General features: G+C 67.2%; 101 protein-coding genes, 1 tRNA gene and 1 pseudogene (1 of these 103 running past the window's edge). 44 read left to right on the forward strand and 59 right to left on the reverse strand.

Annotated features, from left to right (window positions below; genetic code table 11):
* Positions 1–134: 134 nt before the first annotated feature.
* A pseudogene (locus tag ACSQ1W_RS15875) lies at positions 135–526 on the reverse strand (fasciclin domain-containing protein).
* 316 nt (positions 527–842) lie between these two features.
* On the opposite strand from ACSQ1W_RS15875, the gene ACSQ1W_RS15880 reads away from it, so the two are divergent.
* From ACSQ1W_RS15880 to ACSQ1W_RS15895, 4 genes are all read left to right on the forward strand, one after another.
* The gene (locus ACSQ1W_RS15880) at positions 843–1,136 is read left to right on the forward strand and encodes a hypothetical protein (RefSeq protein ID WP_436044610.1); all 294 of its coding nucleotides are present in this window, start codon (positions 843–845) and stop codon (positions 1,134–1,136) included.
* Positions 1,133–1,375 carry a hypothetical protein gene (locus ACSQ1W_RS15885; protein ID WP_192273534.1) on the forward strand — a complete coding sequence of 81 codons (243 nt, stop codon included), beginning with the start codon at positions 1,133–1,135 and terminating at the stop codon, positions 1,373–1,375. The genes ACSQ1W_RS15880 and ACSQ1W_RS15885 overlap by 4 nt, the downstream gene beginning before the upstream one ends.
* Before the next feature lie 38 nt (positions 1,376–1,413).
* Positions 1,414–1,689 carry a hypothetical protein gene (locus ACSQ1W_RS15890; protein ID WP_192273536.1) on the forward strand — a complete coding sequence of 92 codons (276 nt, stop codon included), beginning with the start codon at positions 1,414–1,416 and terminating at the stop codon, positions 1,687–1,689.
* A 178-nt stretch (positions 1,690–1,867) separates the two neighbouring features.
* Positions 1,868–10,570, forward strand: coding sequence for a GH36-type glycosyl hydrolase domain-containing protein (locus tag ACSQ1W_RS15895; RefSeq protein ID WP_436044611.1), 8,703 nt, complete (start codon positions 1,868–1,870; stop codon positions 10,568–10,570).
* Here ACSQ1W_RS15895 and ACSQ1W_RS15900 read toward each other — a convergent pair.
* The 4 genes from ACSQ1W_RS15900 to ACSQ1W_RS15915 form a co-directional block, all read right to left on the reverse strand.
* The gene (locus ACSQ1W_RS15900; protein WP_436044612.1) at positions 10,531–10,725 is read right to left on the reverse strand and encodes a hypothetical protein; all 195 of its coding nucleotides are present in this window, start codon (positions 10,723–10,725) and stop codon (positions 10,531–10,533) included. The genes ACSQ1W_RS15895 and ACSQ1W_RS15900 overlap by 40 nt on opposite strands.
* A gap of 614 nt (positions 10,726–11,339) precedes the next feature.
* On the reverse strand, positions 11,340–12,590 hold the full coding sequence (locus tag ACSQ1W_RS15905) for a GAF domain-containing sensor histidine kinase (protein WP_436044613.1): 1,251 nt from the start codon (positions 12,588–12,590) through the stop codon (positions 11,340–11,342).
* A 278-nt stretch (positions 12,591–12,868) separates the two neighbouring features.
* Positions 12,869–13,372, reverse strand: a complete 504-nt coding sequence (locus ACSQ1W_RS15910; protein WP_436044614.1) for a hemerythrin domain-containing protein — start codon at positions 13,370–13,372, stop codon at positions 12,869–12,871.
* A 297-nt stretch (positions 13,373–13,669) separates the two neighbouring features.
* Entirely contained in the window at positions 13,670–14,023 is a 354-nt protein-coding gene (locus ACSQ1W_RS15915) for a hypothetical protein (protein WP_436044615.1), read from the reverse strand.
* A 232-nt stretch (positions 14,024–14,255) separates the two neighbouring features.
* Here ACSQ1W_RS15915 and ACSQ1W_RS15920 point away from each other — a divergent pair, with 232 nt between their 5' ends.
* Positions 14,256–14,411, forward strand: coding sequence for a hypothetical protein (locus ACSQ1W_RS15920; RefSeq protein ID WP_436044616.1), 156 nt, complete (start codon positions 14,256–14,258; stop codon positions 14,409–14,411).
* Positions 14,412–15,209: 798 nt separating this feature from the next.
* Here ACSQ1W_RS15920 and ACSQ1W_RS15925 read toward each other — a convergent pair.
* The 5 genes from ACSQ1W_RS15925 to ACSQ1W_RS15945 all read right to left on the reverse strand — a co-directional run bounded on the left by ACSQ1W_RS15925 (position 15,210) and on the right by ACSQ1W_RS15945 (position 21,114).
* Positions 15,210–15,524, reverse strand: coding sequence for a hypothetical protein (locus ACSQ1W_RS15925; RefSeq protein ID WP_436044617.1), 315 nt, complete (start codon positions 15,522–15,524; stop codon positions 15,210–15,212).
* Positions 15,525–15,541: 17 nt separating this feature from the next.
* Positions 15,542–16,372 (reverse strand): helix-turn-helix domain-containing protein, encoded by an 831-nt coding sequence (locus ACSQ1W_RS15930; RefSeq protein WP_436044618.1) that lies wholly within the window; start codon positions 16,370–16,372, stop codon positions 15,542–15,544.
* Positions 16,373–17,024: 652 nt separating this feature from the next.
* Entirely contained in the window at positions 17,025–17,825 is an 801-nt protein-coding gene (locus tag ACSQ1W_RS15935) for a TSCPD domain-containing protein (RefSeq protein WP_436044619.1), read from the reverse strand.
* Between the two features lie 121 nt (positions 17,826–17,946).
* Complete coding sequence (locus ACSQ1W_RS15940; protein ID WP_436044621.1) at positions 17,947–18,552, reverse strand: hypothetical protein; 606 nt, start codon at positions 18,550–18,552, stop codon at positions 17,947–17,949.
* A 411-nt stretch (positions 18,553–18,963) separates the two neighbouring features.
* Positions 18,964–21,114 carry an adenosylcobalamin-dependent ribonucleoside-diphosphate reductase gene (locus ACSQ1W_RS15945; protein WP_192273370.1) on the reverse strand — a complete coding sequence of 717 codons (2,151 nt, stop codon included), beginning with the start codon at positions 21,112–21,114 and terminating at the stop codon, positions 18,964–18,966.
* Between the two features lie 537 nt (positions 21,115–21,651).
* On the opposite strand from ACSQ1W_RS15945, the gene ACSQ1W_RS15950 reads away from it, so the two are divergent.
* The 7 genes from ACSQ1W_RS15950 to ACSQ1W_RS15980 all read left to right on the forward strand — a co-directional run bounded on the left by ACSQ1W_RS15950 (position 21,652) and on the right by ACSQ1W_RS15980 (position 28,712).
* Positions 21,652–23,121, forward strand: coding sequence for a Do family serine endopeptidase (locus ACSQ1W_RS15950; protein ID WP_436046219.1), 1,470 nt, complete (start codon positions 21,652–21,654; stop codon positions 23,119–23,121).
* An 84-nt stretch (positions 23,122–23,205) separates the two neighbouring features.
* On the forward strand, positions 23,206–23,574 hold the full coding sequence (locus tag ACSQ1W_RS15955; protein ID WP_436044622.1) for a hypothetical protein: 369 nt from the start codon (positions 23,206–23,208) through the stop codon (positions 23,572–23,574).
* Between the two features lie 9 nt (positions 23,575–23,583).
* Complete coding sequence (locus tag ACSQ1W_RS15960) at positions 23,584–24,057, forward strand: phage holin family protein (RefSeq protein WP_436044623.1); 474 nt, start codon at positions 23,584–23,586, stop codon at positions 24,055–24,057.
* Positions 24,057–24,488, forward strand: coding sequence for a hypothetical protein (locus ACSQ1W_RS15965; RefSeq protein ID WP_436044624.1), 432 nt, complete (start codon positions 24,057–24,059; stop codon positions 24,486–24,488). The genes ACSQ1W_RS15960 and ACSQ1W_RS15965 overlap by 1 nt, the downstream gene beginning before the upstream one ends.
* Positions 24,489–24,667: 179 nt before the next feature.
* Entirely contained in the window at positions 24,668–25,768 is a 1,101-nt protein-coding gene (locus ACSQ1W_RS15970) for an AI-2E family transporter (RefSeq protein ID WP_436044625.1), read from the forward strand.
* A gap of 830 nt (positions 25,769–26,598) precedes the next feature.
* Complete coding sequence (locus tag ACSQ1W_RS15975) at positions 26,599–27,339, forward strand: HAD family hydrolase (RefSeq protein WP_436044626.1); 741 nt, start codon at positions 26,599–26,601, stop codon at positions 27,337–27,339.
* The gene (locus ACSQ1W_RS15980; RefSeq protein ID WP_436044627.1) at positions 27,336–28,712 is read left to right on the forward strand and encodes a leucyl aminopeptidase family protein; all 1,377 of its coding nucleotides are present in this window, start codon (positions 27,336–27,338) and stop codon (positions 28,710–28,712) included. Before ACSQ1W_RS15975 ends, ACSQ1W_RS15980 begins: the two co-directional genes overlap by 4 nt.
* On the opposite strand, the gene ACSQ1W_RS15985 is transcribed toward ACSQ1W_RS15980, so the two are convergent.
* The 5 genes from ACSQ1W_RS15985 to ACSQ1W_RS16005 form a co-directional block, all read right to left on the reverse strand.
* Positions 28,694–30,409 (reverse strand): diguanylate cyclase, encoded by a 1,716-nt coding sequence (locus ACSQ1W_RS15985; protein WP_436044629.1) that lies wholly within the window; start codon positions 30,407–30,409, stop codon positions 28,694–28,696. The genes ACSQ1W_RS15980 and ACSQ1W_RS15985 overlap by 19 nt on opposite strands.
* 104 nt (positions 30,410–30,513) lie before the next feature.
* Positions 30,514–31,116: a response regulator transcription factor gene (locus tag ACSQ1W_RS15990; protein ID WP_192273391.1), complete on the reverse strand. Its 603-nt coding sequence runs from the start codon at positions 31,114–31,116 to the stop codon at positions 30,514–30,516.
* 191 nt (positions 31,117–31,307) lie between these two features.
* Complete coding sequence (locus ACSQ1W_RS15995) at positions 31,308–32,513, reverse strand: sensor histidine kinase (RefSeq protein ID WP_436044630.1); 1,206 nt, start codon at positions 32,511–32,513, stop codon at positions 31,308–31,310.
* 28 nt (positions 32,514–32,541) lie between these two features.
* Positions 32,542–33,300: an ABC transporter permease gene (locus ACSQ1W_RS16000; RefSeq protein WP_436044632.1), complete on the reverse strand. Its 759-nt coding sequence runs from the start codon at positions 33,298–33,300 to the stop codon at positions 32,542–32,544.
* Entirely contained in the window at positions 33,300–34,220 is a 921-nt protein-coding gene (locus ACSQ1W_RS16005) for an ABC transporter ATP-binding protein (protein WP_436044633.1), read from the reverse strand. Before ACSQ1W_RS16005 ends, ACSQ1W_RS16000 begins: the two co-directional genes overlap by 1 nt.
* 233 nt (positions 34,221–34,453) lie before the next feature.
* On the opposite strand from ACSQ1W_RS16005, the gene ACSQ1W_RS16010 reads away from it, so the two are divergent.
* The 4 genes from ACSQ1W_RS16010 (at position 34,454) to ACSQ1W_RS16025 (ending at position 39,080) form a co-directional block, all read left to right on the forward strand.
* Positions 34,454–35,698 carry an efflux RND transporter periplasmic adaptor subunit gene (locus tag ACSQ1W_RS16010; protein WP_436044634.1) on the forward strand — a complete coding sequence of 415 codons (1,245 nt, stop codon included), beginning with the start codon at positions 34,454–34,456 and terminating at the stop codon, positions 35,696–35,698.
* A gap of 195 nt (positions 35,699–35,893) precedes the next feature.
* Positions 35,894–36,583 carry an ABC transporter ATP-binding protein gene (locus ACSQ1W_RS16015; RefSeq protein ID WP_436044635.1) on the forward strand — a complete coding sequence of 230 codons (690 nt, stop codon included), beginning with the start codon at positions 35,894–35,896 and terminating at the stop codon, positions 36,581–36,583.
* Between the two features lie 12 nt (positions 36,584–36,595).
* Positions 36,596–37,756 carry an ABC transporter permease gene (locus ACSQ1W_RS16020; RefSeq protein ID WP_192273402.1) on the forward strand — a complete coding sequence of 387 codons (1,161 nt, stop codon included), beginning with the start codon at positions 36,596–36,598 and terminating at the stop codon, positions 37,754–37,756.
* A 13-nt stretch (positions 37,757–37,769) separates the two neighbouring features.
* Entirely contained in the window at positions 37,770–39,080 is a 1,311-nt protein-coding gene (locus ACSQ1W_RS16025) for an ABC transporter permease (RefSeq protein ID WP_436044636.1), read from the forward strand.
* Positions 39,081–39,119: 39 nt separating this feature from the next.
* Here ACSQ1W_RS16025 and ACSQ1W_RS16030 read toward each other — a convergent pair whose 3' ends face one another.
* Together ACSQ1W_RS16030 and ACSQ1W_RS16035 are read right to left on the reverse strand one after the other, a co-directional pair.
* On the reverse strand, positions 39,120–39,725 hold the full coding sequence (locus tag ACSQ1W_RS16030; RefSeq protein ID WP_436044638.1) for a nucleotidyltransferase family protein: 606 nt from the start codon (positions 39,723–39,725) through the stop codon (positions 39,120–39,122).
* Complete coding sequence (locus tag ACSQ1W_RS16035; RefSeq protein WP_436044640.1) at positions 39,722–40,678, reverse strand: XdhC family protein; 957 nt, start codon at positions 40,676–40,678, stop codon at positions 39,722–39,724. Before ACSQ1W_RS16035 ends, ACSQ1W_RS16030 begins: the two co-directional genes overlap by 4 nt.
* 171 nt (positions 40,679–40,849) lie before the next feature.
* On the opposite strand from ACSQ1W_RS16035, the gene ACSQ1W_RS16040 reads away from it, so the two are divergent.
* The 3 genes from ACSQ1W_RS16040 (at position 40,850) to ACSQ1W_RS16050 (ending at position 44,157) form a co-directional block, all read left to right on the forward strand.
* On the forward strand, positions 40,850–41,305 hold the full coding sequence (locus ACSQ1W_RS16040) for a (2Fe-2S)-binding protein (protein WP_436044641.1): 456 nt from the start codon (positions 40,850–40,852) through the stop codon (positions 41,303–41,305).
* Positions 41,306–41,368: 63 nt separating this feature from the next.
* Complete coding sequence (locus ACSQ1W_RS16045; RefSeq protein ID WP_436044642.1) at positions 41,369–43,561, forward strand: molybdopterin cofactor-binding domain-containing protein; 2,193 nt, start codon at positions 41,369–41,371, stop codon at positions 43,559–43,561.
* A gap of 8 nt (positions 43,562–43,569) precedes the next feature.
* Complete coding sequence (locus ACSQ1W_RS16050) at positions 43,570–44,157, forward strand: hypothetical protein (RefSeq protein ID WP_436044643.1); 588 nt, start codon at positions 43,570–43,572, stop codon at positions 44,155–44,157.
* Position 44,158: 1 nt separating this feature from the next.
* On the opposite strand, the gene rarD is transcribed toward ACSQ1W_RS16050, so the two are convergent.
* From rarD to ACSQ1W_RS16110, 12 genes are all read right to left on the reverse strand, one after another.
* Complete coding sequence (rarD, locus tag ACSQ1W_RS16055; RefSeq protein ID WP_436044644.1) at positions 44,159–45,079, reverse strand: EamA family transporter RarD; 921 nt, start codon at positions 45,077–45,079, stop codon at positions 44,159–44,161.
* Positions 45,076–45,984: a drug/metabolite exporter YedA gene (yedA, locus tag ACSQ1W_RS16060; protein ID WP_436044645.1), complete on the reverse strand. Its 909-nt coding sequence runs from the start codon at positions 45,982–45,984 to the stop codon at positions 45,076–45,078. Before yedA ends, rarD begins: the two co-directional genes overlap by 4 nt.
* 133 nt (positions 45,985–46,117) lie before the next feature.
* Complete coding sequence (locus ACSQ1W_RS16065) at positions 46,118–46,963, reverse strand: methylated-DNA--[protein]-cysteine S-methyltransferase (protein ID WP_436044646.1); 846 nt, start codon at positions 46,961–46,963, stop codon at positions 46,118–46,120.
* Between the two features lie 83 nt (positions 46,964–47,046).
* A complete protein-coding gene (locus ACSQ1W_RS16070; protein WP_436044647.1) occupies positions 47,047–49,227 on the reverse strand; it encodes a carboxy terminal-processing peptidase in 2,181 nt (726 codons plus the stop codon).
* A gap of 212 nt (positions 49,228–49,439) precedes the next feature.
* Positions 49,440–50,471: a lipoyl synthase gene (gene lipA / locus ACSQ1W_RS16075; RefSeq protein ID WP_192273423.1), complete on the reverse strand. Its 1,032-nt coding sequence runs from the start codon at positions 50,469–50,471 to the stop codon at positions 49,440–49,442.
* Between the two features lie 404 nt (positions 50,472–50,875).
* Positions 50,876–53,053 (reverse strand): hypothetical protein, encoded by a 2,178-nt coding sequence (locus ACSQ1W_RS16080; protein ID WP_436044649.1) that lies wholly within the window; start codon positions 53,051–53,053, stop codon positions 50,876–50,878.
* A 37-nt stretch (positions 53,054–53,090) separates the two neighbouring features.
* Positions 53,091–54,614, reverse strand: a complete 1,524-nt coding sequence (locus ACSQ1W_RS16085; protein WP_436044650.1) for a carotenoid oxygenase family protein — start codon at positions 54,612–54,614, stop codon at positions 53,091–53,093.
* 11 nt (positions 54,615–54,625) lie between these two features.
* Positions 54,626–55,057 carry a DUF2141 domain-containing protein gene (locus ACSQ1W_RS16090; RefSeq protein ID WP_436044651.1) on the reverse strand — a complete coding sequence of 144 codons (432 nt, stop codon included), beginning with the start codon at positions 55,055–55,057 and terminating at the stop codon, positions 54,626–54,628.
* 101 nt (positions 55,058–55,158) lie between these two features.
* The gene (locus tag ACSQ1W_RS16095) at positions 55,159–56,238 is read right to left on the reverse strand and encodes a 3-deoxy-7-phosphoheptulonate synthase (RefSeq protein ID WP_436044652.1); all 1,080 of its coding nucleotides are present in this window, start codon (positions 56,236–56,238) and stop codon (positions 55,159–55,161) included.
* Between the two features lie 222 nt (positions 56,239–56,460).
* Complete coding sequence (locus ACSQ1W_RS16100) at positions 56,461–57,069, reverse strand: DUF6445 family protein (RefSeq protein WP_436044653.1); 609 nt, start codon at positions 57,067–57,069, stop codon at positions 56,461–56,463.
* Between the two features lie 104 nt (positions 57,070–57,173).
* Positions 57,174–58,814: a chaperonin GroEL gene (groL, locus tag ACSQ1W_RS16105; RefSeq protein ID WP_055939743.1), complete on the reverse strand. Its 1,641-nt coding sequence runs from the start codon at positions 58,812–58,814 to the stop codon at positions 57,174–57,176.
* 104 nt (positions 58,815–58,918) lie between these two features.
* Positions 58,919–59,212, reverse strand: coding sequence for a co-chaperone GroES (locus ACSQ1W_RS16110; protein ID WP_192273435.1), 294 nt, complete (start codon positions 59,210–59,212; stop codon positions 58,919–58,921).
* Positions 59,213–59,416: 204 nt separating this feature from the next.
* Between ACSQ1W_RS16110 and cutA the strand changes: the two genes are divergently transcribed.
* The 3 genes from cutA to ACSQ1W_RS16125 are packed head-to-tail and all read left to right on the forward strand — an operon-like array spanning position 59,417 to position 62,650.
* Entirely contained in the window at positions 59,417–59,752 is a 336-nt protein-coding gene (cutA, locus tag ACSQ1W_RS16115) for a divalent-cation tolerance protein CutA (RefSeq protein ID WP_436044654.1), read from the forward strand.
* 4 nt (positions 59,753–59,756) lie between these two features.
* The gene (locus tag ACSQ1W_RS16120; protein ID WP_436044656.1) at positions 59,757–62,060 is read left to right on the forward strand and encodes a protein-disulfide reductase DsbD family protein; all 2,304 of its coding nucleotides are present in this window, start codon (positions 59,757–59,759) and stop codon (positions 62,058–62,060) included.
* Positions 62,057–62,650: a TlpA family protein disulfide reductase gene (locus ACSQ1W_RS16125; protein WP_436044657.1), complete on the forward strand. Its 594-nt coding sequence runs from the start codon at positions 62,057–62,059 to the stop codon at positions 62,648–62,650. Before ACSQ1W_RS16120 ends, ACSQ1W_RS16125 begins: the two co-directional genes overlap by 4 nt.
* A 24-nt stretch (positions 62,651–62,674) precedes the next feature.
* On the opposite strand, the gene ACSQ1W_RS16130 is transcribed toward ACSQ1W_RS16125, so the two are convergent.
* A complete protein-coding gene (locus ACSQ1W_RS16130) occupies positions 62,675–62,932 on the reverse strand; it encodes a KGG domain-containing protein (protein WP_436044658.1) in 258 nt (85 codons plus the stop codon).
* Between the two features lie 360 nt (positions 62,933–63,292).
* Here ACSQ1W_RS16130 and ACSQ1W_RS16135 point away from each other — a divergent pair, with 360 nt between their 5' ends.
* Positions 63,293–63,655, forward strand: a complete 363-nt coding sequence (locus ACSQ1W_RS16135; protein ID WP_436044659.1) for a hypothetical protein — start codon at positions 63,293–63,295, stop codon at positions 63,653–63,655.
* 20 nt (positions 63,656–63,675) lie between these two features.
* Here ACSQ1W_RS16135 and ACSQ1W_RS16140 read toward each other — a convergent pair whose 3' ends face one another.
* From ACSQ1W_RS16140 to ACSQ1W_RS16200, 13 genes are all read right to left on the reverse strand, one after another.
* A complete protein-coding gene (locus tag ACSQ1W_RS16140; protein WP_436044660.1) occupies positions 63,676–64,755 on the reverse strand; it encodes a polysaccharide biosynthesis/export family protein in 1,080 nt (359 codons plus the stop codon).
* A 178-nt stretch (positions 64,756–64,933) separates the two neighbouring features.
* Positions 64,934–65,686 carry a YdcF family protein gene (locus tag ACSQ1W_RS16145; RefSeq protein ID WP_436044661.1) on the reverse strand — a complete coding sequence of 251 codons (753 nt, stop codon included), beginning with the start codon at positions 65,684–65,686 and terminating at the stop codon, positions 64,934–64,936.
* Between the two features lie 7 nt (positions 65,687–65,693).
* A complete protein-coding gene (locus ACSQ1W_RS16150; RefSeq protein WP_436044662.1) occupies positions 65,694–66,764 on the reverse strand; it encodes an EpsG family protein in 1,071 nt (356 codons plus the stop codon).
* A 10-nt stretch (positions 66,765–66,774) separates the two neighbouring features.
* Entirely contained in the window at positions 66,775–67,614 is an 840-nt protein-coding gene (locus ACSQ1W_RS16155; RefSeq protein WP_436044663.1) for a glycosyltransferase family 2 protein, read from the reverse strand.
* A complete protein-coding gene (locus tag ACSQ1W_RS16160) occupies positions 67,611–68,750 on the reverse strand; it encodes a polysaccharide pyruvyl transferase family protein (RefSeq protein WP_436044665.1) in 1,140 nt (379 codons plus the stop codon). The genes ACSQ1W_RS16155 and ACSQ1W_RS16160 overlap by 4 nt, the downstream gene beginning before the upstream one ends.
* Entirely contained in the window at positions 68,747–70,051 is a 1,305-nt protein-coding gene (locus ACSQ1W_RS16165; RefSeq protein ID WP_436044667.1) for an oligosaccharide flippase family protein, read from the reverse strand. The genes ACSQ1W_RS16160 and ACSQ1W_RS16165 overlap by 4 nt, the downstream gene beginning before the upstream one ends.
* The gene (locus tag ACSQ1W_RS16170; RefSeq protein WP_436044669.1) at positions 70,048–71,202 is read right to left on the reverse strand and encodes a glycosyltransferase family 4 protein; all 1,155 of its coding nucleotides are present in this window, start codon (positions 71,200–71,202) and stop codon (positions 70,048–70,050) included. The genes ACSQ1W_RS16165 and ACSQ1W_RS16170 overlap by 4 nt, the downstream gene beginning before the upstream one ends.
* A 152-nt stretch (positions 71,203–71,354) precedes the next feature.
* Entirely contained in the window at positions 71,355–72,551 is a 1,197-nt protein-coding gene (locus tag ACSQ1W_RS16175) for a right-handed parallel beta-helix repeat-containing protein (protein ID WP_436044671.1), read from the reverse strand.
* 349 nt (positions 72,552–72,900) lie between these two features.
* The gene (locus ACSQ1W_RS16180) at positions 72,901–73,950 is read right to left on the reverse strand and encodes a right-handed parallel beta-helix repeat-containing protein (protein ID WP_436044673.1); all 1,050 of its coding nucleotides are present in this window, start codon (positions 73,948–73,950) and stop codon (positions 72,901–72,903) included.
* Positions 73,950–75,383 (reverse strand): asparagine synthase-related protein, encoded by a 1,434-nt coding sequence (locus tag ACSQ1W_RS16185; RefSeq protein WP_436044674.1) that lies wholly within the window; start codon positions 75,381–75,383, stop codon positions 73,950–73,952. Before ACSQ1W_RS16185 ends, ACSQ1W_RS16180 begins: the two co-directional genes overlap by 1 nt.
* A gap of 13 nt (positions 75,384–75,396) precedes the next feature.
* On the reverse strand, positions 75,397–77,655 hold the full coding sequence (locus tag ACSQ1W_RS16190; protein WP_436044676.1) for a polysaccharide biosynthesis tyrosine autokinase: 2,259 nt from the start codon (positions 77,653–77,655) through the stop codon (positions 75,397–75,399).
* Between the two features lie 67 nt (positions 77,656–77,722).
* On the reverse strand, positions 77,723–80,080 hold the full coding sequence (locus ACSQ1W_RS16195) for a UDP-N-acetylglucosamine 2-epimerase (protein ID WP_436044678.1): 2,358 nt from the start codon (positions 80,078–80,080) through the stop codon (positions 77,723–77,725).
* Positions 80,081–80,272: 192 nt separating this feature from the next.
* A complete protein-coding gene (locus ACSQ1W_RS16200) occupies positions 80,273–80,725 on the reverse strand; it encodes a low molecular weight phosphotyrosine protein phosphatase (protein WP_436044680.1) in 453 nt (150 codons plus the stop codon).
* 250 nt (positions 80,726–80,975) lie between these two features.
* Here ACSQ1W_RS16200 and aroQ point away from each other — a divergent pair, with 250 nt between their 5' ends.
* From aroQ to accC, 3 genes are read left to right on the forward strand one after another with little or no spacing between them, the layout of a single operon-like run.
* Positions 80,976–81,416 (forward strand): type II 3-dehydroquinate dehydratase, encoded by a 441-nt coding sequence (gene aroQ / locus ACSQ1W_RS16205; RefSeq protein ID WP_436044682.1) that lies wholly within the window; start codon positions 80,976–80,978, stop codon positions 81,414–81,416.
* Positions 81,417–81,463: 47 nt separating this feature from the next.
* Positions 81,464–81,946 carry an acetyl-CoA carboxylase biotin carboxyl carrier protein gene (gene accB, locus ACSQ1W_RS16210; protein WP_192273480.1) on the forward strand — a complete coding sequence of 161 codons (483 nt, stop codon included), beginning with the start codon at positions 81,464–81,466 and terminating at the stop codon, positions 81,944–81,946.
* A 10-nt stretch (positions 81,947–81,956) separates the two neighbouring features.
* The gene (gene accC / locus ACSQ1W_RS16215) at positions 81,957–83,324 is read left to right on the forward strand and encodes an acetyl-CoA carboxylase biotin carboxylase subunit (RefSeq protein ID WP_192273482.1); all 1,368 of its coding nucleotides are present in this window, start codon (positions 81,957–81,959) and stop codon (positions 83,322–83,324) included.
* Between the two features lie 90 nt (positions 83,325–83,414).
* Here the strand turns inward: accC and ACSQ1W_RS16220 are convergent, their stop codons facing one another.
* Together ACSQ1W_RS16220 and ACSQ1W_RS16225 are read right to left on the reverse strand one after the other, a co-directional pair.
* Positions 83,415–83,774, reverse strand: a complete 360-nt coding sequence (locus ACSQ1W_RS16220; RefSeq protein WP_436044684.1) for a hypothetical protein — start codon at positions 83,772–83,774, stop codon at positions 83,415–83,417.
* Positions 83,771–84,706, reverse strand: a complete 936-nt coding sequence (locus ACSQ1W_RS16225; RefSeq protein WP_436044686.1) for a hypothetical protein — start codon at positions 84,704–84,706, stop codon at positions 83,771–83,773. Before ACSQ1W_RS16225 ends, ACSQ1W_RS16220 begins: the two co-directional genes overlap by 4 nt.
* Positions 84,707–84,852: 146 nt before the next feature.
* Here ACSQ1W_RS16225 and prmA point away from each other — a divergent pair, with 146 nt between their 5' ends.
* The 6 genes from prmA to purD all read left to right on the forward strand — a co-directional run bounded on the left by prmA (position 84,853) and on the right by purD (position 90,663).
* Complete coding sequence (prmA, locus tag ACSQ1W_RS16230; protein ID WP_436044688.1) at positions 84,853–85,767, forward strand: 50S ribosomal protein L11 methyltransferase; 915 nt, start codon at positions 84,853–84,855, stop codon at positions 85,765–85,767.
* Between the two features lie 52 nt (positions 85,768–85,819).
* Positions 85,820–86,833 (forward strand): DUF3426 domain-containing protein, encoded by a 1,014-nt coding sequence (locus ACSQ1W_RS16235; protein ID WP_436044690.1) that lies wholly within the window; start codon positions 85,820–85,822, stop codon positions 86,831–86,833.
* Between the two features lie 121 nt (positions 86,834–86,954).
* The gene (fis, locus tag ACSQ1W_RS16240; RefSeq protein WP_192273490.1) at positions 86,955–87,227 is read left to right on the forward strand and encodes a DNA-binding transcriptional regulator Fis; all 273 of its coding nucleotides are present in this window, start codon (positions 86,955–86,957) and stop codon (positions 87,225–87,227) included.
* 62 nt (positions 87,228–87,289) lie between these two features.
* On the forward strand, positions 87,290–88,876 hold the full coding sequence (gene purH, locus ACSQ1W_RS16245; RefSeq protein WP_436044692.1) for a bifunctional phosphoribosylaminoimidazolecarboxamide formyltransferase/IMP cyclohydrolase: 1,587 nt from the start codon (positions 87,290–87,292) through the stop codon (positions 88,874–88,876).
* Between the two features lie 49 nt (positions 88,877–88,925).
* Entirely contained in the window at positions 88,926–89,360 is a 435-nt protein-coding gene (locus tag ACSQ1W_RS16250; protein WP_436044694.1) for a hypothetical protein, read from the forward strand.
* Between the two features lie 10 nt (positions 89,361–89,370).
* Positions 89,371–90,663, forward strand: coding sequence for a phosphoribosylamine--glycine ligase (gene purD / locus ACSQ1W_RS16255; RefSeq protein ID WP_436044696.1), 1,293 nt, complete (start codon positions 89,371–89,373; stop codon positions 90,661–90,663).
* Between the two features lie 4 nt (positions 90,664–90,667).
* Here purD and ACSQ1W_RS16260 read toward each other — a convergent pair whose 3' ends face one another.
* A complete protein-coding gene (locus ACSQ1W_RS16260; protein WP_436044698.1) occupies positions 90,668–91,774 on the reverse strand; it encodes an NADH:flavin oxidoreductase/NADH oxidase in 1,107 nt (368 codons plus the stop codon).
* Positions 91,775–91,920: 146 nt separating this feature from the next.
* Between ACSQ1W_RS16260 and ACSQ1W_RS16265 the strand changes: the two genes are divergently transcribed.
* The 3 genes from ACSQ1W_RS16265 (at position 91,921) to ACSQ1W_RS16275 (ending at position 94,727) form a co-directional block, all read left to right on the forward strand.
* A complete protein-coding gene (locus ACSQ1W_RS16265; protein WP_436044700.1) occupies positions 91,921–93,816 on the forward strand; it encodes an MFS transporter in 1,896 nt (631 codons plus the stop codon).
* 162 nt (positions 93,817–93,978) lie between these two features.
* Positions 93,979–94,317 (forward strand): CD225/dispanin family protein, encoded by a 339-nt coding sequence (locus ACSQ1W_RS16270; protein WP_192273502.1) that lies wholly within the window; start codon positions 93,979–93,981, stop codon positions 94,315–94,317.
* On the forward strand, positions 94,317–94,727 hold the full coding sequence (locus tag ACSQ1W_RS16275) for a DUF2752 domain-containing protein (protein ID WP_436046221.1): 411 nt from the start codon (positions 94,317–94,319) through the stop codon (positions 94,725–94,727). Before ACSQ1W_RS16270 ends, ACSQ1W_RS16275 begins: the two co-directional genes overlap by 1 nt.
* Before the next feature lie 42 nt (positions 94,728–94,769).
* Here ACSQ1W_RS16275 and ACSQ1W_RS16280 read toward each other — a convergent pair whose 3' ends face one another.
* The 6 genes from ACSQ1W_RS16280 to ACSQ1W_RS16305 are packed head-to-tail and all read right to left on the reverse strand — an operon-like array spanning position 94,770 to position 99,029.
* Positions 94,770–95,654: a hypothetical protein gene (locus ACSQ1W_RS16280; RefSeq protein WP_192273504.1), complete on the reverse strand. Its 885-nt coding sequence runs from the start codon at positions 95,652–95,654 to the stop codon at positions 94,770–94,772.
* Positions 95,655–95,693: 39 nt separating this feature from the next.
* A complete protein-coding gene (gene nudC / locus ACSQ1W_RS16285) occupies positions 95,694–96,641 on the reverse strand; it encodes an NAD(+) diphosphatase (RefSeq protein WP_436044702.1) in 948 nt (315 codons plus the stop codon).
* A gap of 20 nt (positions 96,642–96,661) precedes the next feature.
* On the reverse strand, positions 96,662–97,048 hold the full coding sequence (erpA, locus tag ACSQ1W_RS16290) for an iron-sulfur cluster insertion protein ErpA (protein ID WP_055939707.1): 387 nt from the start codon (positions 97,046–97,048) through the stop codon (positions 96,662–96,664).
* 37 nt (positions 97,049–97,085) lie between these two features.
* Positions 97,086–97,814: a DUF6776 family protein gene (locus ACSQ1W_RS16295; protein WP_436044704.1), complete on the reverse strand. Its 729-nt coding sequence runs from the start codon at positions 97,812–97,814 to the stop codon at positions 97,086–97,088.
* A gap of 47 nt (positions 97,815–97,861) precedes the next feature.
* The gene (locus ACSQ1W_RS16300; protein WP_192273510.1) at positions 97,862–98,293 is read right to left on the reverse strand and encodes a bactofilin family protein; all 432 of its coding nucleotides are present in this window, start codon (positions 98,291–98,293) and stop codon (positions 97,862–97,864) included.
* Between the two features lies 1 nt (position 98,294).
* Positions 98,295–99,029 carry a DUF6776 family protein gene (locus tag ACSQ1W_RS16305; protein WP_436044705.1) on the reverse strand — a complete coding sequence of 245 codons (735 nt, stop codon included), beginning with the start codon at positions 99,027–99,029 and terminating at the stop codon, positions 98,295–98,297.
* Between the two features lie 98 nt (positions 99,030–99,127).
* Here ACSQ1W_RS16305 and ACSQ1W_RS16310 point away from each other — a divergent pair, with 98 nt between their 5' ends.
* From ACSQ1W_RS16310 to ACSQ1W_RS16320, 3 genes are all read left to right on the forward strand, one after another.
* Entirely contained in the window at positions 99,128–99,748 is a 621-nt protein-coding gene (locus ACSQ1W_RS16310) for a DUF4126 domain-containing protein (RefSeq protein WP_192273514.1), read from the forward strand.
* An 83-nt stretch (positions 99,749–99,831) separates the two neighbouring features.
* Positions 99,832–101,727 carry an EAL domain-containing protein gene (locus ACSQ1W_RS16315; RefSeq protein WP_436044706.1) on the forward strand — a complete coding sequence of 632 codons (1,896 nt, stop codon included), beginning with the start codon at positions 99,832–99,834 and terminating at the stop codon, positions 101,725–101,727.
* A 38-nt stretch (positions 101,728–101,765) separates the two neighbouring features.
* Positions 101,766–104,225, forward strand: coding sequence for an ATP-binding protein (locus ACSQ1W_RS16320; protein ID WP_436046223.1), 2,460 nt, complete (start codon positions 101,766–101,768; stop codon positions 104,223–104,225).
* On the opposite strand, the gene bfr is transcribed toward ACSQ1W_RS16320, so the two are convergent.
* The 3 genes from bfr to ACSQ1W_RS16335 all read right to left on the reverse strand — a co-directional run bounded on the left by bfr (position 104,198) and on the right by ACSQ1W_RS16335 (position 105,663).
* Entirely contained in the window at positions 104,198–104,668 is a 471-nt protein-coding gene (gene bfr, locus ACSQ1W_RS16325) for a bacterioferritin (RefSeq protein WP_192273518.1), read from the reverse strand. The two genes, ACSQ1W_RS16320 and bfr, sit on opposite strands and share 28 nt — an antisense overlap.
* Before the next feature lie 118 nt (positions 104,669–104,786).
* A complete protein-coding gene (locus ACSQ1W_RS16330) occupies positions 104,787–104,999 on the reverse strand; it encodes a (2Fe-2S)-binding protein (protein ID WP_192273520.1) in 213 nt (70 codons plus the stop codon).
* A 67-nt stretch (positions 105,000–105,066) separates the two neighbouring features.
* Positions 105,067–105,663, reverse strand: coding sequence for an RNA pyrophosphohydrolase (locus ACSQ1W_RS16335; protein WP_192273522.1), 597 nt, complete (start codon positions 105,661–105,663; stop codon positions 105,067–105,069).
* A gap of 116 nt (positions 105,664–105,779) precedes the next feature.
* Here ACSQ1W_RS16335 and ACSQ1W_RS16340 point away from each other — a divergent pair.
* Positions 105,780–105,856: transfer RNA gene (locus tag ACSQ1W_RS16340), tRNA-Met, on the forward strand.
* A 156-nt stretch (positions 105,857–106,012) separates the two neighbouring features.
* Here the strand turns inward: ACSQ1W_RS16340 and ACSQ1W_RS16345 are convergent.
* Positions 106,013–109,006, reverse strand: coding sequence for a sensor histidine kinase (locus ACSQ1W_RS16345; RefSeq protein WP_436044709.1), 2,994 nt, complete (start codon positions 109,004–109,006; stop codon positions 106,013–106,015).
* A gap of 166 nt (positions 109,007–109,172) precedes the next feature.
* On the reverse strand, positions 109,173–110,630 hold the full coding sequence (locus ACSQ1W_RS16350; RefSeq protein ID WP_192273630.1) for a catalase: 1,458 nt from the start codon (positions 110,628–110,630) through the stop codon (positions 109,173–109,175).
* A 558-nt stretch (positions 110,631–111,188) separates the two neighbouring features.
* Here ACSQ1W_RS16350 and ACSQ1W_RS16355 point away from each other — a divergent pair.
* Genes ACSQ1W_RS16355 through ACSQ1W_RS16365 form a run of 3 tightly spaced genes read left to right on the forward strand, consistent with a single transcriptional unit; the run spans position 111,189 to position 112,604 of the window.
* The gene (locus ACSQ1W_RS16355) at positions 111,189–111,698 is read left to right on the forward strand and encodes a TlpA disulfide reductase family protein (RefSeq protein WP_436044712.1); all 510 of its coding nucleotides are present in this window, start codon (positions 111,189–111,191) and stop codon (positions 111,696–111,698) included.
* Positions 111,649–111,885, forward strand: coding sequence for a hexameric tyrosine-coordinated heme protein (locus ACSQ1W_RS16360; RefSeq protein WP_436044714.1), 237 nt, complete (start codon positions 111,649–111,651; stop codon positions 111,883–111,885). The genes ACSQ1W_RS16355 and ACSQ1W_RS16360 overlap by 50 nt, the downstream gene beginning before the upstream one ends.
* A 5-nt stretch (positions 111,886–111,890) precedes the next feature.
* Positions 111,891–112,604 (forward strand): MOSC domain-containing protein, encoded by a 714-nt coding sequence (locus ACSQ1W_RS16365; protein ID WP_436044716.1) that lies wholly within the window; start codon positions 111,891–111,893, stop codon positions 112,602–112,604.
* A gap of 8 nt (positions 112,605–112,612) precedes the next feature.
* Here ACSQ1W_RS16365 and ACSQ1W_RS16370 read toward each other — a convergent pair whose 3' ends face one another.
* Positions 112,613–113,521, reverse strand: coding sequence for a cupin domain-containing protein (locus ACSQ1W_RS16370; protein WP_436046225.1), 909 nt, complete (start codon positions 113,519–113,521; stop codon positions 112,613–112,615).
* 92 nt (positions 113,522–113,613) lie between these two features.
* Between ACSQ1W_RS16370 and ACSQ1W_RS16375 the strand changes: the two genes are divergently transcribed.
* Together ACSQ1W_RS16375 and ACSQ1W_RS16380 are read left to right on the forward strand one after the other, a co-directional pair.
* Positions 113,614–114,150, forward strand: coding sequence for a carboxymuconolactone decarboxylase family protein (locus ACSQ1W_RS16375; protein WP_436044718.1), 537 nt, complete (start codon positions 113,614–113,616; stop codon positions 114,148–114,150).
* 80 nt (positions 114,151–114,230) lie between these two features.
* A complete protein-coding gene (locus ACSQ1W_RS16380) occupies positions 114,231–114,500 on the forward strand; it encodes a hypothetical protein (RefSeq protein ID WP_436044720.1) in 270 nt (89 codons plus the stop codon).
* Between the two features lie 20 nt (positions 114,501–114,520).
* On the opposite strand, the gene ACSQ1W_RS16385 is transcribed toward ACSQ1W_RS16380, so the two are convergent.
* On the reverse strand, positions 114,521–114,652 hold the final stretch of the coding sequence (locus ACSQ1W_RS16385; protein WP_436044722.1) for an alpha/beta fold hydrolase. Its footprint extends 846 nt past the window's final position; the window shows 132 of its 978 coding nt (coding positions 847–978); its start codon lies off the right edge, out of view; its stop codon occupies positions 114,521–114,523.

Below are 114,652 nucleotides of genomic sequence, written 5' to 3' on the forward strand. Positions count from 1 at the left end.
AAGCGGACAAACGCAGGAAAAAGGTATTGATGCACGCAATATGCATCGGGCGCGCCAAGCGCCATGCTTCGGGAACATGGAAAAGAAAACGGCAGGGATTGCCCCTGCCGCTTGCATTCCTTTGCTGCCTCACCTCAGCGAGGCGGGGGTTCGGGAATGTTGACTTTGTCGATGCCATGGATCACGCCATTCCTGGGCATGATGTCGGGACGCGTGATCTGCGCCCCGTCGATGCTTAGCTGACTACCCACTATCGCGATGGATGCAGCCTGCCCTTGCAGCGTGGGCGCTGCTTCCCATCCTCCGACGTCCATGATTGTCTTGCGGCCGAGAACCACGTGCCGTGCGGCAGTTGCCGGAACGCTTCATCCGTGGGCGCGAACAACGTGTACTGATCGGCACCGTTGAATGATTCCGTCAGTCCGGCCTTGTCAATCGCATAAATGAAGGTGCGGAACGAACGCTTGCTTCTGAGCATGCCAAGAAGGTTCTCTTGCAAGAAGCCCTCTTTCTGTAGCATCTCCATGGAGAATTTCCTGCGAGGCGGGCTCGGGATTGGCGTCGTGTGGGCGGCCGCAGACACAGCCGTAACCTGGCGCGGCGCCAGGCTCGAACTCAATGCGGAGAATGGGAGGGGCAATGCGCGGCTGAGCAGCCGATACGGTCCTGCACCATAACGTCATCATCATGCGCTGTCGGCCGTTACTGCGGCGTGACGCCTTATGCGCAGAAATACACATGACGTCGCCCCTCAGCGTGCTACCGTGGATTCACGCGGGATTCCGAAGCTGGCTAACTTCCGCGCCCGCAGTGTGCCGGCTCGCACAAGATCGGGAGCCGCTATGAACACCAAACGACATCGCGTCGTGCGGGGTGTCCACGCGTTTCAGCGTATGGCCCACCTGTTGAATGATCGCGCCGTGGAATGCGCGGAGAACGAAGGCTGGCCCATCCAGGCGGATGCTGACGATACGCCCCGCGCGATCGCGCGCTCCGGCGTCCTTCAACGCGTGGCGGTGCTGCTTCGCCAGCACGTCAGGAAAGAATGGCATTTCTGGTCGGGAAGAAGGGACTCGAACCGCCGCATCAAGGTTCGTCCTACCATTCCGCTGGCGGCTCTGGGAACAATGCCATGAGCAGCATCTCACTGGTCATTTCGACGCTTGGCGTCGAGTCCATCGATGCACTGCTGGATCCGGAGCGGGATACGCGCGTCAACGCTTATCGTCTGGTCCATGAGCAGCAAGGGCGAGGCAGTGACGTCCGCTGGTTCTTCTTCGCCAAAGCCGATCTTTCCAAGCCGGAAGCAATGGCGCGTGCACAGCAATGGTATGAGACATCCCGGCACCCTGACTGGCCAGGCTTTACACACTAGCAAGGCTCAGTCGAGCGGATTGGCCGGAGGTGCCACGCATGCAACGCGAACAGAGGCAGGTCTTCCTGCTGCACTTGGGTGCCCGCCAATCCATCGGCCCTGACGATCTGCGCGTCATCTGGGCGACCGCGTGCGAATCCATGGACGTCCGCGTGAGCCGTCGCGTCCAGCAGGGCAGCAGCGCGGAAGGCAGGCGCCCCTGCTACGGCCTCTGGGTGCGGCGCACCTTCAATCGCATTGCCGCCGAGGAGCGCCTGCGTGCGATGCTGGATGCGCGCGGCTTTCTTTTCACGCTGACGCCGATGCTCACTTAGGAACTCCCTCATTCACGCGACGTGGCGCGTACCCGGCGAGCCGTCGCAACGGCGCGAACGCGTCTCGTGGTTTCGGCCGTGATGCCCTCGCGACTGCGCCGCATCCTTCACACCCACCTCCTGGTATGCGTGCAAGGATGGGTTCCACGTCGGTCAGCCGCTCCCCACAGGATTTCCGATGCCCCAGGTCTGGAGGATTTTCAGCCGCTGGTTACGCCTGCGTCGGCGTCTGTGGCGCTGGCGCCGCGCCGCGATCCAGAAGCCGTTGCGCGCGGAAGCACCGCTGCGCGCGCAATTGTTCAATGTGGAGCAGATGGAACTGCACGGCCGCGCACTGGCGCGTGCTCATCGGATACGTCCACAGGCTGGACCGGAACGCCTGCTGGACCGCCTGGCCGAGAACGAAGGCCTGCTGGATGATGTCTGCGCGCTGCTGACGCGGATGGTCCAGGACGACATGCGCATCACGCCAGCCGGCGAATGGTTGCTGGACAACTACTACCTGGTGGAAGAGCAGATCGTCACCGCACGGCGGCATCTGCCGAAAGGTTACAGCCGCCAGCTCCCGTCCCTCAGCCAAGGACCCTCGAGCGGCCTTCCGCGCGTGTACGACCTGTCCCTGGAGGCCATCGCACACGGCGATGGCCGCATCGACGCCGAAACGCTGCGCCGCTTCTTCGCCGCCTACCAGTCCATCACGCCGCTGAAACTGGGCGAGTTGTGGGCGATTCCGATCATGTTGCGGCTGGCGCTGATCGATAACCTGCGTCGTATGGCAGTGCGCGTCATGCGCGACGGTGACGATCACCGGCTGGCCAGCGAGTGGGCGGCCCAACTCAACCGGACGGCCGCGGAAAACCCCAAGGACGTCGTTCTGGTCATTGCCGACATGGCGCGCTCGGATCCGCCGCTGAGCGGCGCGTTCGTTTCCGAACTGACGCGGGGGCTCCAGGGGCGTGGTGGCGTGTTCTCCATGCCGATTACCTGGCTGGAGCAGTGGGCCGCCGATGGCGGCCTGCGCATTGAGGAACTGGTGCATCTGGAGAGTCAGCAGCAGGCCGCGGACCAGGTATCGATCAGCAACAGTATCGGCAGCCTGCGCTTTCTGGCCAACATGGACTGGCGCGAGTTCGTCGAGGACATGAGCGTGGTCGAGCGCACGCTCCGTGCGGACCCGGCGCGCACGTACGCACTGATGGATTTCAGCACCCGCGACAGCTACCGGCACGTGGTGGAAAAGATCGCCCGGCTCGCGAATGTCAGTGAGAGCGCGGTGGCGGAGATCGCGTTGCAGCTGGCACAGGCCGTCCCCTTGGACGCGCCGGGTCACCATCAGGCACACGTCGGCTTCTATCTAGTGGACGATGGCGTCAGTCAGACGCAGGCGGCGGTGGCCGCTTCATTGTCCGGTGCGCGGCCGGTTCGCCTTCGACCGCGCCGTATTCCGCTGGCGATCTATCTGATCCCGATCGCGATCATCATCGGCCTGTTCACCCACGGCCTGCTGACGGCGGGGTCAGCGACACAGGCGGTGCCGACGTGGCTGCTGGCAATGCTCGCGCTCCTCGCCTTCAGCGAACTGGGCATAGCGCTCGTCAATTGGATGGCAACCCTGCTGGTACCGCCCCGCCCCCTGCCCCGGATGGATTTCTCCAATGGCATCCCGGCCACGGCGCGCACGCTGGTAGTGGTCCCCAGCATGCTGGGCAGCGCGGAGGGGGTGGACAGTCTGGTCGAAGCATTGGAAGTACGCTTCCTGGCGAACCGCGACCGTCACCTGCACTTCGCCCTGCTCACCGACTTCCTGGATGCGAACGAGGCTTCGCTGCCAGGCGATGCCGCGCTGTTGGCCCATGCCGTACACCGGGTCGAACAGCTCAATCGCCGGTACGCACCCGAACGGGCAGACGAAGGCGGTGGCGACCTGTTTTTCCTGTTCCATCGACCGCGCCTGTGGAATCCGCGCGAACGACGCTGGATGGGCTACGAACGCAAACGCGGCAAGTTGGCGGCATTGAACCGGCTGCTGCGTGGCGGCATCGGAGAAGACTTCCTTCAGGTGACCGGCAATATCGGGGTACTGGCGCAGGTTCGTTACGTGATCACGTTGGACACCGACACGAAACTGCCCCGCGATGCTGCACGCGAATTCGCCGGCACGCTGGCGCACCCACTCAACCAGGCCGTGTTCGACGAGCGGAGGCGCCGCGTGGTCCGCGGCTACGGCATCCTCCAGCCCAGCGTGGGGACCAGTCTGAGCGGACGGCCGAGCTCGCGCTATGCGCGCATGTTCGGCAGCGAGCCGGGCATCGATCCCTACACGCGTACGGTGTCGGACGTTTACCAGGACCTGTTCGGCGAAGGATCCTTCGTCGGCAAGGGCATCTACGATGTGGATGCGTTCGAGCACGCGCTCGCGGAGCGCTTTCCTGACAACCGCATCCTCAGCCACGATCTTCTGGAAGGGTGCTACACGCGTGCGGGTCTGGTCAGCGACGTACGCCTGTTCGAAGACTATCCGTCTCGCTACTTGGCAGACGTGAAGCGTCGTTACCGGTGGATCCGCGGCGACTGGCAGTTGTTGCCATGGGTGTTGCCGTGGGTGCCGCGGCGCGACGGCGGGCTCGAACGTAATCCGCTGTCCTGGCTATCGCGCGGCAAGCTGCTCGACAACCTGCGCCGCAGCCTGGTGTCGGCGGCCACCGTCGCCTTGTTGGTGCTGGGCTGGCTGTTCTCGTCGGACCCGCTCATCTGGACTGCATGGCTGCTGAGCCTGTGGGCCCTGCCCGTGCTGCTTCCGGCGCTACGGGACGTGTTCGCTCTGCCGGTGGACATGCCGCTGGAAACCCATTTGGTCCAGGTCGGCAGGTCCAGCCTGAGGCAACTCTGGCGCGCGGTGGTCAATGTGGCCTGCCTGCCGTACGAAGCCTTTTTCAGTCTGGGCGCGATCCTGCGCACGCTCTGGCGCCTGCTGGTCACGCGGCGGCACCTGTTGCAGTGGAATCCTTCCAGCGAAGTCGAGCGCAGCCTCGGCAGCGACGTGCGCGCGGAGCTCTACAGCATGGTGCCCGCGCCGCTGATCGCGATCGCCGTGGCCGTATTGCTCGCGATGAAGCAGCCGGCCGCACTGTGGATAGCCGCGCCCTTGCTGGTGCTCTGGCTGTTGTCACCGGTGCTGATGGCGTGGTTGGGGCGCCCTCCAGGCCACCGGGCAGGCAAGCTGTCCGAACCGCAGTTGGCGTTTCTGGGCAAGCTGTCGCGCCGGACGTGGGCTTTCTTCGAAACCTACGTGCGCGCGGAGGATCACTGGCTGCCGCCCGACAATGTGCAGGAGCATCCGGCGCTGGTGGTGGCGCGACGCACTTCACCGACCAACATCGGGCTGTCGCTGTTGGCCAATCTGGCGGCCTACGATTTCGGCTACCTGCAGGTCGGTGGCGTGATGGAGCGCAGCCGCCTGGTGTTCGACACGCTGGATGCGCTGCCGCGTCACCGCGGGCACTTCTACAACTGGTACGACACCGAAACCTTGCAGCCGCTGCCGCCGGCCTATGTTTCCACGGTGGACAGCGGCAACCTTTCCGGGCACCTGCTGACCCTGCGGCAGGGCCTGCTGGCACTGGCCGATGCCCCTGTCCTGGCACCCGCTACGTTCTCCGGGTTGGCTGACACCCTGGCCGTGCTGGAAGACGCACTCGAGGACACGCAGACCGGCGGCGACGCATCGTCGTTGGCGGTGTTCGAGTTCCGCACCGTCCTGACGCAGGCACAGCGCGAGCCGCCAGCGACCGTTACCGATGCGGAACGCATGCTGGCGCGCCTGGTCGTGCACGCGGAGGGCATCGTCGCGACCTGGCCCACCATCGATCCAGACCAGACCCATCCGCATCACTGGCCGACCGCGCTTGTCGAGGGCTGCAGGTCGGCGCATGCGGAGCTTCAGTTCCTGCTACCCGATGCCGACGCATGGGCCGGTGACCGCCTGCCTACGCTGCGCGAACTGCAGGAGGGTCCCGCAGGCACGCTGGCGACCCGACGCGCACGGGAACGGATACATCAACTCGAACGCCTGGCGCACATCGCCGGGCAGTTCTCGCTGATGGAATACGAGTTCCTCTATGACCGCGCACGCCACCTGTTGGTGATCGGCTACAACGTTGACGAACACCGCTTGGACAACGGGCTCTACGACCTGCTGGCGTCGGAAGCACGCCTCTGCAGCTTCGTGGCGATCGCGCAGGGACAGTTGCCGCAGGAAAGCTGGTTTGCGCTGGGCCGCCTGCTGACCGAGGTCAACGGCGATGCGACGCTGCTCTCATGGAGTGGCTCCATGTTCGAGTACCTGATGCCGCAGCTGGTCATGCCCAGCTATCCGGACACCCTGCTCGACCAGACGTCCCGGCATGCGGTGGAAGCGCAGATCCTGCACGGTGAGCATCATGACGTGCCCTGGGGCATCTCCGAGTCGGGCTACAACACCGTCGACGCACGCATGAACTACCAGTACCGCGCCTTCGGCGTACCCGGGCTGGGCCTCAAGCGCGGGCTGGGCCAGGACCTGGTCATCGCGCCCTACGCCACGATGATGGCGTTGATGGTGGCGCCGGAGGCGGCCTGCCAGAATCTGCAAAGACAGGAAGCCCTTGGCTTCGGTGGCCACTTCGGGCTGTACGAAGCGATCGATTACACACCGGCTCGCGTCCCGCCAGGCCAGGACCACGTGGTGGTGCGCTCCTTCATGGCCCATCACCAGGGCATGGGATTCCTCTCGCTCGTTCACTTGCTGCGGCAGCAGCCCATGCAGCGACGCTTCGTGGCCGATGCCGAGTTCCAGGCGACGCTGCTGCTGCTTCAGGAGCGCATCCCGCATACCGGCGTATTCCACCCGCACGAAGCCGAAACGCTGGGTTCGCGCGCCGCGCCCACCGAAACCGAGACCCAGCTGCGCATCTTCCGCAACGCCGGCACGTCGCGTCCGGCAGTGCAACTGCTCTCCAATGGGCGCTACCACGGCCTGGTTACCAGCGCCGGCGGTGGCTACAGCCGCCACCGCGACCTGGCGGTCACGCGCTGGCGCGAGGACGGCACACGCGACCACTGGGGCAACTTCTGTTACCTGCGTGACGTGGAAAGCGGTGAGTTCTGGTCCACCTCGCTGCAGCCGGCGTGCGTGCCGGTTGACCACTACGAGGCGATCTTCTCCGATGCGAAGGCGGAGTTCCGCGGACGCAAGCGCGGCTACGAGAGCCATCTGGAGATCGCCATCTCCGCGGAGGACGACATCGAGCTGCGCCGACTGCGCCTGAGCAACCGCAGCCGGCGTACACGCACGATCGAGATCACGACCTATGCCGAGGTGGTGCTGGCGCCCGCCATCGCGGACGAGTTACACCCGGCCTTTAGCAACTTGTTCGTGCAATCCGAGATCGTGCGTGAGAAGCAAGCATTGCTGTGCACGCGCCGACCGCGCGCGCACGACGAGGTATCGCCATGGATGTTCCATCTGGTGGCGGTGCATGACGCCGACATCAGCGCGATCTCTTACGAAGCCGATCGCGCACGCTTCCTCGGTCGCGGCAACACGCCGCGCACGCCGGTGGCGTTGGTCGAGCAGGACGCGCTGTCCGACAGCGAGGGCTCGGTACTGGACCCCATCGTGGCCATCCGTTGCCGGATCGAGCTGGCACCGGGCCAGACCGCAATGATCGACATGGTGCACGGCGTAGGCGTGGATCGCGAAGCTTGCGCCGGACTGATCGACAAGTACCGCGATCGGCGGCTCGCCGACCGCGTCTTCGACCTGGCCTGGACCCATAGCCAGGTCGTCCGCCGCCAGATCAACGCATCGCAGGCGGATGCGCAACTCTATGAACGGCTGGCCGGTCTCATTGTCTATGCGCATCCACTGCTGCGCGCGGACGCCGATGTCCTGCTGCAAAACCAGCGCGGCCAGTCCGGGCTCTGGGGTCACGCGATCTCGGGCGACTTGCCCATCGCCCTCCTGCAGATCTCCGACGCCGACAACATCGAGCTGGTGCGCCAGATGGTGCAGGCACACGCCTACTGGCGCCTCAAAGGACTGCGCGCGGACCTGGTGATCTGGAACGAAAGCCAGGCCGGCTACCGGCAGCAGCTGCAGGACCTGATCCTGGGCATGATCTCGGCAGACCCGGAGGCGAATGTGCTGGATCGTCCGGGCGGCATCTTCGTGCGTCCGGGCCAGCAGATGTCGCAGGAGGACCGCATCCTGTTGCAGTCGGTGGCGCGAGTGATCATCAGCGACCAGCAGGGATCGCTGGCCGCACAGATCGGTCGCCGCGAGCCCGCCGAACGGATCATGCCGACGCTGTTGGCGGAGGGGCCACGCGAGGATCCTGTGGAGCTCCCCGCGCTTGACGCATCGACCGGGCTGCCACCACCAATGGAGGTAGATGAGGAAGACGACAGTTGGCCTTTCGAGGCCGTGTCCGGCACCTTCGTTCACGACAACGGCACCGGCGCTTTCTCGGCTGATGGCCGCGAGTATGTAATCACCACCCGCGAAGGCAACCCGACACCGGCGCCTTGGTCCAACGTGCTGGCCAACGAAAGGCTGGGCACGGTGGTCAGTGAAAGCATGGCGGGTTACACCTGGTTCGAGAACGCGCATGAGTTTCGCCTCACGCCCTGGCACAACGACCCGGTCGCTGACAGCGGTGGCGAAGCGTTCTATCTGCGCGACGAGGACACCGGATACGTATGGTCGCCGCTTCCACTGCCACGCCGGGGCCGTGGGGCGTACCGGACGCGCCATGGCTTCGGCTACAGCGTGTACGAGCACATCGAAGATGGCATCGCCAGCGAATTGTGGGTGTATGTGGCGGTCGAGGATGCGGTCAAGTACTCGGTACTGAAGCTCCGGAATCTGTCCGGACGCGCACGCCGGCTCTCTGCCACAGGTTACGTGGAATGGGTGCTGGGTGACCTGCGGGTCAAATCGCAGATGCACATCATCACCGAGCAGGATGCTGCCAGCGGCGTGTTGACGGCACGCAATCCCTACAACACCGAGTTCAACGGCCGGGTTGCGTTCTTCGATACCGATGCCAGTGGCTGCAGCTTCACGGGCGACCGCACGGAATTTCTCGGCCGCAATGGCAGCATGGCCGATCCGGCGGCTCTACAAAGCGAGCGTTTGTCCGGTCGCCTGGGCGTAGGTCTCGATCCGTGCGCCGCCATCCAAGTGCCGTTATCGCTGCTCGATGGCGAGGCATCCGAGACGGTGTTCCGGCTTGGCATGGGCAAGGACTATGAGGATGCCCTGTATCTGGCCCGTCGTGTTCAAGGCGCGCAGCGGGCACACGACGCGCTGGACACCGTACGCATCCACTGGCGCGGACTGCTGACATCCGTGCAGGTCAGCACGCCGGAGCCTTCCGTCGATGCACTGGTCAATGGCTGGCTGATGTACCAGACGCTCGCGTGCCGCTACGTGGCACGTAGTGGCTACTACCAGTCCGGGGGTGCCTTCGGCTTCCGCGACCAGTTGCAGGACACCATGGCGACGCTGCACGCCAAGCCAGCGTTGACGCGCGCGCACCTGCTGCTTTCTGCGGCTCACCAGTTCCCGCAAGGGGACGTGCTGCATTGGTGGCACCCACCGCAGGGGCGCGGTGTACGCACGCGCTGCTCGGACGATTACCTCTGGCTGCCGTTCGCGGCATCCCGCTATCTGCAGGTAACGGGTGATGCCAGCGTGCTGGACGAGCAAGTCGGCTTCGTCGACGGCCGCCCGGTCGGTGCCGACGAAGAGTCGTACTACGACATGCCCGCAACGTCGTACCTGCGGCAGTCCTTCTACCAGCACTGCGTACTGGCTCTTCGCCGTGGCTGCAGTCTGCTGGGCGAACGTGGACTCCCCCTGATCGGGACGGGCGACTGGAACGACGGCATGAACCGCGTTGGCGAGGCCGGCCGGGGCGAAAGCGTGTGGCTCGGCTTCTTCCTCTACGACACGCTGCAACGCTTTATCGACGTGGCGCGCATGCGTGGCGACGATGCATTCGCCGACGAATGCATAGAGCACGCCGAGCGCTTGCGCGGGAACCTCGAAGCCCATGCATGGGATGGCCAGTGGTACCGGCGAGCCTGGTTCGATGACGGCACGCCGCTGGGCTCCAGCCAGAGCGATGAATGCCGGATCGATTCGATCTCGCAGAGCTGGTCGGTGTTGTCGGGGGCCGCGGATCCCGTGCGCGCACGCCAGGCGATGGCGTCACTGGATCGGTATCTCGTGAAGCGGGAGGCAGGACTGATCCAGTTGCTCGACCCTCCCTTCGACAAGACCCCGAAGGATCCCGGCTACATCCGGGGTTACGTACCGGGCGTGCGCGAAAACGGTGGCCAGTACACGCATGCCGCGGTGTGGGCCGCAATGGCATTCGCGCATCAGGGTGACACGGAGCGGGCATGGGAACTGGCACGCATGATCAATCCGATCCATCACACGCAGGATCCGGATGCCACCGCTGCCTACAAGGTGGAGCCCTATGTGCTCGCAGCCGATGTCTATGGCGTGGCGCCGCATGTCGGTCGTGGCGGCTGGACCTGGTACACCGGTTCCGCCGGCTGGATGTACCGCCTGCTGACCGAGTCGCTGCTGGGCTTGCAGCGCATCGGGAACGAACTGGCACTGCATCCATGTTTGCCACGCGAATGGCCGGAATACGAACTGCGCTACCGCTTCGGATCCAGCCTCTATGTCATCTCCGTCACGCAACGGGATGTTGGTGCCGCCATGCTGCAGCTTGACGGCGTTGAGCAGACGGAACTTCGCTTCGCGCTCCTGGACGACGGCAACGTTCACAGGGTGGAAGCGAGCTGGCCACGCGCTCCGACGTGAAACCCCGCGCGCAGCTGGACGCGGAACTGGACCGACTGGCGGCCATGTTGCCGCCCTGGCTGCAGCATCTCCGGCATGAAGCCCAGTTCTGGCCTCAGTTCAATGCGCTCGCGAAAGAGATCCTGGATCAGGCTGGCGATGAAGATATCCAGCACGTGGAGGGCCGCCTGGATCTCATGCTCAAGACACACGCGAGCGTGTTATCCGGAATCAGCCGCCATCGACATTAACGGAGGCCAGACCCGCCGCTGGCCTTCGCGGAACATTGCTTCCCTGTATGCTTTGGGTCGGAAGCGGAAACACGTGATGTCCTAACGCCCATGGTCGTGCCGTTGGAAGGTACACGGACCAGGGAGCCAGCGCATGTCGCTTCTACTCGCAGTACTACTCGCAAACAGACTGCCGGTAACGCGGGGCCTGGTCAGTGCACCGCGCCGGCCAGCGAGCACATGGGAGAGCCCGGTTGTTACTTGTCCGCAGAGGTTGATATCGAGGCCCCCGGCGGCGAGCTCTACTGGCGCATCTACTCTCTTCCGACGCTCATTGATGCCCGCGGTGCAGCGACGCACGCAGGGCGGGCCGTGGCCGCAGAAGTTCACGGAAAGGCATGGCTTCACGTGATGGGGACGCCAAGCCTGGTCTCATCCGCTAACAAGCCGAGGCACCACCGGACCCAGCAGGGTGTGGAGCGCGCGCTCCGGCAGATGTCAGCTTGCCGCCAGAGACGAACACGCCGCTTGGCACAAAATTGCGTTCATCAAAGGATGGTCTATCTCTGAATCAGAGGCTCGAGAGGCATCTGAAATTCGAAGATCGTGCCGCTGTCTTCAGCGGACATGACGTGTAAGGTGCCCTCGTGCGCGATGGCGATCTGGGATGCGATGTACAAGCCGAGACCCAACCCCTCTTCAGGCCGAGCGGCTCCCTGGCGATCGAATGGCTCGAATATGCGTCCGATTTTGGTTGGTGGAATCGCCCCGCGATTGGCGACACTGAGACGGAACACGCCGTCCTCCGTGCTACTGATGACTTGTATGACCGACTCCGGGCTCCCATGGATCACGGCGTTGATAAGCAAGTTGCTCAACAGCTGGGAAATTCGATACTGATCGCACAAGACCCCATCCGTAATGTCGGTCGATGAGGTGAATGTGCGCTCAGGATGTGCCTGCCTGATTTCGTCGATTACCGCATCCAGGCTACTTGCGAGATCTTCGTTCACTTCCTTGCGCACAAGCATTCCCCCACCTAGGCGCCCGCGCGCAAAGTCCATGGTGACTTCAATGAGCTCGTGTATGCGCGCCGTGCTTTGCTTGACATTACCAACAAGCTTGAGTTGCTTCTTGTCCAGCTTGCTTGTACCGATGATCTCGGCTGCCATGGTTATTGACTGCAATGGGTTGCGGAGATCATGAGCCAGGACAGCAATGAACTCTTCGCGGAGTTTTGCTACCCCGTTGGCGAGCAGCAGGCTATTTTTCGACTCGTCGATATCGAGTCTTGACTGCGCGAGCGACATCTCGCGTGTCGTTGCCTCCGAACTCGCGCGTGTCCGGTCATCCGCACTGTCGACATGCAAACCGTACAGGTTGGCAAGCCTCTGCATGGATTCCACCTCTTTCACGGAGATGGGGCGAGGATCCGGATCGAAGGCGCATAGCGTTCCAAATAGCGCGCCATCGCGAGTGACCAGAGGCACGGCCACATAGCTACGAAAGCCCATAGTCGCGGGAATGTCGTCTTGGTCCAGGCTTGGGCCCTTCTCCGCGTCGGAAATGCAGAGGGGGGTGCGTGTGTCTTTTACCTTCTTGCACAAAGTTAGTTCGGCATTAAGTCGGGTGCCCCTCCGGATGCCATAACCGGCTCGATCAATAGCATCGAGCGCGATCCAGCTTTCGCGTGTGACGCGAGCGGCCACCGCGCACCGCATCCCAGTAATAACTGCAACAAGCTCCAGGATGTCGCGACTTCCCGTAGAGGAAGTCACGACAGACCCCTCAACCACTGCCTCGCTATGCATGCTCTTCCCCTTGGACTACGAGGAAGGTGCGCTACTTAAGGATCGCTGTCCAATCACAGGCCAAGCGAAACTGAATCATTAAGCTTTGTGCGCAACAAAGCGGGTGCGTCTTACTCGATCCGGGCCTTCCAAAAGATCAGAAAGGCAAATCGAAGCCGTCGCCTATTCACTGGGACTTATCGACGCTCGACTGGTGCCGCAGCTTGACAGAGAGAGAAATATGCAGGGCGAAGACCCTCCTTGCTGCTCCACGTGCATCGGCTTGCAAGCAGGCTCCCTCACGCTACAGGTTCGGGGCGCGGTTGTTTCAATGCATTTGCAAGCACGGCAGCCGCATCCGGCGAGACCTTCCATTGATCATACTCCTCGTCCATGACGGCCAACTCTTCTTTGGAAAACAGCTTCCTGGCCATCTTGAACATCGTGGTTTCCTCTTCCTTGGCATGGTGATCAACAAACTCGCCCAGCACCTTGGCGGACCCCGCGAACTCGACCGAGCCGGTGTCCTTCGCCTTCAGATCCGGCAGCACCGCAAGTTCAACTGCGCGATGCTCCTGCAATGCTTCCGCGTGCGACTTGAGACCCTCCCTATCTGCTCGCGCTTTGAATGCCGGGTAGAACACGAGCTCTTCCCACTTGGCATGTGGGATCAAACCGCTCTCGATCTCGTTTAGAATGTGGCCGCGTGACTTCTTCGCCCGATCAGTGGTCTTTTCCATATCTGCGAATAGCTTGCGAAGTTCATCGTGCTCACTCTTCAACGTTTTGAGGATGTCGCGCATCTGCCTAGTTTCCTGTTGATGGGTAAGCAGCATGCGCCTATCGAGTGAGCGCGGGGTGACGAGTTCGAAGTAGTGAATCCTAGAGAGATGCTGAGGCGGGAAGAAAGCCGCACGCAACCAGGTAGCGCGTAGCATCCTCCCGGATCCGCATCTGATGCTCTCGATCACCAGAGGCAAGCAGGGCCTTCATAGCACTTTCCAAGCGTGCACGCAGCGCCTCGTCACGGAATCCGGCTGCATGCATCACGCGAGCTTCAGTCTTGAATGATTCCCATGCCTCATTGGACCAAAGAGGCGTCATGTTCTGCGAGGCATCCAGTTGGCGAGCTCCCGGGCATAGGACAAACGTGGAGTTGGGTATGGCAGGAGCGCCACAAGATCGCCTCGTCCGCACGCATGGGCGATGATGTGCTGCCGCTCCATCGCCCAGCCCTCCGCCTTCGATTTTCCAATCTCGACGGTTCGCACAGCGAATCGCAGCGGTGTAAGACCAGGTGCTTTGAGCAATGATCGGAGCACCCAAACGTCGCGATCAGGATCAATTTGCATGAGAGCATGTTCGCCCAGATGCAGGATGTGCTGGTCTCCCTCCTGCCGCCATTCATAGTCCAGCGAGAGCTCACGGATGCTAGGCATGTGCAGGATATCCACGATGGGACAAACCACACTACGCCGTTGCCGTTGCGCTACCGTGAGGATGCCGCGTTGAAGACCGACAACATTTCCCGTTGAGGGGCAACTCGGTCAACACCTGACGAAAGACTTCCGTCCGTCGGTCCGGCGAACGAACCGTTGACTGCCGTATAGCCCTAAGGCTGCACACGGTCGTCATGTTCGTCGGCGCATGGTGAGTTTCCGACAACCTTGTCGGTGGAGATGCATCATGAGCAGCACCAAGAGCAGGCCGGACCAACCACAGCGAAAGACGCCCGCCACAGTCGCCGGCGAACGACCAGAGAAGACCGTAACGGGTAAAGATATGAAGCCCGCGAACTCGCCAGGGAAGGGCGAGCAGCGCAATCCCAGCAAGCGATCCTGAGCGGGAAAGCGACTCGAAATCGCATTGGCGCTGGCCGTCGTTCTCGTAAACGTCCAGCCCCGGATTCAACATTCGGCGAGGCGCGCTCATGACCGTAGACCCTGCAAGCGTGGCTGGCGCGCTCATGAAGAAGATCTGCTACCAACTGAGGCCTTCAGCCAGCACCACTATGTCGCCTTGCTCTTGCTGTTCCAGGCCAAGTCCTGGCGGACAACCTTGCGCCTACTGCTTGACGAGCGAGCTCGGGAAGCTGATAGAGAATCATGGGGCGGCGGTGCGCTGGCTCGAATCTACCAAGCAAGCCACCCAGGACGAAAACACGGTCCTTAGATACGCCCGTCAACTTCATGAAGTCGGGTGACCATAGCCGCTCCCCAAGGATGGGGAAGTACGCAAAGATGCGTCAAATGCGTGCCGGCCGAACCTAGAGTGAGCTGGATATGAGAACGCCATCGGAGATTCGCTCTCTGTTGCAGGAAAGCTCGGCTCGGCTACGAGATGGTCAGGTCGGGAATCCTCGCGAGTTTCTACGGATGCTACGAATCCAGCTGCTGTGTGACGTGCCCGCAGAGATGGAGCTCAGTATTATTGAGGGTTTAGCAGTGTTGGACGCTAGGTTTGACGACAAGGCGCCCGAGCTACTCACTTTGGGTGAGCTAGCGCCTCAGCCTGACTGAAACCCTTTTTCGGAGCGCCGCCCAACCTCAAATGTCGATGTCTGCTTTGGGTCGGGAGCGGACATCGGCTATACGCTCGATGAGAGAGTCTCGGCCCCACAAATTGAGGCGCTGCAGCCCCCTAACTTAGGTTGTAGTGAAATTCCGAATAGTACTCTCCGGCGCCAACTGGTATCTCAGCGAGAATGGCGCTGATCTTCGATGGAACTAGCGCAACCATACGCCTTGCCTCTTCATCCGCACCTGAGGCAATCAAGGATGTGATGATCCCTCGATGGTAGTAAGGATCCAACTTCTCACGGAGGATCTTCCCAGCCCGCTCCGAGCTGCCTGCCACGCAGATGCAGGAAGTAACTCCTTCACCTGTCGCTAGGTAGTTCATATAACCGATGTAAAGGCCCTTCTCGAACATTGATGAAGCATCATCGTTTTTCATACATCAGCCTCCGTAAGCTAGGAAAATTCTCTGGCCAGCATCCTTTCTGCCGCGGTCACGCTGCGCCGGCCAATGAACACCGTATAGCTGTGGCCTTGGGCGCGCGCCTTGACGTGCTTCAACTTGGAAAAGTCATTCCGCTTATATGAATTAAGTGTGCTCACACCAAGGCGACGGCATATCGAGGCCACAGACTCGTAAGCACTACCGAACTGGCGCACCGAGACCTCAAGGATCCTCACTCGACCGGCATACCTCGTGTGCTTCAAATGGCCAAGCCTTCGAAGCGATGTGACAACTGCCGCGGAACAACCCAGTATTTGACCCGCTTCAAACAGAGTGATGAGCGAGGGTTTGTTATGCAATTGCGGAAGAACTGTCTTCAGTGCTTCTGACTGGACCTGCGCCACACCCATGCCGGAACCCGAAACCTTTCCTATCACCAGGGATGGGTTGTCAAGAAGATAAGAGAACGTGTCGGCCTTTTGTTCTGGCGACGCTGCGACCTCAAAGAAGAGCCTGTCCAAGGAGATAGCATCGCTATTGCGGCAATGCTTCTTTCCTTTTAATAGCTCGCCTAGCCGTTGAGCTAGCTCTCGCGTGTCTTCTCCGGACAGGCTTCCCGGAAAGGCGGGACGGTGTGCCGCCACATAGACGCCTTTGCTTACCATCACACGAAGCGTCTCAATGGAAACGCCAACGACTTTCGCCGCGTCACGAATTCCGATAGCAGGTTCCCGGGTAAGTCGCTGACGCCTTGCCCAGTCCAGATCGACGATGAACGGACGACGGCCCGTGGGCGAGACTCGACGCATGGGAATTTCTCCAGCGACGATGAGCTTCCGCATGGTCAACATGTGCAGTCCGAGGATCTCGGCAGCCTCACCGACGGTGCCCAGTTCTCTGGCGAGAGCATCGCAGACATCGAAAATTTCATCGTTCAGCCTTTTGTAGATCTAGTGTCGAAAGAGGACTACAAGGGCGCCCAGGTAATAATTACGGGACCGTCTTTCACGGGACTTGCCGGAACTCACCGAGTTAACTTCTCGCATGTCTACGTGGCGCGATAACAGTGAGGCTTAAGTCTCCGATGCGGTACAGATGCCGCGTCTTGGGGTCCCCAAGCCGCGCCACAACGCAGTCCGCAGATCAATGGAATCGACTTGGATGTAGACGATCGGCAGATTCGCTGAAGGGATAGACCTTGCGGCAGAGGGGTTGCTCGGATGTCCAGAGATACCTGACACCACCGTGTCCAACAAAGAATGATGCGTCTGGCTCAGCGCCTATCTACTTATGATCGGTACGCCTTGGGACATTTTCTACCAAGTGGCACGTGCAACAAAAAAGGGCTCCCGCGAGGGAGCCCTTTGTAGTTTTAACCACTAGCCAGTAGGCCACTAGCAGCTTATGCCTATCCAACTAGCAGCTTATGCCTATCCAACTAGCAGCTTATGCCTATCCGCACATAAATCCATCCTTGGATTCTGCGCTCACTCCTCACCCGCACTTCGAGTAACCACAGTTCAAGCACGTCGCACACCCGTCCATGATGACGAGCGCCTTGGTGCTGCACTTGTGGCAGAGGGTCGCGGAGGGCGGGAAGCTGGCGCCATCGCCGGTCACGGCGATGTCCTCGGCGGCGCCCTGGGCGGGCGCGGCCGGTGCAACGGTCACGGTTTCGCTTACGTCAGAGTTTTTTTTTGCGCGGTCTTCGTACTGCTTGCGCTTCTCGGCCAGGATGGCGCGCTGGTGCGCGCTCATTTCCGGATCGTGGATCAGGCCGATCGACTTCATGTGCTCTTCCACGATGGCGCCCAACTCCGCCACCAGCGACGGCATGTACACGCCACCGGCCTTGAAGTAGCCACCGCGCGGATCGAACACGGCCTTCATCTCGTCCACCAGGAACGTCACGTCGCCGCCCTTGCGGAACACCGCCGACATGATGCGCGTCAGCGCCACGATCCACTGGAAATGCTCCATGGACTTGCTGTTGACGAAGATCTCGAACGGACGGCGCAGCTCGTGCTCCGTGCCCGCGTTCAACACGATGTCGTTGATGGTCACGTACATGGCGTGCTCCACCAGCGGCGACTTGATCTTGTAGGTGCTGCCGATCAGGACTTCCGGGCGCTCGATGCGCTCGTGCATCTGGATGATGTTGTCCTGCGGGGTTTCCTTTTCCACCGTCTCGCGCGGCACCGACGCCGCCGGAATCGCGGCCGCGGCTTCGCGCGCCTTGTCTTCCGGGGTGAGCACGCTGTAGCCCTTGATTTTCTTGTCGATCTTGACGGCCATGACGGTGGAATCCTGTTCTTGTTCGATGTGTTGTCGTGAATGGGCGGCGCCTGGCCTTCCGGGCCGGCTCCCGCCCCAACCCTCCCCCGGACCCGGGGGAGGAGGGGTGAAGCATCAGGTCTTACTTACGGGCCGCTTTTTTGGTGGCTTTCTTTGCGGCTTTCTTCGGGGCTGCCTTGCGCACGGCCTTCTTGGCCGCTTTCTTCGGAGCGGCTTTCTTCGCCGCCTTCTTCACGGGCGCCTTGCGGGCGACCTTCTTCACTGCTTTCTTCGCTGCCTTCTTGGCCGGCGCCTTCTTGGCGGCGGCCTTGCGGGCGACCTTCTTGACCGCCTTCTTGGCGGCGGTCTTCTTGGTCGCTGCCTTCTTGGTGGTCTTCTTCGCTGCCTTCTTCGCCGTCTTCTTGGCGGCCTTCTTGCCGGTCACCTTCTTCTGCAGGCTGGCGGCTTCGGCCTTGGCGGCGGTGCTGGCGGCGGCCAGCTTCTTCTTGGCCTTGGCGACGGTCTTCTTCACCGCCTTGGTGGCCTTGTCGGTGCGCTTGGCCACGGCCTTCTTCGCCTTGGCGATGTCGGCGGTCACCGTCTTGCGCGCCTTCTTGGCGGCCTTCTTGGCCTTGGCGACGGTTTCGCTGGCGGTGGTCGCCACCGCTTCGCCGATCCCCGCCACTGTTTCCTTCACGCTTTCGGCTGCGCCGGAAAGCGTCGCCGTGACACCATTACCGTTGCTCATGTTGCCCTCCTTGCGGGCGAGGTTGGTTGACGCTGCCGATGCTATACCCGATGGCGCGGGGTGGAACGGTGAAGCTCATGAATCGTTCGTTGCTTTTCCCTTCTCCCCGCGAGCGGGGAGAAGGTGCCGAAGGCGGATGAGGGGCCGCTTTTCGCGAGAAACCAGAAGCAACTCGCTGCGCTCGCTCCCCCTCACCTGCCCTTCGGGCATCCTCTCCCCGCAGGCGGGGAGAGGCGTAAAGCCAGTCCTCTTTCTTTCCCTTCTCCCCGCGAGCGGGGAGAAGGTGGCCGGAGGCCGGATGAGGGGCCGCTGTTCGCGAGAAGCCAAAGGCAACTCGCTGCGCTCGCTCCCCCTCACCTGCCCTCCGGGCATCCTCTCCCCGCAGGCGGGGAGAGGGGAAAAGCAGGTTCCTCAGAACTTGCCGTAATAGCCTTCCTTCAACGCGTCGAACAGGTTGGCGGCGGTGTGCATCTCGCCGTCGTACTCGATCTGCTCGTTGCCCTTCACCTCGATGACGTTGCCGTCTTCCAGCTCGAAGCGATAGGTGGTGTTCTCCAGGTCGGCCTCCTTCACCAGCACGCCCTGGAAGGCGGCCGGGTTGAAGCGGAACGTGGTGCAGCCCTTCAGGCCCTGCTGGTGGGCGTAGCGGTAGATGTCCTTGAACTGCTCGTACGGGTAGTCCGTGGGCACGTTGGCGGTCTTGGAGATGGAGCTGTCCACCCACTTCTGCGCAGCGGCCTGCACGTCGACGTGCTCCTTGGGGGAGATGTCGTCGGCGGCGATGAAGTACTCCGGCAGCTTGGCGTCGGCGTCATCGGAGAACGGCATGGCCTTGCCGTTGACCAGCTCGCGGTAGGCCAGCAGCTCGTAGGAGTAGACGTCCACCTTCTCCTTGGACTTTTTGCCTTCGCGGATCACGTTGCGGCTGTAGTGGTGCGCGAACGAAGGCTCGATGCCGTTGGAGGCGTTGTTGGCCAGCGACAGGCTGATGGTGCCGGTCGGGGCGATGGAGCTGTGGTGGGTGAAGCGGCTGCCGACTTCGGCCAGTTCATCGACCAGCTCCGGCGCCACCGTGGCCACGCGCTGCATGTAGCGGCTGTACTTGGCGTGCAGCACCTTGCCGGGGATTTCCTGGCCGACCTTCCAGCCGTCGGTCGCCATTTCCGGGCGCTGGCGCAGCATGGCGGCGGTGACGGTGAAGCGCTCTTCCATGATCGGGGCGGCGCCCTTCTCCTTGGCCAGCGCCAGGCCCATTTCCCAGCCGGCCACGGCCATCTCGCGGGCGATCGCCTCGGTGAACTCGCAGGACTCGGCGCTGCCGTACTTGTGCTTGAGCATGGTCAGCGTGCTGCCCAGACCCAGGAAGCCCATGCCATGGCGACGCTTGCGCAGGATTTCCTGGCGCTGCTGTTCCAGCGGCAGGCCGTTCACTTCGACCACGTTGTCGAGCATGCGGGTGAACACGCGCACGACTTCCTTGTATTCCTCCCAGTCGAATCGCGCCTGGTCGGTGAAGGGGTCGCGCACGAAGGTGGTCAGGTTGACCGAGCCCAGCAGGCAGGCGCCGTACGGCGGCAGCGGCTGCTCGCCGCACGGGTTGGTCGCGCGGATCGTCTCGCACCACCAGTTGTTGTTCATCTCGTTGACGCGGTCGATCAGGATGAAGCCCGGCTCGGCGTAGTCGTACGTCGAGACCATGATCATGTCCCACAGATGACGGGCACGGATGTGGCCGTAGATCTTGCAGGCCACCAGGCCGTCGTCGCGGACGATGTAGTTCTTGTGGGTGGGCCACTCGCGCCAGACCACTTGGGCGGCGTCTTCCACGTCGATGTCGCCCTTCTCCTTGATGTTCACCGGGAACACCAGCGGCCAGTCGGCGTCGGTGTCCACGGCTTCCATGAAGCCGTCGGTGATCAGCAGCGACAGGTTGAACTGGCGCAGGCGGCCGTCTTCGCGCTTGGCGCGGATGAAGTCCTTGACGTCCGGGTGGGAGATTTCGAACGTGCCCATCTGCGCGCCGCGGCGGCCGCCGGCGGAGGACACGGTGAAGCACATCTTGTCGTAGATATCCATGAAGGACATCGGGCCGGAGGTGTACGCACCGGCGCCGGCGACGAACGCGCCCTTCGGGCGCAGCGTGCTGAACTCGTAACCGATGCCGCAACCCGCCTTCAGGGTGAGACCGGCTTCGTGGACCTTCTCCAGGATGCCGTCCATCGAGTCCTCGATGGTGCCGGAGACGGTGCAGTTGATGGTGCTGGTGGCCGGCTTGTGCTGCTGGGCGCCGGCGTTGGAGGTGATGCGACCGGCCGGGATGGCGCCACGGCGCAGCGCCCACACAAAGCGTTCGTACCAGTAGGCACGCTTCTCGGGGGTGCCTTCGGCGTCGGCCAGGGCACGGGCCACGCGCTGGTAGGTACCGTCGATGTCGGCGTCGAGGGCCTCGCCCTGCTTGGTCTTCAGCCGGTACTTCTTGTCCCAGATGTCCTGGGACGCGGGCTGCATGGGGACCAGGGTGGGCTGTTCCGTCTTGATCGCCTCGAGGCGCACCGTACTCATGGTTGTTTTGTTCTCCTGAACGACTGGAACTTCAATGACTGTGGTGGCGGGTGGGCCATGGCCCACCCCGGTGATTCATCGCGGCCCCGGCGGACAGGGACGGCACCGCGGGCGGCCGCACGAAATGCGCCGCGCCGGTTGCCGGATTGTGGAGGTGGGCCCTGCGAATACGGTGGTGCCCACTGCTTCCCTCGACCTCATGCGCCAATCCCCGAAGGCGCCCGAATTCCCAAGGCGTGTTGCCCGAAAAAACACCAGCACTTGGGTCCGCTTCGTGCTGGACCGCAACATCTTGTGTCAGCACGAAGTGGCAAAACTACGCCCGGGGGTCCCCCCTGTCAACCGGATTGACATGACAATTGCATGGCATCACCCCCACCGTCCGTCATCACGCGGCGGGGGCGGCCGGCGGGCACGGCCGGTGAACTTCATTGCAGGTTTAGGGGTCCGTCAGCAGACTCATTCAGGTTCGCGGAAGGCCACCGGCCGCCCGCTCCCTCCGACGCAACGAGCTGCCGACCCACCATGAAGAAAGCGCTGCGCCCGTTCCCCACCCTGATCGCCCTGACTGCCGCCGCCGCCTTCGGCGGGTTCGCCGCCACCGGCCTCAACGACCTCTTCCAGAAACCCGCCCAGGCCGCGCCCAGCGCCGCCGTCGCGGTCCCGACCGTCGCCGCGCTGCCCACCGCCGTGGACGGCCAGGTGCTGCCGTCGCTGGCGCCGATGCTCAAGCGTGTCACCCCGGCGGTGGTCAGCGTGTACAGCCGGCAGACCGTGCGCGTGGCCAGCCCGCTAGGGCCGTTCGGCGACGATCCGGTGTTCCGCCGCATCCTGGGCATTCCCGACATGCCGCGCGAGCGTGTGGAGCGCGCGCTGGGCTCGGGCGTGATCGTCGACGCGACGCGCGGTTACGTGCTGACCAACCACCATGTGGTGGAGAACGCCGACGGTGTATCGGTGACGCTGAGCGACGGCCGCCAGGTGGAAGCCGAGTTCATCGGCTCGGACCCCGACACAGACGTGGCGCTGATCCGCATCCCCACCCAGGGCCTGACCGCGGTGCCGATGGCCAATAGCGACCAGTTGGAAGTCGGCGACTTCGTCGTCGCGATGGGCAACCCGTACGGCCTGGGCCAGACGGTGACCTCGGGCATCGTCTCGGCGGTGGGCCGCAGCGGCATCCCCGTGGCGGGCTACCAGAACTTCATCCAGACCGACGCCTCGATCAATCCGGGCAATTCCGGTGGCGCGCTGGTCGACCTGCAGGGCCGGCTGGTCGGCATCAACACCGCCAGCTTCAACCCGCGAGGCAGCATGGCCGGCAACATCGGCCTGGGCTTCGCGATCCCGATCAACATGGCGCGCGGCATCATGGACCAGCTGATCGCCAACAACGGCGTGGTGCGCCGGGGTACGTTCGGGGTGGAATCGCAGGACGTGGACGAGCGCACCGCGCGCGGCCTGGGCCTGGACGTCGCGCGCGGCGCGCTGATCACGCGCGTGTACCCGGGTTCGGCTGCCGCGACTGCCGGCCTGCAGCCGGGCGATGTGGTGCTGTCGGCCAACGGCCAGCGCGTCGACAACCGCGCGGCCCTGCACAACTTCGAAGGCCTGCAGCCGGTGGGCACGCAGGTGAAGCTGGACGTGCGCCGCGACGGCAAGCCGGTGCAGCTGGATGTGGCGCTGAAGGAAGGCGTCCGCAACGCGGAGGGCGCGACCCTCGATCCGCGCCTGGCCGGCGCCACGCTGAAGGAGCTGGACGAATCCGCCCGGCAGCAGCTGCGCGGCCTGATCCGCGGCGCGCAGGGCGGCGTGCAGGTCGGCAACGTGGCGCGCGACAGCCGTGCGTGGAACAGCGGCCTGCGCCCGGGCGACATCATCGTGGGCAGCAGCAGCGGCGAGTTCGGCGATCTGCCCGGCTTCCGTGCCAGTTTCGAGCGCAAGCCGGCGCAGCTGGTGTTGAACATCCTGCGCGGACGCGGCACCGGCCGCCTCCTGATGCAATGACGCACACGCGGTGGACGGCATAACAGCCCGTTCACCGTCGTGCATTAGAGTGACCCCATCCCCCGCCTGCAGCAGGAGCCGACGATGACCATGCCCACCCACACCGATGCGCTGAAGGCCAACCTCGGCGAAGCCGGATCGCACCTCGCCTCGGCCGCTGCCGCCGCCGGCGAAGCCATCAGGGGCGCCGCCAGCGCCGCCGGCGACGAGTTGCGCCTGGGCAAGGCGAACATCAAATCCGAACTGGCCGACAGCGCGCTGTCCGGCCTGGCCGCGGCCGAAGCCGGTGGCGGTGCCGCCAGCGAGCAGGTCGACGCCTTGATGGACAAGGGCCGCGACCTGATCGACAGCGCCGCCGACCTGATCCGCGAGCGCCCGATCGCGTCGTTCGGCGTCGCGTTCGCGGCCGGCTGGATCATCGCCAAGCTGGCGCGCAGCGGCGGCAACAAGTAAGCCCATCGCGTGAGCGACGCGCCCCGCGACACCGACGCGCCCCCACCGCCCGACCTCATCGACAGCCTGAAGGAAGTCGGTGAGGCCGGCCGTGCCGCGCTCGGCTCGGCCAAGGACACCGGCCGCGCGATGCGCGCGCTGGTGTCGGCGGATTTCGCGCTGGCGCGCAGCGCCTTCGGCCGCGCGCTCGCCTGGGCCGGCGTAGCGATCGTGTTCGGCGCCTCGGCCTGGCTGCTGGTCACCGGCGCGCTGATCGCGCTGATGCAGCGCTTCGGTTTTTCATGGCTGCAGTCGCTCTCGTTCGCGGCGCTGCTCAGCCTCGGCGTCACCGCGCTGGCGATCTGGAAGGTGGGACGCTACTTCGACTACACCGGCATGCATGCGACGCGCCGGCAGCTGTCGAAGCTCGGCCTGTTCGACGAGGACCGCGCGGACGAGGAAGAACCGCCCGTGCCGCCGGCCGCCGGCAACGGAGGGGCCTGATGCGCTTCGAGCAACTGCAGCAGCACGTGGAGCGCGCCGAGAAGCGGGTGGAACTGCGCGGCGCGCAGACCTCGCTGTACTGGACCATCCTCAAGCAGACCTGGAAGGACGGCTGGACACCGGGCCGCATCGTCATCGCCGGCGTGGTCAGCGGTTTCCTGGCCGGTCGCAGCGATCCGTTGCGCGCCATGACCGGGGCGCGCTGGATGCAGATGTTCACCGCCGTCTCCAGCTTCGTCGCCACCGCACAGGCGGCGGCCGCCGCCGAGCAGGCGGAGGAGGCCGTCGACACTGCGCAGGATGTGCAGGACCAGGCCGAGGGCGTGCAGGCCGACGATGAACCGATGGTCGACGAGGCCTTCGACGAGGACGACATCGTCGTCACCGCGCCGCGGCCGGCCGAAGCGGCCACGGAACTGTCAGAGCGCTGACCGCAGACACGCTTGTGGGAGCGACGTAAGTCGCGAGCTTTCTCCTTCCAGTTCCCGATCCGCCGCCTTGCGCGCGGATGAACGCATGCACCGCCCTGGCGGCGGCATCCGTCGCGACTCACGTCGCTCCCACAGGATTGCCGCCACAATCGCGCCTTCACTACGGCCGCGACCCGCCCATGAGCACTCCCGCTCCACCCGACACACCGCCTGCCCCGGTCGCCCCTCCGCCCTCGCGCCCGCGGGCGTCGACGCCGCTGCTGGTGCTGGCGACGCTCGCCGTCGGCTACACGCTGTGGGCCGCGCAGGAGGTGCTGCTGCCGGTGCTGCTGGCGATGTTCTTCGCGCTGGTCGGCAACCCGATCATCCGCACGCTGCGGCGGATCTACGTGCCGCGCTTCGTCGGCGCGTTGATCGTTCTGGTCGGCGGCATGGCCTTCACCGGCCTGCTCGCGCAGAAGATGCTGCCCTCGGCGATGGAGTGGGCGCAGCAGGCGCCGCGCGAGATGCGCCAGCTGGCCCCCAAGCTGCGCGAGCTGACCAAGCCGGTGCAGGACGCCAACAAGGCCGCCGAGAACTTCGCCCGCGCCGCGGCCGGCAGCCAGACCTCGAATCGCCAGCCGCAGGTGGTGCAGGCCGCGGTCGACGATCCGTACCGCAAGCTGCTGGCCACGCCGCGCGTGCTGGCCTCGCTGCTGGCGGTGGTGCTGCTGACGTTCTTCTTCATGGTCTACGGCGAGAACCTGCAGCGCAACGCGATCGCGCTGCTGCCCGGGCGGCAGCAGAAGAAGTTCACCGTGGAGATCCTGCATTCGATCGAGCGCGAGGTATCGCGCTACGTGCTGACCATCAGCATCATCAACACGGTGGTGGGCTTCGTGTTCGCCGGCGTGCTGTACCTGCTGGGCCTGCCGCTGGCCGAGGCGCTGCTGTGGGGCACGATGGCGGCGCTGCTGAACTTCGCGCCCTACGTGGGGCCGCTGATCGGGATGGTGGCGATGCTGCTGGTGGGTTTCATCAGCTTCGAGCAGCCGTTGCAGTCGATGCTGCCGGCGATCGCCTATCTGGTGCTGCACACGATCGAGGGCCAGATCATCACACCGATCATCCTGGGCAAGCGGATGGCGCTGTCGCCGCTGGTGCTGATCCTGGCGCTGATGTTGTTCGGGTGGCTGTGGGGAATCATCGGCCTGTTGCTGGCGGTGCCGTTGCTGGTGTGCGTGAAGCTGGTGCTGGCGCGGGTGGAAGGGATGGAAGGGTGGGCGCGGTTGCTGGAGTGACCGCGGCGAGGGCGCTTCAAGCCCCTCTCGCTGCGGGAGAGGGGTTGGGGTGAGGGGCAACGGAGACGTTGTCTTTGCTGGCCCGGTTTCTCGGCCATATCCGCGATGGGATTGGCTCTGTGACCTTGCGGGATGCATTTTCTTTTTTCGATAGATGGCGCCGCTCGCCGCGGGGGGCGTTCTTTCTTTGCTTGTGCAAAGAAAGAACCAAAGAAACACACCCCAGGCGGCACGCCCGGCGCTACGCGCCGGGTCCGCGAGCAGGGCGGGAATTTCCGTAAGGCACATCCATGTGCCATACGGGAACGCCGCCCATCCGGGGCGGCGCCCTGCGGGTTTTACCCGCCCCGCTCGCCGTGCCTCATGGGGACCCGAGGGCAACACCACCAGCAAAAACGAGCCTCGACTCCTCGGATGCAGCTCTTGGGGCCCCTGAGGTCCGGCAGTCACGACGGGTAAAACCCGCAGGGCGGCGCACAAGGATGTGCGCCGTTTTCGGCCGGGGCAGGATGCCCCGTCCGAAAATTCCCGTCGGGATTGCGAACCCGCCGCGCAGCGGCGGGCGGACCGCCGGGGTGTGTTTCTTTTGCCTACTTTTCTTTGCACAAGCAAAGAAAAGTAGGGCCCCCGCGGCGAGCGGCGCCATGCCTGGCTGCTGAAGAAGCATCCCGACAGGCCCGACAATCCAACACAAACGCCCGGACGGGCCAATGACACGCACAGCCAACGGACTTCGTTGGCCCTCTCCCCAACCCCTCTCCCGCTGGGAGAGGGGCTGAACCACGGCCCGGTGAAAGGACCGCTGCCCGCCCGGGTGTAAAATCGCCCCGATGAGCTTCCCTGTCCGCGCCATCACCCTCGACCTCGACGACACCCTCTGGCCGTTCGCCCCCATCGGCGCCCGGATCGAACGCGTCCTCGACGACTGGCTGCGCGAACACAGCCCCGCGACGGCCGACATGTTCCCCGTCGACCGCATGCGCGCCGTGCGCGAGGACATCTTTCTCGCCTACCCGCAGTACAAGCACGACCTCAGCCGGCTGCGCCGGATGACCCTGGAGCACGCCCTGCGCGAGAGCGGCGCCGACATGGCCCTGCTCGAACCGGCCTACGAAACCTTCTACGCCGCGCGCAACCAGGTCGAGTACTACCCGGATGCCCTGCACGCGCTGGAACGCATCGCCGCCCGCCTGCCGGTGGCTGCCGTCACCAACGGCAATGCCGACCTGCAGCGGATCGGACTGACCCACCTGTTCAAACACCAGATCCACTCGCGCGAACACGGCGCGGCCAAACCCGACGCCAGCATCTTCCACGCCGCCTGCGGCCTGCTCGACGTGCCGCCGGTCGAAGTGCTGCACGTCGGCGACCACATCGAGATGGATGTGGTCGGCGCCCTGCACGCCGGCCTGCGCAGCTGCTGGATCAACCGCCCGGAAGACCACGACGGGCAGCCGCAACGGTGGCCGCACGACGCGCTGCGCCCCGACCTGGAGTTCGCCACCCTGACCGCGCTGGCCGACTGGCTGGACGCCCACCCCGACTTCGCCACGGAACACGCCGCCGCATGAGCGCTGCCCTCGCCTACACCGACTCTTCCTCCCTCGCGCGTCCGCTGCACGTGCTCGAACGCACGCATCTGGCCGCATGGCGCGCGACGCAATCGCCGTCGGTCAACGCCTGGATCGACGCGCAGAACTTCACCGCCTCGCCCGGTTCGCTGCTGCTGCTACCCGGCGACGAGGGACTGGCCGGCGCGGTGATCGGCATCGGCGACCCCCTCGATCCGTATGCCTACGCCCACGCGCCCTTCGGCCTGCCGGCGGGCGACTGGGAAGTGACGGGCGACCTGTCCGACGATGCGCGCGTCGCGCTGCAGCTCGGCTGGGGCCTGGGCAGCTACAAGTTCGACCGCTACAAGCAGCAGCCGCGCAAGCCCGCGCGCCTGCTGCTGCCGCAGGCCGATGCCGAGGCGCTGGACCTGCTGGCCGCCAGCCTGCAGGTGCGCGACCTGGTCAACACGCCGACCGAGCACATGGGCCCGGAAGAACTGGAAGCCGCGGTGCGCGACTTGGCCGCCACGCACGGCGCCGAGGTGGACGTGATCGCCGGCGATGCGCTGCTGGCGCAGAATTTCCCCGCCATCCATGCCGTCGGCCGCGCCTCGCATCGTGCGCCGCGTCTGATCGCGCTGCGCTGGGGCGATGCCTCGCGACCGCACGTGGCGCTGGTCGGCAAGGGTGTGTGCTTCGATACCGGCGGCCTGGACATCAAGCCGGCCGACGGCATGCGCCACATGAAGAAGGACATGGGCGGCGCCGCGCACGCGATCGCGCTGGCGCGCCTCGTAATGGCGCAGCAACTGCCGGTGCGGCTGACGCTGCTGGTGCCGGCGGTGGAGAACAGCATCGGCCCCAATGCGTTCCGTCCCGGCGAAGTGATCGCCACCCGCAAGGGCGTCAGTGTCGAGATCGACAACACCGATGCCGAGGGCCGCATCATCCTCTGCGATGCGCTGGCCTATGCCGGCGAACAGTCGCCCGACCTGCTGCTCGACTTCGCCACACTGACCGGCGCCGCGCGCATCGCGCTGGGCCCGGACCTGCCGGCGCTGTTCGCCAACGACGATGCGGTGGCCCACGACTGGATCGCCGCCGGTGAGCGCATGCGCGACCCGGTGTGGCGCATGCCCCTGTGGCGGCCGTACCTGCGCTACCTGACCAGCGGCATCGCCGACCTGGCCAACGCCGGTTCGCGCATGGCGGGCGCCGTCACCGCCGCGCTGTACCTGGAGCGCTTCGTTCCCGATGGCATGAAGTGGGCGCACCTGGACGTGTACGCCTGGAACGACAGTGATCGCGCGGGACGCCCGGCCGGCGGTGAAGCGCTCGCGCTGCGCAGCGCCTACGCGATGCTGAAGGCGCGTTACGGCGCCACGGCCTGAACCACGGCGACATCGGTCGCCGCGATCTCGACCCGGTTGCGGCCGGCGTGCTTGGCGCGATACAGCGCCACGTCCGCCTGCCGCAGCAGCGTGTCGCCCAGCCCGCCGTGCTGCGGAAACATCGCCACACCGATCGAGACGGTCACGTGGGGCAGCTCCTGGCCCAGGTGGACCACGCGCATGCCCTCCACGCCGGCACGGATCGCTTCGGCGCGCGCCTGCACGGTGATCGGATCGGCTTCCGGCAGGATCAGGGTGAATTCCTCGCCGCCGTAGCGGCAGGCGATGTCCTCGTCGCGCGAAAGCGCTTGCAGCAGGCGGCCGAATTCGGCCAGCAGGGCGTCGCCACCGGCATGCCCGTGCACGTCGTTGAAGCGCTTGAAGTGATCCAGGTCCAGCATCATCAGGCCCAGCGGCATGCCGCGCCGCTCGCAGCGCGCCAGTTCGCGCGCCAGCGACTCTTCCAGGTAGCGCCGGTTGAACAGCCCGGTCAGCGGTTCGCGGATCGACTGCACGCGCAGGCGTGACTGCAGCTCCAGGCTCGACAGCGCCATCGACAACTGCTCGGCGGCGGTCTTCACCAGGTCCATGCGGGCGAGGAAGGCGTCATCGTGCCCCGACAGGTACAGCAGGCCGAGCTGGCTGCCCTGCGCGATCAGCGGCACGCAGACGTAGGTGGGTGTGGCCCCGAGCGTCGGCGTGGCCACATGCGCGCACGGCAGCAGTTCGTGATGGGCGCGGTGCACATGCGGCTGGCCGCGGCGCAGGGCCCAGCAATCCGACAGCGGCAACATCGCCGGCCCGTTGAGCGCGTGCTCGCCCCAGTGGGCGACCTCTTCGGCGTAGTCCTGCGAGGCGCGTACGCGGTACAGCGTACCGCCGGCATCCGGCAGCAGGCGCGAGAAGTACTGCGTGGCCAGGCCGACGGCCTCTTCCACGCTCACGCAGCTCTGCAACATGCCGCCGTAGCGGCTCAGCTCATTGAGGTCGGTGCCCTGGCGCTCCAGCGCATCGATGTTGTCCAGCAGCTCGGCCCGCGCCTGGTCGCCGGCGTCCTCGGCACGCGCGCGACGGCGGATCTCGCCGACCAGCAGGCTGTAGACCACGGCGATGATGATCAGGCCCAGCGGGATGCCGAGGATCGCGAGCGCGCGCAGCAGGGTGGCGCTGTTCCGGCTGGACGCGGCGCGCTGCACCAGCAGCTGCCGCTCGGTGGCCACCAGTTGCCGGGCCTGTGCACGCAGCGCGGCCGACGTGCGCCGCACCTCCTGCCCGATGGAGCGTTGCGCGGAAGGCAGGCCGCCCATCGCGTAATTGCCCAGCGTGGCGTCCATCTGGTCCAGCCGGCGCTCGATCTCGATCTTCCACGCCAGTGCGCGCCGCGTCTGTTCCGGGTTGTCGCGCACCAGCGACTGCAGCGCGGCGATCATCTCCGGCAGGTCACCGCGGCTGCGCTGGTAATCGGCCAGGTAGTCGACGTCCGCCGTCAGCAGGTAACCGCGCTGGGCCGACTCGCCGTCGCGCAGGTGCGCTTCGATGGCACCGACCAGCGCGATGACTTCATTCGTGTGCGACACCCGGTTGGCATCGCCGATGAAACGCTGCGCACCCAGCAGGACCCCCACCCCGATCAGGACGAAGATCGCGGCTGCGACGAGCAGGCCGATGCGGTTGGCGTGGCGATGGCGCAGGGGCATTGCAGAGTGGGGGCAGCAACGGTCAGGTGCAGACTAGGTCGCACTGTCCGGCGAGACAACCCGGCGCACATCCGAAGTGCCAACCACGGCACATCTTGCAGGGGCTACAGCCAACCGCGCTGGCGCGCCATCCGGTAGGCCTCGATGCGGTTGGCCACGCCCAGCTTGCCGATCGCCTCGGACAGGTAGTTGCGCACCGTGCCCTGCGAAAGGTTCAACTGCTTCGCGATGTCGCCGGCCGACTGGCCTTCACCCGCCAGCCGCAGCACCTGGCGCTCGCGGTCGTTGAGCGGGTCGGCATCGGACCACGCTTCCAGCGCGAGTTGGGGATCGATGGCGCGGCCACCGCGATGCACCTTGCGCAACGCCTCGGCCAGGTCTTCGGCGGGCGCATCCTTCAGCAGGTAGCCGGACACGCCGGCATCGAGCGCACGCCGCAGGAAACCGCCGCGCGCGAACGTGGTGACGATGACGACCTTGCACGCCATCTCGTGGCGCTGGATGCGCTGCGCCAGTTCCAGCCCGCTCAGTCCCGGCATCTCGATGTCGGTGACCAGCAAGTCGGGTTTCAGCCGCTGCAGCTCGCGCCACGCCGTCTCGCCATCCGCCGCACTGCCGACCACCTCGATGTCGGTCTCCATGCCCAGCAGCGCGGTCAGCGCGCCACGCACCATGGCTTGGTCTTCGGCGAGCAGGACGCGGATCATCGGAACGTCAGGGCGGGAAGGTTGCGCGACACGCTAGCAAATCGTGCAGGGTCTTGGGAGCCATCTCACCCTGTGCGAAGCAGGGACTTCAGAGGTGGGAGCGACGTAAGTCGTGATCGCATGAAATCCGCGCCCGGGCGCCTCGCCACGTTTCCACACCCCTGAACCATCCGGGATGTTGCCATCGCGACTTACGTCGCTCCCACACCCGCTTCCGCGCTCGCTGGCTGCCGCTCGACGGACACCGCTGCCTCCCTAGACGGCAGCGGCAGCACGATCTCCACACACGTGCCCTGCCGCAAGGTGGAATCGATGCGTAACTGCCCACCCCGCGATTCGACCCGCTCGCGCATGCCGGCCAGCCCGTTGCCGGGCACGGCGGCACTGCCGACGCCGTTGTCGCGGATGCGCAGCTGGACGTGTTCGACCGTCGATGTCAGCGATACCTCGGCGAGCGTGGCGCGGGCATGACGCTGGATGTTGGTGACCGCCTCGCGCAACGCCAGCGCCAGCACGGTTTCGAGATCGGGCGGCACCACGACTTCCTGCGCGTCGTAGCGCAAGGTGATGCCATCCGATTCCAGCAGCAGTTTGGCGGAGGCCAGTTCGGCCGCGATGCCGGCGGCACGAATGCCGGTCACCGCGCGCCTCACCTGGGCCAGCGCATCGCGGGCGACGCGGCTGACCTCGTTGATCTCGTTGCGCGCGGCCTGCGGATCGCGTTCGATCAGCCGGCCTGCGAGATCGGACTTCAGCGCGACCAGCGACAGCGTATGGCCGAGCAGGTCGTGCAAGTCGCGGCCGATGCGCTCGCGTTCCGCCAGCGCGGCCAGGCGACGGACTTCGTCGTGCGAGAGCTTGAGCTCGGCGCGCTTGCGCACGGTTTCGGACTGGAAGTAGTTGCCGGTGAACACCGCCACCGAGATGATCGCGGTCACCGCCGGCACGAACGCGGGGAAACCCAGCCATGCCGCCATCCCGCAGTACCCGCCCAGCAGTGCGAACAATGCGCCCACGCGTGTCCACAGCCTGCCCGGCAGCAGCGCCACGAAGGCCGCCGCATAGATCACGTAGGTGTTGGAAAACGCATTGAACGACATCAGGCCGTAGCCCAGCGCGGCGATGCCCAGCGTGCACAGCACGCGCGTCATCGCACTGCCGCGGTACGCGAGGAAGTACATCGGCAGGAACACCGCGACGGACAGCAGCGTGGGCCACAGGTACCAGCGCACGCTCTGGCCCCAGTTGGCATTGGACGGCACCAGCAGCGGCACGAACAGGAACACGAGGTAGCCCAGCAGGAAGATGGGCATCCAGCCGAGGCCCAGCGCCTCGGGCACCAGGCGATCCCGCAGGCGGGTGAGCGAGCGCAGCAGCGGAGAGGCGAGTAGGTTCATCGATGGCTCCTTGCAGCGGCCTGCGGATTCAATGCGCCAGCCGGCGGCGCGCCAGCAGGAAGAACACCCCCGTGATGGCCACCAGCACGGCGACATGCAGCAGCAGCGGACGTCCCGCATCCATGCCGACCACCTTCTGGGCGATCTGCGCCAGATGATACGCCGGCCATGCGGGCGCAGCGGTCTGCAGGAAGCCGGGCAACATCGTCAGCGGCACCCACAGGCCCGACAGGAACGCCATCGGCAGGTAGACCAGGTTGATCAGCGCCGGCGCACCACGCCCACTGACGAGCGTGCCCAGCCACAGGCCCAGCGCACTGAAGGGCAGCACGCCGACCAGGCAGGTCGCCACCAGTGCCAGCCATTGCATCGTCGACAAGCGCACGCCGGCCACGCCCACCGCCAGCATCGCGAGCAGCAGCAGGATGATCGCGGCAAACAGCACTGCCATCGCCATCTTCGCGACCAGGTACGCGCCCGGCGGCATCGGCTGCGCGCGCTTCAGCGTCAGCAGGCCCTGTTCGCGGTCCATCGCCACGGTCACGCCGAAGCCGAACAGCGCCACGCCCATCACGCCGAACACGCTGTAGCCCGCCAGCATGTACTGCGCCGCGGCGGGACCGCCCTTGCCGCCCAGCAGCACGCCGAACAGCAGATAGAACACTGGGGGAAACAGCAGACACGGCAGCGAGAAGGACGGCGTGCGCAGCAGGCGCAGGAATTCGTAGCGCGCTTCCAGCACATAGGCGCGCGTGGAGGAGAACGGAACGGCGGCAGTCGTATCCATCAGGCAGCTTCCTGGGTGGCGGCATCACGGGTGAGGGCGAGGAAGGCATCGGCCAGGCCGGCGCGCTGCACTTCCAGATCGGACAGCGCGGCATCCTCGGCCAGCAGGCGGCGGACCACGGACTCTGCGGCTTCGACGATGACCTCCAGCCGTGCGCCGTCGCGCTGCGCCAGCTGCACGCCCGGCCAGCCCTGCACCAGCGCCGCCGGCAACGCACTGGTGCAGCGGATGCGGCGCTGCGCGACGCGCGCGCGGATCTGCGACACCGTGCCTTCGGCGACCACGCGGCCGTGGTTCACTACCACCACGCGGTCGGCCAGCGCTTCGGCTTCCTCCAGGTAATGCGTGGTCAGCAACACCGCACAGCCCTGCGCGCGCAACTCGCGGATCGCCTTCCACAGCGTCTGCCGCGCATCGATGTCGAGGCCGGTGGTGGGTTCGTCGAGGAACAGCAGTTCCGGCCGGCCGCACACCGCCAGCGCGAACTGCATGCGCCGCTGCTGTCCACCGGAGAGCTGGCCGTAGTGGCGCTCCATCAGGCCATCGAGGCCGGCCAGCGCAACCAGGTCGGCCACGCTGCGCGGCTGCGGGTAGTAGGCGCGCGTCAGGTCGATCAGCTCGCGCACCTTCAGCGTGTCGGGCACGGCGGCGCTTTGCAGCATCACGCCGGCACGGCGGCGCGCGTCCAGCGACTGCGGCGGCAGGCCGAACAGTTCCGCGGTGCCGGCATCGGCACGCTGCAGGCCCAGCAGCAGGCTGATCGCGGTGGTCTTGCCGGCCCCGTTCGGGCCGAGCAGGGCCAGTACCTCGCCGGCAGGCAGCGCCAGGTCCAGGCCGTCCAGCGCCAGCGTCTTGCCATAGTGGTGGCGCACGCCGCGCAGGCGGGCCAGCGGTGCGGAGGTCAGGCTTGCCACGTTCATGCGACGGTCCCGTCGGAAGATGTGTCCATGCTGCGCGCCGTCCGGTCGTGTGATGAGTGCGGGCCCTCAGGCGAATCAGGTGACAGGTGTCACTGGGATGCGGACAGCCGCTGGCCCAGGATGCGCCCCGTGGAGCGCCCGGAACGGCCCTCCCCGCATGAAGTGACTTCCGGCAACTAGGCTTCCGTTACCCTTGCTGGTCACACTTCCCCGCATTCACCGTCTGGATACGCATGAATACGTCTGCCGATCTGCTGAAGGAACTCCGCATCGACCGCAAGGCGCCGCCCCCGGCCCCGCCGTCGCGTCGTGGCCTGTGGATCACGCTGGGCGTGGTCGTCGTGCTGCTGGTGCTCGCCGCGGCGGCCTGGGCCGTGCTCGGCCGCGAGAAGCCGCTGGAAGTCCGCACCGCGCCGACCGTCGCGCTGGGCGGTGGCGGTGCGGCCGCCTCGGTGCTGGATGCCTCCGGGTACGTGGTGGCGCGGCGCATGGCGACGGTCTCGGCCAAGGTCACCGGCAAGGTGCAGGAAGTGCTGATCGAGGAAGGCATGCGGGTCGAGGCCGGCCAGGTGCTGGCGCGGCTGGAGCCGATCGATGCCGACGCCGACCGCGCCCTGTCGCAGAGCCAGTTGCAGGCTGCGCGCAGCCAGACGACAGGCGTGCAGGCGCAGCTGGTGGAAGCCGAAGCCAATGCGCGCCGGCTGTCGTCGCTGGTCGCGCAGCAACTGGTGTCGAAGGCGCAGTACGACCAGGCCGTCGCCCAGCGCGACCTGCTGCGCGCGCAACTGCAGACCGCCCAGCGCAACGAGCGCACCGCCGCGGATCGCCTGAAGATCGCCGACATCGGCCTCGACAACACCATCGTGCGCGCCCCGTTCGCCGGCGTGGTGATCGCCAAGGCCGCGCAGCCGGGCGAAATCGTCTCGCCGCTGTCGGCCGGCGGCGGCTTCACCCGCACCGGTATCGGCACCATCGTCGACATGGAGTCGCTGGAAGTGGAAGTGGAGGTCAACGAGTCCTTCATCGGCCGCGTGCAGCCGAAGATGCCGATCCAGGCCACGCTGAATGCCTATCCCGACTGGCAGATCCCCGGCGAGGTCATCGCGATCATCCCGACCGCCGACCGCAGCAAGGCCACCGTCAAGGTGCGCGTCGCGCTGAGCGTGAAGGATCCGCGCATCGTGCCGGACATGGGCGTGCGCGTGAGCTTCCTGGAGGCGGCCAAGCCGCAGCAGGCCGAGCAGCCCAAGGGCGTGCGCGCCCCGGGCGCCGCCGTGGTCGAACGCGAGGGCACGCAGGTGGCCTTCGTCGTCGGTGACGACGATACCGTGCAGCAGCGTGGCCTGAAGGTGGCCGGCAAACTCGGCGATGATGTGCACGTCACCGACGGACTGCAGGCCGGCGAAACCGTCGTGCTGGACCCGCCCGCCGAACTGAAGGACGGCGCCAAGGTCGTGCTGGCCGAAGACACCGAGTAAGGCCTTCGCCGCGTGAGGTTCTGCCTCGTGCGGCGAATCACCGGAAACACCCGCGCCGCCCCACCGGCGCCTGTCGATCCCGTGCGGCGTCCTTCGTCGCATGACGGGCGGGCCACGTCCATCGAGGACGGATTCCGCCCTGTTTGAACCGCAGCATCGCCGTTCGCCTTCCCGCCTCCAACAAGGACCTTGCCGATGTCTTCCCTGGTTTCCATCCGCAACCTCACCAAGACCTACCAGCGCGGCCCCGAGAAGGTGCAGGTGCTGCACGGCATCGACCTGGACATCCCGCACGGGGACTTCGTCGCGCTGATGGGCCCGTCCGGCTCCGGCAAGACCACCCTGCTCAACCTGATCGGCGGCCTGGACACGCCCAGCGGCGGCGAGATCGAGATCGAAGGCCAGCGCATCGACCGGATGAACGATGGCCAGCTCGCGCACTGGCGCAGCTCGCACGTCGGCTTCGTGTTCCAGTTCTACAACCTGATGCCCACGCTCACCGCGCAGCGCAACGTCGAACTGCCGCTGCTGCTGACCAAGCTCGGTGGCGCGCAGCGCAAACGCAATGCGGAGATCGCGTTGCAGCTGGTCGGCCTGGCCGATCGCAAGTCGCACCGTCCGAACGAACTCTCCGGAGGCCAGCAGCAGCGCGTGGCGATCGCGCGCGCCATCGTGTCCGACCCGACCTTCCTGATCTGCGACGAACCGACCGGCGACCTCGACCGCCAGTCCGCCGAGGACATCCTCAACCTGCTGCAGATGCTCAACCGCGAGCACGGCAAGACCATCATCATGGTCACGCACGATCCGAAGGCGGCGGAGTACGCCACCCACACCATCCACCTGGACAAGGGCGAACTGGCCGACACGCCGGCCGTGCACTGATCGGAGGCGGACATGAAATATTTCTCGCTGATATGGTCGGCGCTGTTCCGCAGCAAGACGCGGACGTCGTTGACGTTGCTGTCGGTAGTCGCGGCCTTTCTGCTGTTCGGCCTGCTGGACTCGGTGCGCGTGGCGTTCAACTCCGGCGGCAGCGTCGCCGGCGCGGACCGTCTGGTCGTGGCGTCGCGGCTGTCGATCACGCAGATGCTCCCGTACAGCCTGGCGGCCCGCATCGACGCGACGCCGGGCGTGAAGAAGAGCGCCTATGCCGCGTGGTTCGGCGGCATCTACAAGGACCCGAAGAACTTCTTCCCGAACTTCTCGGTCGGCCCCGGCTACATGGACATGTATCCGGAATACATCATCGATCCCGCCCAGCTGAAGGCGTGGGAAGCCGACCGCACCGGCGCCATCGTCGGCGAGAACCTGGCGAAGCGTTTCGGATGGAAGGTCGGCGACACCATCCCGCTGCAGGCGACGATCTTCCCGCAGAAGGACGGCAGCAACGCCTGGCCGCTGACGCTGCGCGGCACCTTCAAGCTGTCCGACAGCAAGCGCAAGGGTGAGGAGAACCAGCTGCTGTTCCACTGGAAGTACTTCGACGAGGCCAACCAGTACGTCAACGGCCAGATCGGCTGGTACATGGTGAAGCTGGACAACGTGAACCACGCCACCCGCGTGGCCAATGCCATCGACGCGATTTCGGCCAACTCCGCGCACGAGACCAAGACGCAGACCGAGCAGGCCTTCAACCAGTCCTTCGCCAAGCAGTTCGCCGACATCGGCCTGATCGTCACCGCGATCATGGCGGCGGTGTTCTTCACCCTGCTGCTGCTGACCGGCAACACCATGGCGCAGGCCGTGCGCGAACGCATCCCGGAACTCGCGGTATTGAAGACGCTCGGCTTCACCAACGGCACCGTGCTGGTGCTGGTACTGGTGGAATCGGTGCTGCTGATCGTGCTGGGCGGCGTGCTGGGCATGCTGATCGCCTCGGCCATCATTCCGGTGCTCAGCGGCGCCAGCAACGGCATGATCGCGCTGCCCACCATCCCGGCACAGACGTGGGGTGTGGGTCTTGGGCTGATGGTGGCGATCGGCCTGATCGTCGGCGCACTGCCGGCGACGCGCGCGATGCGCCTGAAGATCGTCGACGCACTGGCCGGTCGCTGACAGGAGACATGACATGAAGAAGCAATGGTTGGGCAACCTCGTCTCCATCGTGGCGCTGATCGTCGGCCTGGGCGTGTGGATCGTGCTGCCGTGGTTTGCAGTGCTCGGCATCGCCGTGCTGCTGGTGCTCTGGCTGTTCCTCACCCGCAGCGGACGGCTGTCGCTGGAAGCGGCGAAGATCGGCATCGCCAGCCTGCCGCAGCGCTGGGGCGCCTCCTCGGTGATCGTGGTCGGCATCGCCGGCGTGGTCGGCGTGCTGGTGGCGATGCTGGCGATGGGCGAAGGCTTTTCGGCCACGCTCAAGCAAACCGGCGGCGACGACACCGCCATCGTGCTCCGTGGCGGTTCGCAGGCGGAGACCAACTCGGTCATCAGCCGCGACCAGGTGCCGCTGATCTCCACGCTGGCCGGCGTGGCCAAGGGCAAGGACGGGCGTGCGCTGCTGTCGCCGGAACTGTCGCAGATCGTCAACCTGCCGACCGCCAGCACCGGCGAGGACGCCAACGCGCAATTCCGTGGCGTCAGTGAGGCAGCGTGGGCGATCCGTCCGCGGGTGAAGCTGACCGAAGGCCGCAAGTTCAACGTCGGCGTGCGCGAGATCGTCGTCGGCCAGGGTGCCAAGGGCCAGTACCGCGGCCTCGATGTCGGCAAGACACTGAAACTTGGCAACCAGGAGTGGACGGTGGTCGGCGTGTTCGCCTCCGGCGATGCGCACGACTCGGAACTGTGGACCGACATCGACACGCTGTCGTCGGCCTACGACCGCCGCGCCTACCAGTCGGTCACCGTGCGCACGGAAGGCAAGGCGGGTTTCGACCAGTTCAAGCAGGCGATGGAGAACGACCCGCGCCTGAAGCTGGACGTGCTCACCACGCGTGACTACTACACCAAGCAGTCGACCGGCCTGAACACGCTGATCAAGGTGCTCGGTACCGTCATCGGCACGATCATGGCGATCGGTGCGGTGTTCGGTGCGCTCAACACGATGTACGCCGCCGTTGCCGGCCGTGCGCGCGAAATCGCCACGATGCGGGCGATCGGCTTCCGCGGCCTGCCGGTGGTGATGGCGGTGATGCTGGAGACCATGCTGCTGGCGCTGCTGGGCGGCCTGCTGGGCGGCCTGATCGCGTGGGTGGTGTTCAACGGCTATAGCGTCGCCACGCTGGGCAGCAATTTCAGCCAGGTGGTGTTCCAGTTCAAGGTCACGCCGGAGCTGCTGTGGAGCGGGCTGAAGTGGGCGCTCGGCATCGGCCTGGTGGGCGGCCTGTTCCCGGCACTGCGGGCCGCACGCCTGCCGATCACGCAGGCACTGCGCGCGATCTGAGGCACGACCCGGAGGGTGCCGGCGCAACCGGCACCCTCATCACTTCGGCGGATCGAGCCAGCCTCGCGACGCTGCCGAAGCGATGTCCGCCGGCGTGTCGACATCGAAGCGGAGATCCGGGGCATCGCAGGCGATGACGTCCGCACCCGGGGCATTCAGCGCATCGCGCAATCCGCGGTCTCCCTGCGCAGCCATCGCGGCACGCAGCAGCGTCGGTGCGACGACCGCGGGGATGCCGACGCGATCGCCGAGCCGCGTCGCGGCGGAACCCGACGGCGCGTGATGCGCTGCTTCAAGCAATGCCTGCAGATGTACGACCTCCAACGCCGGCTGGTCGCAGGTCACCAGCAACGTAGCGCGATCATGCGCAGCGAGTTCCGCCGCGGCGACGCGCACGCTTCCTGCCAACCCCGCGTTCCATTGCGCGTTGAACAGGCACTCCACGGCCAGGTCGCTTACTGCGGCGTCGACGTCGTCCGCATACGCTCCGACGATGACCAGCACGCGTGTCGCACCCGACGCCAGTGCGAGACGCGCAGCCCGATGCACGAGCGTCTCGCCATCCCGCGTCAGCAACTGCTTGGGGCGCCCCAGCCGCGTACTTCCACCCGCCGCCAGCACGACGGCGGCATGTCTCGCGGTCATGCCGATTCGCCGTGATGCCACGCCTGCAACTGCGCCGTGATGCTGAGCGCGATCGCTTCGGGCCCCTGCCCCCCAAGCCTCAAGCCGATCGGCGAACGCAGGCGCGATGACAGCATGGCGTGCAACGGGACAGGAATCACGCGCAGCAGATCTTCGCGCCTTCGCACCGGACCCAGCAGGCCGACAAAGGGGATCGTCGTGTGCGCGAGCGCCTCGAGCGCGTCGCGATCGTGTTCGAAATGGTGGTGCATCACCAGCGCGGCATCCGGTGCGGGATGAAGACCCTGCAGCGCATCGCCGGGCGACAGCATCAGCCAGGCATCGGCGACGTCATCCGCGGGAATCCAGCGCGTGCGCCGCTCGATCACGGTGACATGCCAGCCGAGCTGCCGCAGCGACGCGACCAGGATCCGCGTTTCCGGGCCGGCACCGAAGAGCGCCACGCGCGGCGGCGGTGCGATCGTCACTTCGCCAATCACGGCGGCGTCCGTGGTGGCCAGCGGCAGCGTCCATTGCCGCCGTATCTCGCCCGCCGATGCCTGCACCGCGCCGTCCGCATGCACGCGCAGCGCCAGCGGACCTTCGCCCCGCCACCACGCCTGCACGACCTGTGACCAGCCCGGCAGCCGATCCAGCGGCAGCAATGTCAGATGCAGTCGCCCTCGACAGCCGACAGCAGAGCCGGCCAGCAGGTCTTCGTCGTCGCGCGTGTCGATCTCCATCGCGTCGAGATGGCCATCGGCCACGGCCTGCCGCGCGCGACGCGCGATCTCGGGTTCCAGGCAGCCACCGCTCAACCAGCCGGTCTGCGTGTCATCGGCGGCAAACACCGCCATCGCACCCTGCCGCACATAGGTCGACCCCTCGGTCGCGGTGACCACGACCAGCACGCTGCCGTCGCCGGCCTGGCTGGCGCGTGCGGAGACTTCCAGCGGATGGCGGGCGACCGACATGCGCACCACGATGGCGCAAGCGCGGGCCCGATGGCAACGGTCTACCGGTGCCCGGGCGCATCAGGCAAGCATGCCGCAGGATCGTGCAAGCGATGGCGCGCGCTTTCACTGGCAGGCTACGGGGGGCCGGAGTATCGTCGACCGGTCCCACGCCGCCGCCAGGGAGACACCATGAAGTTGAACGTCAATGGGTCCGAGCGCGAAGTCGATGCGCCCGATGACATGCCGCTGCTCTGGGTCCTGCGCGACCTGATGGGCCTCACCGGCACCAAGTTCGGCTGCGGCATCGCCCAATGCGGCGCCTGCACCGTGCATGTCGATGGCTCGCCGCTGCGCGCCTGCGTGACGCCCGCGTCCGCCGTCGCCGGCAAGAAGATCACCACCATCGAAGGCCTGTCGGCCGACGGTTCGCATCCCGTGCAGAAGGCATGGGCCGAACTGGACGTCGTGCAATGCGGCTACTGCCAGTCCGGCCAGATCATGTCGGCCGTGGCGCTGCTGGCGGTGGTGCCGACACCGACCGACAGCGACATCGACCACGCGCTGTCCGGCAACCTCTGCCGCTGCGGCACCTACCAGCGCATCCGCGCCGCGGTGCATCGCGCAGCCGAGCTCGGCAAAGCCTGATCCCACGCCGCCGTGGCATGCGTTGCCGCGGCTCCGATCCGATGATCGACGGAGGGTGTTTCCGTGAACCTTGAACTGAAATCCTCGCGCCGCGGTTTCCTGCGCTCCACCGCCATCGTCGGCGGAGGACTCGTGGTCGCCATCGCCGTGCCCGGTGCCCGCCGCTTCGCCTGGGCACAGGAAGCGCAAGCCGCCGCGGCGCCCGCGTTCGTACCCAATGCCTTCCTGCGCATCGCAGCCGACGATTCGATCACCGTGCTGCTCGCGCACGCCGAAATGGGCCAGGGCATCTGGACCACGCTGCCGATGCTGATCGCCGAGGAACTCGACGCCGACTGGTCGAAGATCCGCGTCGAACACGGCCCCGCGGACAAGGCCTACACCAGTCCGGTGTTCGGCATGCAGGGCACGGGCGGCTCGACGACCACGTGGTCCGAGTTCGACCGCTACCGGCAGGCCGGCGCGACCGCGCGCGCGATGCTGCTGCAGGCTGCCGCCGCGCGGCTCAACGTGCCCGTCGACCAGCTCCGCACCGAGAACGGCGCCGTCGTGTCCGGCAGTACGCGCCTGCGCTACGGCGAACTGGCCGATGAGGCCGGCAAGCAGACGCCACCGGCACTGGACGCATTGACGTTGCGTGATCCCAAGGACTGGAAGCTGATCGGCAAGGCGACCAAGCGCCTGGACACGCCGGAAAAGATCACCGGCAAGGCCAGGTTCGGCATGGACATCCAGTTCGACGGCCTGCTGACCGCGGTGGTGCTGCGCTCGCCGGTGTTCGGCGGCAAGGTGAAATCGTTCGACGCCACCGCGGCACGCGCCGTCGCCGGCGTGCGCGACGTGGTGCAGGTTCCGAGCGGCGTCGCCGTGGTGGCGGACCATTTCTGGGCCGCCAAGCTCGGCCGCGACGCGCTGCAGGTCGTGTGGGAAGCCGGCGAGGGCGCCAAGCTCGACAGCGTGGCGTTGCGGCAGCAGTTTTCGCAGCTGGCGACCGAGGAAGGGCCGACGGCCGCCCGCGCGGGCGACGTCATCGCCGCCCTGAGCAAGGCCGCGAAGACCGTCGATGCGGAGTACGCCGTGCCCTACCTCGCGCACGCCGCGATGGAACCGCTGAACTGCACCGTCAAGATCGCGGACGGCGAGTGCGATATCTGGTGCGGCACGCAGTTCCCCACGCTGGACCAGAACAGTGCCGCGAAGATCCTCGGTATTCCGCCTGAGAAGATCCGCATCCACACCCCGTTCCTCGGTGGCGGTTTCGGTCGTCGCGCCACGCCCACCTCGGACGTGGTGTCGGAGGCCGTGGAGGTGGCCAGGGCGGCGAAAGCGCCGGTCAAGACCGTGTGGACGCGCGAGGACGATACGCGCGGCGGCTACTACCGCTCCGCCTTCGTGGAAAAAGCCAAGGTCGGCCTGGGCGAAGACGGCCTGCCGGTCGCCTGGCATCAGGTGATGGTGGGCCAGTCGATCATGGCCGGCACCTTCATGGAAGCGATGATGGTGAAGAACGGCATCGATGCCACCTCGACCGAGGGCGTCGCCGATTCGCCCTACGTGCTCGGCACGCCCGCGCATCGCGTGGACCTGCATTCGCCCAGGACCGGCATTCCGGTGCTGTGGTGGCGCTCCGTCGGGCACAGCGTCAACGGCTTCGTGATGGAAAGCCTGGTGGACGAACTGGCGCATGCCGCCGGCAAGGATCCGGTGGAGTACCGCCGCACGCTGCTGAAGGATCACCCGCGCCATCTCGCGGCATTGAACCTCGTCGCGGAAAAGTCAGGCTGGACCACACCCGCCGCGCAAGGCCGTGCGCGTGGCGTCGCCGTACACGAATCGTTCGGCAGCTACGTCGCGCAGGTGGCCGAGGTCTCGGTCGAGGATGGGCAGATCCGCGTGCACCGCGTGGTCTGCGCGATCGACTGCGGCGTGGCGGTGAATCCGGGCGCCGTCGAAGCGCAGATGGAATCCGGCATCGTGTTCGGCCTCGGTGCGGCCCTGCATGGCGCGCTGACGCTGAAGGAGGGCCAGGTGCAGGAGTCGAACTACCACGACTACCGCGTGCTGCGCCTGCACGAGATGCCCAGGGTCGAGGTGCACATCGTGCCGAGCACCGAGAAGATGGGCGGCGTCGGCGAGCCCGGCACACCGCCGATCGCACCGGCGGTGGCGAATGCGGTGTTCAAGCTGACCGGACAGCGCCTGCGTGAACTGCCGTTGCGCCTGCCGACGCCTGCCTCCTCCACCCCGACTGCCTGAGGCCCGCCATGCGCATCCTGATGATGTCGTTGATCGCCCTCCTGCTGGTGGCTTGCAAGCCCCGCATCAGCGAAGAGCAAAGAGCGCAGGCGCTGACCGCGTTCGCGACGGTGGAGCAGGTGTTCCAGCATCCGCGCTGCAGCAACTGCCACATTCCCGGCGACGCGCCGCTGCAGTTCGATACGCAGACGCCGCACGCGATGAATGTCGCGCGCGGCCCCGAGGGCAAGGGCGCGCCTGGCCTGCCCTGCTCCACCTGCCACGCCGAACAGAACGCGCCGGCGAGTTACGGCCCGCATGCGCCCCCCGGCGCGCCGCACTGGCAGCTGCCGCCGCCGGATCATAAGATGGCGTGGATCGGCCTGCCGGCCGACCAGCTGTGCGAGATGATCCAGGACAAGAAGCGCAACGGCGACCGCGACTTCGACGCGCTGCTCAAGCACGTGGCCGAGGACAAGCTGGTGCTGTGGGGCTGGAATCCCGGTGGCGAACGCGCGCCGGTACCGGTGCCGCACGACCAGTTCGTCGCCGCCTTCAAGACCTGGAAGGACGCTGGCGGTCCCTGCCCCGCACCGGCGGCGAAGACGCCAGGCTGACTCAGCGCCCCGGTGCGGCCGCCACGACCGCATCGCGGCGGCGTGCGCGCCACAGACCATCGCTGGCGAAGATCAGCAACCCGGTCCAGATGGCGGCGAAGCCGATCGCACGCTCGATGCCGAAAGCCTCGCGGAACACCAGCACGCCGATCAGCAGCTGGATGCTCGGCGCGATGTACTGCAGCAGCCCGACCACCGACAGCGGAATGCGCCGCACGCCGTAGGCGAAGCCGATCAGCGGCACCGCCGTCACCACGCCACCGAAGATCAGCAGCAGGTCGTTCTTCCACCCGTAGCCGCTGACGAAACCGCCACCGTTGCCGAACTCGCCCCAGACCACATAGGCCAGTGCGGGCAGGAACAGATAGAGGCTCTCGACGCCCAGGCCGGCCACCGGGTCCACCGCGACCAGCTTGCGCACCAGCCCGTACAGGCCGAACGAGAACGCCAGGCCCAGTGCGATCCACGGCGGTGAGCCCGCCTGCAGCGTCAGCCACGCCACACCGGCCAGCGCGAAGCCCACCGCGATCCACTGCGCGAGCGTCAGGCGCTCGCGCAGCACCAGCACGCCCAGCACCACGTTGATCAGCGGATTGATGAAGTAGCCGAGGCTGGTTTCCACCACATGCCCCGCGTTCACCGCCCAGATGTACAGGCCCCAGTTGAACGCGATCAGCAGGCTGCTGACGCCCAGCAGCGGCACCGCGCGCGGCTGGGCACGCACCTGCCGCCACCAGCCGCGCCCGTTCTTGATCAACAGCCAGCCGATGACCAGCACCGCACTCCAGACGATGCGGTGCGCAATGATGTGGAACGACGGCACCGCTTTCAGCAGATGCCAGTACAGCGGCACCACGCCCCAGATCAGGAACGTGCCGGCAGTGATCGCCAGACCCTTGCGGTCGATGGGAGCAGCGCTCATTTCGGTTGCCGCGCGCGCGCCAGCGTGATGACCACGACGCCAGCGAGGATCACCGCCATCGCGCCGAGATCATGCGAGGTGAACGTCTCGCCGGCGATGAAGGCACCGAGGGCCACCGCGATCACCGGATTGACGTAGGCATAGCTGCCCACCAGCACCGGGCGTGCATGGTGCAGCAGCCAGACGTACGCGGTGAACGCGATGATCGAACCGAACACCGCCAGGTAAGCGACCGCAAGCCCGCCGTTCAACGTCCAGTCCGCCGTGTTGAAGCGCTCGCCATGCAGCAGCCCGGCGACCACCAGCATCACACCGGCCGCCAGCATCTGCGCCGCTGCCGTCATGAACGGTGACGGCAGGTCGCGGCCACGCGACCACACCGAGCCGTAGGCCCAGGCGATCGGCGCGATCAGCAGCAGCACCAGGCCGACGGGAGAGCCGGTCAGCGAGCTTCCGGCGTTGAGCCAGACCACACCCGCGAAGCCGACGATGATGCCCAGCCACTCGCCCTTCGTCGGATGCTGCCCGCGCATCGCGCCGAACAGGCCCATCCACAGCGGCATCGACGCCACGGCGACCGCGGCCAGCCCGGACGACACGGTCTGCTCGGCGAGCACCACCATCCCATTGCCCATCAGCAACAGCAGCGCCCCCATCACCAGCAGATTCTTCCACTGCGCGCGCGTCGGCGGCGCGACGCCGCGCCACAGCAGGAACAGGAACATCACCAGGCCCGCCACGACGAAGCGGCTGCCCGACACCATCAGCAGGGGTGGGAAGCCGCCTTCGAGGGCGAAGCGGATGCCGAGATAGGTCGACCCCCACACCACGTAGACGATGGCGAGGGCGGCAGCGACGGCAAGACCGCCACGCGCGGGCGCGGCGGCGGAAACGGGCGAGGTCATGGAGTTTCGGGGGGAGGACGACGTGCATGCATTCTAGGCCAGCGGTCCGCATGCGGGATGACAGCGTGGCCGCGCCGCGCTTGAAACCTTTCCCGTCCGCCTTGAATCCAGCTCAAGCCGGACGCGGACGGGTTCAGGCCTGCTCGCGTGCGAGCAACTGCTGCTTGCGCGGCAGTCCCCATCGATAGCCGCCGAGTGAACCGTCGCCGCGGATCACGCGGTGACAGGGCACGACCACGGCGATGCGGTTGTGCGCGCAGGCGCTGGCCACCGCGCGTGCGGCGCGCGGCGCACCCAGCGACTGCGCCAGGCCCGCGTAGCTGACCGTCTCGCCCAGCGGGATCTTCATCAGCGCATCCCAGACGCGCTGCTGGAAGCCGGTGCCGAGCAGGTCCACCGGCACCTCGGCGTCGCCACCCGCCAACCGTTCCGCCACTGCGCGCAGCCGCGGCGCGAGGAAGTCGTCGCGACCCGCCTCGACGCGCTCCAGTTGCGCCAGCGGAAACTCTTCCCGTAGCCGCTGCTCAAGCACGGCATCGTCGTCGCCCAGTTCCACCGCGCAGATGCCACGCTCGGTGGCCGCCACCAGCGTGCGGCCCAGCACCGTGTCGACCAGCGTCCAGCGGATCGCCACACCGCGTCCGCCTGCGCGGTAGGTGGCCGGCGTCATGCCCAGCTTGGCGGCGCCCTGCTCGTACAACCGCGAGGGCGAGCCGTAGCCAGCGTCGTACAACGCGGTGGTGACGTCACGGCCTTCCCGCAGGGCGCTCTTCAAGGTGCCCAGCTTCTTCCTCGCCAGGTACTCCGCCGGACTCAGTCCGAAGCGGGCACGGAAGCGGCGCTGCAGGTGCGAAGCGCTGAGGCCGGTGCGCGAGGCCAGGTCCGACAGCGAGGGCTCGCCTTCGTCGAGCAGGCGGCGCGCCAGCTCCAGCGGATCGCTGGAGCTGGCGGATGGAGGGGGGAGTGATCGGCGCGGCATGGTGTCCATGCGCCCAGACTAGGGCGCGCGCCGCGGTCGGGCTATCCGGATCTTGCGCAGGGAACGGATCCCTGCGCTGGTCGTCACTGGGCCCAGCGGCCCGGACCCGGCGAATCGGGCAGCACCTGCGCCGACAGCTTGCGGTCCTGTCCCAGGATGCCGATGGCGTCAGACAGGATCGTGGCCGATTCGCGCAACAGCGGATCGGGGCGCTTGTCGGCGAGCTTCTCGCGCTGCGCATCCTTCACGATGTCGCGCTCGGATGCGCCCAGACCGTCATCGGCCAGATCTTCGGCAAGCGGATCCAGCGCCAGCCCCAGCGTCTTGCGCTCGGCCTGCCGCTGCTTGCGCTGGGTGTCCTGGCGATCGCGTTCGGCACGACGCTCGGCCTCGTTGAGCGAAACGTACTTCTTGGCGGCTTCGGCACGGAACTGCGCCACGTCCTCGGACCACCACTGGAACTCCTTGTCCTTGGCCGAGCGCGCCGCATGCAGCGCCTCCAGCTTCGGCAGCAGCGGTGCGAAGTTGCCGTACTGCGTGTGCGGGACCGCGGCGATCCGCGTCCACGGCAGCGCATTGTCGTACGTGCTCTCGCCGTATTCGCTGGCGTCGACGCTGACCGGGAACGCGATGTCCGGCACCACGCCCTTGTGCTGCGTACTGCCACCGGCCACGCGGAAGAACTGGGCGATGGTCAGCTTGACCGAACCGAAGCGTGGTGCCTCGTTCGCCGGCCAGCGGTCCAGGTCGACCATGTTCTGCACGGTGCCCTTGCCGAAGCTGGTCTCGCCGATCACCAGGCCACGGCCGTAGTCCTGGATGGCGCCGGCGAAGATCTCCGATGCCGACGCGGACCCGCGGTTGATCAGCACGGCCAGCGGGCCGTCCCATGCCACGCCGGTCTTGCGGTCGCTGTTGACGGTCACCCGGCCACCGGATTCGCGCACCTGCACCACCGGCCCCTTGTCGATGAACAGGCCCGTGAGCTCCACCGCCTCGTCCAGCGAACCGCCGCCGTTGTTGCGCAGGTCCATCACCACGCCGTCGACACCCTGCGACTTGAACTGGGCGAGCAGCTTGGCGATGTCGCGGGTCGCGGAATTGAAGTCGTTCGGGTTGCGGCGACGGCCTTCGAAGTCCTGGTAGAACGCGGGCAGCTTGATCACACCGATGCGTCGCGCCGGTTCGTCACCGTTGGCCGGCAGCGTGATGGTCTCGGCCTTGGCCGCCTGCTCCTCCAGCTTGACCTTCTGCCGGGTGATGGTGACCTGCGCGTGCTTACCGTCGATGCCCGCCTCGACCGGGATGTACTCGATGCGGACCTGGGTGTCCTTCTTGCCGCGGATCTGGGCCACCACATCGTCGATGCGCCAGCCGATCACGTCGGTCATCGGGCCGGACTTGCCCTGGCCGACGGCGACGATGCGGTCGCCGATCTTCAGCTTGCCGCTGAGATCCGCCGGTCCTCCCGGCACGATCTCGCGGATCGCCACCAGATCGTCCTGCCGCTGCAGCACCGCGCCGATGCCTTCCAGCGACAGCGACATCGACTGGTTGAAGTTCTCGGCGGTGCGCGGGGTGAAGTAATCCGTGTGCGGATCGATCGCGCTGGTATAGGCGTTGAGGAAGGTCTGGAAGACATCCTCGGTTTTCAGTTCGTTGATGCTCCGCTGCAGGTTCGCGTAACGCTTGTCCAGCGTCTTGCGGATGTCATCGGGCTTCTTGCCGGCCAGCTTCAGGCGCAGCCAGTCGTTCATCACCGACTTCCGCCAGATCGCGTCCAGCGCCTTGCCGTCTGCGGCCCACGGCGCGTCCTCGCGGTCGTACTCCCAGCGTTCGTCGCCGGTGAAGTCGAAGTCCTGCTTGAGCAGCGCGCGCGCGAAGGCCACGCGCTGGCCGACGCGCTGCTTGTAGACGGTGAAGATCTCGTACGCCGGCGCCAGGTCGCCCGAGCGGATGGCGTCGTCCATCTTGGTCTTGTACGGCGCGAAGCGCGCCACGTCCGCCGCAGTGAAGAACTGCTTGCCGCCATCGAGCGCCTCGAAATACCGGTTGAACACTTCCTGCGACAGCGTGTCATCCAGCGGGCGCGGCCGGTACGCGTAGCGGCTGTCCGACAGCAGGCCGTACACGAGCTTGGACGTGTTGGCCTGGTCGGCGGTGGGGGCCACCGTGATCGCATCGCCGTCGCCGCGCGCGAGCAGCGCCAACGGGGTCGACAGGGCCAGGGCCAGCAGCAGGAGGGGGGCTTTCTTCAGTGTCATTGCGTACTCGTGGCCCGGGGGCCCGTCAGGCTGGAACGGATTGCGGATTCGACAGAAGGACAGTGCACAAAGTTGCGTGCGTTGTCATCTGCCTATCGGCAGCCTAAGGGCCACGATGTAGGGAAAGGTGAACCGCGGCACTGCCACGACCCGGACAGCGGGCGCGGGAAACCCGCCGGGCATGACCCGACGTCACACGTCGTGCAGGCGGTTCAGCCCGCGTGGCGGGCGGTGAAGGCGGCCTGCGCGGCCTGCTGGTCGGCGTGGTACGACGAACGCACCAGTGGACCGGAAGCGACATGGCTGAAGCCCAGCGCCATGCCGTAGTCCTCCAGCGCCTTGAACTCGTCCGGGGTCCAGTAGCGCAGGACCGGGTGGTGATGCGGTGTGGGCTGCAGGTACTGGCCGATGGTGACCATGTCGACGTCGTGCGCACGCAGGTCGCGCAGCGTGCCCTGCACCTGCTCCATGGTCTCGCCCAGGCCGAGCATGATCCCGGACTTGGTGGGCAGGTGCGGATGCTGCTGCTTGAAGCGCTGCAGCAGGGTCAGCGACCACTGGTAGTCGGCGCCGGGACGGACGTTCGTGTACAGCTCCGGCACCGTTTCGATGTTGTGGTTGAACACGTCCGGCGGGTTGACCGCCAGGATCTCCAGCGCGCGGTCCATGCGGCCCTTGCCGCGGAAATCCGGGGTGAGGATCTCGATGCGCGTGGCCGGCGAATGCTCGCGGATGGCCGTGATGCAGTCGACGAAGTGCTGGGCACCGCCATCGCGCAGGTCGTCGCGGTCCACGCTGGTCACCACGACGTATTTCAGGCCCATATCGGCCACGGTGTTCGCCAGGCTCAGCGGTTCGGACGGATCCGGCGGCTTCGGCCGGCCGTGGGCGACGTCGCAGAACGAGCAACGGCGCGTGCAGACCTCGCCCAGGATCATGAAGGTGGCCGTGCCATGACCGAAGCACTCGTGGATGTTCGGGCAGCTGGCCTCTTCGCAGACCGTGACCAGGCGGTTCTCGCGCAGCTTGGCCTTGAGCTTGGCGACCGAGCCGTCGGACGGGATGCGCACGCGGATCCACGAGGGTTTGCGCAGCACCGGGGCGTCGGCGAACTGGACGGGCGAACGCGCGATCTTGTCGCCACCCAGCTGCTTGGCGCCCGTTTCGAGCGGGGCCGCGGCGACGGTGGAAACGATCTGCAGGGGGATTTCCCGGGCGCTGGCCGGGCGGGCGGAATCGGTCATGCGGCAATTCTACTCCCCGACCCTTCCGCATCGGCGCAGACGTGGCGTCCCGCGTCCGGAATCCAGCGTCCCGCCCCACGGCGCGGCCGTGGACGCGGGCAATAAAAAAGCCCGCAACAGCTAGGCTATTGCGGGCTTGCTCCCTCCCCCACGTCGGGATGCGGGGCCATCGTGAAGGGTGGGTTACAGGTGTTGCACGCTGCACTGCAAAACAGAACCGGGCGGTTCACTCGCCACTGTTGTGATGTCACGAATATGAATGCGAGCAAAACCCGCGCCACTGCTGCGTGTTACCGATATCAGACCAATTGCCGGGCCGCTCGTCAGAATCTCGATTACGTTCCTCAACGCATTTACCTGAACAGGGCAACCGCACCGTCTTGGCGCAACTGCACGCTTGCTGCCTATTTCAGGTAGTGGGGACGTCCGTCGTACCAGTCCCGGGCGCGGACAAGGTGGAGCTTGCGCTGGGTCCCCTGCACTTCCATGCCGACGCTCAGCGCGCGCCAGCGGGCATACAGATCGCCCTGCCGCTGTCCGCCCTGCAGGCGCAGCCGCGCCAGCATGTCGTAGCGGTCGTTGCGCGCCTGCATCCGGTCGAGCACCAACAGGTCATCGCGCCATTGCACGCGGCCCCTGACCTGCGCCTGGCCGGCATCGACCAGTTTGTAGACCCAGGCCGGGTACTCCTTCTGCCGCGAGAACAACGCCAGCAGGAAGCCGACATCCTTCATCGTCACGTCGGCTCCGCCGCCAGCGCTGATCGGTCGATCGACATCCAGCCGTGCCCGGTCCAGCGTCACCCGCGCCCACCAGCCACGCCGCGATTCCCCGCCGGGCTCGGTGAAGCCGACATTGCGCACCTGCACGGTGCTGCCGTCCGCGACGAACAGCCGCCGCTTCAGGTCGGCGCGGCGCAGCTTCAGGTCGAGGTCGAGGTCGCCACGCAGCTGCACGCCCGCCAGATGCATGCGGGTGCCGCGCCCGGCGATGCGGACCGTGCCGCGCCCCACCTCGCCCGCCGCATCCAGCGACAGGTCGCCGCTGAGCACGCCGGCACCCCCATCGAAACGCATGTGCCGGCGCGGCAGGAACGGGTTGTAGACGCGCAGGTCGGGCACGCGGGCGTCCTTGAACACCACCCTCGCCTGCAGCGCGTCGCGCAGCTGTGCCAACGGCCCATCGGCGTTGATCGACAGGGCCAGATGCCTCCCCTGCACGTAGGGCACGCCGGGCGTCTTCAGCGACGCCACGTCGAAGCGGTCCATCGTCGCCTGCAGTCGCGGCACCAGGGCGCCCCCCTTGCCCGCATCCAGCCGGATGTCGGCGCGGGCGCGACCACGGATGCGGTTGCCCATCACCTCGGCCACCGCGTCGACCTCCGGCACGGCGATACGGCTGCCTGCCGCCAGCTGTCCATCCGCCACCTGCACATCGGCACTGACCGAGCCCGCACCATCGAGTTTCAACCAGGGCGCCTGGGGGAACAGCCCCGACAGCCAGCGCAGGGAATCGAAATGCCAGGCGCCCACCACATGACCGGACGCGCGCGGCAGCAGACCGGCGAAATCGCGCAGGGGCACACTCCGTCCCCGCAGGCGCAGGTCGGCTTCGATCGCCAGCCTGCCGTCGGCCTGCGGCGGTACGGTCGCCTTCAGCACGATGTCCTCGTCCACCGCCACGTCGATGCCGAGGATGTCGTTGCGCACCGCGCCGGCGATGTCGTTGCCGGCCACGGCCATCGTCCACTGCGCGCGACCGCCGGGCGTGAGTTGGCCACGCTCGAAGCCCAGGTCGATGTCGGCGCGTCCTTCTCCGGGCACCAGTTTCACCGCCACGTCGCCACGTGGACCGACGGCCACGTTCAGGCCAGCAGTGCGACCGCCCAGCTTCACGTCCAGCCGCGTCTTCGAAAGTTTGTCGAGGCCGGCCGCGTCCTCGCGCCGATGCCGGTCGATCGCGAAGCGAACGTCCAGCTTTGCTTCGCGCAGCACCTCCTGGCCCTCGCGGAGCAGGCGCGCACCGGCGAACCCGGCGGTCGAGGGCATCAGTTCCATCGGCCCACCACGCAATTGCTTGTAGAAGCCGACGTCGCCGTGGCCCGTACCAAGCAGTTCGAACCCGTCGAAGAAGCCGCGCCGGATCGAATCGCTGGCGATGCGGTCGAACTGCAATTCCCAGCCACCCTCTCGCGGCGGCGGCGGCGCCAGGTCCTTCGCGACGCGCCGGACGCCGCCCTGCACTTCGTGCACATGCACTTCGGGCACGTGCAATCGTCGCGACAGCAGCGGCCACAGCGCAATGCGTCCTTCCACGTGCGCCGCCTGAGCCTCCCAGGCGATGCGACGCGACTGGCCCTGCAGCACCACATCGCGCAGGCTGACGCGTCCGGGCCACCAGGTGTGGCCGGAAGACCAGTGCATCTGGAAACGTTCCGGCTTCCGGTTCACGGTCCTCTCGCCCAGTGACGTATTGAGGAACACGTTGCCAGCGACCAGGTAGAGCGCATACGTCGCGACCAGGGCAATCAGTCCCCATGCCAGCCAGCGCAAGTACTTCGTGCGAAAGGATGTCCGTTCCATTTGCACAGGATGCCGCATCCGGTGCCGCCGGAGGACATCAACGCGCGGCGAAGTGCCCGTGGAAACCCAGCGGCACCGTGTACGGCAGCCATGCCTGCGCCAGCGGACCGTCATCGACGCGCCGGGCATCCAGCACGGCGATGCCGCTGCGGCCTTTCGTCGCATCGAGCAGCGTGCCGACCAGCCAGCCGTCATCCGGACGCGTGCTGCCCGGACGCGGCACGAACAGGTGTTCTTCCACCAGCACGTCGCGTCCGTAGTCGTGCACCTGCCGACGGCCACGTGCGAGGTCGAACGCACCGACGGCGCTGAAGTACGGTGCGATCGAGCCGTCCTGGTGGAGCGGTGCGTACAGACGCGCCGGGTTGCGGGATGGCGTACGGGCATCGAACACCGGGAACTCGATGCCGGCGATTCCGGTGTCCTCCCAGTGCGCCTTGCCGCTGCGCAGGTCCAGCACCAGCTCACGCAGCGGTCCCTTGCCGCCATGCGCATCGCCATGGACGTCGCCGTTCATCGCGGCGCGCATCGGCGAGCGCGCTTCCTCCAGGTCCAGGTGCTGCACCGCGCGGACGGTGATGCGGCCGTCGCGCTCGTGCGCGTCGCCGAAGTGGTAGATCGCCGCGAAATCCGCCTCGAACCACTGCGCCTTCGACGGCGCCGCCTTGTCGACCACGGCCACACGCAGCGGCTGGTCCTGCCGGAACCGCAGGCGCTCGAAGAACGCCCCCTTGCCCTCGATGTAGCGGAACGGAATCAAGGCGAAGACCAGATACCGGTCGGTCATCGCGAAGCTGTGCAGATAGCCCGGCACCGGCGTTTCCAGCACGTCGGCCGACGCCAGCGTGCCGTCGCGGCCGATATGCCAGACCACCAGCCCGTTGCCGCCCATCATCGAGATGGAACCGAAGTTCCACGAGGAGCCATCGCGGTCCACCAGCGGATGCGCGGAGAACGGAATGGCCGCCAGGTCAGGACGCCAGGTCACCGGTCCCAGCGTCGTCAGTTCGTCCGGATCCAGCTCGAACGCGGAGCCGGCCTCGGACAGCGCGAACAGGCGACCGTTGATCATCGTGACGGACGTATTGGCGGTATTCGCGTCATCGTTGTTGCGGATCGGCTGCATGTCGGGAATGGACGTGCCTGCCGTCGGATACATGAAGCGCCCGGCCTTCTGCTCGCGGGTGAACTTGGGCGTGGCGACCATGCGCGCGTGGTGGCTCAGCGTGCCGTCGCCGTTGAAGCGCCAGCCGTGCACCATGCCGTCGCCGTCGAACCAATGCTCGTAGCGGAAGCCGGCGCGCTCGGTCCACGCCGGCCCATTGCGGTACAGCGTGCCGGCGAAGCCTGTCGGCAACCGTCCCTCGAGTTGGACGGTGGCCGGCCCCAGGGTGTCGGACTGCACGGATTTCCACCCGGCGAGCCACGGCTGTTCGCGCAGGCCGGCCGCGAAGCGGGCAGGATCACCGGCGAAGGCGTGCTCGCTGCGCAGCAGCGCAGGCGCGACGGCCAGCGCGGTGGCGCCGGACAACAGGGTGCGCAGGAAGCGGCGGCGATCCATGGCCAGGCTCCTCAACGCAGGGTGATGTCGATGGCGGCACCCTGCCCGCCGACCTCGAAGCGCGCTTCGTCCCACGTCGGCTTGCGCATCACGTTGGGGTTGTTGCTGAAGCCGTAGGCTTCGATCGGCATGCCGATCATGTTGCTGTCGAGCTTGCCGTTGCCGTTCTCGTCATGGGTCACCAGCACGGCGTAGGCGCCCGGCGCCAGATCCTTGAACACGAACGTCGCCACGTTGCCCTGCGGCGGAGCACCCTCGGCCTGTACCGGCTTTGCCTGTCCGTCCCAGGCGGCCTGCGAATCGACAACCGCGAGCTTCAGCAGGCCGGTCTGCGCGCGCACATCGTGCAGGGTGACGGTGAGATCGGCAGCCTGGACCTGGAAGGCGCCCAAGCAGGCGAGCACAAGGGCGAGCGGCAACGCGTAGTGTTTGGGACGGGACATGGCGGACTCCGTTGGCGGGTGTGCGGCCAGTCTCGTCCGCCATCCACCACCGGTCAGTTGCCAGCCGTCATCACTTCGACCTGCCGGAAGTCACTTCCCGCTCAAGCCGCCTGCACCACCGCGTCCGAACACTGGCGTCGCACCCGCACCGCATCCGCCAGGCGTTCGAGCACCTGCACCGACGCCTCCCACCCGAGGCAGCCGTCAGTGATGCTCTGCCCGTACGTCAGCGGCTGGCCATCGACCAGGTCCTGCCGCCCACCGACCAGATGGCTCTCCACCATCACACCGACAATGCGGCGCTCGCCGGCTTCCAGTTGCGTGGCGATGTCATCGATGACGGCCGGCTGGTTGTCCGGGTTCTTGCCACTGTTGGCGTGGCTGGCATCGACCATCAGGCGCGCCGGCAGTCCCGCCTTCGCCAGCACCTGGCTCGCGGCCTCGATGCTGGTCGCGTCGTAGTTGGGCGCCTTGCCGCCGCGCAGGATCACGTGGCAATCGGGATTGCCCGCGGTCGCCGCGATGGCCGAACGGCCTTCCTTCGTCACCGCCAGGAAATGGTGCGGATGCGACGCCGCGCCCACGGCGTCCACGGCGATCTTGACGTTGCCGTCGGTGCCGTTCTTGAAGCCGACCGGGCACGACAGCCCGCTGGCCATCTCGCGGTGCACCTGGCTCTCGGTGGTGCGCGCGCCGATCGCGCCCCACGCCACCAGGTCGCTGATGTACTGCGGCGAGATGGTGTCGAGGTATTCGCAGCCCGCCGGCAGGCCGAGCGCGTTGATGTCGCGCAACAGGCCGCGGGCCAGGCGCAGGCCGCGGTTGATGTCGAAGCTGCCGTCCAGCGCCGGATCGTTGATCAGGCCCTTCCAGCCCACGGTGGTACGCGGCTTCTCGAAGTACACGCGCATCACGATTTCCAGATCATCGGCCAGCGCATCGCGCAGCGGCTTAAGGCGCCTGGCGTACTCGATGGCCGACGCGGGATCGTGGATCGAGCACGGCCCGATCACCACGACGAGGCGGTCGTCGCGGCCGTGCAGGATGTCGTGAAGCGCACCGCGCGCGTCGGACACGGTCTGCGACACCGCGTCATCGCAGGGCAGCTCGCCGATCACGGCGGCAGGCGTGACCAGCTCATCGAGTTTGCGGATGCGCAGGTCGTCGGTATGGGGGGCCATCGGGTTTCTCCGGGTCAACAAAAAAGCCGCCAGTTTCGCTGGCGGCTTCAAGGGGATTCTTCTGGTGTCTTACCTAGAATGAACGCGTCCTCGCTTCCGCCGTCGGCATCGGAAAGCCTTCGTACCAAAACCAATAGCGGGCGCGGAGCATGTTCATGCGAGGCATTGGGCCATGCCTTCCGGCGCTTGTCGAATGTTTCATCGGCAACGGAAAACCACCGCTCACGCGGCAGTGAAGAACATCAGATAGACCAGCCGCCCGTCCTCCATCGTGCTGCCGAACGCGGGCCCCGCCGTGTGCCACATCCAGGGACGCAGCAGCACCAGCCGGTTGAAGCGCATCGGCACCTGCATGGTGGGCTCCCACACGCTGTCGTCGTTGCTGTGCTTCTCGATGATCTCCTGGTGCATCTGCACGTGCGAGGTGAATCCCATCTCGGCCAGTTCGGCGTCGTTGAGCGGTGCGCGATCGCGGTTCGAAGGCCGATGCCGGAAGAATTCGGTGCCGCCACGGCAATCCTCCGGTTTGCTGAGATAGAGGATGCCGGACCAGTACGCCTGGTCGATGTGCACCTTCGCGGTGCCGACGTCGCTCGCGAGCGTGATGCGGAACTTGCCATGCGAATGCAGCGGATTGATCGGCTTGAGCCGTTCGCCGGTCAGGTGCGAAGCGATCTCGGGCAACCCCTCCATCTCGATGCGCTCCAGCGAGTTGCGTCCTGGAAAGGGGCCACGCAGGTCGGGATAGGTCAGCTTCAGGGCCGCATCGCGCAGGGACCAGGCGTCCTGCTGGCCGAGGAAATCGTCGACGACGATGAAGGAGGTATGCATGGCGCGCAGGCTAACGCCCCCCCGCCACGACGACAAGGCAAAAACAAACCCCGCCTTGCGGCGGGGTCTGGTGTGTCGCGGTACAGCGCGGAAGCGCGGACTTCTTAGAAGTCCATGCCGCCCATGCCGCCCATGCCACCGCCGGCCGGCATCGCCGGCTCGTCCTTCTTCGGCGCCTCGGCCACCATCGCTTCGGTGGTGATCATCAGGCCCGCGATCGAAGCGGCGTTCTGCAGCGCGGAGCGCGTGACCTTGGTCGGATCCAGGATGCCGAACTCGATCATGTCGCCGAACTCGCCGTTGGCGGCGTTGTAGCCGAAGTTGCCCGAACCGTCCTTGACGCGGTTGACGATCACCGACGGCTCTTCACCGGCGTTGGTGACGATCTCGCGCAGCGGGGCTTCCATCGCGCGCAGGGCGATCTGGATGCCGTGGTTCTGGTCTTCGTTGGCGCCCTTCAGGGTGCCGATGGTCTGCAGCGCACGGATCAGCGCCACGCCACCACCCGGGACCACGCCTTCTTCCACCGCCGCACGCGTGGCGTGCAGGGCGTCTTCGACGCGGGCCTTCTTTTCCTTCATTTCGATTTCGGTCGAGGCACCGACCTTGATCACGGCCACGCCGCCGGCCAGCTTGGCCACGCGTTCCTGCAGCTTCTCGCGGTCGTAGTCGGAGGAGGTCTCCTCGATCTGCGCCTTGATCTGCTTGATGCGCGACTGGATGCGCTCGGCATCGCCGGCGCCGTCAATGATGGTGGTGTTCTCCTTGGAGATCACGACCTTCTTCGCACGACCCAGGTCGTTGATGGTGGCCTTCTCGAGCTGCAGGCCGACTTCCTCGGAGATCACCGTGCCGTTGGTCAGCGTGGCGATGTCTTCCAGGATGGCCTTGCGGCGGTCACCGAAGCCCGGCGCCTTGACGGCGGCGACCTTGACGATGCCGCGGATGGTGTTGACCACCAGCGTGGCGAGGGCTTCGCCTTCCACTTCCTCGGCCACGATCAGCAGCGGCTTGCCGGCCTTGGCGACGCCTTCCAGCACCGGCAGCAGTTCGCGGACGTTGGAGACCTTCTTGTCGTGGATCAGGATGAAGGGGTCGTCGAATTCGACCTGCTGCGACTGCTGGTTGTTGATGAAGTACGGCGACAGGTAGCCGCGGTCGAACTGCATGCCCTCGACGACGTCGAGTTCGTTCTCCAGGCCCGAGCCTTCTTCAACCGTGATCACGCCTTCCTTGCCGACCTTCTTCATGGCTTCGGCGATGATGTCGCCGATGTTGCTGTCGGAGTTGGCCGAGATGGTGCCGACCTGGGCGATCGCCTTGTCGTCGGCGGTCGGCTTGGAGAGCTTCTTCAGCTCTTCGACGGCGGCCTTCACGGCCTGGTCGATGCCGCGCTTGAGGTCCATCGGGTTCATGCCGGCGGCGACGGCCTTGGAGCCTTCGCGGATGAACGCCTGCGCCAGCACGGTGGCGGTGGTGGTGCCGTCACCGGCGTTGTCGGAGGTCTTGGACGCGACTTCCTTCACCATCTGCGCGCCCATGTTCTCGAACTTGTCGGCCAGTTCGATTTCCTTGGCGACGGAGACGCCGTCCTTGGTGATCGTAGGGGCGCCGAAGCTCTTCTCGAGCACGACGTTGCGGCCCTTCGGGCCGAGGGTGGCCTTGACGGCATTGGCGAGGATGTTCACGCCGCGCACCATGCGCGTACGGGCGTCTTCACCGAAACGGATATCTTTGGCTGCCATGTGCAACTCCAGGAATTTTGAGAGTGGTTCGTGCGGCGGGCGCGGAGCCCGCCATCAAGAGGATTGCGGTGACGTGGGCGGCGGCGCGGAGCCGCCGCGCGCGATCAGCCGAGGATCGCGAGGACGTCGTCTTCCTTGATGATCTTGTACTCGACGCCGTCCTGCTTGTAGGCCGAACCGGAGTACTGACCGTAGATCACCTTGTCGCCGACCTTGACCTTCGGGGCGCGCACGCCACCGGTGGCTTCGACGAACTTGCCTTCGCCGACGGCGATGACTTCACCCTTGGTGGGCTTTTCCTTGGCAGCGTCGGGAATGATGATGCCGCCGAGGGAGGTTTCTTCGGCTTCGATCGGCTTGACCACCAGACGGTCGTACAGCGGCTTGATATTGCTCATGTCAATCCTCTTAAGTGATTGATTGGACTAGGAAAGGGGCAGCGATGTTAGCACTCGCCTCAGGGGACTGCCAACGCCGCGGGTACAAAAACCCGGCCAGGCCGGGATGCAGGGGATATTGGGTGCCCCGGAAGGCTTTCAAGGGCGGGCGCGCAACTTTGTCGCAGGAGGCTGGCGGACGGGGTCTGCAATAATCGCCGGCCCATGCCCGTCTTCCTGATCCTGTCCACCTGCCCGGACGCCGACACCGCCCAGCGGCTGGCGCGGACGCTGGTGGACGAACGGCTGGCCGCCTGCGTGAACCTGCTGCCCGGCGTGGTCTCGACCTACCACTGGCAGGGCCAGGTGGAGCAGGCCACCGAAGTGCAGCTGCTGGCCAAGATCACCGCCGACCGCCGCGACGCCTTGATGGCGAGGCTGGCGGAGCTGCATCCCTATGAACTGCCGGAGATCCTGGCGGTCGAAACCGCCGCCGGCCTGCCCGCCTATCTGGACTGGGTGGCCGCGGAAACCCGGGCCGACGCCCGCGCCCCCGAGTGACCCGATGACGCTGATCCGTTCCCTGCTCGCCTGCCTGCTGCTCCCCCTGGCCTCGTTGGTCGCCCCGGCCGCGTCCGCCGCGATCACCCAGGGCGACCTGCTGCCGGTGGATGAGGCCTTCGTGTTGACGGCCACCGCGCCGTCGCGCGACCGCATCGAGATCCGCTGGAAGATCACCGAAGGCTATTACCTGTACCGGCACCGGACCGGCGTGGAGGCCGATGCGGGCTTCGCCGCACAGCCGCTGCAGTTGCCCAAGGGCAAGGCCTACCGCGACGAATTCTTCGGCGACGTCGAAACCTACCGTGGCGAACTGGTCGCCACCCTGCCCGGCCAGCCGACCGCGTCGACCGACAGCGTTACCCTGAAGATCAAGTACCAGGGCTGCGCCGACGCCGGCATCTGCTATCCGCCGCAGACGCGCACGCTGAAGGTGGCCCTGCCGCCGGCCGAGGCCACCAACGCGACTTTCGTACCCCTGGGATCCGGCGCTCTCACCAGCGGTCTGCTGGGCCAGAAACCGCAGGCCGGCATGGACGCACTGCCGCTGCCGTCGGAACAGGCGTTCGCCTTCGAGGCGATCGCGTTCAATGGCAACGAACTGCTGCTGCGCTTCACGCCGGCACGCGGCTACTACGTCTACCGCGACCGCACGTCGATGGCGCTGGAAGGCGCACCGGGTATCGCGCTGCAGACACCGCGCTGGCCCAAGGGCAAGGCGCACCGCGACGAACACTTCGGCGACGTCACCGTCTATTTCGATCAGGCCGAAGTGCCGGTGCCGCTGCGGCGCGAAAAAGCGGACGCCACGCAGGCCACGCTGCGCGTCACCTTCCAGGGCTGCCAGACCGACGGCATCTGCTATCCGCCGATGACGCGGCGCGTGAAGCTGTCGATTCCCGCCGGCACGATAACGCCGGCCAGCACGCCCGACGTACCGGCGCCCGCCGCCGTCGCACCACTGCCGACGAGCACGACGCCGCCCGCCACCACACCGGTCGCTGCGCCGGACGCCGCCACAGCGACCACGCCCGCCGCCGCCGAGGTCGAACGCACGCGTCCTCCGGAAGATGTACTTGCGCGCAACCAGGGCAGCGCCACGTCGCTGCTCGTCGCACTCGCGCTGGCACTGGCCGGCGGCCTGATCCTCAACCTGATGCCGTGCGTGCTGCCGATCCTGTCGCTGAAAGCGCTGTCGTTGGCCGAAAGCGGGCAGAACGAAGGCGACGCCCGTCGGCGTGCACTCTGGTACACCGCCGGCGTGCTGGTCAGCTTCGTTGCCGTCGGCGCGCTGGCCATCGCGTTGCGCGCCGCGGGTCAGGCGCTGGGCTGGGGCTTCCAGTTGCAGCAGCCATGGCTGGTCGGCCTGCTGGCCTATGTGATGTTCGCCGTGGGCCTGAGCCTGTCCGGCGTGTTCGCCATCGGCCATCGACTCGCTGGTGCCGGGCATGGCCTGGCCTCGCGACGCGGTCCGGCCGGCGATTTCTTCACCGGCGTGCTGGCAGTGGTCGTGGCCAGTCCGTGCACGGCGCCCTTCATGGGCGTGGCGCTCGCGTACGCCTTCACCGCGCCCACCCCGCTCGCATTGCTGGTGTTCGCCGTACTTGGTCTGGGACTGGCGTTGCCATTCCTGCTGATCGGCTTCGTGCCGGCGCTGGCGAACCGCCTGCCGCGACCCGGCGCATGGATGGAGACGCTGAAGCAGGTGCTCGCCTTCCCGATGTACCTGACCGCCGTGTGGCTGCTGTGGGTGCTCGGTAAACAGCGCGGCATCGACGCGGTCGGCCTGGCGCTGGTCGGGCTCGTACTGTTGGCGCTGGGGCTGTGGTGGTTCCAGCGCGCGCGCGTTGCCGCGTCGCCGCTGCCCCGCGTGCTGGCGCTGACGCTCGCCGCCACCGCGCTGGTGCCCTTGCTGATGGTGCACCGCTTGCCCGTGGCGTCCGCCGCTGCACCGACGGCGGACGGCCACGTGGTCTATTCCGCCGAACGCCTCGCTTCGTTGCGTGCCGAGGGCCGCATCGTCTTCGTCGACATGACCGCCGACTGGTGCGTCACCTGCAAGGCCAACGAGAAGGCCGTGCTGAACACCGCCGCGTTCCGCGATCTGCTCGCCACGCACGAGGCGGTGATGATGACGGGCGACTGGACGAACGTGGACCCGGCCATCACCGGCTTCCTCGAAGAACATGGCGCGGTCGGCGTGCCGCTGTACGTCATGTATCCCCGTGGCGGTGGCGCCGGTGAAGTGCTGCCGACGGTGCTCACGCAGGACGGCATGCGCCAGGCCTTCGAACGGGCCGCGCGATGAAGGTCACCACGCCGCGCGTCATCGCCGTCGCGGTCGTCGCAGGCGGCCTCGGCCTTGCGGCCAGTGTCTGGTTCAACGGCAATCCGATGTGGCGCACGCAGGTCGGCGAACGCGCCCTGCATGCGGCCACGAACGCGACCGCGCCGGCACCGCCGGCGGGCGTTACGCCCGCCACCATCGGCGACCCGATGCCCGCGATCGCGCTGCCCGGACTCGATGGCGCCGTCGTCGATCTGCGCACGCGCTACGCGGGCAAGCGATTGCTGATCAACGTCTGGGCCAGCTGGTGCGGGCCGTGCATCGAGGAAATGCCCGAGCTCGACCGTTTCGCCATGGCGCAAGGCGAGGATGGCGTGCAGGTGATCGGTCTGGCGTTGGACACGCCGGAAGGCGTGCATGACTTCATTGCGAAGATCCCCGTGCGCTATCCGATCGTGCTGGATACGCCGGGCCCCGCCGATGCCAGCGTGTGGCTGGGCAATGCCAAGGGCGTGCTGCCGTACACCGTGCTGGTGGATGCCGATGGCCGCATCGCGCGGCAGAAGATCGGCCCTTTCACGCATGGCGAGATCAGCGGCTGGGTCGACTGATCCCGCGCCTGCGCATCGCGGACCCTACTCTTCCTCACCCTCACGCGACGCCTTCCGGTCGCTGGGCCTCACGCGACCGCCTTTCGCCCCGATGCGCGCCATGTAGGCGCGATCCTGGCTGACCTTCGCGCCGCCTTTCTTGCCTGCCTCGCGCGCGTCTTCGCTGCCGAACTGATGCGCGCGACCGCGCTTCTGCGCCGCACGTCCACCTTTCCGTGCGATCTCCTTGCGCTGCTCCGGCGTCAGCAGTGCGAATCCTCCTTTCCGCTTGCGCTCATCCATGCGCTTTCCCTGTGCGCGCGCCGTGCCCGTCGCATCGAAAGAAAACTGTCATCGACGCAGCATCGCCATGCGCACGCAATGCGATGAGCGCGTGAACATCGTTCACACACATGACTCGATGTGACGCAGTGCTCGCACGTCCACAACACCGGCTTGTTGCTGAAGCGGACTCAGCAGAAACCGTCGTGACGCCTTCGCAGTCTTTATCATCGGGCGAGAAGAAATCACAACGAAGAACGTCCGCGTTTCCCTCGCTCAACCACGTTGCGTCCGTCGTCGATGACGGGCCCGATCGCGCCTTGCGATCACTCCTCCCCCCGTGAAAACGAGAAGGCTGCTCCCATGACCAAGGCTGTTCCCATGAAACTTCCCGACGACTTCCAGTGGATCGAAGCCGCGCCCGATGACGACTGGAGCGGTGCGCGCCTGGATCTCGACGGACATCCGGTACTGGAAGTGAGTGCATGCCGCGGTGGCTGGCTGGTCGTCGTCCTGATGGACGACCCCCGACAACCGCAGGCCAATGTCGCCGTGCGATCGGTGCCGGCGGGCATGCGATGGTCGGCGCGATGGGCACTGTCCCGTACCGATCGGCTGCGCGTACTGGCGGCACGTCGCCATGCTTCGCGCCAACCCGTCGTCGAGACGCTCCCGTCACCCGCGCTGTCGCTGGCCTCGCGGCCCGTGGCGTACACACGCGAGGAAGAACCGCTGGATGCGTGACGCGCATCGGCCCGGCATCATCAGTTGCGATCGAAGTTGTACTGGGCCGACGCCGCGTTGCTGATGATGCCGGACAACGGCAGCAACTGGGTCAGGAAGCGGTTCCAGCGGGTGACGCCCGCGGGGCCGACCCACACGACATCGCCGGGCCGCAGCGGGAAGCGGTCCGCCAACGTGAAGGCGACCGGCGATCCCGCCTCTAGGTGGTACACCGTCGCCTGCTCGTGCGAGTTGTCGTCCATGCCGCGGATGACGTAGACGGCGTCGCCCTTCGCGGTGACCGGATTCAGTCCGCCGGTCTGTCCCAGCGCCTGGGTCAGGCTCATGTCGGTGGTCTTGAACGTCAACGCCTGCGGACGCAGCACTTCCCCGATGACGTACACCTGCTTGCGGTCGTTGAACGGCAGATACAGGCGGTCGCCCGGCTTCAGATAGACATCACCGGCGACCCTGCCGTTGCGGTTCAATGCATCCAGGTCGAGCGGGTAGTCCTGGCCGTCGCGGGTCAGCACGAAGCCCGCCAGATCGGCTTCCTCGACGTTGATCCGCGCCTGCCCCACCGCCTGCGACAGCGTCAGCGGCACCGTAGTGAATGATTGCGGCGCCGTGTCCTCGAAGGCACCCTGCAGCGTGACCTTGGCACCGTGGCCGACCACGTTGACGTCGATCTGCGGCGACTTCAGGTACTGGCTCAACTTGCTGACCAGCGTGCTGCGTACTTCCTCGATCGTCTTGTTGTTGACGTCGAGCTTGCCCGCGTACGGGAAGAAGAAGCTGCCATCCGGTTGCACGAGGCGCCCATTGGTCACGGCCTGCTGCTGGCTGCCGGCGGGCGATGTCAGTTCGGGATGATCCCAGACGGTGACGAGCAGCGTGTCGCCCGGCTGTATGCGGTAGATCTCCGGCCTGTACTGCGCCAGCGATGCCGGCACCGTCACCGTTTCGCGCGGAGCAGCGACCAGTGCCTGGGTGATCGGCACCATCCGCACGTCGCTCTGCGCCTGGCCGTCGCCACTGGGTACGGTCGGCTGCTTCGTCATGCGCTGGCCTGCGCACGACGTCAGCGCGGCGGCGACCGCGGCCGCCAACAGGATCCGCATAGGGGTTTGCATCTTCACCAGGCACCTCGCTGGAACACGGGGGAACCGACGCCGGCATGCAGGGCATCGAGTCCGCCCGGCACGCTTCATCAGCATGTTTTTCATCGTGGCAACGGCGGCGTGAAGAGAACGGCGGCAGCGGCACAACCCCGCATTAATGCGGGAATGCGGGGCGTGCTCAGGCACCGATCCACGCGGCGACCAGCGCCGCGAACTCCTTGAACGCACGACCGCTGCGCCACAGCGCACGCCGCGACGGCAGGTACTGCGCGCGCAGACCCGTCGATGGCCGGCCTTCGGGCACCGGCACGGCGGTGACGTCGGCGCCCGCCCGGCAGAACTGCAGCGCCGCGCGCGGCATGTGCAGCGCCGACGTCACCAGCAACACCTTGCGCCCGCCCTGTGCGTCGGCCAGCGCCATGCTGTAGCGCGCGTTGTCGCGCGTATCGCGGCTGCGCTCCTCCAGCACCAGCGCCTCGTCCGGCACGCCGAGCCGCTGGATGGCCGCCGCCATGCGTCGTGCTTCGGTCGTGCCACCGACCGCGCCGCCGCTGAGGATGATCTTCGAGGCCTTTCCGGCATGCCACGCGCGTGCGCCCGCCGCCAGACGGCTGCTGTGCAGCCGGTCGGGATCCACGTCGGGGTGGTCGAGCCAGGCATAGTTGCTGCCACCACCGAGGACGACGATGGCATCGGCACGCGGCAGGGCCGAGGCGTCGCGGACCGCATAGCGTTGCTCGAGCACACTGCGCAATGCATTCGATGCGAAGGGGATCGACCACAGCATCGACCATGCAATGGCGGCGACCGCCAGCGCGACGCCGACATGCCGTCGCCGCAGCCACCACAGCAGCGCCGCGGCCCCCAGCACGCACGCCGACAGCGCCGGCGGGTAGCTCAACGACACGACGATGGACGCGAGCGCTTCCATGGCCACGCTAGATCACGATGCCGCGCGAGACGAACACATACAGCACGCCGCACGATGCCAGCAGACCGGCGCCCAGCACCAGGGGGTGGCGCAGCGGCGCGATCCGGCTGTAGCAGCAGGCGGCCGCCAGGATCAACGACATCGCCATCCACGCCGGCAGCAGGTAGCGGTTGGAGAAGTAGCCCCAGCCGATCATGAAGAACGGCAGCGCCATCACCAGGTAGACCGAGGCCGCATCCGCCAGCGCGCGCCGCGCCTCGGCCTGCACCCACGGTGCGACGCCGAGCATCAGCAGGTACCAGAACAGCGTGAACACGGCGAAGTCGACGCGCACGCCGGCGCGGTAGTTGTCGTTGGCGGTGTACTCCATCACCGTCGTGTACAGCGACGGCAGACCGATGGAGACCACCTTCATCGTCAGTCCCGCCACATAGGCCACGCACGCCAGCAAGGCGACGGTGCGCAGCAGATTCGGCTTCAGCAGGAGCGCCGGCGCGCACAGCAGGTACAGCAGCGAGGACGTATGCAGGCTCGCGGCCACGACGCCCAATATCGCGAAGCCCACCCAGCGCCGCTGCTGGAAGCACAGCAGCGCCGCGAACACCAGCGGCGCCGCCAGTCCCTGCCGGACCGCGTTGATCGACGCGTTGACGAACATCGGCGAGATGAACAACAGCATCAACGATGCGCATAGCAGGGTCGGATAGGCCACAGTCGGCGGAAAGCGCCGGTGGTTGATCCTCACCGCCACGGCGACGGCCAGCAGCATCAGTGCGAACAGCGCGGTCTGGTAGCCCTGCAATCCCAGGCCCAACCGGCGCAACGCATAGCTGAGATAGACGAAGCCGATTTCCAGCCGGGTCTCCGGCAGGCCGGCGCCCAACGCATCGAAGAACGCCGCATACGTCTCGGTGTCCTCACCGATGTGCAGCGGCCGGCCACCGACCACCCAGCAGGCGAACGCGGGCACGACCAACAGCACCAGCACGCCCAACCCGCGTGTTGCCGCCGCGTGCGGCGCGGCGCGCGGCGGCGCGTACAGCGCCGCATCGTAGGTCCTCATGCTGTAGGTCTTCATCACCGACGCCTCAACCCGCGCCTGCCGTGCGCATCATCAACAGCACGCGACGACGACCACGCCGGATCATGCCGAATCCGCGCGCCAGCCAGTGCTCGCCACGGGTGACCATGCCCGTGCGCAGCAGTTCCTGCCGCACCTCCTTGCCCGCGCGATGCATCGCGTCGAGATCGCCGCTCAGGCCGGAGGCACCGAACGTCGGCTTGTGCCAGTACGCGAGGACCTGACTGAGTTTGACGCAGCGATAGCCGGAAAAGCCGATCTGCGCCCACAGCAGGAAATCCTCCACGCGACGGAAACGTTCGTCGAAGCGGAACGGCAGATCGCGGCGCAGGATGACCGACGCGGTCGGAAACGGGTTGTTGAGCAGAAAGCGGCGACGGCCGATGGTCTGGAGCCGCGCCGGCGCACGCACCGGATCCGGCGTCGAGCCCCGCGGCAGGATCGCCATTCTGTGCGCGATCAGCGCGATCTGCGGATCGCGCTCGAGCTCACGCATCTGCAGTGCGATCTTCTCCGGCACCCAGGTGTCGTCGGCATCCAGGAAGGCGATGTAAGGCTGCGTCGCCTCCTTCCATCCCAGGTTGCGGGCCTGCGACGGCCCGCCGTTCGCGGGCGACGTCACCACCTTCACCCAGCCTGGCGGATACACCGCCGCTATGCGGTGTAGCGCCTCCAGCGTGCCGTCGCCGCTGGCGTCGTCGACGAGCAGGACTTCGGACGGCCGGCGCTGTTGTGCATCGATGGACGCGACGGACTCGGCGATCGTGTCCGCGCAGCGGTAGCAGGGCACCACCACGCTGACGGGCGCGGTCGTGGAGGCGGCGGTACCCACTCGTTGCTCGTTCATGGCGTGGCCCAGGGTGCGCGCTGGAAAACGTCCGGTGCCCGCTGCGCGTAAGCATGGGGCGGAACGCGCGGCGCCAGTTCACCGGCGAGCAGCGCAGGCAGCGCCGCGCCGAACGGGTTGTCGGTGTCCTGCGCGGTGACGCGCAGCGACGCATCCAGCCCGATGTCGTCGGCGAAGTCGCGGCATTTCGGATGGTAGTCGACGATCATGAACGGCACGCCGTGCAGATACGACACGATCGCGCCGTGCAGGCGGGCGCTGACGACCGCGTCGCAGGCCGCCAGTGCGTCGACCGTGTGCAGGGGATCCTGCCGCGCATAGCCCTGCCAGTGCGCGTCGAGGCCTTCGGTCCGCAACCGCTCCACCAGTGATCGTGCCAACGCACGGTCTCCGTGGCGTTCGTGTTCGTTGAGGCTGAAGACATCGACGATGACCGGACGTGTGCTGCGCAAGCGGGCGAGCGACGCGATGAGCTGCTCCTCCCAGCGCCGCTTCGGCGGAGCGGCGGCATAGTCGCCGTCCTCGCGGTAGTGGCAGGGTGCGATGCCGATGCGGACCGGTGCGCCGGGTGCCGGCGCGGGACGCGGCTCGCGCGGCGTCAGCCAGGGCAGCAGCGCGGCGAGGTCGCAGCCGGCGTGGGTGATCGACCCTACGCCCAGCGCCTGCGCCTCGCGATGCGAGCGCGCGTCGCGCACCGAGAGGTAGCTGAAGCGTTGCAGGAACTCCGCCACCGACTCCCGCGAGCGCTCGTCATGGAAGGGACCGATCGATACGCCCACCGCCGCCAGCGTCACCCCGCGCCCGGCCGCCGACAGCATCATCGGTTTGCGGAACGACTCGCGCGCGGTGATCACCGAGCCGCCGCCCATCACCAGTACGTCGCAATCATGGAGGCCGCGCGCGAAGCTGAGCCAGCGGCTGGCCTTGCCCACCACGCCGGTGCTGCCGTACCAGCGCGGCGGATAGCGCCGCGGCACGGTGCTGCGCGCGGGCGCGTCCCGCAGCGGCGGTCCCACCACGCTGGGTTGCGCGCGCCAGTACGACTGCGCCGCCATCGCGCACAGCACGCCGAACAGATCGTCGCCGAAGTTGCGCATGCCGTAGTAGCCGGTGAACGCGGTCCGCAGGGCCGTCATGGCGCACCCCGCAGGGCCGGCGCACGACGGGCCCCGGCATACAGGGCGACCAGCAACAGCGCCTCCGCGAGGATCGTCGCGAAGGCGGCGCCCGATGCGCCGTAATGGGGAATCAGCGCCAGGTTGAGGACCACAGCAGCTGCGGCCGCTGCCAGCATCGCGCCGACGCGGTACAGCATCTGTCCTTCCGTCAACAGCACCGATCCCACCGCGGTGGACAGGAAGCGGATCGGCACGCACAGCGCCAGCCACATCAGCAAGGGGGTGATGCCGTCGTACGGGTTGCCGAACAGCCACACGGCATGGCCGGCCAGCAAGGCCAGCATGCCGCCGACCGCGAGTCCGCTGAGCAGCATGCCGATGCAGCCCAGCCGGTACACCTGGCGGAAGCGCGCGCGGTCATGCACGGCCCAGCGATGCAGCCGCGCGAGCAGGAACTTCTGGTACACGGTGGTGGGGAACAGGTAGATCGCGGTCATCACCGCCAGCGCGATGCCGAAGAGGCCGGCCTCCGCATCGCCGCGCAGGTACTTCAACAGCACGGTGCCGATCTGGAAGAACACCGGATACAGCACGGCAGCGACCCCGTACGGCCATGCGTGCCGGAACAGGGCGCGCGCATCCGGCTGCACGATGTCGCGCATACCGCTGGCGCTGCGTGGCCCATGGCCTCTCAGTGTCCAGTCGCCACGCCGCATGGCCTGCCACTGCGGCACGGCCAACGCGAATACGAGCACTGCCAACGCCGCATGTCCCCATGCCACGGCATCGATCGACAGCGACAGGCCGGCCACCGCGAGCAGCGCGATCGCCAAGCGCCCCGCCGGCAGCATCAGTTGCCACCCCGCCAGCGCCGCATGCCGCTCTTCCAGGCGCAGCTTGCTGCCGATCTGCTCCACCGCCAGCAGGCCGAGGATGAAGGGTGCAAGCACGAGCAACATGGTGCGCGTGTCGGCATCCACCGGCGGACCGATCAACGCCCACAGCATCACGCCGCCGACGGCCAGCACGCTGGTGACGGCGATGAAGCGCGACGACGCCGGCTGCCACCGTTCGGCGGACCATCCTTCGGCGCCGTGCGCCTTCAACCGGAACTGGGACAGGCCGAAGCCCGCCAGCGGTGCCACCAGGCTGACCGTCGCCAGCGACGAGGCGAACAGGCCGTACTGCGCCGGGCCGAAATGGCGCGCGAGCAACACCTGGGTGAGGAACACCATCGCCGCGCCCGCGGCCGTCGCCAGCGACAACACGGACAGCGCGGCTATCGCCGGGCGCCACGGCATGGACAGGACCTGGCTCATGCCGCCGCCGCGAGCGGCCGGGGCAGCAGTTCGTCGTACACCTCGCAGGTGCGCCGGATCACCACGCGCTCGTCGAAGTCGGCCAGCGCCTTCTGGCGCGCGCGCTCGCCCAGCGACTGCAGGAGCCCGCGATCATCGTCGAGGCGCGCCAGCACCCGCGCCAGCGAGGCGGCGCTGCGAGGCTCGACGTGCAGTCCATCGTGGCCATCGCGCGTCACCACCTCCCTGCATCCGGGAAGATCGGTCGTCACCAGCGCGATGCTGCACGCGGCCGCCTCGATCAGGCTCTTCGGCACGCCCTCGCGGTAGTAGCTGGGCAGCGCCATCACATCCACGTCGCGCAGCAATGCCGGCATGTCGTCCACGTGGCCCAGCCAGCGCACCAGGCCCTGCGCCTGCCAGGCCTCGACGTCGCTGCGCGTCACCGAGCTCGGGTTGCCCTCGTCCGGCATGCCGGCGAGCAGGAAGTGGATGTCGCGACCCTCGGCGCGCAGTTGTGCCGATGCATCGACGAACTCCTGTACGCCCTTCTCCTTCAACAGGCGCGCGGCCAGCAACACGCGCAATGCGCCCTCGCCACGCGAGTCGCGACCGTCGGCATTGAAGCGGGCGATGTCGACGCCCGAGCTGCGGATCATGCGGATGTGTTGCGGCGGTGCGAGGCGCAGCGAGTGGAACGCCTGCGCATCGTCGGGATTCTGCAGGATCACACGCGAGCGTTCGCTTCCGAGCGCGAGGCGCATCAGCGTGGACACCACCGGGCGCAGCGCGCGCGCCTTTGCGCGCTGGCTGGCGAACACGTAGCCCAGCCCGGTCACCGCATTGACGTACGCGGGAACCTTCGCCGCGCGTGCCGCCAGCGCACCGTACACCGCGCATTTCAGGGTGAAGCTGTGCAGCAGGTCCGGGCGCTCGTCGCGCAGCAGCGACACCAGGTTCGCGAGCGTTCCCGCCTCGCGCAGGGGATTGAGGCTTGCCCGCTGCATGCGCAGCGGTATCCATCGCACGCCGTGCTGGGCGAAACGCCGGCCGAACTCGCCGGGCGGCGACACCATGACCACGTCGACGCCGCGCGCCTGCAGTTCCCGCGCGGTGGACAGGCGGAAGTTGTAGAGGTACCAGTCGGTGTTGGCGAACAGGATGAACTTCAAGGCGGGCTCCGCACAAAGCGATGCCCTGGATTCTAGGAAACGACCCGCCGGAATCCATTGACGCACTCACCACAAGGCGCAGGCACGGATGAACGCGCAAAAGAAGAGGCGGCCTTGCGGCCGCCTCTTGACGCACTCTTCACCCCGGCGGATTACTTCGCGAAGTGGTTCGTCGTCACCCGGATGTCCGTCGCCGTGGACACTTTCGCCACGTGCGCGCCGTTGCCCTTGTTGCCTTCCACTATCCCGGTCATCGACACCAGCGGATTGACGACGGTCGTGTTGACTCCGTGCAGTCGCGTGTTGTTGTTGCGGAACGTATTGCCGCTCACTTGGTAGTTGTAGGTGTTGGCGCCCAACATCAGGCCCACGAGATGGTTGTGGCGGATCGTGTTGAGCGCGATGTAGCCGCCCTCCGGACCGATGGTCAGGATGCCGTGCCCGCCGTTGTGCTCGACGATGCAGCGCTTCACCGTCACGCCCTTGACGCGCTTGTACAGCAGCAGCCCGTTGCCGGCGTTGCCGCGGATGAGGCAGTTCTCGATATGGACCGTCGAAGTGATGCGGGCGTCGTTGGCGTCCGGCTCCACGTCGATGCCGCACTCGGGCGCGATGCCGCGCGTGGCGCTGAACTCGCTGTCGTACACCTTGACGTTGGTCGCGCACCCGATCGTCATGCCCTGCCGGCGGTTGCCGGTGCTCACGATGTTGGCGATGACCACGTCGTTGCACGGGATGGTCGGCGCATTGGTCACCATTGCGCCGCCGATGGAAATGCCGTCGCCCCAGCACTTGGATACGTGCAGGTCGCGGATGGTCACGGCGGTGGAGCCGCGCACCATGATGCCGTGCCCCCATTCGCCGGTCGTGCCGAGGTGGTTGTCGCGGTCGCCGATGATGCGGCCGCCGGAGATCTCCACGTTGCTGACCTTGTAGACCATCAGCACGTAGGCGCGCTCCTGGTCGTTGCGCTTGGCGCGCAGGATGGCGCCTTCCGCGAGTTCCAGGTGCATGTTGCTGCGCAGGCGCACATTGCGGGTCGGGTCGATGACGTAGTCGCCCGCTGGCACGTGCACCGTACCACCGGCCGCGGGTAGCGCATCGATGGCGGACTGGAACGAGGTGGTGTCGTCGCGTGCGCCGTCGCCTGCGGCTCCCCAGGTGCGGACGTTGACCGTGGCGCCGCCGCGCGCGCGGACCGGCGGTTCGTAAACCGCCGTCGCCGAAGCGGCCAGCGCGGGCATGTTGCCGGCCATCACCGCACCCAGCGCGCGCGGGATGCCACTGGCCACGCCGATGGCAGGCACGGCGACGAGCATCGACTTGCGCAGGAAATCACGCCGAGGCATTCCGGCCCCGCGCACGTCATGCGCGAGAACATTCTTCTTCACGAACCCAACCCCTTGCAGGCGAACGCCTGTCGGAAAATAGCCATGTGAGCGTCGTGTGAAATCACGACGGCGGCGACTATAGCGACGCGAAAGCAACCATCGATTAATGCCAGCGCATATTTGTGAGCGCTTTCAAACACTTGAGCCGTTCGCGTGTCGTTCGCGCGATCACCGTCACGCATATTCACGCGCGTCGACGCGGCTGAGTTCGCTTCGCCAGCGCGGATGAGGTCGCTTGTGTGCGCGGATAAGTCCGCTTGTGCGGACGGATGCGTTCACTTCGCGCGCGACCCGCAGGCGCGCCACCCTACTCGAACCGGTTGTTCCGGTCCACGCGAATGCCCTTCGCCGCTTTCGCCACGTCCACGTGCATCCAGCCCTTCACGTCCTGCGGACGTTGCCGCCGCAGTCCCGCGGCATTGCCCGAGAACCGGTTGCCGGCCACGGTGATGTCGCGTCCACCTGCGCGCACGGCGATTCCGCGCAGGCCGTTGTCGACGATGTCGTTGTCTTCCAGCACGCACTGCTCTCCGCCGCGGATCAGCACGCCGTCGCCGCGGTTCCCGCGGATGATGCAACGACGCACGGTGATGCGGCGGCCACGTTCGTACACCTGCAGGCCCGCGCCATGGTTGCCGCGCAGCGTGCAGGCCTCGATGGCGATGTCTTCGGCGCTGTCGCCCGGGTCAGGCTCGATGTCGATGCCGCAACCGGGCAACGTGCCGCGGGTGGCGAGGAAGTGCGAACGCAGTACGCGGACATTGCGCGACCGGCCGATCGTCAGGCCCTGCCGGCGATTGCCGCTGCAGACGACATCCTCGATGCGGATGTCACGGCTGGGCACCACGCGCGCGCCACTGATGCCGCCGACGGAAATGCCGTCGCCCCAGCACCGCGCGATGTGCAGGTCGCGCAGCAGGACGGACTCCGCGCCGCGCACCATGATGCCGTGACCCCACTCGCCCGCGGTCGAAAGATGATGGTCGCGATCGCCGACGATGCGTCCGCCGCTCACCTCCACGTCGTGCACGCCTTCGATCAGCAGGACGTACGCCCGGGGCGCAGCATTTGCCTTTGCGATCAGACGCGTCTCGGGATCCATCGACAGGCGCGTGCGCGTGCGCAGCCGGAGGCTGCGCTCCGGATCGATGACGTAGTTGCCCGGCCCCAGCGCCAGCGTGCCACCGGCCGGCAACGCATCGATGGCCGCCTGCAGGGCGCGCGTGTCGTCGTGGCGGCCATCGCCGCGCACGCCGAAATCACGCGGATCGAGCGTCGCCGCCAGTGCGGGCGGCAGCAACGACGCGAGGGCCAGCCCCGCGCCCGCGCCGACCAGTCGTCGTCGCGACAGCCGCATCAGGCCGCCATCGATTCCCGGCGCGGGTCCGGCGCGACCGCTGCGGTGTCCGCCGCATGCGCCGCCAGCCAGGGCAGGACCACCGCCAGCAGGTAGAACTTCGATGCGTGGTACTTGTTGTCGAGGCGACCACGATTGCGCTCCAGCCACGCGACGGCGCCGGGGAGCGCGTCACGCGCCTGTCCGGCGAATGCATGGACCTGCTCGAAACGCTGCGCCGCCAGCCCACAGACATCGAAGCGGAAACTGCCCTTGCGCTGCACATAGGGCAACTCGCCGAAGTGCGCGGCGATATGGCGGCGGATGAGCACCTTGTTGAGTCCGGTCTCCGGATCCACCTTCTGCCGCCGCGGCACTTCGTGATGGATCCATTCCCGCAACGCGCGGTCGCAGAACGGATACGCCACGCCCAGGCCTGCCGCATGCGCGGTGTACAACCCCTTGGCAAACGCCCCGGCGGAACCGGCGATGGACATCGACATGTCGCGCCATTCCCAGGCGCTGGTGGCGGAGGCGATCTCGGCCTTGAACAGCGACAGCCGCTCGCGCGACTGCCGTGCGATGTCGCGGCCGAACAGGCCATCCACTTCCGCGTCACTGAAGCGCGAGCCCGGAAACACGCGTTCGATCGGCGTCATCTGCAGCGTACCGAGCGCGAAGCACAGCGGAAAGCTGCCCGCCACGCCCGGCAGGCCGGTGGCATCGAACGGAAGCCGCAGTCCGCGCGCGAGGCGGACCGTCAGCTGCTGCTGCCGGTCGACCGGTGTGCCGAAGTAACTGTCGGCGCCCAGGCCATCGATCAGTCCGTCGCCGTCGCGCGCCGCCACTTCGGTGGCGAGGTCCGCATAGGACAGCAGGGCGAAGTCCGCCGTCAGCAGCGGCATGCGCGCCGCCAGTGCGAGATAACGGTCGTAGGCGCGTCCCGGATCGCAGACCAGCGCCTCGTGCCGCAGGCCGAGCCGGGTGGCGACATGGCGCGCGGAGTCGAGTTCGTTCTCCTCGCGACCGCCAAGATAGGTGATGCAGGTCGCGTCCGGCCGCGCATCCGCCAGGGCGATCGCCAGCGTGGTGGAGTCCTTGCCGCCGCTCTGCAGCAACCAGGGCGAGCGCATGTCCGCGCAGGTGCGGGTGATCGCATCGCACAGCATGCGGTGGTAGACCGCGATCCAGTCCTGCGGCCGCTCCTCCACTTCGGGAACTTCGCCCGCGTTGCGGAACTTGAAGTGGAAATCCGGCGTGCCGCGCATGTCCTGGTGCGCCGAAAATCCGAACGTCACCAGCTTGACGCCTTCGTAGATGGAGTGCGGCGGATAGACGAAGGCATTGCGCAGCAGGTCGGCGACCGAGACCGGATCCACCCGGTGGTACTCGGGATGGCGGTCCAGCACGGTGAAGTCCGGCGTGCCGTAATAGGGCGACATGGTGATCTGCATCGTTGGCGCTCCCTCAACGACCGTGGCTGGCGCGCGGCGCCGGCAGGTACTCGTAGTAGCTGTAGGCATACTCGCCCGCGCCCCGCTTCTCCACGCCATTGAAGATGGCGCCCTTCACTTCCACGCCGGTCTGCTCCAGGCGCTGCTTGGCCAGCGCGATCTCGCGCTGCTGGTTGAGGCCCCAGCGCACCACCATCAGGCAGGTACCCGCGTGGTGACCGATGACCGCCGCGTCGGTCACCGCCAGCACCGGGGGCGTATCGATCAGCACGATGTCGTACTCGCCGGAGACACGCTTCAGCAGCGCACTGAAGTTCTCGTGCATCAGCAGTTCGGACGGGTTCGATGGGATCGCGCCGCGCGAGATGAACGACAGGTTCTCCGCGCCGGCGACCTTGCGGATGGCCTCGTCCAGCGGCACGCGGCCGGCGATGACGTCGGACAGGCCGCCTTCCCAGCGCACGCCCACCGCATCGTGCAACGTGCCGCGCCGCATGTCGGCGTCGATCAGCAGCACGCGCTGCCCGGTCTGCGCGATGGTCACCGCCAGGTTGGCGCAGATGAAGGTCTTGCCGACGCCCGGGCTGGGCGCCGAGATCATCAGCAGGTTGTTGCGTGTGCGCATGCGCGCGAAGTGCAGGCTGGTGCGCAGCGAACGCAGCGCTTCCATCGCCAGGTCGGTCGGCGCGGCCAGCGCCAGCAGGCGGTGGCGGCCGTCGCGGCGCTGGCCGATGCGGCGGCGCGCGAGATCCTGGCCCTTCCGGCTGTGCGGGATGGAGGCATACACCGGCAGGCCGAGCAGTTCGATGTCGATCGGATCCTCGACGCCACGACGGAACATCTGCTGCGCCAGCACGAAGGCCACCATCACGCCCAGGCCGAGCAGCGTACCGGCCAGCAGCACCGGCAATGGCTTCGGCCAGGCCGGGCTGTTGAGGTTGACGGCCGCCGGATCGATGATCCGCGCGTTGCCGACCGCGCTCGCCTTGGCGATCTCCAGCTGCTGCGCCTGGTCCATCAGGGTGGCGTAGGTCTGGTTGGTCACCTCGACATCGCGGTTCAGGCGGAACAGCGCCTGCTGCGCATCCGGCAGGTCGCGGATGCGGCCCTGCAGGCTGTTGCGTTCGCCGGTGAAGCGGTTGATCTGGTCCTGCAGCGCGCGATACGTCGGATGCGCCGAGGTATAGCGGTTCTCGACCTCGGTCATCTTGATGCGCAACTGCTGGACCGCCGAATCGAGGGCGATGGTCTGGTCCAGCAGCGCGCGGTTCTGGCTTTCCACGTCCAGCGTCTGCGACCGCGTCTGGTAGGCGGTCAGCGCTGCCTGCGCCTTGGCCAGTTCGTCGCGCACCTTCGGCAGCTGCTCGGACACGAACTTCAGCCGGCTGGCCGCTTCGGCCGAGGTACGCGCCACGTTCTGGCGGACATAGGCCTGGGTGACTTCATCCAGTACCCGCCGCGCACGCTCGGGATCGGCATGCGCGTAGACCAGGCCGATGACGCCCGAATTGCGGCCCATCTCGGTGGCGGTGATGTTGTCCTTCAGTGCGGCCAGCGCGGCGGCGGGATCGTAACGCGTCACCTGGAAGCGCATGCCGGGGTTGGCGGTCAGGCGCTGCACCTGCATCGCGATGCCCTCGGCGTTGACCGGTTCGCCGACGCGACCGCGCACGAGCACCTGGCCCTGCGCCGACAGCACGTAGCGCCCACCGCCTGCGGCGGTCAGTTCCATCGGCACGCCCTGAAGGTGGTCGGGCACCTCCAGGCGTGCGATGTCGAGGACGTCGCCGCCCCAGCCGTACTTCGACAGGCCGAACCAGGGCTTCGCCAGGGTGCCCGGGTTGGACTGCTGGTAACGCCGAGCGATGAAATCGCCCACCACCGGCACGTGCGACGGCTTCACGTCGACGTCCAGGTCCAGCCGCTGCATGGCTTCGCCGATCACCCGGCGCGACGTCAGCAGCTGCACTTCGGTGGTGCCCGGCGTCGGCAGCGCCGGGGGTGCCTGCGTCGCCGCGCTCTGGCTGAGGCCGGGCGGAATGGCCGGCCGGCTCTCCACCTGGACCACCGCATTGGCCTCGTACTTGGGCGTCACCACCGCCAGGTAGGCGACACTGGCGAGCACGAAGGCCGCCGTGCCGAGCAGGATCAGCCGCTTCTTCGCACTGAGCGTGGAGACCAGCGCGGGGATGTCGACGTCGTCGTTGCGTCCGGACGCCGCCATCAGGGGCGGACGTTCCGAACCTCGTCGCGTGATCAGTTGCCTGGCCATGGTTCACCTCGATTGCATGTCATGGGAATACGACCGCCTGCGCCCAGGGCGAGCGGGACGGTCAACGTCAGGACGCGGCCGCGCGTGCGCCGAGCGCATCGCCCATCGTGGACGCGTGGGTCACGGGGGGCGGCGCGCGCAGTCCTGCCAGCGCATCCAGCACCGGTGCGCAGCCGTCGTCGGCGGGCACGTTGAGATCGGGCGCGGCGCACAACGACAGGTAGACCGCCTCGTCGCTCAGCAACGTGAGCGCACGACCGGCGATCGCCACCGGCGTGGTGCCGATGGCGATGGCACCGCCCTCGGCACCTGCCAGTTCTTCGCGCACGATCAGCACCGGCTTGCCCAGCAGGCGCCGCGGCGGCGGCGCGCCCGTTCCCACCAGCACCAGGTAGGCGCGCTCCAGCAGGTAGGCCCAGGCAAGGAAGTCGTCGACCTCCAGCGGATGCACGTTCGCGAAGGTGTGCAGCGGATCGCCGCCCTCGCCGGGCGATACGCCCACACCCCCTACCCAGACGATGTCCACGTCGGGCCGGCGGCGGGCGACCAGCGCCAGTGCGTCGGAAAACGCGCCCTGCTCGGTCGTGTCCCGGCGCGCACTGACCGCGAGCAGCAGCGGCGCATTGCTGCGCAGGAAGCCGAAGCCTTCGGCCAGCGAGCGGGACAGGTCGGCGTCGCGGCGGATCTGGCGCAGCGCTGTGCGCAGCGCATCGTCGGCTGCGTCGGCGTGCACGAGGATGCTCTCGCGCGGCACGCCCTCGCCACTCAACCGGCGGCCCGTCGCTTCGCTCGGTGCCACGTGCAGGGCCGCGAGCGACTGCACGATGCGGCGGCTCGCATCGCTGGGCCAATGCTGGGTGCCGGACGCCGGCGCATCGGCGTCCACGCAGACGAGCGGGACGTCGCAGGCGTGCGCGGCCAGGCTCATCGCGAACGTCAGTGGCGCGTCGCCAGGCACGACCACCACGTCCGGATTCGTCTCGCCCAGCAACTGCTGCATTGCCGCCTGCTGCTCGCCGCGCGCATCCACGCCGCCCTCGCTGGACAGGCTGGCCTGCGCCTCCAGTCCGAACATCTGCAGGAGGTGGCCTGCATCGCCCCCATGCCCTTCGGTCGTGCAGACCGTCGCATGGAAGCGGTCGTCGTCGGCCAGCCGCCGCGCGATCGGTGCCACGCCCGCGCCCTCGCACGAGGCATTGACCAGGCACAACGCGTGCAGCGGCGCATCGTGGTCGCGCGGGCCGTCGGCGGGTGCGATGCGCATGCTGGCGGCTTCGTGCGGACGCTGGCCGAGCGGGCGTACGGATACCGGCGCATGGTTCAGTTCGGCGTCGTCGGGGATGTCGCCACGCGTCCTGCGCGCATCCGGATGCACGGGCGATCCCGATATCCGGCGCGCCGTCATGTCGAGCAGTCGCGAGAACCCGGTGACGTAGCCCACGACGACGGCGACGAACACCAGGAAACTCAGCGGTTGCGGCACGCCGCGCAGCGCGTAGCCCAGCAGCGCCAGCATCGCGCCCATCGACACGATGGTCCACAGCGTCGTCTGCGCCGACAGGCCCCGGTCCAGCAGCAGGTGGTGCAGGTGCTGGCGATCGGCCGCGAATGGCGAGCGCCCGCGGCGCATGCGGCGGTACATCACCGCCGCGGTATCCATCAGCGGCAGCGCCACGCACCACAGCACTTCCACCGGCACCACCCGCTTCACGCTCTGATGGCTGAGGTAGATCAGGCTCCAGCCGACCAGGAAACCGATGGTGGTGCTGCCGGCATCCCCCATGAAGATCTTGCGCCCGTCGGGCCAGCCGAGATTGACGAAGACATAGGGGATCAGCGAGGCGAACAGGATCTGCAGCATCAGCATGGCGCCGACGCCGGGAACGCCCGAATGCGAATACAGCAGGATGGCCGCAATGCAGACCATCGCCGTGGACGCGGCCAGCCCGTCGATGCCATCGAGCATGTTGAAGGCGTTCATCAGCCCGATCACGGCAACGATGGTCACCGGAATGCCGAGCAGACCCAGGCGCAGGTCCAGCCACGGAATCAGTCCGCCCACGTGGTCGAGGTAGTAGCCGGTGCTCAGGATCACCAGGCCGACGATGGCCGCTTCCACCAGCAGTCGCGTGCGCACGCTGAGATGGCTGATGTCGTCGGCCACGCCGATCGCGACGATCAGCGCGCTGCCCATCATCAGGCTCATGACAAACCGGTCCACGTAGCCCAGGTAGCCCAGGCCCACCAGCGTACCGACGAAGAAGCAGATGCCGCCGATCACCGGCACGCGGCCGACGTGCTGCTTCCGCCCGGCGGGACGGTCGACCAGACCTACGCGCCGCGCCCAGGGCCGCATCGAGAATATGGCGAACAACGTCGCGGCCAAGGCGATGGCGCTGGCGGCAACGACCCGTGCATTCTCCATCTTTCACCTGATTGCTGTGGACAAGGCCCTCCTCGAGGCTTCGATCCGTTCGAAGTCTCCGTGTCGTGGAGGGCGGGATTGGTGCACTGCCGAAACTACGGACAGCAATTTGACGAGCGCATGAAATGGAGGCGCGCGCGTAACGGATCAGTCAGGAAAACGCATCGCGCGCGTTAACGCTCTTCACGCGCTTCACATCCGCGTCGAGAGTCGCGCGTCGCGTGCGCACCATTGCTCGACGCACGCGGCGATGTGCGCGAAGGCACGCGCGAAGTCCTCCATGCCGCCGCCCATCGGATCGTCGATCTCCCGCTGCGGCATCCATCGGCCGAGCAACTGGATGCGCGGGCGCGCGTGCGGCGCCAGCGCCCGCAGCGCGCGGACATGGCGGTGCTGCATGGCGAGTACCAGGTCTTCGTCCGCGACCGTCGCCGGGTCGAACTGGCGGGGTGACGCCTGTGGCACCGGCAGGCCATTCGCGCGCAGCGTGGCCACCGTCAGCGGGGCGACCGGCCGGCCGGCCGGCACCGCCAGCCCCGCAGACACCACCCGGCAGCGGTCTACCGGCAGTCGCGCACGGAACAGCGCCGCGGCCATCGGGCTGCGGCACAGGTTGCCCATGCAGACGACGTGTAACGTGAACATGCAGGGATCATCGGCGATCCGGCGGGACCGCCAGCCTAGGGCACCCCGCCGCCGCCCGGGCGAACGTGAGGTGACCATGGGTATCCGCACTCCGCGCTGCCCACACCTCTTATATAGGCACTCCGCACCGACGTCCCACCACGTGACCCGGCGCCAGATTCAAACAATCGCTTAAATCTAGGGAAACTTCGGCGAACTGGACAGCATCGCCCGCTTCGCGCAGACTGCCGCCCTTCCGCTGGAGAGCCGAATGGCGAAGCTGCTGGTCCTGCATGGCCCCAACCTCAACCTGCTCGGCACCCGCGAGCCGGAGGTCTACGGGCGCGCGACGCTGGCGGACATCGACCTGGCGCTGACCGCACAGGCCCAGGCCGCCGGTCACCAGCTGGACGCCTTCCAATCCAACGCCGAGCACGCGCTGGTGGACCGCATCCAGGCCTCCCGCACCGACGGCACCGCTTTCATCCTGATCAATCCGGCCGCCTTCACCCACACCTCGGTCGCGATCCGCGACGCGCTGGCGGCGGTGGCCCTGCCCTTCATCGAAGTCCACCTGTCCAACCCGCACAGCCGCGAACCCTTCCGCCATACCAGCTACCTCAGCGACAAGGCGGTCGGCGTGGTCTGCGGTTTCGGTGCCGACAGCTACCGCTATGCGCTGGACGCCGCCCTGCAGCGGCTGCCGACCTGACTTTCCTCTGTTCCCCGCGGGGAACGACGTTCAACCACGAGGCTCCCATGGATCTCCGCAAAATCAAGAAACTGATCGACCTGTTGGAAGAGTCGAACCTGGCCGAAATCGAGATCAAGGAAGGCGAAGAATCCGTGCGCCTGGCGCGCACGCCGAAGGGCGGTTACGCCGTTCCCGCAGCACCCGCACCGGTTGCCTACGCCGCCGAACCCCGCGCGGCCGCCCCGATGCCGATGAGCTCGCCCACCGAGGCCTCCACCGGTGGCACCGCCAAGGCCGGCAACGCCCTGCCCGACGGCCATGTGGTGCGCGCGCCGATGGTCGGTACGTTCTATGCCTCGCCGTCGCCGGACAAGCCGGCGTTCGTCAGCGTCGGCCAGTCGGTGAAGGCCGGCGAGACGCTGGCGATCATCGAGGCCATGAAGATGTTCAACCCCATCGAAGCCGACGTGTCCGGCACCGTGCTGTCGATCCTGGCCGAAAGCGGCCAGCCGATCGAATTCGACCAGCCGCTGTTCGTGATCGGCTGAGGTCCGCGCCATGCTGGACAAAGTCGTCATCGCCAACCGGGGTGAGATCGCGCTGCGCATCCTGCGCGCCTGCCACACCCTCGGCATCCGCACGGTCGCGGTGCACTCCACCGTCGACCGCAACCTCAAGCACGTGGCCATGGCCGACGAGTCGGTCTGCATCGGCCCGGCCGCGTCCAAGGACAGCTACCTCAACGTCCCGGCGATCATCGCCGCGGCCGAGGTCACCGACGCGCAGGCCATCCATCCCGGCTACGGCTTCCTGTCGGAGAACGCTGACTTCGCCGAACGCGTGGAGCAGTCCGGCTTCATCTTCATCGGCCCGAAGGCGGACACCATCCGCATGATGGGCGACAAGGTGGAAGCCATCCGCGCCATGCAGGCCGCCGGCGTGCCGTGCGTCCCGGGCAGCGGCGGTCCGCTGGGCGACGACATCGTCGCCAACACCAAGATCGCGCGCGAGATCGGTTACCCCGTGATCATCAAGGCCGCGGGAGGCGGCGGCGGTCGCGGCATGCGCGTGGTGCATGTCGAAGGCGCACTGAAGGCCGCCATCGAAATGACCAAGTCCGAAGCCAAGGCCGCGTTCGGCAACGGCGAGGTCTACATGGAGAAGTTCCTGGAAAACCCGCGCCACGTGGAGATCCAGGTGCTCGCCGACGGCCAGGGCGGCGCGATCCACCTGGGCGAGCGCGACTGCTCGATGCAGCGTCGCCACCAGAAGGTCGTCGAGGAAGCGCCGGCACCGGGCATCACCGACGAACTGCGCAACGAGATCGGCAGGGTCTGCGTGGAAGCCTGCATCCGCATCGGCTATCGCGGCGCGGGCACCTTCGAATTCCTGTTCGAGGACGGCCGCTTCTACTTCATCGAGATGAACACCCGCATCCAGGTGGAGCATCCGGTGACGGAGCGCATCACCGGGATCGACCTGGTCTGCGAGCAGCTGCGCATCGCCGCCGGACAGAAGCTGACCATCAAGCAGTCCGACATCGTGCTGCGCGGCCACGCCATCGAATGCCGCATCAACGCGGAAGACCCGGACACCTTCATGCCGCATCCGGGCCTGATCCAGCACTTCCATCCGCCGGGCGGCCCGGGCGTGCGCGTCGACACGCACATCTACGAAGGCTATCGCGTGCCGCCGAACTACGACTCGATGATCGCCAAGCTCATCGTGCACGGTCCGGACCGCGAGACCGCCATCGCCCGCATGCGCGTGGCGCTGAGCGAGATGGTCATCGACGGCATCAAGACCAACATCCCGTTGCAGCAGCGCATCATGCGCGACCAGGGCTTCCAGGCAGGCGGCCAGAACATCCACTACCTGGAAAAGCGCCTGGCCGAACGCAAGAACAAGGCGATCTCGCTGGTCTGAAACGGATCCGCGACGCGAAATAAAGAAAGGGCCAGGATGGCGACATCCTGGCCCTTCCTGTTTGCCGGCGCGATGCGATCGCGCGGCGCGTTATCGGTCCGGCGCCTGCTGCGTGCCCGGCACCGGCATGGTGCCCATCGGCGAGGAGGGATCGACGACCCTTACCACTTCGGACGAGCCATCGGGCCAGATGACCTTGATCGTGCTGCCGGGGGACAGCGTCGAGAAGGGCGTGCCGCTGCGTGCGCGGTAGAGCGCGGCCACCTGCGAAGCGCCAAGGCGGCGGACATCGTCCGGCGCATGGATGGTCATGTGCCCGATCCGCGACAGGTCCCGGAAGCCGGGGTCGCGGGTCTCGATGACGATCGTGGCGGCCGCGGCGGCATACGCCACCGCCACCAGTCCCCAGACCAGGAGATTCACTCCGGGCCGCGTGCGCTTGTATTTCATCCGTCCACTCCCGGGCGGGCCAGCAAGGTGCCCACCATCTCGTCCACGTTGTCCGCCCCCTGTCGCGGGACGCCAGCGTCCCGCGCGAAGGTGGTGAAATCCTGCGATTCGTCCTGCGAGCAGATGCCGCCGTTCACGCAGTAGCTCGTCATCATCGAACCGTTGGGGCTGCAGTCCATGCCCAACTGGCAGGACGCGATGCGCCAGGCGATCTCGCTCAGGTCGCTGCCCGACACCTCACCCAGCGTGTCCCGTCGCCCGCTCCCGATCGTGCCCATCGCGGGCGCGATGGCGAGATACGCGAAGGGATCGCCCGAATCGAGGACGCGCTGCACCAGATCGCGCCGGTAGTCGTCGCCATCGCGCAGCGGCTGGTCCATCGCCAGCAGCGAAGCCTCCGCCGCCAGACTGCCGGCGCGTGCCGCCTGCGTGCGCTGGACGATGAGGGCCGGCAGGGAGAATCCGTCCTGCGGTACGAACCGTGCGCAGCGCTGCTGTACGCGCTGGCGCGCGGACAGCATGGCGTTGCCGCTGGACAGGCCCAGGCCCGCGATGACGCGGGTGTCCTGGGTGTAGCCGGCCGGATCGGCCGCGAAACCCGCGCACTGGTCCTGCACCAGGCTCAACAGCCACATCGCATCGGCATCGCCGGCGGCGGCGAGCGCCATCAGTTCGCGCGAGTAGGCGAACAGGTCGGTGCTGTCTTCGAATCCACGCCGCAGCGGCGACAGGGCAGGTACCGTCCGCACCGCCATCGGGCGCAACACCGGTTGCGCGGCTGACGCGGGCAGGACCTGTGCCGCCGGCTCGTCGACCGCGCCTGCGGTCGGCGTCGCCGCATGCGGCAGCCAACCCGCCTGGCGCAGCGGCATCCACGCCAGCGCCCCCAGCAGGCCCACCAGCATTATCGGTATCAGCAGCTTCCGGGGCACGCCGTCATTATCCCGGCGCATCCGGCACCTTTCAACGGAAGCACTGCGCGCTCACGCCGCCGCCACGTCCTTTCGTCGCCCGGTTGCGATCCCCGTCCTCGGGACGCGTGAGACAATCCCTGCCCGTTCATCTTCGTCGGCCCGTCATGCCTTACCTGGAACTCTCCCTGCGCTGCACCGAAGCCGAGCAGCCGCGCTACGAGAACGCACTGGACGACGTGGGCGCACTGTCGGTCACCCTGCTCGATGCCGATGCCGACACGGGCAACGAGCACGCCATCCTGGAGCCCGGTGTCGGTGAGACGCCGCTGTGGAAAGCGCTGGTGCTGACCGCACTGTTCGATGCGGATGCCGATGCGCTGACCCTGCTGGCGGCGCTGGAGGCCTTCGACCCCGGCCTGGACTGGACCCAGGTCGGCTTCCGCAAGGTCGAGGACGAGGACTGGGAACGCGCTTGGCTGGACCAGTTCAAGCCCATGCGGTTCGGCGCCCGCACGTTCATCGTGCCGTGGAACCATGAGGTGCCCGACGAGGCCGGGCAGGATGCGGCGGTCGTGCGGCTCGACCCCGGACTGGCGTTCGGTTCGGGCACGCACCCCACCACCGCCCTGTGCCTGCGCTGGCTCGACGCGCTCTCGGGCGAGGGCCTGCTCGGGGGACAGCGTGTGCTCGACTTCGGTTGCGGGTCGGGCATCCTCGCACTGGCTGCACTGAAGCTGGGCGCCGCCCAGGCCATCGGTGTCGACAACGATCCCCAGGCCCTGGTGGCCAGTGCGGACAACGCACAACGCAACGAGGTCGATGCGCACTTCAGCGTCCACCTGCCCGATGACGAACCCGTGGCGACGTATCCGGTGGTGGTGGCGAACATCCTCGCTTCCGCGCTGGCTGCGCTTGCCGAAACCCTCGCGGCGCGCGTGGCGCCGGGCGGCCGCATCGCGCTGTCCGGCATCCTCAAGGGACAGGAAGACGATCTGCTTGCGCGCTACGCGACGTGGTTCGACCACCTCTCGGCCACGCAGGACGGCGACTGGATGCGCATCGATGGCGTTCGGCGCTGACATCGCGCCCGTCGCGCGCGGTCACAACACGCCCGCAGGCGAGCATGGTTGAATGACCGCCATGTTCACTGCCTGCCCGCATTGCCAGTTCCTGGTCGCCCGCGATCCGCACTCGGATGCATCGCCTGCGGACTGTCCACGCTGCGGCAAGCCGCTGGCGACCGTCAGCGACGCACCGGTGCCTGCTCCCAGCCTGGCCACTCTGCTGCATCCCCTGCCGGCCGTCGCCGAAACGGATCCGATGCATGTGCCGCCCATCGCCGACGGGGCGACGGAAACGTCATCCCCCGCACCCGCGGACACGCTGCTGCCTGTCGCACAGGCCGGCGACGTCGCGACGCACGCCGATACCGATACCGATACGGATACGGATACGGATACCGATGGCGATGGCGATGGCGATACCGATGGCGATGCCAAAGACGTTGTCGACGGACCTTCCGGCACGACCGCACACGACGCCACGACAGCGATCGAAGGGCCCTCCCTTACCGATGTATCAGCGCCCCCCGTCGACGCGCTACTCGCGGCGCCGCCTCGTGCGCGCAAAGCGCCCGGGCCCCGCTTCCTGCGACGTGCGCGCACCACACCGGTGCACACGCGCCGTACGCGCCTGCAGTGGGCGGCCGTGGTGGCGATGTCCTTGTTGCTGTGCATCCAGATCGTTATCGCGGATCGTGCACGGCTTGCGACACAGGCGGGCTGGCGCCCCCTCGTGACGGCCTTGTGCGGCACCTTCGGTTGCGAGGTGCCGACATGGCGCGAGCCCGGCGCCTTCACCATGCTCAGTCGCGACGTGCGCCCGCTGCTCGATGCGCCCGGCACTCTGCAAGCGCAGGCCACGTTCCGCAATGAAGCCCGCTGGCCGCAGGCCTGGCCGGTGATCCTCCTGACACTGAAGGATGCCGACGGCCGAACCCTGGGCGCGCGGGCGCTGGAACCGGTCGACTACCTGCCTGACGACCAGTTGCTCGCCACCATCGAACCCGGGCAGAGCGCACAGATGGCCGTCCGCATCCGCGAACCGAGCGCCAGCGTCGTCGCGTTTTCCTTCGACTTTCGTTAAGCCCCGCGGATTCGTCAAAAAGCGGATGCGCACGCCACGATCAGGCGCTAGACTCGTCCCCCCGCCGGATACCCACAAGCACAAGGCGGGCTTCTGACGCCGTAGCACCCAGGGGATCCGATTGAACGCTGCCACGACACGCCCGGACACGCCACGCACCGCGTCGCGCCCGCCGCTGCGCGAGCACGTCGCACAGTCGGTGCGGCGTTACCTGCGCGACCTGGACGGAAGCGACGCCGACGATGTCTACGAGATCGTCCTGCGCGAGATGGAAATTCCGCTGTTCGTGGAAGTGCTGAACCATTGCGAAGGCAACCAGAGCCGCGCGGCGGCCCTGCTCGGTATCCATCGCGCCACGCTGCGCAAGAAGCTCAAGGATTACGGGCTGGCCTGAGGCCGGCGGCTGCGTTGCTGCGCCGCGCTATAATTCGCGCCCCGCTTCGCCACGCATCCCCCATGACCGTCGATTTCCAGCCCGTGCGCCGGGCGCTGCTGTCCGTTTCAGACAAGACCGGCCTGCTCGAGCTTGCCCGTGCACTCGCCGCCCGCGATGTCGAGCTGCTGTCCACCGGCGGCACCGCGAAGACACTGCGTGACGCAGGCCTGGCCGTGCGCGACGTCGCCGACGTCACCGGCTTTCCGGAAATGATGGACGGACGCGTCAAGACGCTGCACCCGACGGTGCACGGCGGCCTGCTGGGCCGCGCCGGCACCGACGACGCGGTGATGGCCGAGCACGGCATCGGCGCGATCGACCTGCTGGTACTCAACCTGTATCCGTTCGAGGCCGTGACGGCGAAAGCCGACTGCACGCTGGCCGACGCCGTGGAGAACATCGATATCGGCGGCCCGGCGATGCTGCGCTCGGCGGCGAAGAACTTCGCCCGCGTCGCGGTCGCGACCGATCCATCGCAGTACGCCGGACTGGTGGCCGAGCTGGCATCGAACGACGGCGCACTGTCGGCGAAGACACGCTTCGCGCTGTCGGTCGCCGCGTTCAACCGCGTGGCGCAATACGACGCCGCGATCAGCAACTACCTGTCCGCCGTCACCGACACGTCCTCCGACGTGCCGGTGCGCAGCGCGTTCGCCGCGCAGGCGAACGGCAGCTTCGTCAAGGTCATGGACCTGCGCTATGGCGAGAACCCGCACCAGCAGGCAGCGTTCTACCGTGACCTGTACCCCGCTCCGGGTTCGCTGGCGACGTTCGAGCAGCTTCAGGGCAAGGAACTCAGCTACAACAACATCGCCGACAGCGACGCGGCGTGGGAATGCGTGCGCCAGTTCGACGCGCCGGCCTGCGTGATCGTCAAGCACGCCAATCCCTGCGGCGTGGCCGTCGGCGTGGCCTGCGGCGATGCCTACGAGCTGGCGTACGCCACCGATCCGACCAGCGCGTTCGGCGGCATCATCGCGTTCAACCGCACGCTGGACGCGGCCACGGCGAAGGTCATCCTGGATCGCCAGTTCGTCGAAGTGCTGATCGCACCGGACTACGAGCCGGGCGCGCTGGATTACGCGACGAAGAAGGCCAACGTGCGCGTGCTGCGCATTCCGCTGGCACCCGCATCGCGCGGATTCATCGATACCAAGCGCATCGGCTCGGGCCTGCTGATGCAGACCGCCGACGACCGCGTGGTCACCCGCGACGAGCTGAAGGTGGTCACGAAGCTCGCACCGACCGAGGCGCAGTTCACCGATCTGCTGTTCGCCTGGAAGGTCGCGAAGTTCGTGAAATCCAACGCCATCGTCTATGCGAAGGATCACCGCACGATTGGCGTCGGGGCCGGCCAGATGAGCCGCGTGTACTCGGCGCGCATCGCCGGCATCAAGGCCGCCGATGCCAATCTGGTGGTCGAGGGATCGGTGATGGCCAGCGACGCGTTCTTCCCGTTCCGCGATGGCATCGACGCCGCCGCGGCCGCCGGCATCAAGGCGGTGATCCAGCCGGGCGGCTCGATGCGCGACAACGAAGTCATCGCGGCCGCGGACGAACACGGCATCGCGATGGTGTTCACCGGAGTACGGCACTTCCGCCACTGATGGCCTGCGGCCATCCTGTCTCATCACACTCCACGGAGCATGGGCCGTCATGAAGATCCTCCGCACGCTCTCGCTCACGCTGGCCGTGGCGACCGCCCTGATGATGCTGGGTGGCTGTGTCGATACCCAGGCACGGCTGCAGCATGCCAGGACCGAGATCGCGGCCACGTTGCCGGCCCCGTATTTCGAGGACCTGGTGACGGAAGCCGTGGATGTCGACGGCAACCGCCTGGTGCTGAGCATCCGCAGCCCAGCCGGCGACGCCGCCAGGACGCGCGAGGCCACGGGCTTCGATGCGCTGAAGCAGAGCGAACAGCGTGCGCTGTACGACCTGTGCGCGCTGCCGGAGATCGCGCAGCTGGTCGACAGCGATGCCATCCTGGTGCGCCGCTTCGTCGACCGCAACGACGTCCTGTTCTTCGAAATCGAACTCCCCGCACGCAAGTGTTCGACCCCTCCGGCCGAGCCGCCGGCCCAGCCATGAGGAAAGCCCCTTGAAAGTCCTGGTCATCGGTTCCGGCGGTCGCGAGCACGCCCTCGCATGGAAGCTGGCGCAGTCGCCGCGCGTCGATGAGGTGATCGTGGCGCCGGGTAATGCCGGCACCGCGACGGAAGCGAAATGCCGCAACATCGCCATCAAGGTCACCGACATCGAAGGCCTGCTGGCACTGGTGCAATCCGAAGGCATCGGCCTGACCGTGGTCGGTCCCGAGGTGCCGCTCGTGGCCGGCGTGGTGGATCGTTTCCGCCTGGCCGGCCAGCGCATCTTCGGGCCTACCGCCGCCGCTGCGCAGTTGGAAGGCAGCAAGGCGTTCGCGAAGGACTTCCTCGCGCGGCATGGCATTCCCACGGCGTTCTACGCCGTGCACACCGAGGTGGATGCCGCGCTTGCGTACATCCGCGAGAAGGGCGCACCGATCGTGGTCAAGGCCGACGGCCTGGCGGCCGGCAAGGGCGTGATCGTGGCGATGACCCTGCAGGAAGCGGAAGACGCCGTACGCGACATGCTGTCGGGCAATGCGTTCGGCGATGCCGGTGCGCGCGTGGTGATCGAAGAATTCCTCGAAGGCGAGGAAGCCAGCTTCATCTCGATGGTCGACGGCACCACCGCACTGCCGATGGCGACCAGCCAGGACCACAAGCGCGTCGGCGACGGCGATACCGGCCCCAACACCGGCGGGATGGGCGCCTATTCGCCCGCACCGGTGGTGACGCCCGACGTGCATGCGCGCGTCATGCGCGAGGTCGTCGATCCGACCGTGCAGGGCATGATCGCCGATGGCGTGCCGTTCACCGGCTTCCTCTACGCCGGCCTGATGATCGATGCCGACGGCGCACCGAAGGTCATCGAGTTCAACGTGCGTTTCGGCGACCCGGAAACGCAGCCGGTGATGCTGCGTCTCCAATCCGACCTGGTGGACCTGGTCGAGGCGGCCATCGACGGCCGGCTCGCCAGCACCGAGGCGCAGTGGGATCCACGCCCATCCCTCGGCGTGGTGATGGCGGCGAAGCCGTATCCGGAAACGCCGGTCACCGGCGACGCCATTGCCGGTCTGGACGAAGTACCTGCGACAGCGAAGGTGTTCCATGCCGGCACCACGCTGGACGCGGAGGGCCGCGTGGTCAGCGCAGGCGGGCGCGTACTGTGCGTGGCCGCGCTGGGCGAATCAGTCTCCGATGCGCAACGGCACGCCTATGCCGGCGTGGACAAGGTGCGTTGGGCGAACGAGTTCCACCGCACCGACATCGGTTGGCGCGCGATCTCGCGCGAGCGCGCGGACACCTGATCGACTACGACGCCGGCCTGAAGCTCGCCGCGTGTTCGCGCGGCGCGCTGCGCAGGTACTGCGGCGCGATTCCGATCTGCGCACCCAGTGCCGCCGCGGCATGCCAGGGCCAGCGCGGGTCATACAGGATGCCGCGCGCGATGGCGATGGCATCGGCCTGCTCCTGGAGCAGGATGTCTTCGGCCTGCCGGGCCTCGGTGATCAGGCCGACAGCGATCACCGGCATCGCCACCTCGCGCTTGATCGCCTCCGCAAACGGCACCTGGTAGCCCGGACCCAGCGCGATCTTCTGTGCAGGATGCAGACCGCCGCTCGACACGTCGATGAAATGGCAGCCGCGCGCATCGAGCGCCTTCGCCAGCGCAATGCTCTGCGCCAGATCCCAGCCGCCCTCGACCCAATCGGTCGCCGAGATGCGGATACCGACCGCCATCGAGTCCGGCGTCACGGCCTTGACCGCATCGAACACCTGCAGCACCAGCCGCATGCGGTTCTCCAGCGACCCGCCGTACGCATCGTCACGCCGGTTGCTGAGCGGCGACAGGAACTGGTGCAGCAGATAGCCATGCGCGGCATGGATCTCGATCAGGTCCAGCCCGAGTCGCACGGCGCGGCGGGCACTGTCGGCGAACGCCGCGACGATCGAATCAATGTCTGCCTGGTCCAGCGCCAGCGGCGGGTGCTGGCCCTCGCCGTAGGGCAGCGCGGATGCGGACACGGTCTGCCAGCCGCGCGGCGCGTCCGGTTCGACCTGGGCGCCGTGGCCGTCCCAGGGGCGGTGCGTGGAGGCCTTGCGTCCGGCGTGCGCCAGTTGCACACCGATCGGCATGGAGGAGTAACGGCGCGTCGCCGCCAGCGCCTTGGCGAAGGCAGCCTCGGTGGTGTCGTCCCACAGGCCGAGATCCGCCCAGCTGATGCGCCCACTTGGCGTCACCGCAGTCGCTTCGATGATTGCCAGGCCGGCGCCGGATTGCGCGAGGTTGGGCCAATGGAACGCGTGCCAGTCGGTCGCACGACCTGCTTCGGCGGAGTACTGGCACATCGGTGCGATGACGATGCGGTTGGACAACGACAACGGCCCCAGCGCGAGGGGCGAGAACAGGCGACTCATGAAGGAGCAGGAACCGTACGACGTGGGGAGCGCCACTATCCCCCTGCCCCGGCCACCCATCAATGCCGCAGGCGGAACACTGTCGGGCGCACCCGCTGGCAGTGCCATCGCGATTTGCTAGGCTGCGCGCAACCCACGGAGGGCGCATGTCCAGCCACAGCCAGTTTTCGCTGCTGACACAACGGCGGTTCCTGCCGTACTTCACCGTCCAGGCGCTGGGCGCCTTCAACGACAACGTCTACCGGCAGGCGATCATCGCGCTGCTGTTCTTCCTCGGCGCCAGCGACGACCAGCTTTCGCTGTACGCCACGCTGGCGCCGGCGATCTTCATCCTGCCCTACTTCCTGTTTTCCGCCATCGCCGGCCAGTTCGCCGAGAAGCTGGAGAAGCACCGGCTGATCGTGATCACCACGACGATGGAGATCGTGATCATGTCGCTGGCCGCGGTCGGCTTCCTGCTGCAGAACATGCCGCTCCTGCTGGTGGCACTGTTCTGCACCGGCGTGCAGTCCACACTGTTCGGGCCGGTGAAGTATTCGGTACTGCCGTCGATCCTCAAGCCGGAGGAGCTGACCGGCGGCAACGGCCTGGTCGAGATGGGCACGTCGATCTCGATCCTGTGCGGCATGATCGCCGGCGGCATGATCTTCCAGGTGGCCGGCGCGCACGGGCCGCAGGCGGCGGCCGTCGCCATCGTACTGCTCGCAGTGCTGGGCAACGTCATGTCGCGGCTGATCCCGCGCATGGATGCCGGCGCACCGGACCTGGTGATCCGCTGGAACCCGATCCCGGAATCGATCGCCGTGCTGCGCATGGCCAAGCAGCAGCTGGCCGTGCGCAACGCGATCCTTGGGGTGTCGTGGTTCTGGTTCTTCGGCACGCTGCTGACCTCGCAACTGCCCGCCTACGCCAAGCTGCACCTTGGCGCGGCGGAGGGCTCGTCGACGCTGTACGTCTTCGCGCTGGCGCTGTTCTCCATCGGCACGGGCATCGGATCCCTGCTGTGCGAAAAGCTCTCCGGGCGGACCGTCGAGATCGGTCTTGTGCCCGTCGGCGCGTTCGGCATGACGGCGTTCCTGCTGGACCTGTACTTCGCCAGGCCCGGCGTCGCGCCGGCCACCGGACTGGGCGTGGGCGAGTTCGTCCGCCAGGCCGGCAGCGTGCGCATCATGATCGACCTGGTCGGTATCGGCATGTTCGCCGGCATCTTCGTGGTGCCACTGTTCGCGCTCATCCAGAGCCGTACCCTCAACTCGCAGATGGCGCGCGTGTTCGCCGCGCTCAACATCCAGAACTCCGGCTTCATCGTGCTGGCCGCGCTGGTCGGCCTGGCGCTGCATGCGCTCGGATGGAGCGGGCCGCAGATCTTCCTCGCGCTGGCCATCGCCAATGCCGTGGTGGCGATCTGGATCTTCACGATCGTGCCCGAGTTCCTGATGCGCTTCCTCAGCTGGCTGCTGGTACGCGCGCTGTACCGGCTGCGCCTGCACGGCGTGGAGAAACACGTGCCCGACGAAGGTCCGGCGCTGATCGTCTGCAACCACGTCAGCTACATGGACGCGCTGATCCTGTCGGCAACGATTCCGCGGCCCGTGCGCTTCGTCATGTACTACAGGATCTTCCAGATTCCGGTGATGAGCTGGATCTTCCGCACCGCCAAGGCGATCCCCATCGCCGGCGCCAAAGAGGATCCGGAGCTGATGCGGCGCGCGTTCGAAGAGATCGATGCGGCGCTGGCGGCGGGCGAGATCGTCGGCATCTTCCCGGAAGGCGCGTTGACGAAGGACGGCGAGATCGCGGCCTTCAAGTCTGGCGTCGAGAAGATCCTGGAACGACGCCCCGTTCCGGTCGTGCCGATGGCATTGAAAGGCATGTGGGCCAGCATGTGGAGCCGCCGCGACACGCGCCTCGGCCGCATGCGGGTACCACGACGCTTCCGCGCCCACATCGAGGTCGTGGCAGGCGAGCCGATGGACGGTGCCACCGTGGATGCGGATCAGCTGGAAGCCCGTGTTCGGTCACTGCGAGGCGATGCCGCGTGACATGACCGTGCGCGGCAAGCGCAGCCGAGTAGGCGCGCGCGGGCATGCGGCGAACGTTCTCGCCGTGGTTCATTTTTCGCACAGGTCTGGCACTATTGGGCGGCCTGAGCGGCATGCACGCCGACTCGCACGCCCCTCCATCCCTGTACAAGGAAAGCCTGCATGAGCGCCGTACCTCCCATGCCTCCGTCATCCGCCGCACCCGGCAGCGTCCCCAACCATCTCGCCTGGGCCATCGTGTCCACGGTGCTGGCGACCTGCCTGTGCTGCCCGATCGGCCTGATCGGCATCGTCGCGATCGTGTTCTCGGCGCAGGTGAACACCAAGCTCAACCAGGGCGACCTGGAGGGCGCGCGGCGCTCCTCCGCCAACGCCAAGACCTGGTGCTGGGTGGCCACTGCGTTCGCCATCATCGGTCTGCTGCTCAACATCTATGTCCTCGCCTCTGGCGGCATGGAGCAGTACATGACGATGATGGAGCAGATCCAGCAGGCGCAGTGATCGCGTTACGCCCACTGCACTACGTTGCACTGACGGCGGCGGCCCTGGTGGCCGCCGCTGGCGTCTGGCTGCTCCTCGAATTCGATCCGAATGCGGCGAACAGCCCGTTCCCCGGCTGCATGTTCCGCGCCCTGACCGGCTATTTCTGTGTGGGATGCGGCCTGACCCGCGCACTGCACGCACTCGTCCATGGCGACCTGCCGCGTGCGTTCGCGATGAATCCCCTGGGTGTGCTGTTGCTGCCCGTGATCCCGATGTTGATCGCCCACAGCCAAGGCTGGCAGCCGCGCATGCTGGAACCCCTCATGCGCGTACTGCTGGCGCCGAAGTTCTGGCTGGTCCTGCTGCCGGCCTACTGGATCGCGCGGAACCTGCCGTGGTTCCCCTTCACGCTGCTGGCGCCGCCCTGATCCCTGGCGCTACGACGGCGCCGGCCTTTCGCCGGTGCCGGATCAACTGACCCATCCCCCGATCACGAACAGCGCCAGCACGGCGAGCCACAGCAGCAGGATGCGCCAGACCAGGCTCATCGCATCGCGAAGCTCGGGCAGCTCCCGCATCGCCTGCACCATGCCTTCTTCGGCGTATTCCTCGGCCTCCTCCGCCAGTTCGAAACGCACGCTGGCGCGCGCCGCCTGGGCCAGGAATCCCGTATCCAGCTGGAAACGCGCGCCGCCCGCATTGCGCCAGGTGGAGAACACCGTGTCGAAGTTGCCGACCAGCGCCATCGCCAGCGTCATCAGTTGCGCAACCGGCCATTCCAGGGCGGTTCTCAACGCGCATGCGCCCGCGCGGTTGCGCTCCGGCAGATCCGTCGCCGAGGCGCTGTGTGCAACCAGCCGATAGAGGATCGCGCCGACAGGCCCCAACAGCAGGAACCAGAACAGCACACCGAACCAGCGACGCAAGGCATGGGTGAAGACCGCCTCGACCAGGGCAGGACCGTCCAGCGCCGCGGTTTCACCGGTGAGTCCGAGCCGCACGATGGCGGCACGACGCGTCGTCGCATCGTGCGCATCGATGACGGCTTCGACATCCACATCGAGGTCCCGTGGCCCCCAGGCATAGACCAGTACCGCGATGTCGAACAGCAGGCCCACCAGGCCGTACACCGGACCGTCGAGCGACCATTGCAGCAGCGCCACGACCAGCAGTACCGGCACCAGTGCCAATGCGATGCCGTAGCGCTCCTTCCAGAAACCGCCATCGCGCGCCGATTCGCCCAACCAGTGCATCCAGGCGTCGTACCAGCCGTACTGGCGGAACGACGCAACCAGCGAAGGCGCGACATGGCCGAGCACCAGCGCAAGCACGACGGCAACGAGCGTGATCGACATGCGGCTCCTCCGGGTACCGGATTCTAGCGCGGACGCGCGTTAAAGCCCGGTCTCCGCCGACCCGGCCGTGCCGCGCGCGCGCATGCCGGCATGCCAGTGCTCGATCAATGCGCGCGCGATCGAGATCGAGGGCGAAAGCAGCAGGCGTTCGCCGTCATCGTCGCCCTCCCGCGCGAGCGCCTCATCGATCTCGGCGAAGGTGAACCAGCGGGCGTCCTCCAGTTCGCCATCGACCTGCGGAACATCCGGCTCGGCATCCGCGCAGAAGCCCAGCATCAGCGCACCCGGGAACGGCCACGGCTGCGCGCCCAGATAGCGGCAGCCGCGCACGCGGACCTGTGTCTCTTCCAGTACTTCGCGTACGACGGTCTGCTCCAGCGTTTCGCCAGGTTCGACGAACCCGGCGACGACCGAGTAACGTCGTGGCGGCCACGATGCCTGGCGTCCCAGCAACAGGCGCTCGCCATCGCTGACGGCGACGATCACGGCGGGATCCACTCGCGGATAGTGGTCCTTGCCGCACTGCGTGCAATGCGCGGTGTAGCCCGCACGGCGGAACGTGATGTCGCCCCCGCAGGCACTGCAGAAGCGGGTGGACAACTGCCAGTGCAACAGTGCGCGCGCCATCGCGAACACGCCCGACTCGAACGAGGGCCACGCCGCCGCGGCACGCCGCAGATCGAGCCACGCGGGCGCCTGCACGGCATGATGGCGGGCATGCGCAGCGAACCAGGCCACGCCGTCGCGAAGCCCCAGGAAAAGACTGGCACCCGGACCACCCCCGAGTGCGGCGCCTTCGAACGTCGACAACACGCCATCCGCCTGCGTGAGCGCACGCCCTTCTTCGTCGAGGACCATGACGCGCGCGCGCGGCCACAGGCGCGCCAGCGCCTCCGCGTCGTCGCGCAGCGCATCGGCACGATCCAGCGTATCGCCCGCGAAGGCGAAGCCGGAAAGAGGACCAGTAAGAGGAACGTGACCTGTCACGGAACGCGGCAGGCCGGGATTCACATGCTGAAACTGCTGCCGCAGCCGCAGGTGGTCTTGGCGTTGGGATTGCGGATGACGAACTGCGCGCCTTGCAGGCTTTCGCTGTAGTCGACTTCCGCCCCCATCAGATACTGCAGGCTCAGCGGATCGACCAGCAGCGACACGCCATCGGTGTCGACCGCGACGTCGTCGTCGGCACGGTTCTCGTCGAACTCGAAGCCGTACTGGAATCCCGAACAGCCCCCGCCCTGGATATAGACGCGCAGGGCCAGCGCGTCGCTGCCTTCTTCCTGGATCAGCTCGCGCACCTTCGCCGCCGCGGCCGGCGTGAAGTTCAACGGGCGGTCGATCGACTGGTAGTCGGGCGCGGCCGCCGCAGTGGGCAGGGAAACAACGGTGGTCATCCGGGAAGGATGAGGGCTGGTGGAGGGTAGTTCAAGGTCAAGGCGTGCCGGCACCGGCACCCGCGCCTTCCTTCGCGGCCGCCTGCGTCCACGGGAAGGACTGTTCCACGGCGGCACCACTCTGCGGCACGACGCGGGCGATCACCCGGACCGGCTTGAAGCCCGGCGGCAACAGCAGATCGCCTTCGACCTGCTGGAAATACTTGAACGAATAAGGCACCCCGGGCGCATTCGGCTGCTGCCGCAGGTCGGCCCACCCCAGGCGGCGCAGCTTGCCGGCCTCGGTGCCTTCCACCGACACCAGCAGGCGGCCGGCATTCACCGCACCCCGGTTGAGGTTCTGGGTAAGCGTGGCGGTGAAGTGCCACGCCTGCTCGTCCTGCGGCTGCAGGGTCAGCTCATGCACGGACAGGCCGCGGCGCTGTGCGGTAGCACCGACGAAGCGCTCGTAGAAGGCGACATCGGCACGCAGGCCGGCAATTTCCTCGTCGCGCTCGGAGAGGGTCGCTTGCAGGTCGCGGTTGGCGTCGCGACTGATCTGGTCGGAGCGCGACAGCGTGGCGACTTGCTGTTCCAACGTTTCGATACGTTGTTGCTGATCGCGCAGTTGCGCAGGGGTCGGACCGTCGCCCGCATTGCCCGCCAGGGAGCGCCACAGCAGCCAACCGCCGATGGCGAGCACCGCGACCGAGGCGACGATGGCAGTGACCGGCCCCTTCCTGAAGCGGGGCGGCGGCACGGTCGGCGGGAGGGGCCTAGCGTTCATGGCCGCAGGATAGCGCGGCCGTTCCCAGCGGGCTCTGAATGGCCGGGTCAGGCGTCGGCGGTCGCCCAGGCGTCCGGCAAAGCTGCGCCGTCATGCGCGCCGTTACCGGCCGGAACGGCGTCCGCATGCACCAGGCGACCGGTCAGCTGCGCGCCCGCACTCATCTCGACGACCTTGTAATGCACGTTGCCCTGCACACGCGCCTTCGTCGCCAGTTCGATGCGCTCGATGGCATGCACATCGCCGACCATGCGTCCGTTGATCACCACCACCGGCGCCTGCACCTCGCCTTCGATGCTGCCCTGCTCGGCCACCGTCAGCACGGCGCGCTCACCGGCTTCGGCAATCACCTTGCCCTGGATATGGCCTTCCACGTACAGGCCGCCGCTGAAGACGACATCGCCCCGGATGGTGACCTGCGGGCCGATCAGGGTGTCGATGGCACCCACGTCGGGGCGGATGGGCTTGGTCTTGAACATCTCACTTGCCTCCTGCGGCAGTTGCGGTCTTCCAGTCGAGGGCCTGCTCCACCGCGGCGTCCTCGCCGTGCAGCGACACCTTGACGCGCTGCGGGGTGAAGTCGGGCGGCAGCATCACGTTGCCGTCCAGCTGCTGGAAATATCGGAAGGAGTACGCCTGCGCCGGCGCGCTGCGCTGCTGGTGCAGTTCATCCCATTGCACCGCGGCCAGCTTGCCCGCGCGCACACCTTCGACGGTGAAGCGCATCTGGCCCTGGCTGATGGCGCCCCGGTTCACCGTCTGCGTCAGCATGATCTGGTAACGCCAGGTGCCACCGGCTTCGGGCACGAATTCGGCGACATGGACCGTCAGTCCCTTGCGCTGGCTGGTCGATCCCACCAGCCGCTCGAAGAACGCGATATCGGCCCGCAATGCCGCAATTTCCTCGTCGCGCTCGGCCAAAGCCTCCTGGACTTCGGCATTGGCTGCACGACTGATCTGGTCCGACCGCGAGAGCGTGGATTCGCGCTGGCGCAGGCCGCTCAGTTCGGACTGCAACGCCTTGACCTCGCGCTCGGCGTTCGCACGCGCCGCATCGGCCTTCGCCAGCCGGGGGGCAGCCGTATGACTGGCCGCCCACCATGCCGCGCCCACACCAACGGTCCAGACCAGCGCGAACAGCAGCGAGGTGCCGCGGCGACGTACGGCCGCGTCACGCGGCACGATGCGGAAGCGGGAAGGAGCAGGCGCAGACATGACGGACAAGCGGCAGGCGGCGCTCAGCCGGCAGCCAGACGGGACCCCTATACTCGCCGCAGTGGCGCGAGCCCTTGAGTCTAACGGGAGTGGCCGGGATGTCCGAAGCGCATCTTTTCGTAATTGGGATCCTGTTGGCATGGATGGCAGGGATCCGCGTCTACCTCACGGTCTTCGGCGTGGGCCTGGCGGGCGCGCTGGGCTGGCTCGACCTGCCGCCCGCCTTGCAGGCCACCGAATCCTGGTGGGTACTGGGCACCTCCGGCGCACTGGCGCTGACCGAGTTCTTCGCCGACAAGATTCCGGGCGTGGACTCCGGCTGGGACCTGCTGCAGACACTGGCACGCGTGCCGGCCGGCGCCTTCCTGGCAGCGGCCACCCTCTCGCCAGACGGACAATTGAGTGGCGGCGTGTTGGCCGCCGGCGCGGGTGTCGCACTGACCAGCCATGTGCTGAAGAGCGGTTCCCGCGCCCTGATGAACACGTCGCCCGAGCCCGTGAGCAACTGGGCCGCCTCGGTCACCGAGGATGCCGTGGTGGTAGGCGGCCTGGCATTGGCCTTTGCGCACCCCTGGATTGCGTTGTTCCTGGTGATTGGCGCATCGGTGCTGATCGCGGTCGCGGTGTGGTGGGTGTGGCGCAAGGTGTCGCGTGGCCTGAAGCGGTTGCTGCAGGCCGCACCGTTCGCGGATGCGCCACCCCCTACCTCCGGCCCGTGACAGGGGCCGGCGCATCGGGGATCATGAGTCCCGCCTCGGCCGTGAACTTCATCGCATAATGGGGCTCAGCTTGGGGAAGCCTGATGTCCGCCATCGATCCCACATCCCGCCCGCAGGATGAGCCCTCACGCTCGCGCCTGCGCGCCGAAACACCACCGGCCCACCATTGGCGCCGCTGGGTGGACGATGCTGCCCCCGAGGACGCGGCGGATGCCCCCGGAGCCGGAGAGCCCGTCGAAATGACCCCACAGACCCCCACGCCATCGCCCCCACTCGCCCCGATGACCGAGCCGCCCGCCACCGCCACGACGGTCGCGCCGCCGGAACCGGTCGATCCGGAGTCTCCCTACCGCGTCCTGATCGTCGAGGACGACCGCGGCCAGGCCCTGTTCGCCCAGAGCGTGCTGCACGGCGCCGGCATGCAGGCGGAAGTGCAGATGCAGTCCGATGGTCTGCTCGACACGATGCGCCGCTTCCGTCCCGACCTAGTCCTGATGGACCTGCACATGCCGGGCAAGGACGGCATGTCGCTGACCATGCTGCTGCGGCAGCAGCCCGAGTACCTGCACCTGCCGATCGTGTTCCTGACCGGCGATCCGGACCCGGAGCGGCAGTTCGAGGTGCTGGAGAGCGGCGCCGACGACTTCCTCAACAAGCCGATCCGCCCGCGCCACCTGATCGCCGCGGTCTCCAACCGCATCCAGCGCGCGCGCCAGCGCAACCAGGCCCTGCAGGCACCGCGCCCATCGGTCAACACCGACACCGGACTGCCGACGCGCACTTTCGTGCTCCAGCAGCTGGCCGAGTCGCTGCAGCGCCAGTCGCGTGGCGGCGTGTTCTTCGTCGAGGTCAACAGCGCGCTGAGTCTGCGGGAGCGCTACGGCTACGCGGTGTTCGAGCACCTCATGAACCAGGCAGGCCGGCAGCTCGCCGCCGCGGCCTCACCGCATCCGGTGGCGCGCCTGAACGACAACAGCTTCCTGATGCTGGCCGACAGCGTCGACGAGACGACACTCGCCGCGCTCGCGCAGCAGTTGCGGGACGGACTGGCCAGCCATGACTTCCAGACCCGTCCCAACGAAGTCCTCAAGCTGCGCGGCTCGGTCGGCTACACCGCCCTGTCGCTCGGCTTCGCCGACGCCGGCAGCGCGCTGGAGGCCATCGAACGCGCCGTGCTGCAGGCCCGCCTGAAGGCCGACAGCCTGGCCGAGTACGTTCCGGCGGAAGTCGACGACGATGCGCCGCGCATCTCGCTGGAGGATGGCCAGTTCGAGCTGGCCTACCAGCCGATCGTCGCCGTGGCCGGCAGCGACCAGGCGCAGTACCAGGTGTTGCTGCGGATGCGCCAGCCCGACGGCTCGCTGCTGCCGGCCTCGCAGGTCATTCCGGCCGCGGAACTGGCCGGCGGCATCGCGCAGATCGACCACTGGGTGCTGGAGCACGCTCTGTACGTGCTCGCTGAGCGGCAGGCTGCGGGCCCATCGCTGCGGCTGTTCGTTTCGCAATCTCCCCGGTCGCTGGCGCGCGAATCGCATGCGCAATGGCTGCTGGATGCGCTGCGCGCGCGCGGCATCGAAGGGACATCGCTGGTCATCGACCTGCGCCTTGCCGACGCGCTGATCCACACGGTCACGCTGCGGCAGTTCTGCCAGCAGCTGATGCCGGCCGGAGTGCAGTTCTGCCTGAGCCAGTTCGAGCCCGGCACGGAAGCCGATGCCCTGCTGACGCAGCTGCCGCTGGGCTTCGTGCGTGTGTCCAGCAAGTACGCCACCGCGCACGCCGATCCGGTATTGCGCGACCAGTTGCGCGGCATCATCGACAGCGCCCATCGCCAAGGGCTGCAGGTGATCGGCCAGCAGATCGAAGATCCGCAGGCCGCGGCCGCCATGTGGATGGGCGGCGTCGACTTCATCCAGGGCAACCTGGTGCAGGCCGTCGGCAGCGAGCTCGGCTTCGACTTCCACAACGCGGTGCTGTAACGATGCCCAGCGCCGGACGGACGCCGGTGATGCCCTGGGTGACGATGGCGTGTGCCGCCGTCCCGGTCGTGTCGCTGGGTCTGCACTGGGCGGGGACGACCGGGCCGTGGTTGCCGGTGGCGACCGCCGGCGGAGGCGCCACCCTGCTGGCCGCTTTGGCCTCCGCCTGGCACGCGCGCAGCGAAGCGCGTCGCCACACCGGCGTGCAGGCCCGCGCGGCGATGGCCGAATCCGAACGCGACGGTTTGCAGCGCGACCTGCAACGGCACGATCGCCTGGAGCAGGAACTGGTGCGTGCGAAGCAGGCCGCCGAATCCGCCGCGATGGCCAAGGGCGAGTTCCTCGCCACCATGAGCCATGAGATCCGCACCCCGCTCAACGGCATCGTGCCGATGCTGGAAATGCTGTCGCGTGCGCCGCTGGCGCCCGACCAGCGCGAGATGCTGACGACGGCGACCGCGTCATCCCATCAATTGCTGCGGATCGTCGACGACATCCTCGACTACTCCAAGCTCGAAGCCAACAAGCTCGACCTCGAGATCACCGGCTTCAACCTGCGCGAGCTGCTCGACAGCGTGCTGCAGCTGATGTATCGCCCGGCGGAGAACAAGGGCCTGCGCCTGAGCCTGCAGCTCGACCCCGCGGTCCGGCTGCCGGTGCGCGGCGATCCGGTCCGCCTGCGGCAGGTGCTAACGAATCTGGTCGGCAACGCGATCAAGTTCACCGAGCGCGGCTCGATAACGCTGGTGGTGCGCCGGCTGGGCGAAACCGCTGCCCAGCATCTGCTGAGGTTCGAAGTCCGCGATACCGGCATCGGCATCGAAGAGGATGCGCGTCACCGACTGTTCCATTCCTTCAGCCAGGCCGACGCATCCACGACGCGGCTGTACGGCGGCACCGGACTGGGGTTGGCCATCTGCCGGCGCATCGTCGACCTGATGGGCGGGCGCATCGACGTCGTGTCGGAGGTGGGCCGCGGGTCCACGTTCTGGTTCGAAGTGCCGCTGATGAAGGTCATCGGTGACCTGCGCCAGCGCGACAATGGCGCGCTCGACCACGGCCGGGTGCTGGTCGTCTCCCCCGACGCCCGCCTGCGCCAGCGCCTCACGCTGCTCGCCACCAACTGGGGCATGCACCCGGTCGCCGTCGAGACCACACAGGAAGCACTGGACCGCCTGCGCCTGGTCGGCGAACAGGGACAGCAGGACTATCTCGCCGTACTGGCCGACATCAGTGGTATCCGCAGTACGGCGCTGGCACTGCATCGGGCGATCACGCGACGCCCCGCGCCGGATCCCTTGCGCCTGGTGTGGCTCTATGGCGACGACACGGTACCGGCGGAACTGCATCCGCGCAGTACGCTGCTGTCGCGACAGTCACCCGACGCGGACCTGCGCGCCGCGCTGACCGGCGCAGCGCCGGAGCAGGAAGCGACCGCGGTCGACACGATGGAAGAGATCTTTCCCGAATCCACGGTCGCCCTGACCCTCGCCGGCGACGAAGCAGCCCCCGCATCGAGCGACGTGGGCCCCGACACGCCAGCGCCCCCTATCGCGCAGACGGAGGAGACGCCAGCCACGGAGCCGGAGCCTGCCGTGGTCAGCGCGATGCGTACCGAGCCGCGCCTGCTGCTGGTGGAGGACAACCCTGTCAATCTGCTGGTGGCGCAGAAGCTGCTGTCCGCGCTCGGCTTCCGCTGCGAGACCGCCGCAAACGGCGACATCGCGCTGAAGCGCATGCAGCTCGAGCATTTCGACCTGATCCTGATGGACTGCCAGATGCCCGTGCTGGATGGCTACGCCGCCACGCGGCGCTGGCGCGAACTGGAAGTGCAGCGCGCCGACGGCGGCCGCTTGCCGATCGTGGCGATGACCGCCAACGCCATGGCGGGAGACCGCCAACGTTGCCTGGATGCCGGCATGGACGACTACCTGGCCAAGCCAGTGTCGCGCGAACAGCTGGAAAGCTGCCTGCACCGCTGGCTGCCCGACCGCATGAACTTCGTGCTACGCAACGCCGCACTCGTCCCTCCTGAGGAACCCGCACCGCCCTCGCCTGCCGTGGCCACGGCCCGTGCGCCCGCGCCGAGCTTCCCGGTGCTCGATCAGACGATGCTGGAGGAACTGCGCGAGATCGCGGGCGACGAGACCACGCGCATCATCACCATCTTCCTCGAAGATGCGCCACGCCTGATCGGCACGCTGGAAAAGGCTGCCGCCGTTCCCGATCTGGACGCCATGCGCGACGCGGCTCACACACTCAAGTCTTCCAGTGCGAATGTCGGTGCCATGGCGTTGTCCGCCGCCGCCAAGCGCGTGGAACTGGGCGCCCGCGCGCGCAAGCTGGAGCGCCCGGCCGTGGCCGTCGCCCTGGTCATTGCGGAGTACGCGCGTGCGCGCATGGCCCTGCAGGGCTACGCCGCACAGCAGTTGGGTCGGCCGCTGCTCCCGCCGCAGCAGACTGCGGCAGCTCAGTCCTCGAGCTTGGTCAACAGGTAATTCGGTTCGCCGATCCGGTCGATCACCGACAGCTGCGTTTCCAGCCAGTCGATATGTTCTTCCTCGGAATCGAGGATGGTGGCGAACAATTGCCGGCTGACGTAGTCGGCCACCGATTCGCAGTACGCGATCGCATCGCGGAGCACCGGCAGCGCTTCCTGCTCCAGCGTCAGGTCGCATTCGAGGATTTCGCGCGGCGTCTCGCCGATGCGCAGCTTGCCCAAGGCCTGGAAGTTCGGCAGACCATCGAGGAACAGGATGCGCTCCGACAGCTTGTCGGCATGCTTCATTTCGTCGATGGATTCCTTGTACTCGTGCTCGGCCAGCTCCTTGAAACCCCAGTTCTTGAGCATCTTGGCGTGCAGGAAGTACTGGTTGATCGCGGTCAGCTCGTTGTAGAGCGCCTTGTTGAGGTACTCGATGACCTTGGCGTCGCCTTTCATGGCCATGCTCCGTGGGCGGGAACGGCAGAGGTTAGCCCGTGCGCACGTACGGTGACGGAACGCGAATCGTGTTCATTGGGGGAGCACGCAACGCCGCCGACGGGCGGCATGCACCCTGTCAGGCAGCGTGCGACAGCGCGAGGATGGGGAACAGCGGCTCGCGGGCGGCAGGCTGGGCGGACTGGAGCACATCCATCGCCATGTCGAGGCAGCTGCCGCAATTGGCGCCGGCACCGGTCCGCATGGTCAATTCGGCCACAGTGGAGCACCCGGCGGCGGCAGCCTCGCGGATCTGGTGGTCGGTTATGCCATTGCAGATGCAGACGTACACGGTGGTAGCGGCGGCGCGACGGGCACGGAACGGCCCGCGACCATTCCACCTCGAATGAGAATGATTGTCAATTCTTAACGGGCTCGCCGGCTCCGCCTCGTTTACGGGCCGGCCGGTCGCGGTTGCGGCGACGGGGCGCCTCAGGCGCCCTGGGATCGGGCAGCTGGGCCGGGATCGCCTGTGGTCCGGCGACGCTCCGGGCAAACGCAGCCAGATGCCCCAGCGCGCTGGCGTAAACGCGGCGCTTGAAGATCACCACGTGCTCCAGCGGGTACCAGAAGTCCACCCAGCGCCAATGGTCGAATTCCGGGCTCTCGGTCAGATCCAGGCGCAAGTGCGCCTCGTCGCCGATCAAGCGAAGCAGAAACCACACCTGCTTCTGCCCGATGCAGACCTGCCGTTCGGTGCGCCGGATTGCACGAGGAGGCAGGCGATAGCGCAGCCAGCCGGGCGTGACACCCAACACTTCCACATGTTCGGGCAACAGGCCGGTTTCTTCGCGCAACTCGCGGTACATGGCCTCGACCGGCGTCTCGTCCGTGTTCATGCCGCCTTGCGGGAACTGCCAGCCATCCCGGCGCACGCGCCGCGCCCAGAACACCCGGCCATCCGGCCGCATCAACACGATACCGACATTGGGTCGGTAGCCGTCCGGATCGATCACGATGCGGACTCCTGAAATCTACTGCCCCCGACTCTGCCACGCGTTGTCGCAGGCGACAAGCACGCTTCCCAAGCTTGACAGGGATGGGGTGGAAATGAAGAATACGCGGTTCCCGCGGCTATGTAGCTCAGCCGGTTAGAGCACAGCACTCATAATGCTGGGGTCGGTGGTTCGAGTCCACCCATAGCCACCACCGCGGAACCGCAAAAACCCCATGATTTCCGTGGGGTTTTTTGTTGCCCGGTATCCGCACGGCCTGCCCCGTCGGGATGGAGCGGGAACCGCCGCCGGCCCGCCACAGCACTGTCTTAAGAAGCCGAACACCCCTGCCCGACATGCAGGTGTCGCATCAGCCGCGCCAGAATCCCTTGAACAGCCCGCGCAGCCGACGCCAACGCACGGGGGGCGGTTCGCCGCGATAGGCCATGTCGCCAGGGACGCGCAGCGCCATCTCGGTGCCTTCGCCGCTGGCCGAGCGCACATGGAATGTCGCGCCGACACGCTCCGCGCGCTCACGCATGCCCGACAGGCCCCAATGCCCGTGGCGCCCGCCTGCCTGCAGCACTTCATTCGGCACGCCGACGCCATCATCCCGCACGCGTACCTGCAGGTCTTCCGTCGCATACACCAGTTCGACCTCGACGCGTCCGGCGCGCGCATGCTGGAATGCGTTGAGCACGGCTTCGCGGGCTATGCGGTAGATCTCGTCGCACACCAGTACGTCCAGATCACGGACGGTCCCTTCCGCGGTCAACCGGAACTCGACCGGGTAGTCCGCCGCCAGCTCTTGCCCCAGTTCCGCGAGCATGTCCGGCAAGCGCCCCAACGGCTGCGCCCGGCGCAGGTCCAGCACGCGGCTGCGCGCCTCTCCCATCACGTCGTCTGCACGCTGGAGCACCCGCTCCATCGCGGCATGCGAAGGCGCTTCCCGGCCAAGCGATTCGGCCACGGCATGGAAGCGCAGGATCAGCCCCTGCACGCTCTGCAGCAGCGTGTCGTGCAGCTCGCGCGCGATGCGCTCGCGTTCGCGATGCCGCTCCTGCAGGCGCTCGCGGATCTGCGCGGACAGCTGGCGCAGGCGCAGCAGGTAGGCGATCCACAGCAACGATGCGCCCAGCACGACGCAGAGCACCAGGAACCACGGCGTCTGGTAGTAGCGCGGCGCGATAGTGATGGACAGCGAGGCGCCGGTGTCGTTCCACACACCGTCGTTGTTGGCCGCGATCACCCGGAAGGTGTACGTGCCGGGACCGGGGTCGTTGTAGAAGGCGGTGCGCCGGGTGCCCGCGTCCTGCCAGTCATCGTCGTGCCCGTCGAGCCTGTACCGGAAGCGCACGCGCTCCGGAATGGACAGGCTGAGTCCGGTGTAGGCGATCTGCAGATTGCGCGTGCCCGGCGGCAGCCGCACCGCACCGCCGCGCGCGCGGTGCAACCGATCGTCCGCCGTGAGCGAGAGGATTTCCACGGGCGGTGGAAGCGTGTTCCGACGAATCAGCGCGGGATCGATCGCGACCACGCCGCTGGTCGTCGCGAACCACAGCCGGCCGTCGCGTCCTTCCGCCGCGGTGGGAATCGGCCGGAACTGCGCCGGCACGCCCGGCATGCCGTCGAGGAAATCGAACTGCTCGTACGCCGGCGCATCACCCGCCAACAGGCGCACCACGTCCCCCGCCGCCAAATGGAGGACGCCCTGTGCTCCGTTCAACCACAGGTCGCCGGCTCGCGACTCGATGATGCCGGTGATGCCACGGAACGGACTTTCGGCCGGCAACGGGAGCGTGCGCATCCTGCCGCCGGCGTAGTACGCCAGCCCGCGCTCGCCGCCGATCCAGATGCCCGACCGTCCTTCCGTCAACGCGGTGACGTTGCCGATGGACAGTCCGTCGGCGTGTCCGATGGGCTGTATGGCGTCGCCGCGCATCACCGCGATCTGGCTGCGCGCATACCCCAGCCACATCGCGCCGTCGCGCGCCGCCAGCATCACCAGCGGCGACGAACCCGCCGGCAGGCCCTTCCGTCCGCGCAGCTGCTGCCAGCGGCCGTCCGCCAACCGATGGATGCCGGGCGTGTTCAACGACACCCACAGCACGCCTTTCGCATCGTGCGCGATGGCCTGCACGCCCGAGTATCCCGACACGGGCAGCGGCGTGACCGGCGTGAGCCTCCGGTCGCGCCATGTCCAGAGCCCGCCGGGACCTCCCAGCCACACGGTACCGTCGCGATCGCGCTGCGCGGCCGTCAACGGTGGCGGCAGATCGAGGTATTCCACCCGGCTGCCGTCGAGCTCCATCAGCGGGCGATTGCGACTGCCCGCCAGCACGCTGCCGTCGGATGCAGCCACGATGGCGAAATCCTGGGCACCGTCGGGCAGCAGCGCCGGGATGACGTTGGTGTGGCGGAAGCGGTCGAGCCCATGACTGCTGCCCACCCAGATCGTGCCCTCGCGGTCCTCCAGCACCGGCAGCAGGTAGTCGGCACTCAGGCCATCGTCCTGCCGGAACTGCTCGAATGCATCGCCGCCGGTTCCCGTACGCACCGGCCGCAGGGGATGGGCGAGGCGACGAACGCCCTCGCCCATGGTGGTGGCCCACAACGTCCCGTCGCGGTCGAACAGCAGGCTCGCCGATGGTGCCGTCAGCGTGTCCGTGGATACCGCACCGTCGATCGGCAGCTGGCGCACGCCGCGCTCGTTCTCGGCGACCCACAGGCCGCCATCGGGCGCCTGTGCGATCTGGCTGATCCGACCCGTCGGCAGGTCCAGCGTCTCGAAGGTGCGCTCGCCTTTCCGCAGACGCGCGATCGCCGTATCCGTCGCCAGCCACAGCGTGCCGTCCCGGTCGGCGAACACGGTGCGCGCCTGCGAGCCGGGCACGCGCCATGCCGGCTCGACGCGATGCCAGCGGCCGTCGCGGAGGTACACCAGCCCACTGAAGGTGGCCGCCCACAGGCGGCCGTCCGGACCATGCGCGAAACGGAACACCGTGCTCGTGGGCAGGCCCTGCGCCTCCCCGAAATGCGTCAGGCGGTCATCGCGCAGGAAACTGACCGCGCCGTACCGGAAACCGATCCACAACCCGCCATCCGCGGTGGCATGGAGGGTGGAAATGCTGGTAGCCGGGAACGATTGGCCATCCACCGGCGCGTAACGCTCGAAGTGCACCCCATCGAAGCGGAACAGCCCCACCTGCGTGGCGAGCCAGAGGTAGCCATCCGTGGTCTGGGCCAACGCGGTGATCTGCCCCGGCGCACCTTCCTTGACGGTCCATGCGGTGTGGTGGAACTGGGCGATCCGGCGCTGCGGATCGAGCGCCTGCGCGACATGGCAGAGCAGCAGCAGGCACACGCCGGCGAGCCACCTATGCAGGTGTCCGGTGCTTCCGACCGCCTTCGCGCACGCACTCGCCAACCCGCCCCCTTCGGCACACCGTCGACCCGCTGTTGCGCACCGACCCTCCCCCAAGGCACGCGATGCGTGCGATTACTTTAACCGAGCAGCGCGCCGGCATGACTCATCTCCGTTCGTCGGCGTGCGGTGACGGCTGGTCCATGGCGCGCGCCACGCCTTCACCGTAAGCCGCATCGGCACGCCAGCAGTGCTGGATGTGGCGCTGCTTGATGCCATCCGGCACTCCCGCCATCGAACGCGCGGTGTTCGCGAACAGCCGTTGCCTTGCCTCGGGCGACAACAGGCGGAACAGCGCCCCCGGCTGCTCGTAGTGGTCGTCGTCCACGTAATGGTCCCAATGCCGGACATCGCCTTCGAGCGGCAGCGGCGCCTGCTGCAGTTCCGGATGGTCGTGCCAGACCCCGACGCTGTTGGGGTAGTAGGTCGGCGTGCGCCCCAGGTTTCCATCCGTCCGCATCGCGCCGTCGCGGTGGTAACTGGCGAACGGGCACTTCGGTGCGTTGACCGGAATGTGGTTGAAGTTGACGCCCAGCCGGTACCGCTGCGCATCGCCATAGGAGAACAGCCGCGCCTGCAGCATGCGGTCAGGCGAGAAGTCGATCCCGGGCACGATGTTGGCCGGTGAGAACGCGGCCTGCTCGACCTCGGCGAAGAAGTTTTCCGGATTGCGGTCGAGCGTCAGCACGCCCACTTCCATCAACGGATACTCCGCCTTCGGCCAGACCTTGGTGAGGTCGAAGGGATTGTGGCGATGGGCGCGTGCCTGCGTGTCCGTCATCACCTGGATGCACAGCGTCCAGCGCGGATGCTCGCCCCGCTCGACCGCGTCGAACAGATCGCGCTGGTGCGTCTCGCGGTCGCCGCCCACCGCAGCGGCGGCCTGCGCGTCGTCCCAGTTCTCGATGCCCTGCTGGCAGCGCAGATGGAACTTCACCCACACCCGCTCACCGACATCGTTGACCAGGCTGAAGGTGTGACTGCCGAAGCCGTGCATGTGGCGATAGGTCCGCGGGATGCCGCGATCGCTCATGACGATGGTCACCTGGTGCAACGCTTCCGGCAGCAGCGTCCAGAAATCCCAGTTGCTGGTGGCGTTGCGCAGGCCCGTGCGCGGGTCGCGCTTGACCGCATGATTGAGGTCAGGGAAGCGCAGCGGATCACGGAAGAAGAACACCGGTGTGTTGTTGCCCACCAGGTCCCAGTTCCCCTCCTCGGTGTAGAACTTGACCGCGAAGCCGCGGATGTCGCGCTCGGCATCGGCCGCGCCGCGCTCGCCCGCCACGGTGGAGAAGCGGACGAACACCGGTGTCGCCTTGCCCACCTGCGAGAACAGCTTCGCGCGGCTGAAGCGGCTGATGTCATGGGTGACGACGAACGTCCCATACGCACCCGCGCCCTTGGCATGCATGCGACGCTCCGGGATCACTTCGCGGTCGAAGTGCGCCAGTTTCTCCAGCAACCACACGTCCTGCAGCAGCACCGGGCCACGTGGCCCCGCGGTGAGGCTGTTGATGTTGTCGACGACGGGACAGCCATTGGCATGCGAGATTTCCTTGCTCATGACGCGCTCCGGATGCGCCGACGAAATGCGGCGCGGCGATCCAAGCCTGTACCCGCGCTGTGGGCCCTTCATCGCCCCGACGAATGACGCCGCGCCCCCCAATTTGGGGGACCGCGTACCGCGTGCCGTGCACGCGGCTGCCCGATGGAGCGACCCGTGCGTTACCCGGACGGGGGACGTGAAGTCCCCGGCGAACACGCAACCTGCGGAAGTTGGTCAGGTCGCTCCCGTTCCGCCACCCGCCGCAGGAACCGCCCATGAATCCCGTTCGCACACCAACGACCACGACGCTGCCCATCGCCGGCGACCCCGGTCTGCACGGCAAGCCGACGCCGTAGCCGCGCCACCCCTGTGCGCTCCCCTGTGGCAACCCGTCTCTCCCTCCCTGTCGTTGCCGCAGGGGAGCCCAGCCCAGCGCCCGGCGGAACGCCGTCCTCCCCTACGACGAGGCCATCCGCGCCACCACGCTCCGCGCATCGCCTCACGCGACGGTCGGTCCGCCATGCCTCCGGACCGGGTAGCGCGGCGTTCGAGGTCGACCAATGGTTCGGCGAACCCGTGCCGTTGCACGAAGCGCATGCGCAGGGCTTCGTCGTCATCGTCCTGTTCTTCCGGATCAATTGCCCGCTGTCGCTCGCGGTCGGCCTGCCGCAACTGGAACGGCTGCGGCATCGCTACCGCGAACTGCCGGTGAGGTTCCTCGCCGTCCACTCCAGTTGCACGCGCGAGGAACGGCGATCGGCGCGCGACGTGCAGGCCTTCATGGCCGCGCATGCGTTCTCGTTCCCGGTGTGCATGGACAGGCCAGGCACGCACTGGCCGATTCCCAAGACGATGCACAACTTCGGCGTCGCCGCGACACCCACGCTGCTGATCCTGGACCAGAGCGGGCACGAGCGGTTCCGGCACACAGGCCGGGTCAGCGACTGTTCGGTGGGCGCGGGCACCTGCAGGCTGATCGCCGACGAACTCGAACGCGTGCTGAGGCCTTCCCCACCCCCATCCTGCGGAGACATGCATGGACGTGCCACGGGTACCCGGCGACAGCCTCATTGTCGCGACGCCTGAAGAAGGGCGTGCCCTGGCGATCACGCTAGCCCGGCTGACCGTCAAGGCGACGCAACCGGACGGCGACGTCCGCCACCGCTTGCGCGCAAAGTACGCCGACGACCCGGCGATGCTGATTGGCATCGCGCACGTGGTGGCAGTAGAGTTCGCCACCGTTGCGGCCGCCAACGACTACTGGAAACGCTGAGGCCCATGCCGGAGCCCGAAGGAAAGCACGACCCGAGCACGCCCCTGCTGAGCCTGCACGTGGGCAAGGTCCGCCCCTATACGCGCGCGGGCACGACCAGCGCCATCGCCAAGGCGCCGGTGGGTGGAAGGCTGCGCATCACCACGCTGGGACTCGCGGGCGACGAACAGGCCGATCTTCGCGTCCATGGCGGTGTCGACAAGGCGATCCACCACTATCCGCTCGACCACTACGCCGCGTGGCGCCAGGAGATCGCGCATCCGCTGCTGGACAGCGCGGGCGCCTTCGGCGAGAACTTCTCCACGCACGGATGGACGGAAGCGTCCGTCCATTTCGGCGACATCGTGCAGGCGGGAAGTGCCGTCCTGCAGGTGTCGCAGGGACGGCAGCCCTGCTGGAAACTCAACGACCGCTTCGGGCAGCCCGACATGGCGCGCCGGCTCCAGTCGACCGGACGCACCGGCTGGTACTACCGCGTGCTGGAAGAAGGGGCGATCTCGGCGGGCGACCGGCTGATCGTCCTCGAACGGCCGTATCCCCAGTGGCCGCTCAGCCTGCTCATGGACATGCTGTTCCAGCGCACACTGGACCTGGCGCTGCTCCGTTCCGCCAGCGTGCTGCCGCTGCCGCCGTCATGGAAGAAGCTCATCGAACACCGGCTGGCACGCAACGAAGTCGAGTCGTGGCGGAAGCGCCTCGAGGGTCCGGACCGAACTTAGGCAGCGGGTCAGCCCGCGCCGGGCCGATGCTGCGCCCGCCATTCGCGCGGCGAAGCCCCGGTCCGCCGGCGGAACGCACGCGACAGCGCGGGGGCGTCCGCGAATCCCATGTCCAGTGCCACCTGCTTGACCGATCGGCCCGCGCGCAGCAGCGACGCGGCGACATTGAGCTTCCAGTCGAGCGAATATGCCGCGGGCGTGGTGCCGGTAGCCGCCTTGAAGGCCGCCGCGAAGGCACTGCGCGACATGCCGGCCTGCGTGGCCATGCGCGCCAGCGTCCAGTCCGCATCAGGCGCCTCGTGCACCGCGATCAGCGCCTTGGCCAGGCGCGGATCCGACAGCCCCATCATCATGCCCTGCGACACGCGCGCCTCGTCGGGGTGATCGATGATCCAGCGCAGCACCTGGATCAGCACCACTTCGAACAGACGGTTGGCGAGCAGTCGCGAACCACAGCGGACCTGGTCGGATTCGGCGAACAGCAGGTCCAGCGTCGCGCCCAGGCCCTCGATCTTCTCGAGCGGCAGCGCAATGACATCCGGCAGCGACTGCACGATGGGATTGCGCGCGCCGCCATCGAAATCCAGCGTAGCGCAGGTGAAGTCCGAGCCATCGACCGGCGGATTGATGAACTCGTGGTGCACCGCGCGCGGGAACAGCAACAGCGTGGGTTCGCAGAGGTGCAGGCGGGCCATTCGCGAGCCGTCGCGATGCAGCATGTCCATCTCGCCCCGCCGCAGCACATGCAGGAAGCCGCGACCGGGTTGCGCATCGAAGACCTGGTGGCCGCACAGCGGACCGGCATGGAACAGCGAGGCCTGCACGCGGAAACGCTCCAGCACCGGCGTCAGGCGGTCGATCGCCGGAACAGAAGCCTCCGGGACGCCTGCCGCAACCTTGGACGAATTGCCATCTATTAGCGACACATAGCCACCAAACGTCCCGATCCGGTTCCTATTATGACCATCAACCGGCCACTCCGACCGGTCCCTCAACAGGAATCCCGATCATGTCCCGCATCCCTCTCATCAACCCGAACGACACCACCGGCGAACGCCAGGCCCTGCTGGGCCAGATCCATTCGGCCTTCGGCGCCACGCCCAACATGTTCCGTGCCGTCGCCAACTCCACGGCGGCGCTGAAGAGCATGTGGGGGTCGTTCGGCGCACTCGGTGGCGGCGTCATTCCCGCCAAACTCGGCGAACAGATCGCCGTCGCCATCGCCAACCGCAACGCCTGCGAGTACTGCCTGTCCGCGCACACCGCGCTGGGCCGCAAGGCCGGTGCCAGCAGCCAGGAAATGAGCGCCGCGCAAGGTGGCGAATCCGACGACCCGAAGACGGCGGCCGCCCTGCGTTTCGCCCTGCGCGTGGTCGAAGGCCGTGGCCAGATCGACGACGCCGACGTGGCCCAGCTGCGCACGGCCGGCTTCAACGACGAAGAGATCGTCGAGATCCTCGCGCACATCGCCCTGAACCTGTTCACCAACTACATCAACGTGGCGTTCGCCGTGCCGGTCGACTTCCCCGGCGTCAAGCTGCGCTGATGCGCGCGTCGTCGCGCCGGTCGGCCCCGCGCCGGCCGGCACGACGGCATCGCGTACCCCTTCTCCACCGGAGCACCCCGATGTCCACGGTCTATGTCCCGATCAACTGCGAGTTCCACGACGTGCTGGAAGCGACCGCCGTTCGCCGCCGTCCCGCGATTCTCGCCCTGCGCGATCCCGCCGGACAGCCGGCGACCGTGCACGCGCGGATCGTCGATCTCTACGCGCACGACGGCATGGAGTACATGCGACTGGATGACGGCCGCGTCGTCCGGCTCGATCGCATCATCAGCGTCGATGGCGTGGCGCAGGCGTCGTTCGCCGACGCCTGCGCGCTTCCCGCGCACTGATTGGCCCGGGAACGAAGCGGTCAGCCCGAAGCGAACGCCAGCAGGTCGGCGTTGAGCTGTTCGCGGCTGGTATCGCCCAGCGAGTGCGAGCCGCCCTTGTAGATCTTCAGCTCGGCGCCCGGCACCAGCTTGGCCGACAGCTTCGCCGAGGC

Source organism: Pseudoxanthomonas sp. LjRoot143 (assembly GCF_964252945.1).
Lineage (GTDB): Bacteria > Pseudomonadota > Gammaproteobacteria > Xanthomonadales > Xanthomonadaceae > Pseudoxanthomonas_A.

Bases quoted from the DNA above. Each gene is read 5' to 3' on its own strand.
- ACSQ1W_RS16120 (WP_436044656.1), top strand. From the start codon at position 59,757: ATGACGCTGATCCGTTCCCTGCTCGCCTGCCTGCTGCTCCCCCTGGCC.
- ACSQ1W_RS16020 (WP_192273402.1), top strand. From the start codon at position 36,596: ATGAAATATTTCTCGCTGATATGGTCGGCGCTGTTCCGCAGCAAGACG.
- rarD (WP_436044644.1), bottom strand. From the start codon at position 45,079: ATGAGCGCTGCTCCCATCGACCGCAAGGGTCTGGCGATCACTGCCGGC.
- ACSQ1W_RS16110 (WP_192273435.1), bottom strand. From the start codon at position 59,212: ATGAGCAATATCAAGCCGCTGTACGACCGTCTGGTGGTCAAGCCGATC.
- ACSQ1W_RS16315 (WP_436044706.1), top strand. From the start codon at position 99,832: ATGTCCGCCATCGATCCCACATCCCGCCCGCAGGATGAGCCCTCACGC.
- ACSQ1W_RS16010 (WP_436044634.1), top strand. From the start codon at position 34,454: ATGAATACGTCTGCCGATCTGCTGAAGGAACTCCGCATCGACCGCAAG.
- ACSQ1W_RS16250 (WP_436044694.1), top strand. From the start codon at position 88,926: ATGAAGATCCTCCGCACGCTCTCGCTCACGCTGGCCGTGGCGACCGCC.
- ACSQ1W_RS16220 (WP_436044684.1), bottom strand. From the start codon at position 83,774: ATGAAATACAAGCGCACGCGGCCCGGAGTGAATCTCCTGGTCTGGGGA.
- ACSQ1W_RS15945 (WP_192273370.1), bottom strand. From the start codon at position 21,114: ATGAGTACGGTGCGCCTCGAGGCGATCAAGACGGAACAGCCCACCCTG.
- lipA (WP_192273423.1), bottom strand. From the start codon at position 50,471: ATGACCGATTCCGCCCGCCCGGCCAGCGCCCGGGAAATCCCCCTGCAG.
- ACSQ1W_RS15970 (WP_436044625.1), top strand. From the start codon at position 24,668: ATGAGCACTCCCGCTCCACCCGACACACCGCCTGCCCCGGTCGCCCCT.
- ACSQ1W_RS16035 (WP_436044640.1), bottom strand. From the start codon at position 40,678: ATGTCGGTCGCCCGCCATCCGCTGGAAGTCTCCGCACGCGCCAGCCAG.
- ACSQ1W_RS16030 (WP_436044638.1), bottom strand. From the start codon at position 39,725: ATGACCGCGAGACATGCCGCCGTCGTGCTGGCGGCGGGTGGAAGTACG.
- ACSQ1W_RS16155 (WP_436044663.1), bottom strand. From the start codon at position 67,614: ATGAACGAGCAACGAGTGGGTACCGCCGCCTCCACGACCGCGCCCGTC.
- purH (WP_436044692.1), top strand. From the start codon at position 87,290: ATGACCGTCGATTTCCAGCCCGTGCGCCGGGCGCTGCTGTCCGTTTCA.
- ACSQ1W_RS16095 (WP_436044652.1), bottom strand. From the start codon at position 56,238: ATGGCCCCCCATACCGACGACCTGCGCATCCGCAAACTCGATGAGCTG.
- prmA (WP_436044688.1), top strand. From the start codon at position 84,853: ATGCCTTACCTGGAACTCTCCCTGCGCTGCACCGAAGCCGAGCAGCCG.
- ACSQ1W_RS15880 (WP_436044610.1), top strand. From the start codon at position 843: ATGAACACCAAACGACATCGCGTCGTGCGGGGTGTCCACGCGTTTCAG.
- ACSQ1W_RS16040 (WP_436044641.1), top strand. From the start codon at position 40,850: ATGAAGTTGAACGTCAATGGGTCCGAGCGCGAAGTCGATGCGCCCGAT.
- ACSQ1W_RS16195 (WP_436044678.1), bottom strand. From the start codon at position 80,080: ATGGAGAATGCACGGGTCGTTGCCGCCAGCGCCATCGCCTTGGCCGCG.
- ACSQ1W_RS16235 (WP_436044690.1), top strand. From the start codon at position 85,820: ATGACCGCCATGTTCACTGCCTGCCCGCATTGCCAGTTCCTGGTCGCC.
- ACSQ1W_RS16160 (WP_436044665.1), bottom strand. From the start codon at position 68,750: ATGACGGCCCTGCGGACCGCGTTCACCGGCTACTACGGCATGCGCAAC.
- ACSQ1W_RS16065 (WP_436044646.1), bottom strand. From the start codon at position 46,963: ATGCCGCGCCGATCACTCCCCCCTCCATCCGCCAGCTCCAGCGATCCG.
- ACSQ1W_RS16180 (WP_436044673.1), bottom strand. From the start codon at position 73,950: ATGCGGCTGTCGCGACGACGACTGGTCGGCGCGGGCGCGGGGCTGGCC.
- ACSQ1W_RS15980 (WP_436044627.1), top strand. From the start codon at position 27,336: ATGAGCGCTGCCCTCGCCTACACCGACTCTTCCTCCCTCGCGCGTCCG.
- cutA (WP_436044654.1), top strand. From the start codon at position 59,417: ATGCCCGTCTTCCTGATCCTGTCCACCTGCCCGGACGCCGACACCGCC.
- ACSQ1W_RS16090 (WP_436044651.1), bottom strand. From the start codon at position 55,057: ATGTCCCGTCCCAAACACTACGCGTTGCCGCTCGCCCTTGTGCTCGCC.
- erpA (WP_055939707.1), bottom strand. From the start codon at position 97,048: ATGACCACCGTTGTTTCCCTGCCCACTGCGGCGGCCGCGCCCGACTAC.
- ACSQ1W_RS16280 (WP_192273504.1), bottom strand. From the start codon at position 95,654: ATGTCGATCACGCTCGTTGCCGTCGTGCTTGCGCTGGTGCTCGGCCAT.
- aroQ (WP_436044682.1), top strand. From the start codon at position 80,976: ATGGCGAAGCTGCTGGTCCTGCATGGCCCCAACCTCAACCTGCTCGGC.
- ACSQ1W_RS16305 (WP_436044705.1), bottom strand. From the start codon at position 99,029: ATGTCTGCGCCTGCTCCTTCCCGCTTCCGCATCGTGCCGCGTGACGCG.
- ACSQ1W_RS16200 (WP_436044680.1), bottom strand. From the start codon at position 80,725: ATGTTCACGTTACACGTCGTCTGCATGGGCAACCTGTGCCGCAGCCCG.
- ACSQ1W_RS15995 (WP_436044630.1), bottom strand. From the start codon at position 32,513: ATGAACCTACTCGCCTCTCCGCTGCTGCGCTCGCTCACCCGCCTGCGG.
- ACSQ1W_RS16080 (WP_436044649.1), bottom strand. From the start codon at position 53,053: ATGGAACGGACATCCTTTCGCACGAAGTACTTGCGCTGGCTGGCATGG.
- ACSQ1W_RS15955 (WP_436044622.1), top strand. From the start codon at position 23,206: ATGACCATGCCCACCCACACCGATGCGCTGAAGGCCAACCTCGGCGAA.
- yedA (WP_436044645.1), bottom strand. From the start codon at position 45,984: ATGACCTCGCCCGTTTCCGCCGCCGCGCCCGCGCGTGGCGGTCTTGCC.
- ACSQ1W_RS16130 (WP_436044658.1), bottom strand. From the start codon at position 62,932: ATGGATGAGCGCAAGCGGAAAGGAGGATTCGCACTGCTGACGCCGGAG.
- accB (WP_192273480.1), top strand. From the start codon at position 81,464: ATGGATCTCCGCAAAATCAAGAAACTGATCGACCTGTTGGAAGAGTCG.
- ACSQ1W_RS15925 (WP_436044617.1), bottom strand. From the start codon at position 15,524: ATGAAAAACGATGATGCTTCATCAATGTTCGAGAAGGGCCTTTACATC.
- ACSQ1W_RS16310 (WP_192273514.1), top strand. From the start codon at position 99,128: ATGTCCGAAGCGCATCTTTTCGTAATTGGGATCCTGTTGGCATGGATG.
- ACSQ1W_RS15930 (WP_436044618.1), bottom strand. From the start codon at position 16,372: ATGCGGAAGCTCATCGTCGCTGGAGAAATTCCCATGCGTCGAGTCTCG.
- ACSQ1W_RS16350 (WP_192273630.1), bottom strand. From the start codon at position 110,630: ATGAGCAAGGAAATCTCGCATGCCAATGGCTGTCCCGTCGTCGACAAC.
- ACSQ1W_RS16380 (WP_436044720.1), top strand. From the start codon at position 114,231: ATGTCCACGGTCTATGTCCCGATCAACTGCGAGTTCCACGACGTGCTG.
- ACSQ1W_RS15990 (WP_192273391.1), bottom strand. From the start codon at position 31,116: ATGATCCGCGTCCTGCTCGCCGAAGACCAAGCCATGGTGCGTGGCGCG.
- ACSQ1W_RS16140 (WP_436044660.1), bottom strand. From the start codon at position 64,755: ATGCGGATCCTGTTGGCGGCCGCGGTCGCCGCCGCGCTGACGTCGTGC.
- ACSQ1W_RS15890 (WP_192273536.1), top strand. From the start codon at position 1,414: ATGCAACGCGAACAGAGGCAGGTCTTCCTGCTGCACTTGGGTGCCCGC.
- ACSQ1W_RS16005 (WP_436044633.1), bottom strand. From the start codon at position 34,220: ATGAACGTGGCAAGCCTGACCTCCGCACCGCTGGCCCGCCTGCGCGGC.
- ACSQ1W_RS16015 (WP_436044635.1), top strand. From the start codon at position 35,894: ATGTCTTCCCTGGTTTCCATCCGCAACCTCACCAAGACCTACCAGCGC.
- ACSQ1W_RS16260 (WP_436044698.1), bottom strand. From the start codon at position 91,774: ATGAGTCGCCTGTTCTCGCCCCTCGCGCTGGGGCCGTTGTCGTTGTCC.
- ACSQ1W_RS16150 (WP_436044662.1), bottom strand. From the start codon at position 66,764: ATGAAGACCTACAGCATGAGGACCTACGATGCGGCGCTGTACGCGCCG.
- ACSQ1W_RS16360 (WP_436044714.1), top strand. From the start codon at position 111,649: ATGGACGTGCCACGGGTACCCGGCGACAGCCTCATTGTCGCGACGCCT.
- bfr (WP_192273518.1), bottom strand. From the start codon at position 104,668: ATGAAAGGCGACGCCAAGGTCATCGAGTACCTCAACAAGGCGCTCTAC.
- ACSQ1W_RS16185 (WP_436044674.1), bottom strand. From the start codon at position 75,383: ATGCAGATCACCATGTCGCCCTATTACGGCACGCCGGACTTCACCGTG.
- ACSQ1W_RS16050 (WP_436044643.1), top strand. From the start codon at position 43,570: ATGCGCATCCTGATGATGTCGTTGATCGCCCTCCTGCTGGTGGCTTGC.
- ACSQ1W_RS16125 (WP_436044657.1), top strand. From the start codon at position 62,057: ATGAAGGTCACCACGCCGCGCGTCATCGCCGTCGCGGTCGTCGCAGGC.
- ACSQ1W_RS16270 (WP_192273502.1), top strand. From the start codon at position 93,979: ATGAGCGCCGTACCTCCCATGCCTCCGTCATCCGCCGCACCCGGCAGC.
- groL (WP_055939743.1), bottom strand. From the start codon at position 58,814: ATGGCAGCCAAAGATATCCGTTTCGGTGAAGACGCCCGTACGCGCATG.
- ACSQ1W_RS15985 (WP_436044629.1), bottom strand. From the start codon at position 30,409: ATGCCCCTGCGCCATCGCCACGCCAACCGCATCGGCCTGCTCGTCGCA.
- ACSQ1W_RS16175 (WP_436044671.1), bottom strand. From the start codon at position 72,551: ATGCCTCGGCGTGATTTCCTGCGCAAGTCGATGCTCGTCGCCGTGCCT.
- ACSQ1W_RS15935 (WP_436044619.1), bottom strand. From the start codon at position 17,825: ATGGCCGTCAAGATCGACAAGAAAATCAAGGGCTACAGCGTGCTCACC.
- ACSQ1W_RS16085 (WP_436044650.1), bottom strand. From the start codon at position 54,614: ATGGATCGCCGCCGCTTCCTGCGCACCCTGTTGTCCGGCGCCACCGCG.
- ACSQ1W_RS16190 (WP_436044676.1), bottom strand. From the start codon at position 77,655: ATGGCCAGGCAACTGATCACGCGACGAGGTTCGGAACGTCCGCCCCTG.
- ACSQ1W_RS16145 (WP_436044661.1), bottom strand. From the start codon at position 65,686: ATGGAAGCGCTCGCGTCCATCGTCGTGTCGTTGAGCTACCCGCCGGCG.
- ACSQ1W_RS16070 (WP_436044647.1), bottom strand. From the start codon at position 49,227: ATGACACTGAAGAAAGCCCCCCTCCTGCTGCTGGCCCTGGCCCTGTCG.
- ACSQ1W_RS16300 (WP_192273510.1), bottom strand. From the start codon at position 98,293: ATGTTCAAGACCAAGCCCATCCGCCCCGACGTGGGTGCCATCGACACC.
- accC (WP_192273482.1), top strand. From the start codon at position 81,957: ATGCTGGACAAAGTCGTCATCGCCAACCGGGGTGAGATCGCGCTGCGC.
- ACSQ1W_RS16265 (WP_436044700.1), top strand. From the start codon at position 91,921: ATGTCCAGCCACAGCCAGTTTTCGCTGCTGACACAACGGCGGTTCCTG.
- ACSQ1W_RS16135 (WP_436044659.1), top strand. From the start codon at position 63,293: ATGAAACTTCCCGACGACTTCCAGTGGATCGAAGCCGCGCCCGATGAC.
- ACSQ1W_RS16100 (WP_436044653.1), bottom strand. From the start codon at position 57,069: ATGCATACCTCCTTCATCGTCGTCGACGATTTCCTCGGCCAGCAGGAC.
- ACSQ1W_RS16365 (WP_436044716.1), top strand. From the start codon at position 111,891: ATGCCGGAGCCCGAAGGAAAGCACGACCCGAGCACGCCCCTGCTGAGC.
- ACSQ1W_RS15965 (WP_436044624.1), top strand. From the start codon at position 24,057: ATGCGCTTCGAGCAACTGCAGCAGCACGTGGAGCGCGCCGAGAAGCGG.
- ACSQ1W_RS15905 (WP_436044613.1), bottom strand. From the start codon at position 12,590: ATGCATAGCGAGGCAGTGGTTGAGGGGTCTGTCGTGACTTCCTCTACG.
- ACSQ1W_RS16000 (WP_436044632.1), bottom strand. From the start codon at position 33,300: ATGGATACGACTGCCGCCGTTCCGTTCTCCTCCACGCGCGCCTATGTG.
- ACSQ1W_RS16165 (WP_436044667.1), bottom strand. From the start codon at position 70,051: ATGAGCCAGGTCCTGTCCATGCCGTGGCGCCCGGCGATAGCCGCGCTG.
- ACSQ1W_RS15975 (WP_436044626.1), top strand. From the start codon at position 26,599: ATGAGCTTCCCTGTCCGCGCCATCACCCTCGACCTCGACGACACCCTC.
- ACSQ1W_RS16375 (WP_436044718.1), top strand. From the start codon at position 113,614: ATGTCCCGCATCCCTCTCATCAACCCGAACGACACCACCGGCGAACGC.
- ACSQ1W_RS15895 (WP_436044611.1), top strand. From the start codon at position 1,868: ATGCCCCAGGTCTGGAGGATTTTCAGCCGCTGGTTACGCCTGCGTCGG.
- ACSQ1W_RS16295 (WP_436044704.1), bottom strand. From the start codon at position 97,814: ATGAACGCTAGGCCCCTCCCGCCGACCGTGCCGCCGCCCCGCTTCAGG.
- ACSQ1W_RS15910 (WP_436044614.1), bottom strand. From the start codon at position 13,372: ATGCGCGACATCCTCAAAACGTTGAAGAGTGAGCACGATGAACTTCGC.
- ACSQ1W_RS16025 (WP_436044636.1), top strand. From the start codon at position 37,770: ATGAAGAAGCAATGGTTGGGCAACCTCGTCTCCATCGTGGCGCTGATC.
- ACSQ1W_RS15940 (WP_436044621.1), bottom strand. From the start codon at position 18,552: ATGAGCAACGGTAATGGTGTCACGGCGACGCTTTCCGGCGCAGCCGAA.
- ACSQ1W_RS15920 (WP_436044616.1), top strand. From the start codon at position 14,256: ATGAGCAGCACCAAGAGCAGGCCGGACCAACCACAGCGAAAGACGCCC.
- ACSQ1W_RS15885 (WP_192273534.1), top strand. From the start codon at position 1,133: ATGAGCAGCATCTCACTGGTCATTTCGACGCTTGGCGTCGAGTCCATC.